Annotated in this window: 101 protein-coding genes, 1 tRNA gene and 1 riboswitch (1 of these 103 running past the window's edge); of the genes, 59 read left to right on the forward strand and 43 right to left on the reverse strand. The window is 73.9% G+C overall.

Going from position 1 to position 115,343, the window contains the following annotated elements; translation table 11 throughout:
- The first annotated feature begins 299 nt into the window (after positions 1–299).
- Complete coding sequence (locus NX801_RS04850; protein ID WP_258785678.1) at positions 300–1,250, forward strand: Yip1 family protein; 951 nt, start codon at positions 300–302, stop codon at positions 1,248–1,250.
- Between the two features lie 140 nt (positions 1,251–1,390).
- Here NX801_RS04850 and NX801_RS04855 read toward each other — a convergent pair whose 3' ends face one another.
- From NX801_RS04855 to NX801_RS04865, 3 genes are read right to left on the reverse strand one after another with little or no spacing between them, the layout of a single operon-like run.
- The gene (locus NX801_RS04855) at positions 1,391–1,888 is read right to left on the reverse strand and encodes a phosphoribosyltransferase (RefSeq protein ID WP_258785679.1); all 498 of its coding nucleotides are present in this window, start codon (positions 1,886–1,888) and stop codon (positions 1,391–1,393) included.
- A gap of 2 nt (positions 1,889–1,890) precedes the next feature.
- Positions 1,891–2,466, reverse strand: a complete 576-nt coding sequence (gene dcd / locus NX801_RS04860) for a dCTP deaminase (protein ID WP_258785680.1) — start codon at positions 2,464–2,466, stop codon at positions 1,891–1,893.
- Positions 2,467–2,483: 17 nt separating this feature from the next.
- On the reverse strand, positions 2,484–2,657 hold the full coding sequence (locus NX801_RS04865; protein WP_258785682.1) for a hypothetical protein: 174 nt from the start codon (positions 2,655–2,657) through the stop codon (positions 2,484–2,486).
- A 178-nt stretch (positions 2,658–2,835) separates the two neighbouring features.
- Between NX801_RS04865 and NX801_RS04870 the strand changes: the two genes are divergently transcribed.
- The 5 genes from NX801_RS04870 to NX801_RS04890 all read left to right on the forward strand — a co-directional run bounded on the left by NX801_RS04870 (position 2,836) and on the right by NX801_RS04890 (position 5,958).
- Positions 2,836–2,906, forward strand: a tRNA-Gly gene (locus NX801_RS04870).
- Between the two features lie 214 nt (positions 2,907–3,120).
- Positions 3,121–3,627 carry an NUDIX hydrolase gene (locus NX801_RS04875; protein ID WP_258785683.1) on the forward strand — a complete coding sequence of 169 codons (507 nt, stop codon included), beginning with the start codon at positions 3,121–3,123 and terminating at the stop codon, positions 3,625–3,627.
- A 229-nt stretch (positions 3,628–3,856) separates the two neighbouring features.
- Entirely contained in the window at positions 3,857–4,303 is a 447-nt protein-coding gene (locus tag NX801_RS04880; protein ID WP_258785685.1) for a hypothetical protein, read from the forward strand.
- Positions 4,304–4,785: 482 nt separating this feature from the next.
- A complete protein-coding gene (locus NX801_RS04885; RefSeq protein ID WP_258785686.1) occupies positions 4,786–5,325 on the forward strand; it encodes a hypothetical protein in 540 nt (179 codons plus the stop codon).
- A 153-nt stretch (positions 5,326–5,478) separates the two neighbouring features.
- Positions 5,479–5,958, forward strand: a complete 480-nt coding sequence (locus tag NX801_RS04890; protein WP_258785687.1) for a DUF3515 domain-containing protein — start codon at positions 5,479–5,481, stop codon at positions 5,956–5,958.
- A gap of 69 nt (positions 5,959–6,027) precedes the next feature.
- On the opposite strand, the gene NX801_RS04895 is transcribed toward NX801_RS04890, so the two are convergent.
- The 11 genes from NX801_RS04895 to NX801_RS04950 all read right to left on the reverse strand — a co-directional run bounded on the left by NX801_RS04895 (position 6,028) and on the right by NX801_RS04950 (position 18,562).
- Positions 6,028–7,125 (reverse strand): hypothetical protein, encoded by a 1,098-nt coding sequence (locus NX801_RS04895; RefSeq protein WP_258785688.1) that lies wholly within the window; start codon positions 7,123–7,125, stop codon positions 6,028–6,030.
- Between the two features lie 7 nt (positions 7,126–7,132).
- Positions 7,133–8,350 (reverse strand): ABC transporter permease, encoded by a 1,218-nt coding sequence (locus NX801_RS30690; RefSeq protein WP_309505783.1) that lies wholly within the window; start codon positions 8,348–8,350, stop codon positions 7,133–7,135.
- Positions 8,347–9,108, reverse strand: coding sequence for an ABC transporter ATP-binding protein (locus tag NX801_RS04910; protein ID WP_258785689.1), 762 nt, complete (start codon positions 9,106–9,108; stop codon positions 8,347–8,349). The genes NX801_RS30690 and NX801_RS04910 overlap by 4 nt, the downstream gene beginning before the upstream one ends.
- The gene (locus NX801_RS04915) at positions 9,105–10,892 is read right to left on the reverse strand and encodes a hypothetical protein (protein ID WP_258785690.1); all 1,788 of its coding nucleotides are present in this window, start codon (positions 10,890–10,892) and stop codon (positions 9,105–9,107) included. Before NX801_RS04915 ends, NX801_RS04910 begins: the two co-directional genes overlap by 4 nt.
- A 148-nt stretch (positions 10,893–11,040) precedes the next feature.
- Entirely contained in the window at positions 11,041–11,541 is a 501-nt protein-coding gene (locus tag NX801_RS04920) for a hypothetical protein (RefSeq protein ID WP_258785691.1), read from the reverse strand.
- A 519-nt stretch (positions 11,542–12,060) separates the two neighbouring features.
- Positions 12,061–12,390, reverse strand: a complete 330-nt coding sequence (locus NX801_RS04925; protein ID WP_258785692.1) for a response regulator transcription factor — start codon at positions 12,388–12,390, stop codon at positions 12,061–12,063.
- A 174-nt stretch (positions 12,391–12,564) separates the two neighbouring features.
- A complete protein-coding gene (locus NX801_RS04930; RefSeq protein ID WP_258785694.1) occupies positions 12,565–14,301 on the reverse strand; it encodes a type IV secretory system conjugative DNA transfer family protein in 1,737 nt (578 codons plus the stop codon).
- 59 nt (positions 14,302–14,360) lie between these two features.
- Entirely contained in the window at positions 14,361–16,568 is a 2,208-nt protein-coding gene (locus tag NX801_RS04935) for a peptidoglycan DD-metalloendopeptidase family protein (RefSeq protein WP_258785695.1), read from the reverse strand.
- Between the two features lie 8 nt (positions 16,569–16,576).
- The gene (locus NX801_RS04940; protein ID WP_258785696.1) at positions 16,577–17,341 is read right to left on the reverse strand and encodes a hypothetical protein; all 765 of its coding nucleotides are present in this window, start codon (positions 17,339–17,341) and stop codon (positions 16,577–16,579) included.
- Positions 17,342–17,613: 272 nt separating this feature from the next.
- A complete protein-coding gene (locus NX801_RS04945) occupies positions 17,614–18,045 on the reverse strand; it encodes a DUF4913 domain-containing protein (RefSeq protein WP_258785697.1) in 432 nt (143 codons plus the stop codon).
- Positions 18,046–18,082: 37 nt separating this feature from the next.
- Positions 18,083–18,562 (reverse strand): hypothetical protein, encoded by a 480-nt coding sequence (locus NX801_RS04950; RefSeq protein ID WP_258785699.1) that lies wholly within the window; start codon positions 18,560–18,562, stop codon positions 18,083–18,085.
- A gap of 353 nt (positions 18,563–18,915) precedes the next feature.
- Here NX801_RS04950 and NX801_RS04955 point away from each other — a divergent pair, with 353 nt between their 5' ends.
- The 12 genes from NX801_RS04955 (at position 18,916) to NX801_RS05010 (ending at position 33,378) form a co-directional block, all read left to right on the forward strand.
- Positions 18,916–20,856: a conjugal transfer protein gene (locus NX801_RS04955; protein WP_258785700.1), complete on the forward strand. Its 1,941-nt coding sequence runs from the start codon at positions 18,916–18,918 to the stop codon at positions 20,854–20,856.
- A gap of 42 nt (positions 20,857–20,898) precedes the next feature.
- Positions 20,899–21,159: a hypothetical protein gene (locus tag NX801_RS04960; RefSeq protein ID WP_258785704.1), complete on the forward strand. Its 261-nt coding sequence runs from the start codon at positions 20,899–20,901 to the stop codon at positions 21,157–21,159.
- 169 nt (positions 21,160–21,328) lie between these two features.
- Positions 21,329–22,015: a hypothetical protein gene (locus NX801_RS04965; RefSeq protein WP_258785706.1), complete on the forward strand. Its 687-nt coding sequence runs from the start codon at positions 21,329–21,331 to the stop codon at positions 22,013–22,015.
- Between the two features lie 7 nt (positions 22,016–22,022).
- Positions 22,023–25,040, forward strand: coding sequence for an ATP-binding protein (locus tag NX801_RS04970; RefSeq protein ID WP_258785709.1), 3,018 nt, complete (start codon positions 22,023–22,025; stop codon positions 25,038–25,040).
- Between the two features lie 79 nt (positions 25,041–25,119).
- Positions 25,120–25,725 (forward strand): hypothetical protein, encoded by a 606-nt coding sequence (locus tag NX801_RS04975; protein ID WP_258785710.1) that lies wholly within the window; start codon positions 25,120–25,122, stop codon positions 25,723–25,725.
- A 54-nt stretch (positions 25,726–25,779) separates the two neighbouring features.
- A complete protein-coding gene (locus tag NX801_RS04980) occupies positions 25,780–28,131 on the forward strand; it encodes a hypothetical protein (protein ID WP_258785711.1) in 2,352 nt (783 codons plus the stop codon).
- 141 nt (positions 28,132–28,272) lie between these two features.
- A complete protein-coding gene (locus NX801_RS04985; protein ID WP_258785712.1) occupies positions 28,273–28,905 on the forward strand; it encodes a hypothetical protein in 633 nt (210 codons plus the stop codon).
- Between the two features lie 51 nt (positions 28,906–28,956).
- Positions 28,957–29,580, forward strand: a complete 624-nt coding sequence (locus tag NX801_RS04990) for a hypothetical protein (protein WP_258785713.1) — start codon at positions 28,957–28,959, stop codon at positions 29,578–29,580.
- Positions 29,577–30,842, forward strand: a complete 1,266-nt coding sequence (locus tag NX801_RS04995) for a hypothetical protein (protein WP_258786131.1) — start codon at positions 29,577–29,579, stop codon at positions 30,840–30,842. Before NX801_RS04990 ends, NX801_RS04995 begins: the two co-directional genes overlap by 4 nt.
- Positions 30,839–31,432 (forward strand): hypothetical protein, encoded by a 594-nt coding sequence (locus tag NX801_RS05000; protein ID WP_258785714.1) that lies wholly within the window; start codon positions 30,839–30,841, stop codon positions 31,430–31,432. The genes NX801_RS04995 and NX801_RS05000 overlap by 4 nt, the downstream gene beginning before the upstream one ends.
- A gap of 125 nt (positions 31,433–31,557) precedes the next feature.
- A complete protein-coding gene (locus tag NX801_RS05005; protein ID WP_258785715.1) occupies positions 31,558–33,075 on the forward strand; it encodes a WhiB family transcriptional regulator in 1,518 nt (505 codons plus the stop codon).
- A gap of 63 nt (positions 33,076–33,138) precedes the next feature.
- Positions 33,139–33,378: a hypothetical protein gene (locus tag NX801_RS05010; protein ID WP_258785716.1), complete on the forward strand. Its 240-nt coding sequence runs from the start codon at positions 33,139–33,141 to the stop codon at positions 33,376–33,378.
- A gap of 71 nt (positions 33,379–33,449) precedes the next feature.
- On the opposite strand, the gene NX801_RS05015 is transcribed toward NX801_RS05010, so the two are convergent.
- Positions 33,450–34,478: an Lrp/AsnC family transcriptional regulator gene (locus NX801_RS05015; RefSeq protein WP_258785719.1), complete on the reverse strand. Its 1,029-nt coding sequence runs from the start codon at positions 34,476–34,478 to the stop codon at positions 33,450–33,452.
- Positions 34,479–34,879: 401 nt separating this feature from the next.
- On the opposite strand from NX801_RS05015, the gene NX801_RS05020 reads away from it, so the two are divergent.
- From NX801_RS05020 to NX801_RS05035, 4 genes are all read left to right on the forward strand, one after another.
- Complete coding sequence (locus tag NX801_RS05020) at positions 34,880–36,541, forward strand: MFS transporter (RefSeq protein ID WP_258785720.1); 1,662 nt, start codon at positions 34,880–34,882, stop codon at positions 36,539–36,541.
- Between the two features lie 308 nt (positions 36,542–36,849).
- Positions 36,850–37,848, forward strand: coding sequence for a Fe2+-enterobactin ABC transporter substrate-binding protein (gene fepB, locus NX801_RS05025; protein ID WP_258785722.1), 999 nt, complete (start codon positions 36,850–36,852; stop codon positions 37,846–37,848).
- 112 nt (positions 37,849–37,960) lie between these two features.
- Positions 37,961–38,929, forward strand: coding sequence for a FecCD family ABC transporter permease (locus NX801_RS05030; protein WP_258785723.1), 969 nt, complete (start codon positions 37,961–37,963; stop codon positions 38,927–38,929).
- Between the two features lie 140 nt (positions 38,930–39,069).
- Positions 39,070–40,071 carry a FecCD family ABC transporter permease gene (locus NX801_RS05035; protein ID WP_258786095.1) on the forward strand — a complete coding sequence of 334 codons (1,002 nt, stop codon included), beginning with the start codon at positions 39,070–39,072 and terminating at the stop codon, positions 40,069–40,071.
- On the opposite strand, the gene NX801_RS30975 is transcribed toward NX801_RS05035, so the two are convergent.
- Both NX801_RS30975 and NX801_RS05045 read right to left on the reverse strand, forming a co-directional pair.
- Complete coding sequence (locus tag NX801_RS30975) at positions 40,013–40,429, reverse strand: hypothetical protein (RefSeq protein WP_428986072.1); 417 nt, start codon at positions 40,427–40,429, stop codon at positions 40,013–40,015. The genes NX801_RS05035 and NX801_RS30975 overlap by 59 nt on opposite strands.
- 144 nt (positions 40,430–40,573) lie before the next feature.
- Positions 40,574–42,010 carry a short-chain fatty acyl-CoA regulator family protein gene (locus NX801_RS05045; protein ID WP_258785726.1) on the reverse strand — a complete coding sequence of 479 codons (1,437 nt, stop codon included), beginning with the start codon at positions 42,008–42,010 and terminating at the stop codon, positions 40,574–40,576.
- Between the two features lie 329 nt (positions 42,011–42,339).
- On the opposite strand from NX801_RS05045, the gene NX801_RS05050 reads away from it, so the two are divergent.
- The 3 genes from NX801_RS05050 to NX801_RS05060 all read left to right on the forward strand — a co-directional run bounded on the left by NX801_RS05050 (position 42,340) and on the right by NX801_RS05060 (position 46,562).
- Positions 42,340–43,923: an MmgE/PrpD family protein gene (locus NX801_RS05050; protein ID WP_258785728.1), complete on the forward strand. Its 1,584-nt coding sequence runs from the start codon at positions 42,340–42,342 to the stop codon at positions 43,921–43,923.
- A 188-nt stretch (positions 43,924–44,111) separates the two neighbouring features.
- Entirely contained in the window at positions 44,112–45,017 is a 906-nt protein-coding gene (prpB, locus tag NX801_RS05055) for a methylisocitrate lyase (RefSeq protein ID WP_258785729.1), read from the forward strand.
- Between the two features lie 411 nt (positions 45,018–45,428).
- Positions 45,429–46,562, forward strand: coding sequence for a bifunctional 2-methylcitrate synthase/citrate synthase (locus NX801_RS05060; RefSeq protein ID WP_258785730.1), 1,134 nt, complete (start codon positions 45,429–45,431; stop codon positions 46,560–46,562).
- 88 nt (positions 46,563–46,650) lie between these two features.
- On the opposite strand, the gene NX801_RS05065 is transcribed toward NX801_RS05060, so the two are convergent.
- Complete coding sequence (locus tag NX801_RS05065; RefSeq protein WP_258785731.1) at positions 46,651–47,364, reverse strand: vWA domain-containing protein; 714 nt, start codon at positions 47,362–47,364, stop codon at positions 46,651–46,653.
- A 720-nt stretch (positions 47,365–48,084) separates the two neighbouring features.
- On the opposite strand from NX801_RS05065, the gene NX801_RS05070 reads away from it, so the two are divergent.
- The 10 genes from NX801_RS05070 to NX801_RS05115 all read left to right on the forward strand — a co-directional run bounded on the left by NX801_RS05070 (position 48,085) and on the right by NX801_RS05115 (position 58,573).
- Positions 48,085–49,134: a hypothetical protein gene (locus NX801_RS05070; RefSeq protein WP_258785732.1), complete on the forward strand. Its 1,050-nt coding sequence runs from the start codon at positions 48,085–48,087 to the stop codon at positions 49,132–49,134.
- Positions 49,135–49,195: 61 nt separating this feature from the next.
- A complete protein-coding gene (locus NX801_RS05075) occupies positions 49,196–50,083 on the forward strand; it encodes a hypothetical protein (protein WP_258785733.1) in 888 nt (295 codons plus the stop codon).
- Between the two features lie 53 nt (positions 50,084–50,136).
- Positions 50,137–50,943, forward strand: coding sequence for a hypothetical protein (locus tag NX801_RS30695; protein ID WP_309505785.1), 807 nt, complete (start codon positions 50,137–50,139; stop codon positions 50,941–50,943).
- 352 nt (positions 50,944–51,295) lie between these two features.
- Positions 51,296–51,976, forward strand: a complete 681-nt coding sequence (locus tag NX801_RS05085; protein ID WP_258785734.1) for a helix-turn-helix transcriptional regulator — start codon at positions 51,296–51,298, stop codon at positions 51,974–51,976.
- A gap of 295 nt (positions 51,977–52,271) precedes the next feature.
- Positions 52,272–53,306 carry an ABC transporter ATP-binding protein gene (locus tag NX801_RS05090; protein WP_258785735.1) on the forward strand — a complete coding sequence of 345 codons (1,035 nt, stop codon included), beginning with the start codon at positions 52,272–52,274 and terminating at the stop codon, positions 53,304–53,306.
- On the forward strand, positions 53,303–54,043 hold the full coding sequence (locus tag NX801_RS05095) for an ABC transporter permease (protein WP_258785736.1): 741 nt from the start codon (positions 53,303–53,305) through the stop codon (positions 54,041–54,043). The genes NX801_RS05090 and NX801_RS05095 overlap by 4 nt, the downstream gene beginning before the upstream one ends.
- 220 nt (positions 54,044–54,263) lie before the next feature.
- Complete coding sequence (locus tag NX801_RS05100) at positions 54,264–55,487, forward strand: sensor histidine kinase (RefSeq protein WP_428986073.1); 1,224 nt, start codon at positions 54,264–54,266, stop codon at positions 55,485–55,487.
- A gap of 348 nt (positions 55,488–55,835) precedes the next feature.
- Positions 55,836–57,035 (forward strand): methyltransferase domain-containing protein, encoded by a 1,200-nt coding sequence (locus tag NX801_RS05105; protein WP_258785737.1) that lies wholly within the window; start codon positions 55,836–55,838, stop codon positions 57,033–57,035.
- Between the two features lie 473 nt (positions 57,036–57,508).
- A complete protein-coding gene (locus NX801_RS05110) occupies positions 57,509–58,135 on the forward strand; it encodes a response regulator transcription factor (protein WP_258785738.1) in 627 nt (208 codons plus the stop codon).
- Positions 58,136–58,393: 258 nt separating this feature from the next.
- Entirely contained in the window at positions 58,394–58,573 is a 180-nt protein-coding gene (locus NX801_RS05115) for a hypothetical protein (protein ID WP_258785739.1), read from the forward strand.
- Here NX801_RS05115 and NX801_RS05120 read toward each other — a convergent pair.
- A complete protein-coding gene (locus tag NX801_RS05120; protein ID WP_258785740.1) occupies positions 58,525–59,643 on the reverse strand; it encodes an Acg family FMN-binding oxidoreductase in 1,119 nt (372 codons plus the stop codon). The two genes, NX801_RS05115 and NX801_RS05120, sit on opposite strands and share 49 nt — an antisense overlap.
- Before the next feature lie 380 nt (positions 59,644–60,023).
- Here NX801_RS05120 and NX801_RS05125 point away from each other — a divergent pair, with 380 nt between their 5' ends.
- From NX801_RS05125 to NX801_RS05140, 4 genes are all read left to right on the forward strand, one after another.
- Positions 60,024–60,563: a hypothetical protein gene (locus NX801_RS05125; RefSeq protein ID WP_258785741.1), complete on the forward strand. Its 540-nt coding sequence runs from the start codon at positions 60,024–60,026 to the stop codon at positions 60,561–60,563.
- A gap of 329 nt (positions 60,564–60,892) precedes the next feature.
- Complete coding sequence (locus NX801_RS05130) at positions 60,893–61,441, forward strand: hypothetical protein (protein WP_258785742.1); 549 nt, start codon at positions 60,893–60,895, stop codon at positions 61,439–61,441.
- A gap of 190 nt (positions 61,442–61,631) precedes the next feature.
- Complete coding sequence (locus tag NX801_RS05135) at positions 61,632–62,681, forward strand: sporulation protein (protein ID WP_258785743.1); 1,050 nt, start codon at positions 61,632–61,634, stop codon at positions 62,679–62,681.
- A gap of 93 nt (positions 62,682–62,774) precedes the next feature.
- On the forward strand, positions 62,775–63,230 hold the full coding sequence (locus tag NX801_RS05140) for a tellurite resistance TerB family protein (RefSeq protein ID WP_258785744.1): 456 nt from the start codon (positions 62,775–62,777) through the stop codon (positions 63,228–63,230).
- A gap of 145 nt (positions 63,231–63,375) precedes the next feature.
- Here NX801_RS05140 and NX801_RS05145 read toward each other — a convergent pair whose 3' ends face one another.
- The 5 genes from NX801_RS05145 to NX801_RS05165 form a co-directional block, all read right to left on the reverse strand.
- The gene (locus tag NX801_RS05145) at positions 63,376–64,314 is read right to left on the reverse strand and encodes a M56 family metallopeptidase (protein WP_258785745.1); all 939 of its coding nucleotides are present in this window, start codon (positions 64,312–64,314) and stop codon (positions 63,376–63,378) included.
- Positions 64,315–64,317: 3 nt separating this feature from the next.
- On the reverse strand, positions 64,318–64,719 hold the full coding sequence (locus NX801_RS05150; RefSeq protein WP_258785747.1) for a BlaI/MecI/CopY family transcriptional regulator: 402 nt from the start codon (positions 64,717–64,719) through the stop codon (positions 64,318–64,320).
- 195 nt (positions 64,720–64,914) lie between these two features.
- Positions 64,915–65,349 (reverse strand): NUDIX domain-containing protein, encoded by a 435-nt coding sequence (locus tag NX801_RS05155; RefSeq protein WP_258785749.1) that lies wholly within the window; start codon positions 65,347–65,349, stop codon positions 64,915–64,917.
- The gene (locus tag NX801_RS05160; RefSeq protein WP_258785750.1) at positions 65,346–66,599 is read right to left on the reverse strand and encodes a DegT/DnrJ/EryC1/StrS family aminotransferase; all 1,254 of its coding nucleotides are present in this window, start codon (positions 66,597–66,599) and stop codon (positions 65,346–65,348) included. Before NX801_RS05160 ends, NX801_RS05155 begins: the two co-directional genes overlap by 4 nt.
- Positions 66,596–67,588, reverse strand: a complete 993-nt coding sequence (locus NX801_RS05165; protein WP_258785751.1) for a Gfo/Idh/MocA family protein — start codon at positions 67,586–67,588, stop codon at positions 66,596–66,598. Before NX801_RS05165 ends, NX801_RS05160 begins: the two co-directional genes overlap by 4 nt.
- Positions 67,589–67,744: 156 nt before the next feature.
- On the opposite strand from NX801_RS05165, the gene NX801_RS05170 reads away from it, so the two are divergent.
- Positions 67,745–69,058 (forward strand): helix-turn-helix transcriptional regulator, encoded by a 1,314-nt coding sequence (locus tag NX801_RS05170; protein ID WP_258785752.1) that lies wholly within the window; start codon positions 67,745–67,747, stop codon positions 69,056–69,058.
- A 23-nt stretch (positions 69,059–69,081) separates the two neighbouring features.
- Here the strand turns inward: NX801_RS05170 and NX801_RS05175 are convergent, their stop codons facing one another.
- From NX801_RS05175 to NX801_RS05195, 5 genes are all read right to left on the reverse strand, one after another.
- On the reverse strand, positions 69,082–70,074 hold the full coding sequence (locus tag NX801_RS05175) for a TerC family protein (RefSeq protein ID WP_258785753.1): 993 nt from the start codon (positions 70,072–70,074) through the stop codon (positions 69,082–69,084).
- Between the two features lie 366 nt (positions 70,075–70,440).
- A complete protein-coding gene (locus NX801_RS05180) occupies positions 70,441–71,568 on the reverse strand; it encodes a hemolysin family protein (protein ID WP_258785757.1) in 1,128 nt (375 codons plus the stop codon).
- The gene (locus tag NX801_RS05185) at positions 71,565–73,061 is read right to left on the reverse strand and encodes a hemolysin family protein (RefSeq protein WP_258785760.1); all 1,497 of its coding nucleotides are present in this window, start codon (positions 73,059–73,061) and stop codon (positions 71,565–71,567) included. Before NX801_RS05185 ends, NX801_RS05180 begins: the two co-directional genes overlap by 4 nt.
- Before the next feature lie 404 nt (positions 73,062–73,465).
- Complete coding sequence (locus NX801_RS05190) at positions 73,466–74,431, reverse strand: YihY/virulence factor BrkB family protein (RefSeq protein WP_258785761.1); 966 nt, start codon at positions 74,429–74,431, stop codon at positions 73,466–73,468.
- Positions 74,432–74,540: 109 nt separating this feature from the next.
- Positions 74,541–74,906 (reverse strand): YkvA family protein, encoded by a 366-nt coding sequence (locus NX801_RS05195; RefSeq protein ID WP_258785763.1) that lies wholly within the window; start codon positions 74,904–74,906, stop codon positions 74,541–74,543.
- A 234-nt stretch (positions 74,907–75,140) separates the two neighbouring features.
- Between NX801_RS05195 and NX801_RS05200 the strand changes: the two genes are divergently transcribed.
- Complete coding sequence (locus NX801_RS05200; RefSeq protein WP_258785766.1) at positions 75,141–75,506, forward strand: PH domain-containing protein; 366 nt, start codon at positions 75,141–75,143, stop codon at positions 75,504–75,506.
- 130 nt (positions 75,507–75,636) lie between these two features.
- Positions 75,637–77,544, forward strand: a complete 1,908-nt coding sequence (locus NX801_RS05205) for a protein-arginine deiminase domain-containing protein (RefSeq protein ID WP_258786098.1) — start codon at positions 75,637–75,639, stop codon at positions 77,542–77,544.
- Positions 77,545–78,019: 475 nt separating this feature from the next.
- Here the strand turns inward: NX801_RS05205 and NX801_RS05210 are convergent, their stop codons facing one another.
- Positions 78,020–78,373 (reverse strand): beta/gamma crystallin domain-containing protein, encoded by a 354-nt coding sequence (locus NX801_RS05210; protein WP_258785767.1) that lies wholly within the window; start codon positions 78,371–78,373, stop codon positions 78,020–78,022.
- 445 nt (positions 78,374–78,818) lie between these two features.
- On the opposite strand from NX801_RS05210, the gene NX801_RS05215 reads away from it, so the two are divergent.
- The 3 genes from NX801_RS05215 (at position 78,819) to NX801_RS05225 (ending at position 81,857) form a co-directional block, all read left to right on the forward strand.
- Positions 78,819–79,424: a DUF6153 family protein gene (locus tag NX801_RS05215; RefSeq protein WP_258785770.1), complete on the forward strand. Its 606-nt coding sequence runs from the start codon at positions 78,819–78,821 to the stop codon at positions 79,422–79,424.
- A 131-nt stretch (positions 79,425–79,555) separates the two neighbouring features.
- Entirely contained in the window at positions 79,556–80,245 is a 690-nt protein-coding gene (locus NX801_RS05220; protein ID WP_428986063.1) for a DUF305 domain-containing protein, read from the forward strand.
- A 256-nt stretch (positions 80,246–80,501) separates the two neighbouring features.
- The gene (locus NX801_RS05225) at positions 80,502–81,857 is read left to right on the forward strand and encodes a serine/threonine-protein kinase (RefSeq protein ID WP_258785772.1); all 1,356 of its coding nucleotides are present in this window, start codon (positions 80,502–80,504) and stop codon (positions 81,855–81,857) included.
- Between the two features lie 117 nt (positions 81,858–81,974).
- Here NX801_RS05225 and NX801_RS05230 read toward each other — a convergent pair whose 3' ends face one another.
- The 6 genes from NX801_RS05230 to NX801_RS05255 form a co-directional block, all read right to left on the reverse strand.
- Positions 81,975–83,528 carry an APC family permease gene (locus NX801_RS05230; protein WP_258785774.1) on the reverse strand — a complete coding sequence of 518 codons (1,554 nt, stop codon included), beginning with the start codon at positions 83,526–83,528 and terminating at the stop codon, positions 81,975–81,977.
- The gene (locus NX801_RS05235) at positions 83,525–85,102 is read right to left on the reverse strand and encodes a GMC family oxidoreductase (protein WP_258785780.1); all 1,578 of its coding nucleotides are present in this window, start codon (positions 85,100–85,102) and stop codon (positions 83,525–83,527) included. Before NX801_RS05235 ends, NX801_RS05230 begins: the two co-directional genes overlap by 4 nt.
- Before the next feature lie 151 nt (positions 85,103–85,253).
- Positions 85,254–86,720, reverse strand: a complete 1,467-nt coding sequence (locus tag NX801_RS05240) for an aldehyde dehydrogenase family protein (protein WP_258785781.1) — start codon at positions 86,718–86,720, stop codon at positions 85,254–85,256.
- 459 nt (positions 86,721–87,179) lie between these two features.
- Positions 87,180–87,371: a hypothetical protein gene (locus tag NX801_RS05245; RefSeq protein WP_258786101.1), complete on the reverse strand. Its 192-nt coding sequence runs from the start codon at positions 87,369–87,371 to the stop codon at positions 87,180–87,182.
- A 50-nt stretch (positions 87,372–87,421) separates the two neighbouring features.
- Positions 87,422–87,694, reverse strand: a complete 273-nt coding sequence (locus NX801_RS05250; RefSeq protein ID WP_258785782.1) for a hypothetical protein — start codon at positions 87,692–87,694, stop codon at positions 87,422–87,424.
- Positions 87,695–87,956: 262 nt separating this feature from the next.
- Positions 87,957–88,751 carry a VOC family protein gene (locus tag NX801_RS05255; protein ID WP_258785783.1) on the reverse strand — a complete coding sequence of 265 codons (795 nt, stop codon included), beginning with the start codon at positions 88,749–88,751 and terminating at the stop codon, positions 87,957–87,959.
- A 656-nt stretch (positions 88,752–89,407) separates the two neighbouring features.
- On the opposite strand from NX801_RS05255, the gene NX801_RS05260 reads away from it, so the two are divergent.
- From NX801_RS05260 to NX801_RS05275, 4 genes are all read left to right on the forward strand, one after another.
- A complete protein-coding gene (locus tag NX801_RS05260; RefSeq protein WP_258785784.1) occupies positions 89,408–89,914 on the forward strand; it encodes a hypothetical protein in 507 nt (168 codons plus the stop codon).
- Between the two features lie 455 nt (positions 89,915–90,369).
- Positions 90,370–90,918, forward strand: a complete 549-nt coding sequence (locus NX801_RS05265; RefSeq protein ID WP_258786102.1) for a toxin — start codon at positions 90,370–90,372, stop codon at positions 90,916–90,918.
- A 127-nt stretch (positions 90,919–91,045) separates the two neighbouring features.
- Positions 91,046–92,314: an MAB_1171c family putative transporter gene (locus NX801_RS05270; RefSeq protein ID WP_258785786.1), complete on the forward strand. Its 1,269-nt coding sequence runs from the start codon at positions 91,046–91,048 to the stop codon at positions 92,312–92,314.
- Positions 92,311–92,928, forward strand: a complete 618-nt coding sequence (locus NX801_RS05275) for a phosphatase PAP2 family protein (RefSeq protein WP_428986064.1) — start codon at positions 92,311–92,313, stop codon at positions 92,926–92,928. Before NX801_RS05270 ends, NX801_RS05275 begins: the two co-directional genes overlap by 4 nt.
- An 88-nt stretch (positions 92,929–93,016) precedes the next feature.
- Here NX801_RS05275 and NX801_RS05280 read toward each other — a convergent pair whose 3' ends face one another.
- Positions 93,017–93,415, reverse strand: a complete 399-nt coding sequence (locus NX801_RS05280; protein ID WP_258785788.1) for an SsgA family sporulation/cell division regulator — start codon at positions 93,413–93,415, stop codon at positions 93,017–93,019.
- Between the two features lie 149 nt (positions 93,416–93,564).
- Between NX801_RS05280 and NX801_RS05285 the strand changes: the two genes are divergently transcribed.
- Entirely contained in the window at positions 93,565–94,803 is a 1,239-nt protein-coding gene (locus NX801_RS05285; protein WP_258785789.1) for a D-alanyl-D-alanine carboxypeptidase family protein, read from the forward strand.
- Here NX801_RS05285 and NX801_RS05290 read toward each other — a convergent pair whose 3' ends face one another.
- From NX801_RS05290 to cobN, 4 genes are all read right to left on the reverse strand, one after another.
- Entirely contained in the window at positions 94,804–95,199 is a 396-nt protein-coding gene (locus NX801_RS05290) for a VOC family protein (RefSeq protein WP_258785790.1), read from the reverse strand.
- 376 nt (positions 95,200–95,575) lie between these two features.
- Complete coding sequence (locus tag NX801_RS05295) at positions 95,576–96,646, reverse strand: DUF418 domain-containing protein (RefSeq protein WP_309505786.1); 1,071 nt, start codon at positions 96,644–96,646, stop codon at positions 95,576–95,578.
- Positions 96,647–96,757: 111 nt separating this feature from the next.
- Complete coding sequence (locus tag NX801_RS05300) at positions 96,758–97,288, reverse strand: FBP domain-containing protein (protein WP_258785792.1); 531 nt, start codon at positions 97,286–97,288, stop codon at positions 96,758–96,760.
- 163 nt (positions 97,289–97,451) lie between these two features.
- Entirely contained in the window at positions 97,452–101,150 is a 3,699-nt protein-coding gene (cobN, locus tag NX801_RS05305; RefSeq protein WP_258785793.1) for a cobaltochelatase subunit CobN, read from the reverse strand.
- Between the two features lie 35 nt (positions 101,151–101,185).
- Positions 101,186–101,320: riboswitch (cobalamin riboswitch) on the reverse strand.
- A 284-nt stretch (positions 101,321–101,604) separates the two neighbouring features.
- Between cobN and NX801_RS05310 the strand changes: the two genes are divergently transcribed.
- From NX801_RS05310 to NX801_RS05325, 4 genes are all read left to right on the forward strand, one after another.
- Entirely contained in the window at positions 101,605–103,011 is a 1,407-nt protein-coding gene (locus tag NX801_RS05310; RefSeq protein ID WP_258785795.1) for a cobalamin biosynthesis protein CobG, read from the forward strand.
- On the forward strand, positions 103,008–103,655 hold the full coding sequence (locus tag NX801_RS05315) for a precorrin-8X methylmutase (protein ID WP_258785796.1): 648 nt from the start codon (positions 103,008–103,010) through the stop codon (positions 103,653–103,655). Before NX801_RS05310 ends, NX801_RS05315 begins: the two co-directional genes overlap by 4 nt.
- A gap of 164 nt (positions 103,656–103,819) precedes the next feature.
- Positions 103,820–105,340, forward strand: coding sequence for a precorrin-3B C(17)-methyltransferase (cobJ, locus tag NX801_RS05320; protein ID WP_258786104.1), 1,521 nt, complete (start codon positions 103,820–103,822; stop codon positions 105,338–105,340).
- A 625-nt stretch (positions 105,341–105,965) separates the two neighbouring features.
- Positions 105,966–107,135, forward strand: coding sequence for an amidase domain-containing protein (locus tag NX801_RS05325; protein WP_258785797.1), 1,170 nt, complete (start codon positions 105,966–105,968; stop codon positions 107,133–107,135).
- 159 nt (positions 107,136–107,294) lie between these two features.
- Here the strand turns inward: NX801_RS05325 and NX801_RS05330 are convergent, their stop codons facing one another.
- Together NX801_RS05330 and NX801_RS05335 are read right to left on the reverse strand one after the other, a co-directional pair.
- Positions 107,295–109,172, reverse strand: coding sequence for a sigma-70 family RNA polymerase sigma factor (locus NX801_RS05330; protein WP_258785799.1), 1,878 nt, complete (start codon positions 109,170–109,172; stop codon positions 107,295–107,297).
- 223 nt (positions 109,173–109,395) lie between these two features.
- Positions 109,396–110,181 carry a cobalt-precorrin-6A reductase gene (locus NX801_RS05335; RefSeq protein WP_258785802.1) on the reverse strand — a complete coding sequence of 262 codons (786 nt, stop codon included), beginning with the start codon at positions 110,179–110,181 and terminating at the stop codon, positions 109,396–109,398.
- Positions 110,182–110,193: 12 nt separating this feature from the next.
- Between NX801_RS05335 and NX801_RS05340 the strand changes: the two genes are divergently transcribed.
- The 5 genes from NX801_RS05340 to NX801_RS05360 form a co-directional block, all read left to right on the forward strand.
- Complete coding sequence (locus NX801_RS05340; RefSeq protein ID WP_258785803.1) at positions 110,194–111,456, forward strand: cobalt-precorrin-5B (C(1))-methyltransferase; 1,263 nt, start codon at positions 110,194–110,196, stop codon at positions 111,454–111,456.
- A gap of 101 nt (positions 111,457–111,557) precedes the next feature.
- On the forward strand, positions 111,558–112,268 hold the full coding sequence (locus tag NX801_RS05345; RefSeq protein ID WP_258785804.1) for an HhH-GPD-type base excision DNA repair protein: 711 nt from the start codon (positions 111,558–111,560) through the stop codon (positions 112,266–112,268).
- Between the two features lie 123 nt (positions 112,269–112,391).
- Complete coding sequence (locus tag NX801_RS05350; protein ID WP_258785806.1) at positions 112,392–113,960, forward strand: M28 family metallopeptidase; 1,569 nt, start codon at positions 112,392–112,394, stop codon at positions 113,958–113,960.
- Positions 113,961–114,320: 360 nt separating this feature from the next.
- The gene (locus NX801_RS05355) at positions 114,321–114,617 is read left to right on the forward strand and encodes a type II toxin-antitoxin system VapB family antitoxin (protein WP_003999914.1); all 297 of its coding nucleotides are present in this window, start codon (positions 114,321–114,323) and stop codon (positions 114,615–114,617) included.
- Positions 114,618–114,854: 237 nt separating this feature from the next.
- On the forward strand, positions 114,855–115,343 hold the 5' portion of the coding sequence (locus tag NX801_RS05360; RefSeq protein WP_258785807.1) for a LytR C-terminal domain-containing protein. 147 nt of this gene lie beyond the right edge of the window; only the first 489 of its 636 coding nucleotides appear in the window; its start codon is at positions 114,855–114,857; its stop codon lies beyond the right edge, outside the window.

Genomic DNA, 115,343 nt, shown 5'->3' on the forward strand with positions numbered 1-115,343 from the left:
CCGGCCGAACCCACCGCGGACGCGGAGCCGGAACCGGAGCCCGAACCCAGCCGGTAGTCCGCGCCCGGCGCCGCTCTCCGGACACAACTCGCCGGGTACCGCCCGCCGGGCCGTCAGTACGGGGCCGCCGGGCCGGTGCCGTCCCCCTCAGGACGGACGCCTCGGGACCGGCGGCCCGCCGTCGCCTCCGCCCCCGGTGCCGTTCGTCCCCTTAGGGGATGTCACAGGTCGGCCGCAAAGGCCCCTTCCGTCCGGCGGCCCGGCAGCCGGACCGCGCCGGAGCAGGTACGTTCGAGTGCGTGGCTGGATTCAGGATCGGACGCGGCCGGGACAACCGCACCCCGCAACAACACCCGCAGCAGGCGCGGCAGGCGCCGTACGGCGAGGCGGCACCACCGCCCCCGTACGGCGGCGCCCCGCAGCAGTACGGGGCCCCGCAGCAGCACCCGCGGCAGCAGTGGCCCCAGGGCCGTCCGCCGTACGGGCCCCCGGAGCACGGGCACCAGGGCCAGGGCCGGCAGGGCCACGGGCACCAGGCGCACGGCGAGCCGGAGTACTTCGGTGACCCGTACCACTCCCCGCAGCCCCACCCGGCCCAGGACCCCTACGCGGCCAACAACCCGGGCCACACCCAGGCGTTCAGCGTGAACGAGGACCCGTACGGCGCGGGCGCGACCTACCAGGCCGGCGCCGCGCCCGTCCAGACCGGCCCGCGGCTGCCCTGGAAGCAGCTGCTCAGCGGCATCGTGATGCGCCCGGGCCCGACGTTCTGGCAGATGCGGGACTACCCGGTGTGGGGCCCCGCGCTGATCGTCACCTTCCTCTACGGCCTGCTGGCCCTCTTCGGCTTCGACCAGGCGCGGGAGGAGGCGATCAACGCCACGCTCGCCGCGGCGGTCCCGTACGTCCTGCTGACCGGCGTGATGTTCGTCATCGGCGGACTGATCCTCGGCGCGGTGACCCACACCCTGGCCCGCCAGCTCGGCGGCGACGGTTCCTGGCAGCCCACGGTCGGCCTGTCGATGCTGATCATGTCCCTGACCGACGCGCCCCGGCTGGTCTTCGCCCTCTTCCTCGGCGGCGAGAACAGCCTGGTCCAGATCATCGGCTGGCTCTCCTGGCTGGCGGCGGGCGCGCTCTTCACCTCGATGGTCAGCAAGTCGCACGACCTCCCCTGGCCCAAGGCCCTGGGCGCCTCGGCCATCCAGCTGGTGGCCCTGCTCTCCCTCATCAAGCTCGGCACGCTCTGACCCTGACCCTGACCCGCCCGCACCGGGCCCGGCCACTCCGGGCCCGCCCGGAACCCGGGACCGGAACACGAGGCGTCCGGACACGAGAAAGGGGCCCCGGGGCCCCTTTCTCTCTGTCTCCGGCCGTCCGGCCTACGCCCTCACGCGTCCAGGACCTGTCCGCTCCGGCGGACGACGGGCTTCTCCACGCTCCACGGGAAGTTGATCCAGTCGTCGGTGCGCTTCCAGACGTACTCGCACTTCACCAGCGACTGCGGCTTCTCGTAGATCACCGCGCTGCGCACCTCGGCCACCGTGCCGAGGCAGAAGTCATGGACGAGCTTCAGCGTCTTGCCGGTGTCCGCCACGTCGTCCGCGATCAGGACCTTCTTGTCGGAGAAGTCGATCGCGTTCGGCACCGGCGCCAGCATGACCGGCATCTCCAGCGTGGTCCCGACCCCGGTATAAAATTCAACATTTACCAGGTGAATGTTCTTGCAGTCCAGCGCGTACGCCAGGCCGCCCGCGACGAAGACGCCGCCCCGTGCGATGGAGAGGACGATGTCGGGCTCGTAGCCGTCGTCCGCGATGGTCTGGGCGAGCTCGCGGACCGCCCGCCCGAAGCCCTCGTAGGTCAGGTTCTCGCGTACGTCGGTCATGCTCACACCTGTGTCCGATGGAAGTTCTGGAAGGACCGCGAGGCGGTCGGCCCGCGCTGCCCCTGGTAGCGGGATCCGTACCGCTCGCTGCCGTACGGGTACTCGGCCGGCGAGCTGAGCCGGAACATGCACAGCTGCCCGATCTTCATGCCCGGCCAGAGCTTGATCGGCAGCGTGGCGAGGTTCGACAGCTCCAGCGTGACGTGCCCGGAGAAGCCCGGGTCGATGAACCCGGCCGTCGAGTGCGTCACCAGCCCCAGGCGCCCGAGGGAGCTCTTGCCCTCCAGCCGGGAGGCGATGTCGTCCGGCAGGGTCACGACCTCGTACGTCGAGGCCAGCACGAATTCGCCCGGGTGCAGGATGAACGCCTCGTCGCCCTCCGGCTCCACCTTCCGCGTCAGATCGGCCTGCTCCACGGCGGGGTCGATGTGCGGATAGCGGTGGTTCTCGAACACCCTGAAGTAGCGGTCGAGCCGCACGTCGATGCTCGAAGGCTGCACCATGGACTCGTCGTACGGATCGATCCGCACCCGGCCCGCGTCGATCTCGGCCCGGATGTCCTTGTCTGAGAGAAGCACCCTCCGAGAATACGCAGCTACCGCTGCCGCATCTCCACCGGCACCGCCTGCCGCAGCCGTGCGCACCGCGGACACCGCACCAGCCGACCGGGCCCGATCCGTCCCGCTCCGAGCTGTCGCATCGGGAACGCGGCGACACCGAAGACATGGCCTTCGGCACAGCGGACGAGGGTGCGGTTCGCGGAGTGCATCGAGTCTTTACCCCATCAGAAGCAATCGGAGCGCGGTCCAGACCGCCACCCTAGGGGGTCCCCGCACCCCACTCCAGGCGGCACTCCGTCCACCCGCCCAGCTCCGGATGAGGTACAGTGAGCGACGACGCGACACCGCTCGGACGCCCCTCTCACAGGGTGCCCGGAATGTTGCCGCGCGGGTGTAGTTTAATGGTAGAACATGAGCTTCCCAAGCTCAGAGCGCGAGTTCGATTCTCGTCACCCGCTCTTTGATGAAGGCCCTGGTCGATGACCGGGGCTCTTCTTTTTGCTCAGGCTTGCTCAGGCCTCCCGCAGGACCCCGCGACGGGGCGCCGACTTCGGCGAGACGAGAAACGACCGTCGTCGATTCGGGCGCCGCCGTGGCGCCGCGGCCGAATCCCCCGTTGCTGTCGCGCGGGCCGCTGGCACCGGGCGGAACCGATGATGAAGTATCGACACTATGGGTGAACTAGTGGATCGTGTCGACGAGCGCGACAGGGTCATCGGCGTGGTGGACCGAAACGAGGCGGTGGCGGCCGGATGGCTGTACCGCATGTCCATGGTGCTGTGCCGCGACGAGGCGGGTCGCTATCTCGTGCACCGTCGGCCCGAGAACAGCTCGCGCTTCCCGGGCGAGTACAGCTGGCTGGTGGCCGGTGCGGTGGCGGCGGGAGAGTCGTACGCGGAGGCCGCCGCCCGTGAACTCCACGAGGAGATGGGGGTCCGGGCACCCGTTCGCCCCCTGTTCACATTCCTGTGCCGGGGCGAGCTGAGCCCGTACTGGTTCGCGGTGTACGAAGCCACCGTGGATCAGGGTCAGATAGCTCCGCAGGCGACCGAAGTGGCTTGGCACGCCTGGCTGTCCGGTGCCGAACTGAGGGACGCGATGACGAGCTGGAAGTTCGTCTCGGACAGCCGCGATGCCTACCACCGCTACCTGAAACTGGCCACGGACAACCAGAGGTGAGCCGTGACAGGGCCTTCATGCCCATGGGTGTTTCGCGAGCCCGCGACTCGATCACGAGCGGGGGCAGGCTCCCGGGCCTTCCAGTACGTCGACGCCATGACCCGCCGCAGAACGATCGCGACTCGGGGATCCGGCGGAACCACTCCACTCGCCCGGTGCGGCGGACCTGGAGTGGATCGATCCGACACCGATCGAGGAAATCGATCGTGGGAATCGAGGGAGTCGCAGCATGGACCCGATCACCGCGGCGGCGCTCGCGGCACTGGCCGGCGGCCTCGGCAGTGAGGCCGGGCGCCAGACCTGGCAAGAACTCACCGCGCTGGTGCGGCGCCCGTTCCGGCGGGGGGCGGGACACGGGCCGGACGGAGACGAATCGCTCCGGATCAGTTCCGGCGAGCCGGAGCTCACCGCGCTGGAAGCTCGGGCCGCCGACCCGGCTCGCGCCCAGGCGCCGGCCACGGCCCTGGGCGTCCGGGCCGCCCTGGACGGGGAGTTCCGCGCCGGGCTCGACGCATGGTGGCAGCGTGCCCGGGCCGACGCGGGCGGCGAGGTGCACAACAGCATCAGCGGCGGCACCCGGAACGGCCCGGTGATCCAGGGCCGGGACATCTCCGGCCTCACCTTCCTGACCCGGGCGCCGACCGCAGTCGGCCAGGGGCAGTCAGCGGCAGTGTGACCGCATCCGCGCGCCACCGTCGGGGACGTCCGGTGGCCGGGCACGGCAGAGCGCGGTAGTGCGCGATGTGGATTCCGTGCCCCAGCCGCAGGACCCGCCGATGCCCCTCGCCCGGCGCGTCCGCGTCACCCGGAGTGTCCGCGTCACCCGGCACGTCCGCGTCGCCCGGCGCGTCGATCTGCCGGTGGTGATCACCGTCCGGCACCTCCGCCCGGCCGCCGGCCGCTCGATCTGTACCGGCTTCCTCGTCGCGGGGGTGTGGTCGGTCAGTGCCGGGGCTTGTCGGGTGATCAGACGGGGACTGTTCGGTGATCCCCTGAGAGGTTTCTGGGGGTTTGGCTGCGGCATGTGGGCGGTTTTGGGGAAAAACTGAACAGCCGTGAGCGGTAGTGGGCATCGCCGGACTCCGGGCTTACCGGCGGTCTACTGTACGGACACGCCGCGCTGCCCGCCGCGGTCACATGAGCAAGGAGGAGGAACCCGTGTCATCGCCCTGTGACCCCGCGCACGCTCCCGCCGGCAATGTGGGAGCAGCGCTCATGATGATCGACTCCCGGCTCTCGGCCATCTACGACGGCAAGACCGAGACCGACCCCGAACAGGAAGCGCTGATCGAGCAGTTCACCGATTCGCTCGGCCCGGAGGAAGTCGACGAGGTGCTGGACGGCGCGTGCACGCTCATCTACATGTTCATGCGCTGGCTGCGGATGGCCTACGAGGACCACGACAAGGATGTCATCGAGTGCGTGGTGCCCAACCTCGTGGCCACGATGCGCATGATGCCCAGGAGTGTCCGTCCCGAGGCCATCCCCACCATGGTCGGTCTGGTCATCGCCGCGGGCACCGATCTGAGTCCCAGCCTGTGGCGCAAGCAGTACGGCTACTGGACCGAGCACGAGATGACTCCCCTGGAAGCCACCGCCTTCCTGCTCGCGGACCACATCAACCGCCTCACCGAGGACAACAACTACGCCACTCGTCTGATCTCGCAGGCTCTCTCCCGCCGGGACGAGGAGGACTGAGCACACGGCAGGCGGGACGGTACGCGCGTTCGGTACGCGCCGAGTGCTCTTCGGGCGGGCCCGGGTCGGTGATCCGGGCCTTTGTCGTGAGGTGGGGCAGTCGCGCGGTAGGTTCTTGTGTTGACCGAACAATCACCCACATTAGGTAACAAGTTGACCAAGCACGTGCACAGGCCGCTGCGCGCCGTTGTCGCGCTGACCGCCTGCTCAGCCTTTCTCGCCGGGTGCGGCAGCAGCGAGGGCTACAACCTCACCAAGCCTCCGTTCGGAGGTAATCCGGCATGCGGCACGCTGACCGGCAAGGTACCTGACGAGTTGGGCGGGCACCGCAAGGAGGAGTCGGGGGTGGCCGGCGCCGTCGCCTGGGGAGAGGAGGGCGACATCATCCTGTACTGCGGCATGCCCGAGCCCAAGGCCGGTGACGACTGCCGCACCGAGGGCGGTGTCGACTGGGCCGCGCAGAAGCCGGCCGACGACCGCACCGCGAAGATGTTCGCCACCCAGGGCCGCAACCCCGCCGTCCAGGTGCGGTTCCGCAGCAAGGACGCCGACGCCTCGGCCGTTCTCTCGGCCCTCGCACCGGCCGTGAAGGACATCAAGGCCACCTCGAAGGGCTGTGGCGCCGGGAACTGACCCCCCGGTGCCCCGGAGTCGGGCCCGCACCCCGGGGACGGGGTGCGGGCCTCGCCGTCGCCGGTGACGTCACCCGGCGACATAGCTCCCCGGGAGGGCGAACGTCCGCACCGTGCCCGCGCGGTCCACCACCGAGACGGCGTCCTGGGTGTAGGCCAGCCAGCCGGTGTCCGTGGGACGCAGGGCGCGCAGGGTGCCGGGGTGGTCGAGGCGCACCCGGCGGAGTTCCTCGCCGGTACGGGTGTTCACCTCGACGATCTCGGTCCGCTCGCCGGCCGCGACCGCCACCGCCGTGGTGCCGCCGCCCCCGGCCTGGACGTCGTCGACGCGGCCGGTGCTCGCGGTGACGGCCGTCCCGGCGGCCGTGACGGCGACCGTGACGGCGGCGGCTCCGGGCTTCCCGCCGCCGGGGCCGGTGGCCGCCACCCCGGCCGTCACCGGGGATCCCCCGGGGCAGGCGAGTCCCTGGACGTCCGTCCCGGCGGCGCCCGGACGGCTCGTCAGCTTCCCGGTGCGCAGTTCCAGGGAGTGCACCGTCGTGTTCCGGCCCGATCCGGTCAGGAGGCAGACGGTGTCCGACGCCGGATCCGAGGCGGCGTACGCGAGCGGGCCGGGGACCTGGACCTTTCGTGTGACCCGCCAGTCCTTCGGGTCCTTCACCAGCACCTCGGTGCCCGCCCCGGCCCCCGGCCCGGCGCCGTCCAGGCCCTTCGCGTCCGCGATCAGGGTGCGGCCGGGGAGGATCGCGTACAGCGCCTCGTGGTCGCCCTGCTCGACGAGCCGGTGGGACTTCTCGTCCAGCCGGTAGAGGCGGTCCGGCTTGCCGCCATCGCGGGCGACGGCGAGCACCCAGTGCCCGTCCGCGAGGCGGGTGAGCTGCGGGGCGAGCACCTCGTCGTCGTCCGCGTGCCGGGGCACCAGGGCCAGGGGCTCCGCCGTGCGCGTGACCGGGTCGACGCCGGCGACGGCCTCGGTACCGGCGATGTCCACGACGACGAAGGACCGCACCCCCGCCCAGTTCTTCCCCAAGGTGACGCCGCCCCCGTCCGGGGTGGAGCAGCCGGACGTCAGCGCCGTCGTGAGGCCGGCCGCGGCGAGGAAGGCGGCGGCGCGGCGGATACGGGTGCGGCCACGGGCGGGGTGCGCGGGGGTCGTGCGGGAGGTCATCCGGGGGTCACCAGTCCTTCATGGCTTGCGTCGGAGACATGCGCGCGGCGCGGCGGGCGGGTGCGAGCGCTCCGGCGGCGACCACCACGACGGTCGCCGCGGCCAGCGAGACCAGCACGCTCACGGACGGAAGCGGAAGCGCCTGCTCCACGTAGGGCCTGACCTCGGGCAGCGTCCGCAGCCCCGCCGCGCCCGCACCCGCCAGCCCCACTCCGAGCACCACGCCCAGCACCGCGGCCACCGCCGCGACCAGGCTCATCTCCGCGACCAGCAGGCCCAGCACGAACCGGGTCCGGAAGCCCACCGCCTTCAGCACGCCGACCTCCTGCGCGCGCTGCCGGGCCAGGGCCCCGGTGACGGTGACGGTGCCGACGAAGGCGAGGACACCCAGCACGGCCAGCAGCGCCTGGCCCGCCACCCGGATCAGCTCCAGGATGCCCGGCAGGGCGTGCAGGACCTGGCGGAGCGTCGTGGCGGTGTAGTGGCGGTCCTGGACCTGCCGCAACAGCTCCGGGACATCGGATTCCCGCTGCGCCACCACGGTCAGCTGGTCGTACCCGACGGTGTCCAGGTAGTTCTTGGCCGGCTGTCCGCTACGGGCCGCCGCCCACTTGACCACCGTGGCGTCGGCCGCGTAGGCGGCGTCCGGGTTGTCGAGCTGCCAGGTCGCGTCGTAGATCCCGGCCACCGTCACCGGCTCGTCCACCCCGGTGCCCTCGCCCTCCCGGACGAACCGGGTGGTCGTCGCGGTGACCTTCTCGCCCAGGTAGGCGCCCAGGTCGAAACCCTGCGAGCGGGACGGCAACACCACCTCGCCCTCGCGCAGCGGGAAGAGATCCTTCCGCACCGACTTCACGACCGGCGGCGGCAGCGCGGACCGGTAGGTGGTGGCATACAGCAGCGGGCCGTTGCCGTCCGCGGTGACCAGGCCGAACGAGGCCTGCAACCGGTACTGCACGGACTCGACGCGCGGCAGCCGTCCGAGTTCCTTCACCGACCGCGCGGTCAGCAGCGGATTGCCCGAACCCTCCTCCGGGCGGTCGATGGTGAGAGAGCGGTTGGCGGTGCTCTCCCGGACATCGTTCGTCGTCACGGACTGGGCCTGGCCGGTGATGGCGAACGCCCCCAGACACACCGCCACGGCAGCCGACACCAGCACGATCAGCCCGACCAGGCGCCGCCGCAGCGACCACACATTGGCCAGGGCGAGAGACCACAGACTCACCGCGAGTCCTCCTTCCGGAGCCGCGGGCCGGCCGCCCGCTGCTCGTCCGGGCCCGCTGCCCGTCGCTCGTCCGGGCCTTCGGCCCGCTGCTCGTCCGGGCCCTGCATGCGGCCGTCGGCGATGCGGTAGACCCGGTCGGCGGCCTCGGAGACCGCCGGGTTGTGGGTGACGACCACCACCGCCCGTCCCTCCCGGGCCAGTTCGAGCAGCAGGGCCAGCAACCGTCGCTCGCTCTCGCCGTCCAGGTTGCCGGTGGGCTCGTCGGCCAGGATCACCGGCGGGTCGTTGACCAGGGCACGCGCCAGGGCGACGCGTTGCTGCTCACCGCCCGAGAGCTGCGCCGGCCGGTGGTCCACCCGCTCGCCCAGGCCGACCCGCTCCAGCAGCAGCCGGGCCCGGTCCTGAGCCTCCTTTCCGCGCCGTACGGACGGGATGAGGGTGTTGCGCAGCGCGGAGTGCTGCGGCAGCAGGTTGTACGACTGGAAGACGAAGCCCAGCTTCTCGCGGCGCAGATCGGCCAGCCGGCCGTCGCCCAGCCCGGCGGTGTCCGTGCCGTCGACCACCACACCCCCCAGATCCGGTGTGGTCAGCAGCCCGAGGATGTGCAGCAGTGTCGACTTGCCCGTACCCGAGTGCCCGACGATCGCTGTCAGTTGCCCGGCGCGGGCGGAGAAGTCGACCCCGGACAGGATGTCGACGGAGCGCCCCCGAAAGGGGTACGCCTTGGACACCCCCCGGGCTTCGAGTAGTGCGCTCACCGTTGGTTTCCGCCTTCCGGGGATGTGGGTGTGCCGTCCGTGCGGTGGAGGAGCCGGCCGCCCAGTTGGCCGTCCAGCCGTCGTACGGCCCAGGTGGTCTTGAGATCGCAGCCCCGGTCCCCCGCGCCGACCTGGTACAGGTCGGGCAGTCCCGGACAGCCGCGCAGGCCGGTCAGTGCCCCGCGAAGTGCCGACAGAAGGGCGGCGTCCGCCTTCCCGCCCGCCCGCAGATACGCATGAGCCGCGAGAGCCCGCTCGTACAGCGGTGTCCCGGCCTCCGGAGCGATCGCGGCCCGCCGCAGGGACGCCGTGTCCACCCAGGACGGCACCTTCCCGGTGCCCCGCGATGTCAGTCCGTCCACCAGCGCGGCCGCCGCCGCGATTCCGGGCCGGGTCCGCACCGGCCAGGCCGTCACCTTCGGCACCCCGGTCTCGGCGCCGGCCTGCGCGCAGGTCAGCGCCATGCGCTGCCACTCCACCGCGTTGGCCATGGTCACCGTGGACGGCACCACCGAACCGTCCGCGCACAGCTCGCGCACCTCCGCCGGGGTGGGCTCGCCGGCCGCCGAACGCAGCAGCGCGGCGCGGGTGATCCGGCCCGCCGGATCCTCGGGGCCGTCGTCGGAGGCCGCCGCCTCGCGCACGGCGCGCGCCAGCCGGGCGTCCCGTACCGGGGTCCCGGCGAGCTCCCGGAGGAGCTGGACGAAGAGCGAGGCGTCACCGGTGCCCACGTATGACGACGGATCGGTGACCGTGCCGTCCGCGAGCCGGTTGCCCTCCAGCCGCCGCACGACCGGCCGCAGCACCCCGCCGCCCGCGCCCCCGGACCGCAACACCCGGGCCAGGTAGTAGAGCTGGTCGTACTCCAGGCCGCCGGCGTTGTCCGCGCTGCCGGTGCTGGCGGTGTCCGCCTTTTCGGAACCGGCGGTGTCGGCAGTGTTGCCGGTGTTGCCGGTGTCATCAGTGTTGTCGGTGTTGTCGGTGAGTGCCTTCTGCCACGCCGCGCGGTCCACCTCGACCGGGACGCCCGCCGACTCGGCCACCAGCACATAGCCGTAGGTGTCGAGCAGTCGCTGGGCCCGCTGTTCCGGGGTCAGGGAGCCGAAGTCCCGCATCGTGGGCGCCTTCAGGGCCGCCAGCCGATCCGGTACGCGCTCCCCCAGCAGCTTCAGTGACCGCGCGATCGCACCGGCCTCCTCCAGGCCCGTGGTGCTCTTCACCTGTGACCCGAGCCAGCCCGCCGTCGCCCGCCGTCGCTCCGGCGGGAGGCCGGTCAGCCGCCCCGTGGCGGCCAGCACCTCCAGCGCCGCCCAGGTGGCGCTCAGCCGCTGCGAGGGCTCGTCCCCCAGCGCGGGATCCGTGTACCAGCCTCCCGGGCGGTGGAGCCGCTCGACGGCGTCCGCGTCGGCGCCGGTCAGGGCGGACCGGACCCCGGCGTCCCGGAACGCGATCAGCCAGTACCTCCCCCACACCCCCGACACCGCGAGGGCGTCCTCGCGCACCTCGTGCGTCAGGGCGGCGGAGAGCGCCACCTTCGGCCGGGCCCCTCCCTCGCGCAGGGTGCGCAGCGCGAAGGACTGGTCCTGGGCGGAGGTGGGCTGCGCCCGCAGGAACGGGTGGTAGAACAGCCCGTTCTGCCGGCTGATCAGTGGCTCGTACGGGTCCGCCGACAACGCCTTCGGGCCGGGCGCGCGCGAGCCCGGCGCCTCCGGCGGTGCGGTGCAGGAGACGGCGAACGCCGCGCACACGAGGGCGGCGGCGACCCGGGCAAGGGAATTCTTCATGGGAGTGGCATGACCAGATTCGGTACGGCGGGCGGCACGTCAGACGCGTGTGCCCCCACCCGACGGCGGGGGCACACGGGGAACCACGGGGAGCCCGTGCCGGGCGGTGGCTCCTACGCCTTCACAGCCTTCGCAGGAGGAAGGAACGTCAGAAGGCGCCGGCGGTGACGCACTTCTCCTTGAAGTTGATGTTCTTGCCGATCTTCAGGGAGCCACAGCTCTTCGTCGAGATGTGGGTGGCGCTCCAGCCGGGCTTGACCTGGCCGGACGCGTCCGAGATCCAGGTGTTGTTGTTCTTCCAGCGGTACTCGGCCTGGTCCTTGGTCTTCGAGTAGATCTTGATGCTGGGGTTCCTGGAGATCTCCAGCGAGGCGCTGATGCCGTGCGACTTGATGACGGCGCGGGACTGGATCCACGTCGCCTTCGCGCTCGACTTGCCCTTGTAGAGCTTGGTGGACGTCTTCCAGTCGCACGCCTTGGTGTACACACCGCAGTGCCAGGCGTTGATCGTGGCCTTGTAACCGCCGTTGATGTTCCAGCTCTGCGAGGAGCTGGTGGCGTGCGCCGGGCTCCCCGAGAGGACCAGCACACCGGCGGCGGCGGTGGCCGCCGCACCGCTGAACAGACGGGAAGCGATGGTGATCGCCATGATGAACTCCTCGTGATCTTCCCGCGCAGACCCCCCCCCCGCCCCCCGTGGGCACACCGGAGCCACACCCCCCAGGGTGCTGCTGACGCTTGAGAGATCCCCGCTGAGAACGGGCACACCGGTCCCGGGTCCCGGATCCGGTGATGTGCCGCGGCCCTGGAACGGCCGCGCGGGTTGATCATCTCCAGCCGTCCCGGAGCCCGCAATGGGACCTTCGGGCATCACCCGAAGGTCGCAGGCGCGCGGGCGCCGCCCGTGGCAGCGGTGGCGGCGGGGGCAGCGGCCAGGAGCGGGGTGGTGCGGCGGTGGTGCCCCGGCGGTACGGCGTACCCCGGCAGAGCCGGGGTAATCACGGCGGTACGCCGGTGTTCCGCGACGGACGCCGGTGATACGGCGGTACGGCGGTGTTCCGGTGTTCCACGACGGACGGCGGCGGTACGGCGGCGCCCCCCGGCCGTACGGGCGGCACCGGACGACGCGCGCTGTGGGCCCGCCCCGGGACGGGCCCACAGCGGTGTGTCAGGGGGAGACCCGGCCGGCGGCGTCCCGGACCAGAACCTGGTGATGGGCGTACGAGAACAGCGCGGCCTCGGTCCTGGTGTTCACCTCCACCTTGCCCATGATGCTGGTCAGATGGGACTTCACGGTTCTCTCGGCTATCCCGAGCCGGCGGCCGATCTCCCGGTTGGTCGCCGCCCGGCCCAGCAGCAGGAGCACCTGCCGCTCCCGTGGGGTGAGGTCGTGAATGGCCAGTGGGTCCCCCGGGACCGGCGGCCTCTCGTCAAAGCACAGCGCTCCCCCGGCAATGAACGAACCGGCTGTGTCCACCATGGTGTTACTGTTGATCATTTTCCCCGTCTTCGCGTTTCGGGTGCGTGCCGGGACGAGCCGTCAGGAAGCCTGATCAGGACCGCGAGGACTGCCGAGCCCGTCCTGGCGATCGCACCGCTGGTGGAACTCAGGAACGCCTGAGCCCCTCGCACCATACTCACAGGCCGGCCCGGTCACGGAGACACCGCCGGGTCAGGCGCGGGGGGCGGGGTCGTGTTTAGTGAGGGATGCCTGGACGGAGCGGGCGTGCGGGCCCTGCCACCAGGGGATGGTCTCGACCAGGACGGGCTTGGTGCCGGAGGCGAGGACCAGGGCGCGGCCGGGCGGAAGGGAACCGAGATCCGAGACCTGGAGGACGCGTTCGCGGCGTACGGACTCGTTCACCGTGCGGTTGCCGGACCAGCCGCCGGACTCGGACTCCCGGGTCGTGGAGTACTCGCGCAGCTCGAACTCGCCGGCCAGCTCGGAGAGGTCGCCGAGGAACCGGGTGTCCGAGACACCGCCGCCGTAGACCCGGATGTTCGCGGCGGACCAGAGCTTCTCCATGCCGCGCTCGCCCCACACCTCGACGCCCTGCGCCCAGGACTGGAGGATCGTCATCAGCACGATGCCGCGCGAGCCGTAGTGGGAGTAGAGGTCGGGAAGGGCGCGCCAGCGGCAGACGTTGGCGGCCTCGTCCAGCACACCGACCAGGGGCAGCGGGAGGCGCCCGCCACGCTGGGTGGTGGCGTACTCCTCGGCCGCCTCGACCACCGCCACGGTCAGCGCGGTGACCAGCGGGCCGGCCGAGTCGCTGCCCTCGCGCGAGAGCGAGTACAGGGTGGATCCGGTACGGACGAATGCGGCCGGGTCGAACTCCAGGCGCCGGTCGTCCGGGGAGACGGGGGTGACCCACCGGTTGACCTCGGGATTGATCAGGCAGGAGGCCATCTGCTGGGCCACGCCGTAGATACCGCTGCGCTGCTTGTCCGGGGCGGTGAGCACCCCGTTGAGGGCGTCGGCCGGCATGCTGTGCCCGGCGCTCCGCAGCACCCGCTCGGGGGTGTCGTCCTTGGGGTTGGACAGCCAGCCGTACACCTGGGTGACCGGGGCCTCGGCACAGGCCGCCGCGAGCAGCAGATGGGCGAGCAGGTCCTGGCCGGCCGGGTCGAAGAAGGCGTCCGTGGCGGCGTCGGCGTCCCGGGAGCCCGAGGCGAAGTGGTCGGCCAGCTTGCGGGCCCGGGCGACATCGGTGACGTACGAGAGCGGGTTCCACCACCAGGCCGGCGCCTCGCTCGCCACCTGCTGCGGGTCGAAGACCCAGACCTGGCCGCGCGCCTGGCGCGGGCCCCGGGTGGCGTCCACGATGTCCCGCTTGTTGGAGGTGACCAGCACCGCGCCCGGGGCGTCCAGGACGGCGGGGATGGCGCGCCGGGTCGTCTTGCCGGTACGCGGCCCCCAGATGTCGATGTGCATGTCCTCGAAGGAGCCGAAGAGCGGCTGCCGGCCGTGCACCGAGCGGCCGATGAAGACACCCGGCACCGAGCCCCGCACCCCGAGCCGTTCGGCGGTGGCGGCCGCGCCCTTCATGGTCAGCTTGCCCAGCTCCTCGCCCCGGGCCAGATGGCCGGCCGCCCGGTCGACGTCCGGCCTGTCCCGCAGCCGCCGGCGCACCCGGTACACCGCGAGCGCGGCGACCACCAGCAGCGTCGCCTCACCGGCCGCCACGGCGTCGGCGGCCCCGCCCGGCCAGGTGTAGTCGCCCTTGGCCAGGGCCACGGCGAAGGAGAGCGGGTTGCCGGGCGGCTCCGGTTGGCCGTCGAAGGGGGCGCCGAGCCGGGCCGCCAGCCAGGCGCCGCACAGCAGGGCGACGACGACGGCGATCAGGAGCGCGATCTCCTTCGTCCAGTCGTCCTCGGCGCGCGGCTTCTTCCGCTGCTCGGTGGTCATGGTCGGCCTCTCGGGAGTGGTTCGGGGTGGGGGCGCGAGTGTGGGGGCAGGGGTGAGCGTCAGGCGCGGCGGTGTGTGCCGTCGGCCTCGGTGGGATCGGTGCCGGCGGGGATGGGGACGCGGTAGACACCGGTGATCTTGTCCTGGACGTCCCAGGTGCTGAACTCGGTGTTCTTGCCCGGGCGCGGGGCGTGCACGATCTTCTTGGTGCCGGGGTCCCAGACCATGCCGACGTGCTCCGAACCCCGCCCGCTGGGCCGGAAGAAGATCAGGTCACCGGGCCGCGCCTCGCTCAGATCCACCTTGTAGCGGCGGAGGTTGGGCTCCTGGTCGAAGGTGGTCGAGCCGATGTCCATCTTGCCGCCACTGGCCTGGTAGTAGATCCACTGGGTGTAGCTGGAGCAGTCGAAGGTGGTCGGGTTGACGCCCTGCAGCCTGGGCGCCCCCAGCACGTACGGCACGCCGAGGCCGCGCTGCGCCCAGCCGAGCGCGGCCCGCACCACCGGGTCGTCGGCGTCCGGCAGCACCCCGGTGACACCGGCGCCGTCCGGGGCGACCGGGGCCCCGTTGCCCTGCTCGGCACAGCCCGCGTACTGGGCGTCCCGGCCCTGGTCGGTGCCGCCGGGCACGGTGCCGTAGTCGGGGTTGGCGGAGATCTTGCCGGCCAGCCAGCCCTCCGGGTCCACCATGCCGGGGCCCTTGTCCTGGCCGCCGATGAACGGGTTGTCCACCCCCGGAACCCGTACCTCCCAGTGGAGATGGGGCCCGGTGACATTGCCGGTCGCGCCGACGGTGCCGATCTGCTGGCCGCGCTTGACGGTGTCGCCGACCGAGACCTTGATGCTGGTCTGGTGGGCGTACAGGGTGATCACCCCGCCGGCGTGCCGGAGGTTGGTCTCATTGCCGTACGAGCCGCCCGGGCCGGCCTTGACCACCTTGCCGTCGGCGGGCGCGTAGATCGGGGTGCCGCTCGGGGCGACCAGGTCGAGCCCGGTGTGGTAGCCGAGGCTCCACATGCCGCCCTGCTTGTGGTACTTGGTGCCGAGCTGGTACGTGCCCCGCTTCAGCGGCCACTGCCAGTCCTTGCCGCCGGTGGAGCCGGCCGGGCCGTCGTCGGGGGCGGGGGCGGCGGGGGCCATGGGAAAAGCCGGGGAAGCGGGGAGGGCCAGCGAGGCGGGGAGAGCGGGGGAAGCGGGGAGGGCGTACGCGGAGGAGGCGGTGGGGAGGGCGTACGCGGTGGGGGCCATCGCGGTGGTCCTGGTGGTGTCGCGGCCGCCGTCCGCGCCGTCGCTCCCGCCGTCCAGGGGCGGGGTCGACCAGTCGCGGGCCGGGGAGGCGTGGATGCTCAGCGCCCGGTTCGGCTCGGCGCCGTTGCCGACCGGCTCGGGGATGTCCGACTGCCGGCCCAGGGCGGGGAAGCCGGGGTTGGCGTCCACGGTCTTCCTGAGGTGCGCGTACCAGTCCTTGATCAGTCCCTGGTCACCGGTGAGGGTGCCCCGGTAGCGGGCGGCCTGGGTGAGCACCACCCGCATGTAGATGGTGTTGGCCGAGGCGGATCCGGAGTACCTCATCAGCGCCTTCCAGGCGTTGGACTCGGCCTTCTCGGCGTGCAGGTAGTTGGCGGCGGCGAAGGCCGCGTCGTCGATGTTGTAGAGGTCCTTCTCGCCGTCGCCGTTGCCGTCGGCGCCGTAGTCCTTCCAGGCGGGGTGGCCGAACTGGAGCAGGCCCATGTAGCCGGCGCTGTTCCTGCCGCCGGGAGCGGCGGACGGGTCCTGGCCGAACTTGGTCTCCTGGTACATCTGCCCCGCGATCAGTGTCCAGTCGAGCCCGTCGTAGCGCGCCGCGGCCCGCATGGCGGCCAGGATCATCCGCGGGGGTATCTCGTGCCGGGCCGTCTCACTGGGCAGATACACCTTGCCGGCGGGCATGATCGGGCTGGTGGCGGCCGCGTCCCCGGTGTTGCCGGCCTGGGCGTTGTCGCCGTAGTCGCCGCAGGCCGCCCGGGTCGCCCCGGTGCCGAGACCCCCCACCATGCTGCTGAGCAGCACCATGACGAGGACGCCGGTCCCGGCGGCCGGCAGCGCCCCGCCGAGGCCGACGACCAGCAGCCAGGTGCGGGCGCTCTTCTTCCGGCCCGGCCCGTCGCCGGTGTGGTCGCCGTCGCCGCCACCCCCGGCGGGTGAACCGGATTGTCCCCGGGCCGCTTTGGCGGCCTTGGCCACCTGGGCGGCCCTGGCGGCGGCCTGGAGTACGGCGGGTGCCACCATCGGTGTGCCTAGCCTCCCGCCTGGTCGGACGCGCCGACATTGCCCAGCCCGTACAGGTCGAAGGCGGAGACCTGCCAGGTGCCGCCGCTCCTCCGGGCGGTGACCAGCCAGGAGTTGGTCTCCGTCGTGGTGGCGCGGCCGTTCTCGGAGCGGGCGGCGGTCACCGAGACCACACTGGAGATCGAGGCGCCGCTGCCCCGCATCAGGTCGTCCGCGATCATCGCGTCGCGGACCACCCTGGCCTGCCCCGCCGAGGAGCACCGGGCGGTCGCGCAGGCGCCCCACTCCTTGCCGGAGGGGAGTGCGGTGTCCCGCTTCAGGTCCTCGTCGCCGGTGGTCATCGCCAGCAGCGGGGGCGCCCAGGAGGCGTTCTCGTCGGTGTGCGCGTAGGTGCTGAGACCCGCCATGTAGCCGGCCATCACCCGGTGCGCCTCGGCCACTTCGGCCAGCGGAACGATATAGGTGGCCGCCGGGCCGGGTGCGGTGCCGCCGGACGTGCCGGTGTGGGACGCGCCGTTGTGGGATGTGCCGTTGTGGGATGTGCCGTTGCCGGTGGTGGTGTCGCCGGAGTTGTCGCCGGCCGGGCCGGCTCCGGACGGGTCGCCCTCGGAGCCGGAGCCCTGGGTGGCACCGGTCGCGGCCGGGCCCCCGGAGGCGTTCCCGGTGTCCTCCTCGCCGGTGAAGAGGAAGAGCACGATCAGGGCACCGGCCAGTACGGCGCCCAGCACGGCCAGGGGCAGTACGGGGCTGCCCTTCCGCTCGGTGGATGACATCACCGTCGCCGCCCTCTCCCTCCGACAGATCGCCGGGACACGGTAGGGGGAGCGGCGGCGGCCGGGGTGCCGGGTTCCTCCGCGAGGAAAGCCGGGGAAAGGCGGGGAAAGGCGAGGACGGCGGGCAGAGGCCGGGAGACCCGCTGCGGGCCGGACCGGGGGGAGCCGGGAGACCCGCTGCGGGCCGGGCCGGGGGGAGGGATGGGCCACCGGGCCGCAGGCGGGTGGGGCGGGCCTCAGGGCCTCAGGCCGGTGGAGCGGCCCTCAGGGCCTCAGGCCGGTGGAGCGGGCGGCTCGTAGGGCTCGGTGGGCAGCGGGCCGAAGGGGTAGTCGGTGTGGCCGTCCTTGGGCGAACAGGCGGCGAACGGGCCGTGGTCCGGGTCCATCAGGGCCCGCAGATGCGGATCGGCGTGGTGCAGCCACCAGGTGGACATGCCGAGCGCCGAGTCATGGCGCAGGTGCTCCCAGGTCTGCCAGAGCGCGGTGAGCCTGGCGCCCGCCTCCGGGTGCTCCCACCAGCGGGGACACCAGGTGGCGGAGACACCGTTCACCCGGCGCCGCACCATCTGGGACAGGTACTGGTCGACGAAGAGGAAGACATCGGCGAAGTGGAACTCGACCTGGTCCGGGTCCTGTTCGGGGGCGGGCTTCTCCTGGGCGGTGGACATGGCGTCTCGTTCCTCCAAGTGGCTTTTCCGCTGCATGGGTTGACCGTGCGCCGGGGACGGCGGAGGCGGCCGGTCAGGACAGGACGATGCCGAGGAGCAGCAGGGCCACCACGATCGCGCCCATGATCAGGCGGGCGGTGGGATCCTCCCGTTCCCACAGGTCGTGGACGACCGCCCAGCCGGTCAGCCGGGCGGTGCGGCCGTCGTGGAGCCGTCCGCCCTGGTCCGGTTCGGGTGCCTCGCCGTCCACCACCGGTACGGCGCCCGGCCCGTCGTCACCGGGCAGCGCGCCGGTCATCCCCTGCTGCTCCTGGGCCACCAGGACCAGGCCCTCCAGCAGTTCGGGCATGGTGTGCGGGGTGAGGGGGTACGCCACCGTCCCCTGCGGCGTCCGCAGACACAGCCTCGCCTGCCAGGGGTTGCCCGGCTCATAGCCGTCGATCCACGCCTGCTGGGCCTCCACGGCGGGGGCGCGTGCCGCCTCGGGAGCGGTCAGGACATCCGGGGCCGGGGCGGGCACGGCCCCGGCCCCCACGGATCCCGTGGACCCCACGGGTTGCGTGAGCTCCACGGGTGGCGGGGCGTCGGGGAGGGCGGGCCGGGGCTCGGGGGCGTACGGATCGCTCAACTCTCGTCCTTCGCGCGGTCGGAGGGGGCCCGGCACCAGACGGCCGGGCCCGGCCACGCATTGTGACGGAGCCGCCGCCCCGGTGGGGCGCCGGCGCTTTCCCCGCCTTTCCCGGCCGGGATTCCCGGAACATTCCCCGCTCTTCCCCACCGGGGAATATCGGGCGGAGGCCCGGCCGCCGCTTTGCCACACTGCCGTCCGCAGCCGGCCTCACCAGGGCCCTCCGTACAGCCCGATCGGCGGGCGGGGAGCACACGCGGGGAGAGACGACCGAGTCGATGACGGATCACCAGCACTCCGCCGACGAGCGCCCCGGCCCGGCCGGTCCGGCGGGAAGCGCCGCTCAGCCCACCGCCCAGCACCCCGCTCAACCCGCCCAGCCAGCCGCCTGGCAGCAGCCGCCGGCTCCCGGCGCGTCCGGTCCCTACGGCTACCCGCGGACCGCCGCTCCGGCGTCCCCGGCCCCGCAGCCGCAGCAGCCGTCCGAGGCGGTACGCGCGCAGGTGGCCGCCGCCTGGGTGCGCCGGGCCCCGGGAGCCGCCGTACCGCCGGGTGAGGCGGCCGTACCGCCGCTTCCCCCGCGTACCGACCGGACGCCGGGCGGGCCGAAGCAGGAGAAGAAGCAGGACAGGCGGGAGAAGCGGGAACAGGCCCGGAGCGCGCGCAAGGCGGCGTACGAGCGCAAGCAGGCCGAACGACGGCAGCGCACCAGCACGCCCGGTACGTCCGGTACGAGCGCTCCCCCGGCTTCCCCCGTTTCCCCGGTCTCCCCGGCGTCGGGTGCGGCCGCCGGTGCTCCGGCTTCCGCCATCCCCTCGGCCCCGGCGGGCCCCTCGGTTTCGCCGGCCCCCTCGGTTTCGCCGGCCGGTGGGACCGGGGCGCCGGCCGGTGCGGCGGACCCGGGCCGGGGCGGGGTCCGGGACGGCGGCGGTTTCGACGTGCCCCGGCCGGGCGGACGGCTGCCCGCACAGGGCCGCCGCACCCATGTCGCCCTGCGCGCCACCCTGTTGATCACCACCTGCGCCCTGGCCCTGGGCTCCTGCGGGGTGCTGGGCCTCGCCGTCGGCACCTCCTCCGGCGCGCCGGCCGCGGCACTGGACCAGAAGGACGTGGCCCGGTACCGGCTCAGCGAGTTCCCGGTCCAGGCGGCGGCCACCTTCGCGGAGGAGTACGCCAAGCTCTGCATGACGTACGCCCCGAAGGCCGCCGACGCCCGGAGCGAGGCGCTGGCCCGCTATGTCAGCGGGGGCGTCGACCGGAACTGCGGCTGGGACGGGCAGGGCACCCAGACCGCCACGCTCGCCCGCTGGGACGGGACCGCCGAGACACTGCCCGAGTACGGCGCGAACGGCCGCTATCTGGGAGTGCAGGTCACCCTGGCGACCGGCAGGGTGACCACCCTCTCCGTGCCCGTGTACGTGAAGGACCTGGCCACCGCGTCGGGGCTGCGGGTCGTCGGTGACGTGGGCGAGATGCCGCTGCCCCCGCGCGGTGCCGCGCCCGCGGTGGACCGGGACGACGAGATCGTGGACCAGGCTCTGTCCGAGCAGCTGAAGGGCCAGGTGCTGCCGGGCTACTTCGCCGCCTGGGCGGCCTCCGACGCGACGGCGATGACCCGCTTCACCACCACCGACGCGACCGCCGCCGCCACCTCCGGGCTGGCCGGCGCCCTGTCCGCGCCCCGGATCCGGGAGGTGGTGGCGCTGGCGCCCAGGGGCACGGACCCGGACGAGAAGATCGTGTACGACGAGGGCCAGGCGGTGGCGGCCCGGGTGACGGTCGAGTGGGGCGGAAGCGCGACCGGCGCGACCGGCGCCGCCACCGGTGGCCCGACCGGGACCGGCGCCGCCGCGAACGGCGCGGGCACCGGCACCGGGGCCGCGAACGGCTCCGGTGTGACCCTGCGTTCGTACCGGGTGACGATGCTCAACACCGCCCAGGGCTGGTTCATCAAGGACATCCGCGGCGGCACCCTCGACCCGGCGGGCGGCCGCGCGGACGAGGTGGAGGCCCCGGCGGGGACGGGACCGGCGGACGGCGCCCCGGGCGCGGCCGACGGCGCTCCCTCGGGCGCCCCGAGCGCTCCCGCGGCCCCGGGCGCACCGGCCCGTGCGGGCGCGTCCACGGCCCCCGGCGCCTCCGCGCCCGCCACCGGACCGGGCAAGCCGGGCGCGTCCGGGCCCGCACCGGCCCGCAGGGCGCCGGGCGCCCGCCCCTGATCCCGCCCCCCCTCCACACCACCAGCGAAAGGACCCAGCGGCATGTACCTCGCCGTCACCACCCTGGACAGCATGTTCGGCCAGATCCAGGACATTCTCCGCAACATCGGCACGATGGTCGCGGTGATCGCCCTGCTCGTTCTCGGCATCCGCATGCTGCTGTCGATGAAGCGCGGCGACGGAATGCGCGACGCCTTCCAGGGCTTCGGTGTGATCGCCCTCGCCGCTCTGATCATCGGCGGCGCGACCGGTCTGGCCGGTCTCCTCATCGACCTCGGCGGCCAGATCGGCGGCAAGGGCTGAGCCCTGCCGGGCGAGCCGCACCCGCGCCGGTTCACCCGGTGGGCCGCCCGGAGAGTCCGGAGAGCGAGGGCCCGGGAGGGACCACAGCCGGCGCCGAAAACACCGAGACCACCAACACTGAGAACGCCGAGACCGCCGAGACCGCTGAGAAGGAAGGGGGGAGTCACCGATGTCGCAGCACACTCCGGACCCGCCGGAGCCGATGGTCGCCTACGACCACACGGATCTGCTCAACCGGCCCAAGCGCATCTGGAACTGGGGCAACATCCCGCTCCCCGGGCTGTTGCTGCCCGCGCTGGGAGCGGCCTTCGGCTTCGGGCTGCTGTGGCTGGTGGCCCTGATCTCGCTCTCGGCCTTCCTGCCGTTCCTGGGCATGTCGATGCTCACCTCGGTCCTCTACATCGGTCCCCCCGTGGCGGTGTACTTCGTCTGGGGGCGGCCGCTGCCCTCGGCCCTCACCCTCAGCCAGCAGCTGGTGGTCTGGGCCGACTACTGGTTCCAGCCCAAGCGGCTGCAGGGGCTGGCCGCCGACCGGGAGCCCGAGGAACTGCGCTGGCAGGTGATCCTCTGGGAACCGGGCTCGCCCCGCTGGCACAAGCGGTACGCGGAGGCACGTACCGCCGCCGCGCATCACGGCTCCTCGTACGCCGCCCACGCCCCGGCCGCCGCCCCGGCGACGGCCGCCGTACCGGACACCCGCGCCACCGGTCCCGTACCGGACAGCCGTGTCACCGGATCCGTACCGGCCGCGTACGCCACCGGACTCGTACCGGGCCCCCACACCCCCGGATCCGTACCGGCCGCCCGACCGAGTTCCCCGGCCACCGGGCCCGTTCCCTCCGAGACCGCAGGATGACCCCGCCATGTTGATGCTGATCCTTCTGGGCGGGGCGGTCGCCTTCTTCCTGATCGCCATGCTCCTCGCCGCGAACTCCCAGAAGTCCCGTCAGGGGCAGCAGGCGCAGGGCTCCGGCGGCGGGCGCGACTCCCGTACCTCCGGGGCCGGGTCCCGCTCCGGCGGCGGCTCGGGCCCGGGCGACCGTGCCGCCCGCCGCGAGGAGACCCGGCTGCCCTACCGGTACGCCGACGACATGATCTTCGTGCACGGCGACTCGGTGTGGACCGGGCTGGTCCTGCCCACCGCCATCGACGAGTACCTCAACCCCGCCGAGCTCCAGGCGATGGCCGAGGCGCCGGCCCGGGCGCTGCTCAACCTGGCACGCGGCGACCGCAATGTGGAGTGCCACTACCGCAAGGTCTACCGGCCGATCACCGCCACCGAGTGGGCCGAGCAGCTCAACGCCGTCGCCTGGGACCCGACCGAGAACTACCGGGCGTACAACCTCCGCAAGGCCGAGTACCAGGAGCGCATCGGGGCGCTGCGGGAGCGCAACATCCTGCTGGTGAAGCTGGGTTCGCTCAAGCGCGGCTCGGGTGACGGCGGGGTGCTCCCGGACGGCGACGACCCGGTGGAGGAGCCCGGCCTGACCCGTTCCGTGCTCGACACCGCCGACCGGGCGGCGGCCGGGGCGACCGGGGTGCACGGCGAGTACCTGGCGCCGGAGCTGCTCGCCCGGTGGACCCAGGTGGCCCGCGAGGTGCACGAGAGCCTGGAGGCCCTGCACGGCACCCCGCTCAGCCGCGAGGAACTGGTCTGGCTCATCCGCAAGCCGCTCCACGGCGACCTGCCGGTGCCGCCCGAGCCGGTGCTCGGCTCCCGGGCCTGGGGTCCCGACCAGTTCGACCTGGTGGTCGACTTCTCCGGCGAGAATCGCAAGACGCACATCGTGCTGCACCAGTACGACGAGGTCACCGGCGAGCGGCACACCAGCTACACCACCACCCTGGTGGCGGCCAACTGGCCGACCGAGACCCGCTTCCGGCAGTCCACCGCCTGGGCCCGGTACGCGGCGCAGAACGTCGAGTTCCCGGTCGAGATCGACCTGCGGTTCACCCTCATCCCGTACGCCAAGTTCAAGGACCGGGCGGCGAAGATCCGGGGCAACCTCGTCGACGAGATGAACGACATGGCCGGCTCCGGCCGTACGCCGGACACCCGGCTGGCCGCCCAGGTCACCCGCGCCCAGCATCTCGTGGACGACCTGGAGGAGCACAAGATGCCGGGGATGGAGGCGCAGATCCGCTTCACCATCTCCGCCGCCGACCCGGCCGAACTGGAGCGCCGGCGCCGGGTGCTGGAGATGCAGTTCAAGCAGGACCTGAAGGTCACCCTGCTGCGGCCGACCCGCCAGCAGTGGCGGCTGCTCCAGTCCCAGCTGCCGGGCAACGCCCCCAAGCTGCCGATCGCGCCCTATCTCCGGCTCCAGGAGGTGGAGCAGCTCGGCGCCGGGCTGCCGACCGCCGGCACCGAGCTGGGCGACAACCCCGAGCAGCGGTCGGGCAAGCGGCTCGGCTGGGTGGGCAATCTGGTGGGCTGGGCCGGGCGGATGCCCGTCCACTACTCGCTGCACGTCGGCCCGGCCCGTAATGACGGCGGCGGGCTCGCCATCGTCGGCGCGTCCGGCGGCGGCAAGTCCTCGCTGGCGCTCCAGAAATTCTACGAGGAGTCCGAGTCGGGGGTGCGCTGCCTGGTCATCGACCCCAAGACCGACTTCGCCCAGCTCTGTTACTACCTGGCCTTCGGCTCGCAGGTGAACGACCCGGACTTCGCCCGGGACGCGGAGGCCGGTGTCCTCGGTACGCCGGAGAGCCGGTTCCAGCCGGTGAACGGCGAGTTCTGGGCCGACACCGAGGTCGTGGACCTGCTCAAGGGCCAGGCCGGGGTGCTCGACCCGTGGGTGATCGCCCGGGACGTCCCCTCCGGCCGGCTGCTCGCGGAGTCGATGCTCCGGGGCTTCCTCGGGGACGAGGACTACCAGCGCGTGCGGCTGCCCGTCATCGAGGCGATGGCCACCGTGGTCGGCTGGTACAACTCCGCGCTCCGGCAGGCCACCGAGGAGGGCCTCACCCCCCGGGACGCCGAGGCCAGGACGCCCCGGCCGACCCTGTGGCAGGTCGTGGACGAGGTCGTACGGGCCTACGACCGCGCCGAGGCCGCCGGGGACCGCGAGGCCGCCAAGGACCTCAAGCTGGCCCGGATGCTGCTGACCGAGCTGCGCACCCTGCCGTACGCCCGGCTGGCCTTCGCGGAGCGCCCGCAGCCGCTCTCCGCGATGCGCAAGCGCCGTACGGTCATCACCCTGCGCGGCTTCCAGTCGCCGGCCGCCTCCGACCCGCGCAACTGGAACCCGGCCGAACGGCTCGCCGCCACCGCGCTGATGGCCGTCGTGGAGCTGGGCAGCCAGATGCTCGACGTGGGGTACGAGAAGAACCCGGTCACCGGCGAGATCGGGCTGCGGCCCAAGGCGCTCTTCGTGGACGAGGCGTACGTCGTCACCGCCACCGAGAGCGGCCGGGACCTGATGCGCCGCGCGCTCAAGCAGGGCCGCTCCTACCTGGCGGTCACCGTCCTGATCACCCAGCAGGCCATCGACCTGGTCCAGATCGAGGACTCCGAGGCCCGCAGCGGCGGCGCCAACCAGATCCACACCGTGTTCGCGTTCAAGCAGAAGTCCCCCCAGGAGGCGTCCCTGGTGGCGCCGCTCCTCGGCCGCCCCGAGAACGACGCCAAGGTCCTGTCGGCGCTCCAGGAGCTGCGTACCGGCGTCTGCCTGCAGCGGGACGCCGACAAGCGGGTCGGCACGGTCGCCGTGGACCTGGTCTTCCAGGAGATCCTCGCCGCCACCGACACCAACGGCACCACCCGCCCGGCCCGCCAGGGCATCGACCCGCCGCTCAGTGTGTGGGACTGGTCCTTCCTCCAGGAGGCGGCCGACGCCACGGGGGCCGCGCGCCCGGCGGAACCGCCACCCGCCGCCTGACCGCACCCCCGGCGGAACCGCCAGCCGCCGCCTGACCGGGCCCCACCGCCCCCGCCCGTACCCACCCCTTCCCGTACCCATGACCCGTGGCCGTACCCGTACGCCACTCGACCAGGAGCCCGCCTTGCGCCGCCTGACCAGCACCCTCACCACCGGTGCCGCCGCCCTCACCGCCCTCGTCACCCTGACCGGCTGCGGCAGCAGCGGACCGACGGACGACCTCGGCCTCCCGGCGGCGGACGACATCGCGTCGGTGGAGAAGTTCATCAACACCTACAGCCACTGCGAGGAGCTGAAGGTGCTCGGAGCCAAGGACGACGACCCCGGCGCGGGCAAGTACTTCGCCAAGGTGGCCAATGACCCGGCCTTCGCCGTCAAGGAGCGGGCGGCCTGCGAAGACGCCGAGAGCGACACCATCACCATCCTGACCATCTCCGACATGACGAAGTTCATGACGGCGAACAGCGCGATGGAGCAGAAGAAGGCCGGGGAGAGCGACGAGTTCCTGGTCGGCGAGAACTTCGCCGTCGTCCCCGTGGACGATGACACCGTCCGGGCCCTGATGACCGGTGGGAAGCTGCTCTACTTCACGTGCCAGCCGAAGCACCAGGCGGAGATTCCCAGCGGATACACGCGCCAAGAGCCCGTCAAGGGCTGTGTCCTGACCAACTACGTCCCCTCGTAGTCAGCCGGCGTCAGCCGCTCACCCCACCAGCCGCGGTACTCCGGAAGGAAGTCGATGTCCGTGCGACACAGCGCCAGGCCCCCCGGGGCACCCGCCGCCGCCCGGTCGCTCAGTGACCGGGTGCGGGGCGCCGGGCGGGCGGTCCGGGCGGGGCTGTTCCTGGTCTTCGCCCTGCTCGCGCTGACCCTGGCCGTGCCGGGCACGGCGCACGCCGACTTCGCCTGCCAGTTCACCGGGGACGACCGCTATGTACTCGACAGACCGGGTGCCAATGGCGAGGGTCTGATACCCGCGGTGACCCAGTGGGAAGAGGGTGCCGCCCAGGGGCCCCAGAACCTCAGTGACTCCCGCGGCACGGCCAGCGGCGCGGTCGAGATGGGGAAGGAGGCGAGCCACTACACGCTCTACGAGCTCAACGGCACACGCGGTCTGAACTGGTCCATGACCTTCAAGGACGAGTCGGACGGCAAGAAGGACAACGGCGACTGGTTCAGCGGAGCCGACGACTGCGCGGTCATGGACTACGTCAACAACGGTGTGGCCGACTCCGTGTTCTGGGGGACCAAGTTCCTCTCCCGTGGCGCCATCTCCATCAAGGAGCTCGCCTCCAACCCCCGTCCGCTGAGCGGGTTGTACCAGGGCCGCGACAACGTGGTGGGGACGCTGAAGAACCATGTCTTCATCCCCATGGTGTACGTCATGGTTCTTCTCCTCGGGCTGTGGGTGTTCGGCAAATGGCGCCGGGAACAGATGCGTGAGATCTGGGCGGGCGTCGGCTGGGCCACACTGAGCACGATCGCCGTGGTGGCGCTGCTGACGGGCGGGAACTACGACAAGCTGATCGACCGGGCGGACGCCGGTATCGGCCAGGCGAACTCCAAGCTGTCCGAACTGATGCTCAGCGGAGCCTCCGGGACGGCGCAACCCCCGTGCGACCTGCCGCCGGACGAAAAGCCCAACCGGGGCCTGCGTATGTCCAGTTGTGCGATGTACGACACTCTCGCCTTCCGTCCGTGGGCGCTGGGGCAGTTCGGCCAGGTCGGCAACGACTGCGTCTTCCACCAGGGCGGCGGACGCGTGGAGAACGGCGTCTGCGTGCCGAAGAGCGGATCGACAAAATGCAGTTGGGGCGAAGGCGCCCGCTGCGAGGACCTCCGGGCCCGGCAGGTCGTGGCGCAGTCCGTGACCAACAAGGATGCCTTCAGCAAGGAGAAGTCCGACAAGTTCAACGGCCAGTGGACCCCCATCCGGCAGGAGCTGGCCAGTGGGGGCAACTACCCGGTCGGCTATGACGAATGGGCCGGAGGGAACTCCGGCAACCGGGTCGGTCTCGCCTTCTACTCCCTGATCGCGGCGCTGATCGTCGGCCTCATGGTGATCGTGCTCAGTGGTCTGACCCTGTTGTGGCACGCGGTCACCCTGATCCTGGTGGTCCTGCTGCCCCTGGTCGCCGCCCTGGGCATTCACCCGTCCCAGCAGAAACTGCTCAAGGGTTGGCTGGAGACGTTCATTCACAGCTTTGTGCTGCGGGCGGGCTTCGGCGTCATTCTCTCGGTGCTGCTGGTGCTGTACCAGATGATCCTGCCCGCCAGGATCGCGCTGGGCATGCAGCTCCTGCTGCTTCTGCTGGTCACCATCGCCGTCGTGATGATGCTGAAGAAGCTGCTCGCCGGGAACTTCAGCCCCCGGATCGCGGGCGCCGAGGACGCGCTGGGCGTACGGGACATGGCCGGCGCGGTCGCGGGCAAGGTGGGCCTGGCGGCCCCCGGGGCCGCCCTCTCCGCGGGGCGGCTGGCCGGGCGGGTGTCCGCGAGCAGCGCCTCCCTCGCCGGGCGGACGGCCGCGGGTGGTGCCGTGCGCACCGCGCGGGGCCTGGACACCGCGCTGCTCGGGCGCCGGTTGCAGAAGGGCGGCTGGGTCGCCGCCAACAACTCCAAGCGCCAGCAGCGGAAGGACGCCTACCGGGCGCGGGAGATCCAGAAGCGGCAGTACGACGCCGCTGCCGGCGGCCCGGCCGACACGGGCACGCCCATCCCGGCCGTACCGCCGGCGACACCGCCCGCCGCACGCCCGGCCGGGCCCGCCGCACCGGCGCCCGGGGCGCCGCCCGCCGGTACCGCCGGGGGCCGCCCGAGGACCCCGGACGCGCCGGTGGCCGGTGCCACACCCCCGGTCGGTGAGGCGGCCGCACCCCGCCCGGCCCGGGGCGGCCGGGTCAGCCTCCAGCCGCCCGCCCCGGCGCCCTCCTCACCGGCACCCGCCCCGGCTCCGGCGCCCGGGCCCGCCGCCGCGCCCCGGCCGTCGGTGCCGGCGCCGCGCACCGGACCGCCCGCCGCCCGGCCGGCGGCCCAGCCGGGGCCCGTGGAGCCGCCACAGCCCCGCGACGACCACCGCATGCCCCGCTAGGGCCCGTCGTCCGGATCGTGCCGGGCCCCGGCCTGATCCGGCTCCCGGCTGATCCGGACGGCAGGCCCGGGGCCCGCACCCAGGCCCGCGACCGCACCCGCTCGCGCCGGGAACCCCCGAAGACCTGAGGACAGCACCACCATGGCCAGTCTCATCGCCGACCACGACCCCGCCGCGCTCCTCACCGAGGTGAACGCGCTCCTCCCTGTCGACTGGCCCGCCCTCTGGGCCGGCATCCCCACCGACACCGCCCGCCGCGACCAGTGGTGCGAGGGCTTCGGCTGGCAGCCGCTGTGGGAGTCGTGGGGCCTGTGGGTCCGCACCCGCGACGACGGCCGGCTGCATCTGGCCGCCGCCGGAGCCGGCCGGCCGGTGGTCGCGGTCGAGTACAACGCCTGGCAGGTGCGCGGCGACTCGGCCGACCAGAACCCCGAGTTGATGGCCGCCGCCACCGACCGCTACCACGCCCACCTGACAGCCCTGCGCACTGTCCTCGGTGAGCCCCGGTGGGAGGGCGCCTGGGACGCCCCGGACTTCCCCGAGCCCCCGGCCCCCGGCCGCTGGCCCACCCCGGAACGGCGGCTGCGCCACCAGGACCCGCACCGGCTCGCCGGCTGGGCCTTCAGCACCCCCGGCGCACCGGTGATCGCGCTCACCGCCAATCTCGGGCCCACCACGGCGGGCACCGAGTTCGCCGGAGGCGCGTCGGTCAACCTCACCTTCCACGGCCCCGCCGACCCCGAGCCCGTCCCCCGCGCCGGTTGGCTGCTCTGACCCGACCGCCTGCTATGACATGACGACCACCTCGGAAAGGAGCACCGCCCCATGGGCCTGACCACCGGCGGACCGCAGAACCGCACCCCCCAAGAACTCATCACCGAACTGCGCGGCCTCACCCACGTCCACTGGGAAACCGTCTGGAACGGCCCCCCGTACCCCGGCAAGGGTCTCGACATGTGGTGCGCCCAATTCGGCTGGACACCGACGCAGTTCGAGCGGGTGCTCAATGTGCGCACCGACACCGGCGGTGAACTGACACTGAGCTCACTCGGGCGCTGGGCACCCGTGAGGAGCCTCGACCACTGGGTCTGGGGGGCCGCCGCCGAGACTGCCGCCGACAATCCCCTGGTCCTGGCCGAAGCGGCACGGGCCTGGCCGCTCTATGTCACTGCGGCCTCCTCGGTACTCGGTGAACCGGCCTGGGAAGGCGCCTGGGACTCGGTCAACTTCCCCTCCGTGCTCCCCAGGAACGCGGTCCCCCGCGAGGAGGACCGGGTCCAGGAGAAGGACCCCTACCGCATCGCCTACTGGGAGCCGGCGTCCGAGGGGAGCCACCTCGTCAGCCTCTCGGTCAAGCCGTCCCTGGGCACCGCGGACGGCTCCGACAGCGGCGCGGCCAACATGGCCCTGCGGGTCTACCCACGCCCGGTGGAAAGCGGTCGGCGATGACCACGCGCCCGATACCCGAGTCCGTTGTGGAGGGGGCCCTCCGCAGGGCCCACGCACGGCACGAGGCCGAGCAGGAAGCCAACGAGAACCCCAAGGCGGTCGCCGGACGCATCAAGGCGGCGGCGAAGGCCGCCGGGGTGAGCCCCAAGGAGTACATCGACCGACTGGTCCGGGACCGCGCCAAGCTGACCCCGTCCGACGGCGAGCGCCCGGTCAGCGCCTACTGGTCGCACGGCCTGGAGCATCCGGAGGCTCCGCTGAACAGCCAGGGCCAGCACTTCCTCTCCCAGCGCTTCATCGCCGAGGAGTGGGCCCATCAGCAGAACCAGGCGGTGCCGGGATCCGCGCAGACCTTGGAGACCACGGCAGGTGGCCGGGAACTCGACGACATGTTCCTCTGGGACGGAGACGTTCGCCAAGAACTCGGCGGCGAGGTCCAGGGCTTCGGCAATGCGTATGCCTCCGAGTGCTGGGGCGCCATCTCCGCGACGTACGCCGGACTGGCCGAAGGCCCCACTCCCGTCTTCGCCGAGACCGCCTACAGCCGGTCGATCCTGTACACCCAGGAGCTGGACGCCCTCCAGGCCAACACCGGGGTCGGTCTGGACAACATCCACTTCGTCTACGAGCCACCCCCGACCTGGCCCGAGGTGTCACGCGACGAACTCGGCGCCCACGCCGTGCGCGCGACGGTCCAGTTCGACGACCCCACCAAGCCCCGGTACTTCGACCCCCAGGACTACGCCACCCAGCCACCCGAAACACGCGCCCAGGCGCTCGGCGAAGTCATGACCGGCACCGTCCCCCGGAAAGCCGAGCAGGCCACCGAAACAGGCCCGGACGGCCCCGAGCCGACCCCCAAGTCCCCTGCGGCCGAGACCGAAAGCGAAACCGAGGCCGCCAAGTCCGCCACGGCCGAGGCCGGGACCACCACGGCCGAGGTCAGCGGCCCCGAGGCGGCCGCCCCCGAAGCACCCACGGCCGCTCCCCCGGCGAAGGAATCCACCCCCACGGTGGAGGAACCCACCGCCACGGCAACCGGGCAGCCCGCCCCCGCCGCCGAGAGCCCCGCGCCCGCCGCCCCGGCGGCCCGGGAGGCCCCCGCGCGGGGCATCCCGCTGCCGGACTGGCAACTCGGCTTCACCGTCAAACCGACCGCGGCCGCCCACGGCACCGCCGGGCAGGCCGCGGCGGCCCCGGAGAGCGGGCCCGCGCCCGAGCTCACGCCCAGGGCCGCCGCAGCGGGGGTGGAGGGACCGTGAGTACACGTGTCACCGCCGGCTCCGCCGTGCGCCGGCTGCTGCGCCAGGACCGGGCGGACACCTGGGCCGTACGGCTGCTCCCCAGGATCGTCTTCGGGCTGGCCGCCGGCTACACCGTATGGCTGCTCGCGTCCCAGGGGCTGCCGCAGTTCGTCGCCGTGTGCGCGGTGGCGGGCCTCACCCTGATCGGCTGGTCGCTCCGGCGGCGCGGGCAGCTGCTGCTCGCGCTCTGCGCCACGGCGGTCACCGCCGCCGTCACCGGCTACCTCGCCGCCGTCGCCGACATCGCCCGGGGCGCGGGGGCCGGGGCGCTGAGCGGGCAGGCGGTCTTCGGCTACTGGGCGCTCGCCGGGATGGCGCTGCTGGGAGCCTGGATGGTCCGGGACCACCCGGGGCGGCGCGGGGTCACCGTACTGGCCGCCGATGTGGTGCTCGTCATCACCTCCGGGGTGGGCACGGTCGTCCCCGGCGCCTCCGTGCTCCTCGGCTTCGCGGGCGTGGTGGCGGTGCTGCTGGCGCGCGGTGGCGGGCTCGCCGCCGCGCGAAGGCGGTTGCGGCGTGGCGGAAAACCGCCCGTGGGTTCCGGGTGAATCGTCCTGATGTGCGCTCAACCTGATGCCGTGCGGCCGGAAACCGTACGGCCTCATGGCTTTGTGGCCGCCGATTCCGGTGATCTAGAGTCCCCGCAGTTCATAGATCACGGGGGATCTCAGTCATGGTCACATCAGTCAGTCCGCCGCTGCCCGCGTCCGCGCGGTCGGTCGCCGCGTCCGTGCCCGTACCCTGCCAGCGGCGGCCCGACGTCTTCCAGCACCCGCTGATGACGAACCCGCCCGCCCGCAGCATGGATCTGCCGATCCAGAAGCAGCGGCTCCAGGCGCTCTCCCACGCGGCCCGGCGGCTCTGCTCCTCCTGCCCTCTCTGGGCGGAGTGCCTCCGGGACTCCGTGGCCCGCGCCGACCCGGGCGGCTTCGCGGCCGCCACCACCCGGCAGGACCGGCTCCGGATCCGTCAGTACCTCGGCATCGGGGACGCCCGGGGCGAGTTGGTGGCGCTGCCCGCCTTCCGGAGCGACGCGGTCGGTCCGAGCGCGGTCGTCGCGGCGTTCGAGGCGGTACGGGAACGGCGCCAGGACCCGGCAGGCCCGCCCTCGGAGGGGCCCGCCGCGCCCCTCCCCTTGAACGGCGAGGGCGGCACACCCGGCGGTCACAGCGACCCAGGCAGCCCCATCGATCCCGGCCGATCCACCGGACCCGCCGACCCCACCGGGCCCGGCCGGACCCGGAGCCCGGGCGGCGGGCCGCGTACCAACCCCGACCCCACAGACGAGGTGGCAGAAGCAGCCATGGCGGCCACGGCAGACCAGCGGATCACCTTCTCCCTGAAGGATCCGGCCCTCGCCATCCAGCGGGCGGTCCTCGGCCCGCTGGTGCGCTCCGTCCTCCCCACCCTGGAGATCACCGAACGGCTCGCGGGCATGCTGGCGCCCGTGGCCGCCGCCGGGGCGCCCCCGCAGCTGATCGACGCCTGCCGGCAGAGTCGCCGGGCCCTGGAGGAGTGGCACGCCGAGGCCGGGGAGGCGGCGGACGGCACCGCGCCCGGACCGGCGGACGGCGGACTGACCGGCTCCGTCAGCGTCGACCTGGTGACCAGCGACCCGCTCGCCGCGCTGCGCCAGGAGATCTTCGACCCGCTGCTGCGGCGCCTCGCCGAGACCCTGGAGCGGATCGGGACCATCGCCGAGCTGCTGCTCGCCTCGCCCGGCGAACCCGTGCCGCACGCTCCCGCCCTGGCGGCCGTACGGGACTCGGTGCGCGACTTCGCCTCGCACTTCGAGCGGTACGACATCCTCTCGCCCCGGGGCCGGAGCGGCTCCCGGATCTCCGGTCTCCCCGGGCCCGATCCGCGCGGCCGGACCGGTGGGGCCGGGGCGTCCTCCCGTACGGTGATCCCGTTCGCCGCCCGGCCCACGCCGAGCCTGCGCCGGGCGGTGGAGGCGGCGGTGACGACCCTGCCCGGCCCGTTCACCAGCCGCGACGTCTGGCTGGCGCTGCCCCCGGGGGCGTACCAGGACTCGGGCAAGTCGGTCAGCAACGCCCTCTCCGCCCTGGTCAAGGCGGGCCGGCTGCACCGGGTGTCGCGGGGTACGTACGCACGGGTCGCCGCGCACTCCGATTCCCCGGCCGACCCCCCGGCCGGCGCCCTGCCCGAGACCGCCGCCGCGCACTCCTGAAGCCATCCGAAGCGTCCCCGCCCACACCCCTGCCCCCGCCCCCGCCCCGAAGGGATCTCCGTCGTGCACCCCAGTCAGCCGGACGCCGATGTCCGCGTCTTCTCCCCCAACGCGGGCCTGATCGACGGCGTACCCGTCACCGCCCCGCCCTACGGCGACATCCAGGACGTCGTCATCGGCGTCCTCCAGGAGCGGGCCCAGCAGCTGGGCGCGCCGGTCCCGGCCCGGATCGACGACGGGCGCTACGGCGGGGTGATCCGCATTCTGATCCACCCGGACGGGGCCACCGAAGCGATGGAGTGACGGGGCACGGGGCACGGGGTGACGGAGCCCGGATCCGGGGTCCGGGATCCGGGCTTCGGGGCCCGCTCCCGTCACTCCGGCCGGGGCGCCGGCGGGAGGTAGGGGCCGGGGCCCTTGAGGGTGCGGTGGATGGGGGCGGTGGCGGTGTGACGGAGGCCCGGGAGGGTGGCCACCGACTCGGTGACATAGCGGTAGAAGAACTGGGCGTTGGGCACGTCCACGGCGGCGAACAGGTTGGCGGCGCCCGTGACGGCGGCGGCGAACGAGACCTCCGGGTGCGCCGCCAGGGCATTGCCCGCCTCGGGGAGCCGGGCCGGATCGATCTCCAGCCAGAGGGAGGCGCGGAAGGCGCGGTGCACGATGTCCGGGTGGTACTCGACGTCGTAGTAGAGGAGGCCCTCGGCGCGCAGCTCCGCCATCCGGCGGCGGACGGTGGAGGGGGAGAGACCGGTGGCGCGGGCGAGTTCACCGACCGGGGCCCGGCCGTCGCGGGCCAGCAGGTCGAGCATCTCCCGGTCGGCGCTGTCGAGCCCGACGGCGGGCCCGGATTCCGCGGGCGGGGGCGGCGCGGCCGGCGGGGCGAGGGCGGCGGCCTGTTCGGGCGTGAGCGGACCGGTCTTGTTGATCGAGCTGAGGTTCTGCCCGAAGAAGACATGGAGCAGGCAGTGCGCGGCCACGTCCACCACCCGGGGCGTGCGGGGCAGCCGTTGCAGCAGCAGGGTGTCGCCCCGGCTCGGCTCCGGAGTCCGTACCGAGCAGCTGATCTCGGTACCGCCCGAGATCAGGTTCACCCAGGTCGTGTCGGTCCTGCGGGCCAGCGCCCGGCCGATGGACTCGGCCGCGTCGGGGGTGCAGCGCACCCGGACGAACCAGGGCGATTCGCCCAGCCGGAGCGGATCGGTGAGCCCGAGCACCCGCAGGGCGCCGGACGAGCGGAGGCGGGCCCAGTGGCGGGCCACCGTCTGATCGGAGACCCCGAGCACCTCCGCCAGCTCCCGGAAGGACGCCCGGCCGTTGATCTGGAGCGCCTGGGCCAGTGCCCGGTCCGCTGCGGTCAGCTCGACGCGGGGCGGGGCCTGGGTGTCGAGATACGTCGCCATGAGGCTCATAATGTCGGATTCACGCACGGGCGACCGCTCGGGTAGGGGGAGCGGGCAGGCGTACGCAGACTCGTCGGTGGGGTCAGACGGTCGCCCGGCCCACCGATCGGACGGTCGTCCGGCCCCACCGGTCAGACGGTCGTCCGGTCGTCCGGTCGTCCCGCCGTCCGGCGGCCTGTCCGGACCCGGGCCCCGGACCGGGGCCGAACCGGGGGGCCGATGCCCGGAACCGGGGCCGTCGTCGCTCCCGGACCGGGTGCGTCGGCACCCCCGGACCGGCGGCCACGCGGACCCGTGTCCGTGCCGGACCGGTGTCCGCACCGGACGGTGATCGCACCGCCCGCTCTCGCCCCCGCACCCCGAATGCCTTCCCGCCCCCCGAATGAACTGGAGAACCCGACATGCGCAAGTGGTGGCCCCTCGTGGCGGTCTGCCTGGGCGCCTTCATCCTGCTGGTGGACGTGACCATCGTGAACGTGGCGCTGCCCGGCATGGCCGGCGATCTGGACGCCTCGTTCGCCGCCCTCCAATGGGTGATCGACGGCTACGCGCTGGCGCTCGCCGCCCTGCTGCTGGCCTCGGGCTCGCTGGCCGACCGGTTCGGCCACCGCCGCCTCTACGTCTACGGCCTCGGCGTCTTCGCCGCCGCCTCGCTGGCCTGCGGGCTGGCGCCGGACGTCCCGGTGCTGATCGCCGCCCGGGTGGTGCAGGGCGTGGGCGGCGCGGCCATGTTCGCGACCTCGGCCGCTCTGCTGCTCGGGTCGTACCAGGGCCGGGACCGGGGCACCGCATTCGGGATCTGGGGCGCGGCGAACGGTGCCGCCGCCGCCGCCGGACCGCTGCTCGGCGGGCTGCTGACCGAGCACCTGGGATGGCCCGCGATCTTCCTGGTGAACCTGCCGATCGCCGCCGTCGCCATCGTGCTGACCCTCCGGGTCGTCCCGGCCGACACCTCCCGGCACGCTTCCGGCCGGGCGCCCGCCCGGGTGGACGTGGCCGGGGCGGCGACCTTCACCCTGGCCGCGGGCTCGCTGACGTACGCGCTCATCCGGGGCGGCGACGCGGGCTGGACCTCCACCGAGGTGGTGGCCGCGTTCGTGGTGGCGGCCGTGGCGCTCGCCGCCTTCGTCGCCGCCGAGCTCGGGGCCGGGCGGCGGGGCAGGTCCCCGATGCTGGACCTCGCGCTGCTCCGGCGGCCGTCCTTCGCCGGGCTCATGGGCGGCGCGCTGCTGCTCCAGGGCGGCGCGTTCGGCTGCCTGGTGCTGCTCTCGATCTGGCTCCAGTCGGTACTGGAGCTCGGGCCGATCGCGGCGGGACTGGCGCTGACCCCGCTGGCCGGGGCCTCCTTCCTGGTGTCGGCCGTCGCCGGGCGCCATGTCCAGCGGCTGGCCCCGCGCCTGCCCATCGGCGCCGGGCTGCTGGGCGTGGCGGGCGGCATGCTGCTGCTGCGCGCCGGGATGGCCCCGGACGCCGGGCGCGGCTCCCTGGTGGCCGGCCTGGTGGTGACGGGCATCGGCGTCGGCCTGGCCACGCCCATGCTGGTCTCGGCGGCCACCGCCTCCGTGGAGCCGCGGCGGGCCGGCATGGCGGGCGGCGCGGTCAACACCTTCCGCCAGCTCGGCATGACCCTGGCCATCGCGGTGCTGGGCGCCGTCTTCACCGGCCGGGCCGACGGGGTCCTGGCGGGCACGGTGCCGGACGCCCGCGCGGCCGCCGCCGCCCTCGCCGGCGGTCAGGCCCAGCACCTGGTGGCGGCGGCTCCCGAGCCGCACCGGGAGGCCGCCCGGGAGCTGATGCACCGGGCCTTCGCCTCGGGCCTGGACCAGGTCTTCCTGCTGGCCGCCGCGGCTGCCGCGCTCGGCGGAGTGCTGGTCCTCGCCCTGGTCCGGCCGACCGCGCCCGGAACCGGGGCGGCGCCCGCCGGAGTCCCCGGGGCCCGCGCCGCCGGAACGCCCGGCGACCCGGCCCCGGCCGCAGGACCCGACCGGAACGACGACCGGGACCGGGACGAGGACCGGGACCGGAACGACGACCGGACGCCGGTCTCACCGCACGCGCACTGACCGACCCGCCGGGCCCGTACGCGTACCGACGCACCCGTACGGGCCCGGCCCCGTACCGCACACCCCTGCGGGCCGGCCCCCGGGCCGTACGACCGGCCGGGTCAGGACCGGTACGCCCCGGACGCCATGCTTCAGGTCCGGGGCGCTCGGCGTCGTACCGCTTCACGCCGAGATCGACCGGACCCCGCCTTGGCAATTCACTTAGGTAAGGCTAACCTTTGCCCGGCCTCACCGAGGGGCCACCGGGGGTTGTCCGAACGGCGTCGTGCTGCGCGCTCCACCGGGTTCGAGGGGTGGAGGAGTTACCCGTGCGTGGAGAATTGTCCCGGCGTACCGGACTGAGAATCGCGACCCTGGCCGCCGCGGGTCTGCTGGCGCTCACCGGCTGCGGTGATGGCGGCGGCGACAAGGCGGAGAGCAAGGGCGCGGGCGACGGGGCCGCCACCCGGACGGTCAAGCACGACGCGGGCACCGCCGAGAACGTCCCCGCGAAGCCGAAGCGCGTCGTCTCGGTCAGCGCGACGATGACCGGCCATCTGCTCGCCATCGACGCTCCGGTCATCGCCTCCCAGGTCTCCCCGCCCTCGGTCATCACCGACAAGCAGGGCTTCTTCACCCAGTGGGCCGATGTGGCCACCAAGCGCGGGGTGAAGGTCGCCTACCAGGGCTTCGAGCCGGACGTCGAGAAGGTTCTCGCCCTCAAGCCCGATGTGATCGTGGGCGCCGCCTCCGGCGCGGAGAACGCCGAGAAGTTCTACGCCAAGCTCTCCGCCGTGGCCCCCACCCTTCTCTACCGTCACGACGACCTCTCCTGGCAGGACCTGACCACCCGGCTCGGTAAGGACCTCGGACTCTCCGACAAGGCCCGGGAGGTGGTCGCCGCCCATGAGAAGCGGGTGACCGGGACGAAGGCCCGGATCAAGGTGTCCAAGCAGCGCGCGGCGCTGGTCCGGGACAACCAGTCCGCGATGACCGTCTTCACCAAGGAGTCCGCCCAGGGCCGGCTCCTCACCTCGCTCGGTTTCGACGTCCTGGAGCCGCCGAAGGGCAAGGGCAAGGTGCTCGACGGGCGGTCCGACTTCGCGGAGTTCGGCCAGGAGAGCGTGGCCGCCACCGCCGGTGACAGCTCGCTGTTCTTCGTCAGCCACACCCGGCAGGAGATCGACACGGCCGTCGCCCGACCGGTCTGGAAGGACCTGCCCGCCGTGAAGGAGAAGCGGGTCTACGACCTCGGGCTCGACACCTTCCGGCTGGACTACTACAGCGCCGGCAATCTGATCGACCGGGTCGAGAAGGCCCTCGGCTGAGCGAGTGCCGGCCGACACATCCATGACCGCGCCCCGGCCGTCCCGATCGTCCCGGCCACCCCGGCCGCCCCGGCCGTCCCGGTCGCGGAACGAGAGGCGGGCCGCCGGGCTCGTGGTGGGGCTGGCGCTGCTGGCCCTCGCCGCGGCCGGCGGCATCGCCGTCGGCGCCCAGCCGCTCCCGCTCGGAGGCGTGCTGCGTGCCCTGTACGACGACACCGCCCCGGCGGCCAGTGTGGTCCGCGAGGTCCGGGTCCCCCGCACCGCCCTGGCGCTGGCCGCCGGGGCCGCGCTCGGGCTGTCCGGGGCCGTGCTGCAGAGCCTCACCCGCAATCCGCTGGCCGACCCCGGCATCCTCGGCGTCAACACCGGAGCCGCCTGCGCGGTGGTCGCCGCGACGGTACTGCTCGGGACCGACTCCCAGGCCGCCGTGGTCTGGTGGGCGCTGACCGGGGCGGCCGTCGCCGTCGTGGTGACGTATCTGCTGGGGCGGCGCGGTCCCGGGAGAGGCGGCCCGGAGGACCTGGTGCTCGCCGGGGTCGCCGTCACCGCCGCCCTGGGAGCCGTCGTCAGCGGCCTCGGCGCGCTGGACGCCGACGCCTACGGGGCGCTGCGGATCTGGTCCGTCGGCACCCTGGCCGGCCGCGAACTCTCGCACCTCTGGCACTTGTTGCCGTTCCTCGCGGCGGGCGCGGTGCTGGCGTTCGCCCTCGCCCCCGCCCTCAACGCCCTGGCGCTGGGCGACGAGTCGGGCCGTGCGCTCGGCATCGCCCCGGGTCGGGTGCGGCTGCTCGGCACCCTCGCCACCGTGCTGCTCTGCGGTGCCGCCACCGCCGCGATCGGACCGGTCGGCTTCGTCGGCCTGGTGGCCCCGCACTGCGCCCGGCTGCTGGTCGGCCCGGACCAGCGCTGGCTGATGCCGTACGCGGCCCTGACCGGGGCCGGGCTGCTGCTGGTCTCCGACCTCGCGGGCCGGGTGGTGGCGCGCCCGGCCGAGATCCAGGCGGGCATCGTGACCGCGTTCATCGGCGCGCCCGTACTGGTCTGGCTCATCTGCCGGGAGCGCACCGGGAGGCGGGCATGACCGGCGGTACGCCCGTCCGGAAGTCCTTGGAGCCCCGAACGTCCCAGAAGCCCCGAAAGCTTCCGGAGGCCCGGGAGTTCCGGGCGCCCTTCCCGAGGTCTCTCCGCGCCGTACGCGCCCGGTGGCGGGGCCGCCCGGCCCTGCGGCTCGCCGGTGGCCGGCTGTCGCTGCGGGTACGCCCCCGGTCGGTCGCCGTCGCTCTGCTGCTGACCGCGCTGGCGTCGGCGGCCGGCCTGGTGGCGCTCACCCGCGACGGGGTGGTGACACCGACCGAGGTACGGGAGGTGCTGACCGGGGGCGGCTCCGCCCAGGCCGGGTTCGTCGTCCTGGAGCTGCGGCTGCCCCGGGTGGCGCTCGGCCTGGTGGTGGGGGCGGCCCTGGGCGCGGCCGGGGCGCTGTTCCAGCAGCTCTCCCGCAACCCACTGGGCAGCCCGGACATCGTGGGCTTCAACTCCGGCGCGGCGACCGGCGCGTTGCTCACCCTGCTGCACGGGGACCCGTCCCTCGTCCCGCTCGGGGCGGCCGGGGGCGGGTTGCTGACGGCGGCCGTCGTCCAGTCACTGGCCGTCCGGGGCCGGGTGCGCGGCAACCGGCTGATCCTCGTCGGCATCGGCGTCGGCGCCCTGCTGACCTCGGTCAACTCCTATCTGCTCACCCGCGCGGAGCTGGCCGAGGCCCAGTCCGCCCAGCTCTGGCTGATCGGCAGCCTCGGCGGCGCCGACCGGTCCCAGCTGCCGCCAGCGGCCCTCGCCACCGCCGCCCTGCTCGCCGCCGCCCTCCCGCTCGTCCGCCGGCTGGACCTGCTGGAGATGGGCGACGACTCCGCCGGGGCGCTCGGCATCCCGGTCGGCCGGCTCCGCCTCCTGGTGCTGCTGGTCGCGGTGGGCCTCAGCGCCGTCGCCGTCTCGGCCGCCGGTCCTATTGTCTTCGTGGCTCTGGCCGCACCCCAACTGGCCCGCCGCCTCACCCGCGGCACCGGCACCGGCCTGCTGCCCGCCACCGCCATGGGCGCCCTCCTCCTGTCCGCCGCCGACCTCCTGACCCTCCACCTCCCCACGGCGGGCCCACTCCCGGTGGGCGTGGTCACGGGCGGGGTGGGAGGCCTGTACCTCGGCTGGCTGCTGGGGCGACGGGGCCGGTGAGGGCCGGCTGCCGCCGGGCACTTGGTTTTGGTGGACCGACGACGCCCCGTCCGACGGGCCGGTGGCTTCGCTCCCCGAGGACGCGGGGATGGACCCAGGTACAGCTCAGGCCCTGGTCCACGTGCCGGGTGGCGGCCGCGTAGGTGTCGACGATCTTCTCGTAGCCGATCTCGTACGCGTCCTGGAAGAACTCGGCGGTCTCGTCACTGAGATGGGGCGCGGGGAAGTAGACCCGGCCGAGCTTGTCCTCCTTGCGGATCTCCACCTTCGCGGCGACCGGGTGGATGGAGACCGTCGCACGGTTGATGCAGCTGATCGATCCGGTGGGCGGGACCGCCTGGAGATACTGGTTGCAGATGCCGGCGTGGCGTTTCCAGGCGGGCGCGACGGCTTCGCGCGGCCGGTCGGAGTCCGGCGGTCGCGCGTCCGTGGTGGCGTGTCAGTGGGTCGGAGCCCGGCGATCGCGTGCCCGTGCCGGTGGGTCGGGGGCCGCCGTCGTGGGTCAGTGGTCGCGCGTCACCGGGTACGGGACGTGGGTACGCCGGTCCGGGTCGACGGCGAGCCTGCCGCCGGCCGGCGGGCGGGCGCGCTGGGCGCAGTCGCGGCGCTCGCAGATCCGGCAGCCGAGGCCGATCGGGGTCGCCGCCCCGCGGTCGTCCAGGGCCACCCCCTCGGCGTAGACCAGGCGCGGGGCGTGGCGCAGCTCGCAGCCGAGCGCCACGGCGAACTCGGCGTGCGGCGCCCGGTGGCCCCTGCCGCCCTTGGTGACGGTGCGGGCGACCCAGAAGTACCGCTTGCCGTCCGGCATTTCGGCGACCTGGGTGAGTATCCGGCCGGGCGCCGAGAACGCCTCGTACACGGTCCAGAGCGGGCAGGTGCCGCCGAGCCGGGAGAAGTGGAAATCGGTCGCGGACTGCCGTTTGGAGATGTTCCCCGCCCGGTCCACCCGCAGGAACGAGAACGGCACCCCGCGCCGGCCCGGGCGCTGGAGCGTGCTCAGCCGGTGGCAGACCGTCTCGAAGCCGACCCCGAAGCGGCTCTGGAGCAGCCCGATGTCGTAGCGCAGCTCCTCGGCGGCGGTGTGGAAGGCGGTGTACGGCATGAGCAGCGCGCCCGCGAAGTAGTCGGCGAGCCCGATCCGGGCCAGCCCCGCCGACTGCGGCGAGGCGAAGGAGGCGTCGGGGGTGGCCACCAGGGTGTCGAGGAGCGATCCGTGCTCCAGCAGGGCGAGTTGGGTGGCGAGCTGGAAGGCACGCTGCCCGTCGCTGAGCCAGGGCGACAGGAAGAGCAGACCGCGTTCGGCGTCGTGGCGGCGGGCGTCGGCCGAGCGCTCCGGCGCCGACTCGACCGTCCGCACCCCGTGCCGTCCGGCCAGCCGGGCGGTGAGCGCGCCGGCGATCCGTCCCGCCGGACCCGGCCCGAGCAGGGCGGCGGTCTGCTCGGCCGCGTCGTCCAGGGCGCCGAAGTGGTTGTGGTGGGCGTAGAAGAAGTCCCGTACCTCGTCGTGCGGTTCGGCCGGCGGCAGTACGGCGGTGTCGTCGGCGGGCGCCAGCGCGGCCACCCGCTCGGCCGCGTCCCGGTAGCGGTGGTGCAGGGCCACCAGCGCGCGGACGACCTCGGGGTGGTCGCGGGCCGCGTCGGCGATCTCCTCGGCCGGTACGGAGACCCCGCACGCCTCGTCGGCCAGCGCGGCCCGCAGATCGGTGACCAGCCGCTCCTCGGTCGCCTCGGAGAAGAACTCGGGGTCGACACCGAGGACTTCCGCGATGCGGAGCAGCACGGAGCCGGTGAGCGGGCGCTGGTTGTGCTCGATCTGGTTGAGGTAGCTGGTGGAGATGGCGAGTTCGCGGGCGAGCTGCACCTGGTTCAGCCCGCGCTCCCGGCGGAGTTTGCGCAGCTTGGCGTGGGCGTAGATCTTCCGGCTCGCCGGACGTCCCATGTCGCTGCCCGCCTCTCCGCGCCGTACGCGCCTGCCGGTGCCTGGTCTCCGCGCTCTGCGCGCCTGGCGGTGTCCGGCGTCCACCTGCCTGTGCCTGCCCGTGTCTGCCTGTGTCTGCCGGTGCCTGCCCGTGACTGCGACTGTGCGCCGCCGCCGGTGTTGCGAAGGTAGCATCCGCCTCTTTCGCAGAATTCGCAGATTCGAGGGCGGCGCATGGTGGGATTTCGCAGCCCGATCACGTGACGCGGGGCCCCCGGAGAGGGAAGGCTCGGGGTGGTCGCCACAGCGCCGGCGCCGTCACCGCAGCACCCTCCGGAGGAGTCAGTCCCGTGATCGACCACGAGGTACGTGTCCACCCCAGCGCCGACCGGCTGCCGCGCCCGGAGCAGCTCGCCTGGAAGCTGGCCGCCGTCGCCACCGGCACGGAGGAGGCCACCGGGCTCGACCCCGACGCAGCGGCCATGGCGGTGAACCGGGTCGTGGACAACGCCGCCGTCGCCATGGCCTCGCTGCGCCGCCGCCCGGTCGCCGTGGCCCGCGCCCAGGCACTGCCGCACCGCGTCCAGGGGGCGGGCAACCCGGTGGCCGGGGGCTCGGGGGCCGGGGGCTCGGGGACCGAGAACCCTGTGCCCGGGGCCTCCGTCTTCGGCGCGGAGCCGGGGGTGCGGGTCTCGCCCGAGTGGGCGGCGTGGGCCAATGGGACGGCGGTCCGGGAGCTGGACTTCCACGACACCTTTCTCGCCGCCGACTACTCCCACCCCGGCGACAACATCCCGCCGCTGCTCGCCGTCGCCCAGCACACCGGGCGCTCCGGCGCCGATCTGCTGCGCGGGATCGTCGCCGCGTACGAGATCCATGTCGCCCTGGTGAAGGGCATCTGCCTGCACAAGCACCGCATCGACCATGTGGCGCACCTGAGCGCGGCCACCGCCTGCGGGCTCGGCGCGCTGCTGCGGCTGCCGACCGAGACGGTGTACCAGGCCGTCCAGCAGGCGGTGCACACCACCACCGCCACCCGGCAGTCCCGCAAGGGCGAGATCTCCAGCTGGAAGGCGTACGCCCCCGCGTTCGCCGGCAAGGCGGCGATCGAGGCGGTCGACCGGGCGATGCGCGGGGAGGGCTCCCCCTCCCCGGTCTACGAGGGCGAGGACGGCTTCCTCGCCTGGCTGCTGGACGGCCCGGACGCCGCGTACACGGTCTCCCTCCCGGAGCCGGGCGAACCGAGCCGGGCCATCCTGGACACGTACACCAAGGAGCACTCGGCCGAGTACCAGGCCCAAGCGGTCATCGACCTGGCGCGGCGGCTGCGCGAGAAGGCCGGGCCGCTGGACCGGGTGCGGGAGATCGTGCTGCACACCAGCCACCACACCCACCACGTGATCGGCTCCGGCTCCGGCGACCCGCAGAAGTACGACCCGACCGCCAGCCGGGAGACGCTCGACCACTCGGTGCCGTACATCTTCGCCGTCGCCCTGGAGGACGGTGGCTGGCACCACGAGCGCTCCTACGCCCCGGAGCGGGCCGGCCGGCCCGAGACGGTGGCGCTCTGGCGGAAGATCTCCACGGTGGAGGATCCGGAGTGGACCCGCCGCTACCACGACCCCGACCCGCTGCGCCGGGCGTTCGGCGGGCGAGCGGTGATCACCCTGGCCGACGGCTCGGTGATCGAGGACCAGCTCGCGGTGGCGGACGCCCACCCGGCCGGCGCCCGGCCCTTCGACCGGGCCGGCTACACCGGCAAGTTCCGCACCCTGGCCGAGGGGATCGTCGAACCGGCCGCCCAGGAGACCTTCCTGGACGCGGCCGACCGCCTGGCCGAGCTGGACGCGGCCGGTCTCGGCGCGCTCTTCCCGGCGGTGGACACGGAGGCCGTGGCGGCGTACGACACCACCCTCCCGAAGGGCCTGTTCTGATGCCGCCCGGCGGGGCGACCGGACCGGCCGCGCTCATGCCGGACGCCCGCGCCATGCCGGGGACGGCTCTGCTGACACCGCCCGTCCGTACCGCGCCGAAGGGGCCCTCCTGATGCCGCCCGCCCGCATCACGTCGAAGAGGCCGCTCTGATGCCACCCGCCCGCACCGCGCCGAAGGAGCCGTTCTGATGCTGCACACCCGTACCACCCCGGCCGAGCGGCGCCGTGCCTTCCGGGCGCGGCTGGCGAGCGGCGAGCTGCTGCGGATGCCGGGGGCCGTCAACCCGTACTCGGCCCGGCTGATCCAGGAGCACGGCTTCGACGCGGTGTACCTCTCCGGGGCGGTGCTCTCCGCCGACCTCGGGCTGCCGGACATCGGGCTGACCACCGCCACCGAGGTGGCCGCGCGTGCCCAGCAGATCGCCCGGGTCACCGATCTGCCCGCCCTGGTGGACGCGGACACCGGCTTCGGCGAGCCGATGAACGCCGCCCGGACGGTGCAGCTGATGGAGGACGCCGGGCTGGCCGGGCTGCACCTGGAGGACCAGGTCAATCCGAAGCGGTGCGGCCATCTGGACGGCAAGAGCGTCGTGGACCGTGCGGAGATGGTCCGCCGGATACGGGCCGCCGCCGACGCCCGGCGCGACCCGGACTTCCTGCTGATGGCCCGTACCGACGCCCGGGGGGTGGAGGGGCTGGCCGCCGCGATCGACCGGGCGAAGGCGTATGTGGACGCCGGGGCGGACGCGATCTTCCCGGAGGCGCTCGCGGACGAGGCCGAGTACGCGGCCTTCCGGGCGGCCGTCGATGTCCCGCTGCTCGCCAATATGACCGAGTTCGGCAAGAGCCCGCTGCTCAGTGCCCGCACCCTGACGGAGCTGGGCTACAACATCGCGCTCTACCCGGTGACCCTCTTCCGCCTGGCCATGGGCGCCGTGGAGCACGGGCTGCGGGTGCTGGCGGCCGAGGGGACACAGGAGTCGCTGCTGCCCGGGATGCAGACCCGTTCCCGGCTGTACGAGGCGCTGGGATACGCCGACTACGCCGCCTTCGACTCGGCCGTCCACGACTTCACCCTGCCCCCGGACGCCTGACCGGGCCGGGTACGAGAGGGTGCGGCGGGGCGCCCGGGAGTACGCCCGCCCCGTGCGCCCCCGCCCCCGACCGGGACGTCCCCGGGCAGCCGCGGGTGGCCGCCTCGCCGGGGCCCAGGGGCGGCCCGCGGGGCCACCCGGTCCTCCGGGGAGGCGGCCGCGGCGACGCCCCCGCCCGGTGCCGACCGCCGTCTCCCCGGTGTCCGCGCGTCCGACCGCCCGGATCTTCCACACCCGCCCGTGCCTCCGACGCCCACCCGTATCCCCGCTGCCGGTCCGCGCCTGCTGCGCCCACCCGTATCTCCGCTGCCCCTCCGCGCCTGCCGCGCCCGTCCGTATCTCCGCTGCCCGTCCGTCCCCCCGCCCGTCCAACCCGCACCCCGCGTGCGGCAGTCGACTCGGAGCCGTACCGTGACCACTTCAGCGATCCACCGGGGACTGGCCGGTGTCGTCGTCGACACCACCGAGATCTCCACCGTCATCGAGGAGACCAACTCCCTCACCTACCGCGGCTATCCGGTCCAGGATCTCGCCGCCCGCCGCTCCTTCGAGGAGGTGGCGTATCTGCTCTGGCACGGCGAACTCCCCGACGCGGACCGGCTGCGGGAGTTCCGGGCGCGGGAGCGCGCGCTGCGCCCGCTGGACCGGTCGCTCTCCGAGCTGCTGGCCCGGCTCCCCGCCACCTGCCATCCGATGGACGTGCTGCGCACCGCCGTCAGCCTCCTCGGGGCGGAGGACCCGGCCGAGGACGACGGCTCGCCGGCCGCCAACCGGGCCAAGTCGCTGGCGCTGCTGGCGCGGCTGCCGGTGGTGGTGGCCGCCGACCACCGCCGGCGGCGCGGGCTCGACCCCGTACGGCCCGATCCGGAGCTGGGGTACGCGGAGAACTTCTTCCACATGTGCTTCGGCACGGTGCCGGCGCCCGAGGTGGTCCGCTGCTTCGAGGTGTCGCTGATCCTCTACGCCGAACACAGCTTCAACGCCTCGACGTTCACCGCCCGGGTGGTCACCTCCACCCTCTCCGACCTCTACAGCGCGGTCACCGCCGCCATCGGCGCCCTCAAGGGCCCGCTGCACGGCGGCGCCAACGAGGCGGTGATGCACATGCTGGAGGAGATCGGCTCCCCGGAGCGGGCCGAGACCTGGCTGGACGAGGCGCTGGCCGCCAAGCGGAAGATCATGGGCTTCGGCCACCGGGTGTACAAGCACGGCGACTCCCGGGTGCCCCTCATGCAGGAGGCCACCGACCGGCTGGTCGCCCGCGCGGCCGACCCGGAGGCGACCCGGCTGGCCACCCTGCACGCCGCCCTGCGCCAGGCCATGCTGAGCCGCAAGGGCATCCACCCGAATCTCGACTACCCGGCGGGGCTGGCGTACCACCTGATGGGCTTCGACACCCCGGCCTTCACCCCCCTGTTCGTGATGAGCCGGATCACCGGCTGGACCGCCCACATCACCGAGCAACTCGCGCACAACGCCCTGATCCGCCCGCTCGCCTCCTACGCGGGCCCCGCCCAGCGGCCGGTCCCGGCGGCGGTCCGCTGACGGCCCACGCCCCCGCGCCCCCACGACCCCGCGACCCCACGACCGCCGGCCCCGGCCTCACGCCCCCGCCACCGCCGCCGATCCGGCCTCAGTCGCGGAGGATCCCGGCGGCCCGGGCGGCGGTGAGCCACTGGGGGAACTCCCCGAGCAGCCGGTCGTAGAGCTCGGCGTCCGAGAGGGACTTCGGAGCCGGACCGGCGGCGAAGAACCCGGCGTTGTCCACCACCCGCCGCCCCGGCACCGGCAGTTCGTCCAGCCGTCGCAGAAAGCGGAACTCGTCCTGGCCGAACCCCACGAACTGCCAGAAGACCGGCAGCCGGGCCGCCGTGCAGAGCACATGCTCGGCGGCCGCCCGGGAGCTCGGCGACCCGTCGGTCTGGAAGACCACGAACGCCGGGTCGGGGCCCCCATGGGCCTCGTAGTGGTCGAGCACCGCCTGCATGGCGACGTGGTAGTTGGTGCGGCCCATGTGCCCCATCGACTCATGGAGCGGGTTGATCCGGTCCCGGTAGGCGTCGAGGCTGATCTCGGCCGTTCCGTCGATGTCCGTGGAGAAGAAGACGACCGGCACCACCCCGTCGTCGTCCAGGTGGGCCGCCAGGGCGAGCGTCTGCTCGGCCAGGTGCTGGACCGAGCCGTCCCGGTAGTACGGCCGCATGCTGCCGGAGCGGTCCAGCACCAGATAGACGGCCGCCCGCCGGCCCTCCACCCGGTGCTTGGCCAGCGAGACGCCGGCGGTCTTGTAGAGGCTGACGAGCCCGGGGGCCCGGACGGCCACCTTCTCCAGACTGACCCCGGGCACGGGGACGGTGCCCGAAGCCGGGCCGGAGGCAGGGCCGGGGGCGGCACCGGGCGCCGGGGCGGAGGCGGGGGCGGTCGCCGCCGGGCGCTTCCGGTAGTCGACCCGGGGCCGGCCGGCGGCCCCGGAACCGTCGGAGGAGCCACCGGAGGTCCCAGGGGCGGGGGCAGGGGCGGGGACGGCGGGGGAGCCGCCGGGGGCAGGAGAAGGGGCGGTGGGTCCGGAGCGGGAAGCGCGGTGCTTCCGGTAGTCGATGGCCATACGTACGCATTGTGCTCCGCCCGGCCGTTCCCGTCCGGGGTTCCCAGGAGCCGGCCGGTCCGGACACAGCCCCTGCGGCGCCCCTGCGGCGCCCCTGCGGTGCCCGCGCGGCGTCCATATGACATCCGTACGACTGACATCCGTACGACGCCGGTACGACGCCGGTACGGAGGCCCGCCCGGACCGCCCGGACCGACCGGACCGACCGAGACCGACCGGACCGACCGGGGCTGCTCGGACCGACCGGGGCTGCTCGGGACCGTCTGAGACCGGCCGGGACCGATTCTGACGCCCACTGCTCGCTGAAGGATCGTTTTTCTTCCGCTTCGGCTCTGGCATTTGCCTGGTTTGATCCGCGCGAGCGTCCGGACCGCGCCGGACCGGGGACGGACTGCCTACTGGAAGGTGCGCAAGCCGCTCGGGCGGACCGTCGCCCGGGCCCACCGAAGGGAAGTGGTCCCCATGCGCAACCCCCACCTCGCCGTCAACCCGCCGGCCGGACGGTACCGGGACGCCGAGGGCACCCCGTACATGATCAACCTGACCATGTCGCCGCAGACGGTGCAGCAGCTCGCCCAGGGCAACTACAAGCTCTTCCTGTTCAAGGCGGTGCAGAGCGCCGTGGGCGGCGGGGCGCCGACGGTGTGGGCCGCCACCACGCAGTACTCGACCTCCACGTCGGTGTCCTGGACCGAGGACTACTACGCCTACGCCTCCATGGAGGAGATCCAGGACGGCGTCGACTTCAGCAGCAGCGACACCGACGCGATCGACCTCGGCCAGACCCTCCAGGTCGCCGCCCAGGCGGTCGGCTCGGTGACGGACGGCGGCACCCCCGGCGCGGTCACCGTGCAGAACACCGTCACCACGCCGTTCACCTGCGGGCTGGCCCAGCCCAGCCCGACCGGCAGCGGACTGCCGACGCCCATCTGCGCCTTCCCGCTCTACGGGCTCAACCTCGACCTGATCGTCCCGCTGGAGAAGGTGGCCCTGGTCTTCGCGGCGGCGCCGTACCTGGAGGGCATGGTCATCGAGAGCTCGATCGGCCCCGCCGTCCTCGCGGACCTCACCCTGAGCAACAACATCACCCTCGGCTACGACATCAACAACGGCTGGTCGTGGACGGGCAACCAGGCGTCGAACATCCCCTCCGACGAGTTCGTCCAGACGCTCATCGTGCCGACGGGGCTCGGCCAGGCGCCCGGCGTGCCGAGCCTGCTCGGGGACGCCGTCACCTCGGTCTCCATCTGGACGCCGATGAGCACCAAGCCGTACCAGCCCAACAACATCATCGCGCGGGCCTCCTCGGGCTCCACCGACCAGAACTCGCTGGCCGCCGTGCTGACCCCGCTCGCCGGCGCCCCGGTGATCCGCAAGGACCAGGTCTACATCGCGGAGTACTTCGTCCGGCCCACCGTGATGGAGACCTGGCAGGTGCAGTGCACCTATGTGCCGGACGCGCCGGGCAACCCGTACGACTTCAAGAAGCTGCGGGAGATCCCCAACCCCTGACCCCGGCACGGGCCTTCGGGCCCGTCGCCCGGGACGGCACCGGTGGTGAGGGAGACCCGGCATGGTCGGCACGGACACCACGAGCACCACGTACGCCATGAACACCACGTACGCCACTGGCACTCCGTACGCCACCGACACCACGGACCCCACGCTCAGCGGTCCGCACCACACCGCACACGGCGCCGGCGGTACGCACCGCGCCGCGTACGGCGGTACGGGCCGCGGGGCGGCGGCGTCCGGTGAGACGGCCGGCACCCGCCGGCTGATCGTGCTGACCATGCCGGAGCCCACCGTCCGGGCGCTCCACGAGGGCGGCTACACGCTCTCCCTCTGCCACGCGGTCGGCTGCGACCAGGGGGGCGGCGCTCCCCTGGTCTGGGCCACCATCCGGGAGTTCGCCGCCACCACGACCCTGGCGTGGACGGCGGAGACATACGTCTGCACCACCGCCGCCTCCGTCCCGGGCGCCGCTCACCGGCGGGGCTCCGGAAGCCCGGGCAGGACGCGGCTCCACCCGGTGCGGGCCGGGCAGATCGTGGCGGCCGGCCCGGACGCGGTGCCCGTCCCCTGCCCCCACCCCGGCGACCCGGCGGCGGTCACCGTGCTCAACTCCACCCGGGCGCCGTACTCCTGCGGGCTCGCCCAGACCCCGCCGGCCGGCGGCGACGGGCTGCCGGCGCCCTACTGCGCCTTCCCGCTGCATGGCGGCCACCTGGTCTTCCTGACCCCGCTGCCCCGGATCACGCTGGCCTTCGGCACCCGGCCGCTGCGGCCCGGGAGCCCGGCCGGCGACATCGTGGGGCCCACCGTCCTGGTCGACCTGGCCCGGCCCGGTCCGGCCCATCTCGGCTTCGACCTCCATCGTGGCTGGTCCTCCCGCGACAACCGGACGACCGCCCTCGGGCTCGGCGCGCTGACCGGCGCGCTGATCGAACCGACCGGCTGACCGGCCCCGGTCGGCCGCCCCGCCCCGCACAGGCCGTGGAAAGGAGCGGGCTCATGCAGCCACGACAGCCCCAGACCCGTCCGGACCGCCCGGGCCCCGCCCCGGCCGCCCCCGCCGATCCGTTCCGCAAGGCGTGGGTCGACACCGAGCTGCGGGCCCTGGCCGAGGAAGCGCGCGCCCGGGGCGCGGGGGCGCGGCGGGAGAGCACCGACCGGCTGCTGGAGGCGCTCTGGCCGTGGGCGCTGCGCACCGCCCGGGCCCAGGCGGCGCGGGTCCCGGCCGGCGCCGACCGGGACGCGGTCCAGGGCGAGGTGCTCTGGGAGGTGTTCCAGGCGGTACGCCGGATCGACTGGCAGCGGTACGAGGTGTGGCCGGCGCTGCTGAAGGCCCGGCTGCGCAACGCCTGGACCGGGGCCGCCCGGGCCGAGGATCCGCTGTCACGGGGCGAACGCCGCTCCAGGACCGCCTACTTGCGGTACGCGGAGGCCGAGACCCACCGGCTGCGGCGCACCCTGACCCCCGCCGAACGCACCGCGCTCGCCCGCCGCTGCCGGCCGGACGGTGCCGCCTCCGGGGTCGAACCGGTGCTGCTGGGCCGGGTTCTGCTGGCCGTCGGCGCGGTGCCCGATGCCGGGACGGCGCCCGGGGAGGCCGGCCAGGACCCCGCCGTGCTGCTCCAGCGCCGGTGGCTGGGCCAGGCGGTGCGGGCCTGGGTCGCCCAGGACCTGCCGCCCGGGCTGGGCCGCGAGGTGGCCGCGCTGCTGGACCGGGACGAGGGCGACCGGCTGAGCGGCACCCTGCTGCGCCGGATACGGCCGTACGCGGAGGCGCTCAGCGCCCGGCTCGGGGGCGAGCCGTGACGGCCGTCCACCGGGCCGGGAGCGGTCAGGCGATCCGGCCGGCACCCCAGGCCGCTTCTTTCGGGTGCAAAGCCCGCCACCCGGGATTGGAACGCCCCGGCCGGACGCACCAGCACTCCATGGCCCCGCACCACCATCCGCCCCAGTCACCACTCCAGCGTCTGTCCTCGCCCCGGTCACCACTCCAGCCGCCGTCCCCGCCACGGCCACCGTCACCGCCCCCGGCGCCGTCCCCGCAACGGCCCCAGTCACCGCCCCCGTCACGGACCCGGCCGCCGTCCCCGGCCCCCTCTCGGCCCCGGTCCTCGCCTCCGGCCCGTACCGCGTCCGGGCCCCGCCGGCGGTGACCCCCATGACCGCCACCCGCACCCCGCCGCAACCCGGTCACCCGGCGGCGGCCGCCCCCGCCGCCATCCCCCCGCCCCGTGCCGAACTGCCGCTCCGCCGCGCCCTGTTCGACCGAGCCTGGATGGCCGTCCTGCTGCTCGACCGGAACGGAACGGCGCTGGACGCCAACCCGGCCGCCCATCGCCTGCTGCACCGCCCGCCCGGCGCACTCCCCGGCACCTCCCTGCTCCCGTACCTCGGCACGGAGACGCACACCGCGCTCTGGCGGCGGCTGCTCTCGGGGCCGTACGGGTACTTCCACACCACCGTCCCGCTCGACCTCCCGGACCACCGGCTCCCGGCCGTCCGGGCGGTCGCCTGGCTGGTGTCCCCCGGCCACACCGCCGGCCAGGCGGTCTGCTGCCTCCTCCCACCGGCGGCCCGGGGCGCGGCCGCCCGCCCGCCGGCCACCCGCCCCGCGCTGTCGGCGGTGGAGATCCTGGTGGTGGAGGGCCTGGCACTGGGCCTCAGCAACGCCGAACTGGGCCGCGAACTCCATTTGAGCCGCCAGGGGTTGGACTACCACATCGGCCGCCTCCGCCAGAAGCTCCGCGCCCGCAGCCGCACCGCCCTGGTCGCCCGCGCCTACACCACCGGCCTCCTCACCGCCGGCGTCTGGCCACCCCGGGTCGCCACCCCCGACTGACCACCGCCCGCCCCGGCTGACCACCGTCCGCCCCCGACCGAGCGCCACCCGCCCCCGACTGACGACCGCCCAGCGCCGGTTGCCCGGCCCGACCGGTCCGCCGGGCACCGGACAGGGCCGAAGCCGGAGAGGCCGCCGCCTCCGGCCACAGCGGCCGGCCTTGGGTGTCACACCCGCGTCCGGGACGGCCGCCCGCCCGGCCGTGGGCGTCACATCCCGGCCATGACATCTGTCATACCGGACCCACGACTCCGGACACTGCCGGGACCACCTGCGGAAACGCGATTCTTCTCGCATGACGACAACCTCCGCGAAGACCGCCGCCCCGGCCGTGGTGAGCTTCGAGAACGTGACCAAGGACTACGGCCAGGTGCGCGCCGTCGACGGGCTCACGCTCACCCTGCGGCCCGGTGAGACGGTCGCGCTGCTCGGGCCCAACGGCGCCGGCAAGTCCTCGACGCTCGACCTGCTGCTGGGGCTGCGCCCGCCGGACTCCGGCAGTGTGCGGCTCTTCGGCACCACGCCCCGGGAGGCCATCGCCGCCGGGCGGGTCGGGGCCATGCTGCAGAGCGGCGGGCTCATGGAGGGCGTCACCGTCCGCGAACTGGTCACCCTCGGCTGCGCGTTGCACCCCAAGGCGCACCCGGTCGACGAGGTGCTGGCGCGGGCCGGGATCAGCGGGATCGCGGACCGGAAGATCGGCAAGCTCTCCGGCGGCCAGGAGCAGCGGGTGCGCTTCGCCCTCGCGACCGCCGGGTCCAACGACCTGATCGTGCTGGACGAGCCGACCACCGGCATGGACGTCACGGCCCGCCAGGCGTTCTGGGCCACCATGCGCGAGCAGGCGGACCAGGGCCGTACGGTCCTCTTCGCCACCCACTACCTGGAGGAGGCCGACGCCATCGCGGACCGGGTGCTCGTCCTCGACCGGGGGCGGCTGCTCGCCGACGGTTCGGCCGCCGAGATCAAGGCCCGGGCCGGCGCCCGCCGGATCTCCTTCGACCTCACCGAGCCGTACGACGAGGAGCGGCTGCGCGCGCTGCCGCACCTGACCAGGCTCGATGTGCGCGGGAACACCGTACGGCTCCAGTCGCGGGACGCCGACGCCACCGTGCACGCCCTGTACGGCCTCGGGCTCTACCCGCGCAATCTGGAGGTCGCCGGGCTGGGGCTTGAGCAGGCGTTCGTCGCGCTCACCGAGGCCGGAGCCGATCCCGGGGCCGGGACCGGGACCGGCACCGAAGGGACCGGAGCCGGAGGGACCGGCACCGATGGAGCCGGCACCGACGCCGTGGCCGCCCGTACCGAGGCCGAGGAGGCCGCGCTGTGAACACCCTGGTCAAGCTGGAACTCGTCCGCGCGCTGCGGAACAAGAAGTATCTGTTCTTCACCGTCATCTACCCGGCCGCGCTCTTCCTGATGATCGGCGGCACCCAGAACGGCGATGTGAAGGTGTACGGCACCCAACTGGGCCTGCCCGCCTTCTACATGGTCGCCATGGCCTCGTTCGGCGCGCTCACCGCCGTACTCGTTGGCCAGAGCGAGCAGATCGCCAAGGAGCGCGAGAAGGGCTGGGTCCGGCAGCTGCGGCTGACCGCGCTCCCCGGCCACGGATACGTCCTCGGCAAGATCGCCAGTGCCGCGCTGCTGAGCCTGCCGTCGATCGTGGTGGTCTTCGGGGTGGCCGCCGGGGTCAAGGGGGTGCGCCTCGAAGCCTGGCAGTGGGCGGCGCTGACCGGCGCGATCTGGGCCGGCAGCCTGGTCTTCGCGGCACTCGGGGTCGCCCTCGGCTACCTGGTCAGCGGGGACACCGCCCGCCCGGTGGTGATGATCGTCTACTTCGGCCTCTCCATCCTCGGCGGGCTGTGGATGCCCACCACGGTCTACCCGGACTGGCTCCAGCGGATCGCGGAGTGGCTGCCCACCCACGCGTACGCCGGTCTCGGCCAGGCCATCGAGCTGGGCGGCAGCCCGCACGCCAAGGATGTGCTGCTGCTCGCCGGTTACTTCCTGGTCTTCGCGGGCGGCGCGGCCTGGCTCTACCGCAAGGACACCCTGAAGGCGTGAGCCATGGCCCGGCCCCCGGGCCCAGCCCCCGGGCCCAGCCCCCGGGCCTCGGGCCCCGGGAGGACCGACGAGGGCGGACGCCGGACGGGCGAGGACGGACACTGTAGGCGTGAACGTGACGCACGATGCCGGCGACCACCGCCGGCCGGGTGACCTGGGTGGCCCCGACGACTACGACTCCCGTGGTTCCGGCGCCTCCCGGGCCGCCCGCGACGGGCTCCTGGGCTCGAAGGACGCCGGGAGGGCGAACCGGGTCGGGATCGGCGTCCCCCCGCTCAACCGCCGCCAGGCCGCCGTCAAATCGCTGTGGGTCGGGATCTGGCTGCTCTACATGAGCGCTCCCGTCGTCGACCTGGTCTCCGGCGGCCACGGCCCGGTCGCCCGGGTGCTCGGCGCGCTGGGGCTCGCGGTCTTCGTCGGCTGGTACCTGGTGCTGGTCTTCCGGATGGTCCGGCGGTTGCCGGAGCGCCGGGTGCTGGTCTCGCTGGCGGTCATGACCGGACTCGCCCTGCTGCTCGCGCTCTCGCTGGGGCGGGAGTGGCTGGTCCTCTTCGTGTACGGCTCCATCGCCTCCGGTGCCGCGCTGCCCGGCCGACTGGCCCGCTGGACCGTGCCCGCCACCACGGCGCTGCTGGCCGGCACCGCGACCCTGGTGCCCGGCGGGGACGACTACCTCGCCGGGCTGGTCGTACCGGCGCTGCTCGGTGGCTTCGCCATGGTCGGTACCCGGCAGATGATCGTGACCACCGTCGAACTGCGCCAGGCGCGAGCCACCGTGGCGCAGCTCGCCGCCAACGAGGAGCGGCTCCGGCTCGCTCGCGACCTGCACGACCTGCTGGGCCACTCGCTCTCGCTGATCACCCTCAAGAGCGAGCTGGCCGGCCGGATGCTGCCCGACCACCCGGACCGGGCCGCCCAGCAGGTGGCCGACATCGAGAGGGTCAGCCGGCAGGCGCTGACCGACGTCCGGGAGGCGGTCACCGGTTACCGGCGGCCCACCCTGCCGGGCGAGCTGGCCGGCGCCCGTACGGCTCTGGCGGCGGCCGGCGTGGTGGCGGACCTGCCGCTGGACCCGGACGCCCCGGCCACCGCCGGGCTCTCCGAGGAGGCCGAGTCCGCGCTGGCCTGGTCGCTGCGGGAGGCGGTGACCAACGTCGTACGGCACAGCGGCGCCCGGCACTGCCGGGTGCGCCTCGTGGCCCGGCAGACGCTCGACGGCCCGCAGCTGGAACTGTCGGTGGCCGACGACGGGACGGCCGGTACGGCGAGCGCCGGCCGAGCCGCCGACCCGGCCGCGTCCCGCACCGCACCGCTCCCCGGCAACGGCCTGACCGGCCTGACCGAGCGCCTGGCAGCCGTCAACGGCACCCTGACCGCCGCCCCCGCTCCCGGCGGCCGGGGCTTCACCCTCACCGCCCGCGTCCCCCTGCAGCCGGAAGCCTGAGCGACGGGACGCTCGGCCGCCGGCCACGGTCCGGACATCAGTTCGCGGTGGATATGCGCAGGTTGTGGCATGGACGGCCCGGCAAGAGCGGCCCTAGCGTCGTCCCGGCGGCGGAGGATCACCCGGCCGCAGCGGTAGCGGCCCCGAGCGGCAGGACCATATCCGCGCGCGCCGGTCGAGGCGTACATCGGTTCGAGCCCGCCACCACAGGAGGCACCTCATGGGTCAGCACGACAAGCCCGGTGACGACAACGGCGGCGACTTGCTCCCCGGGCAGCCGTGGACTCCCCCCGGCAAGCCGCCATCGCCGGACGGCGGTTCCCCCGAGGGAGACGGGGACCATCGCAAGTGAGCCAGGAGCCCGACCTGGCGGACCGCGTCGATCACTATGGGGAGTTGACGCGGTCACTGCTCGACTCCGGTGCTCTGACCACCGATTGGTCCGAGGCCTTCGACGCGGTCCCGCGCGCCGCCTTCCTGCCGGACCTGGCCTGGCCCCACGACATGGACACCGGGACCGACCGGGCGGTGGACCGGCGTACGGACCCGGAGGACTGGGAGCGGGCGGTGTACGCCAACGTCCCGATCACGACCCAGTGGGACGACGGAAAGCACTCCGGCTCCGAACCGGGGCGGGTGCCGACAAGTTCGGCGAGCATGCCGTCCGTCGTCACACGCATGCTGGCCGACCTCGCTGTCTTCCCGGACGCGCGCGTGCTGGAGATCGGTACGGGCACGGGGTGGAACGCCGGACTGCTGTCGGCCCGGCTGGGCGACCGGTGCGTCGTCACGGTCGAGGTGGACGAGACGGTGGCGGTATCGGCGCGCGCCGCCCTCGCCCGTCTCGGGCTGCGTCCGAAGGTGGTGTGCGGTGACGGCGGGGAGGGCCACCCGGACGAAGCTCCCTATGATCGCGTGATCGTCACGGCGGGAGTACGGCAGCTGCCTGCCGCCTGGCTGGAGCAGACCCGCCCCGGCGGCCTGATCGTCGCCCCGTGGGGAACGCACTACTCGGACGAGGACGCTCTGGTCCGGCTGACCGTGGCCGACGACGGCAGCGCGAGCGGGCCCTTCCTGCGCCCGCTGGAGTTCATGAAGCTTCGCGCTCAGCGGCTGGACTGGCGGCGCTTCGGCAACCACGTGGGGGAGTATCCCGGGGACGCCGCCGAGACGGAGACATCCGTCAGCCTGTCGGACCTGGGCGAGGACCGGCGCTTCCTGGGGCCGAAGTTCGTGCTGGGTCTGTGCGTCCCGGACTGCGCGCATGTGGTCAACTCCGGCGAGGACAGCTCCACGGTCTGGTTCTTCGACATGACCGAGGGGTCACGCTCGTGGGCTTCGGTCGTCTTCCGCACGGGGGCGCGCCCGGCCACTGTTCATCAGTCCGGCCCGCGCAAGCTCTGGGACGAGGTGTCCGGGGCGCTGGAATGGTGGCGGGAGCGGGGATCGCCGGGGTTGGGCTCCTTCGGGCTCACCGTCCTCCCGGACGGGACACATCGGCCGTGGTTGGCCGAGCCCGACCACCCCGTCCCGTCCTTCGCCGGGTAGACCGAGCCGAGCCGCCTCGTGGACGCCGCCGGTGGGCACCACCGCGGACCGGCCGGGTGAGTGGGCGGGGAAAGGGGCGCCGCGCCCCGGCGTCCCGCCGGCCAGGATCGTCCCCGCCAGCGGCTGCCGCCGAGGCCTGGCCGCCCGCCCGCCGCACCTGCCCGGCCGGGGCCGCTGGTGGCGGGGCCATTGACACCGCTCCGGACGGCGACCACGGACCACCGCCCGGAGGGGACACCATCCTCGCACCCGCCCGGGCCGGGGACCAGCACATGACGGGACAACCATGGGTGAACGAGCCCATGGAACGGCTCGACAACCCGGCAGCCTCGACGACGGGGGCGCGCCGTCCGAGGCGTGGCCCCACCGCGCACCAACCGCGCACCGGCCGCCCACCGGGCGCCGGCCGTCCACCGCGCACCGGCCGCCGCCCGGCCCCTCCGTGATCGGGCGGCGGGCCTAGGATCAGGGGCATGACCGCCCCGACCGAGCGCCCGATCCGTGTCCTGCTGGCCGAGGACCAGTCGATGGTCCGGGAGGCCCTGGCCGCCCTGCTCGGGCTGGAGCCGGACATCGCGGTGGTGGCCCAAGTGGCGCGCGGGGACGAGGTGGTGGCGGCGGCCCGGGCACACGATGTGAATGTCGCGCTGCTCGACATCGAGATGCCCGGACTGACCGGCATCGAGGCCGCCCGCGAGCTGCGCGACGCCGTGCCCGGACTGCGGATCGTCGTCCTGACGACGTTCGGCCGCCCCGGCTACCTGCGCGGCGCCATGGAGGCCGGCGCCTCGGCCTTTCTGGTCAAGGACGCCCCGGCCGCCCAACTGGCCGATGCCGTACGGAAGGTGATGGCCGGCGAGCGGGTCATCGATCCGACCCTGGCGGCCGCCGCCCTGGCGGAGGGACCGAACCCGCTCACCGACCGGGAGCGCGAGGTGCTGCGCGCGGCGGCCGGCGGGGCCGCCAACGCCGACCTGGCCGCGCAGTTGCACCTCTCGCCCGGGACGGTACGCAACTACCTCTCCACCGCCATCCAGAAGACCTCCGCCCGCAACCGGGCCGACGCCGTCCGGATCGCCCGGGAGAAGGGCTGGCTGTAGCCGGACCCGGCGGATCCCGACCGGCGGGCTCCCGGCCGACGGCCTCGGACCGACGACCCCCGACCGACGGACCGGCCGAATTCGTCTCCGTACGCGCTGTTAGGGATCTTGCTCGGGGGCAAGCGCTCTCCAACGGCACCTCACGGCATCTCCTCGGGAACCAGCGGGAGTTGAGCGCCCCGCTCACCTGCCCGGAACCGTGGCGGCCGTGGCGAAATCACCGGACTCGCACAAGGGTCGTACGACGAGGAGGCAGGCGTGGACGGCAAGATCCTGGCTTCGTTCCCGGCAGGCGCACCCCGGGGCTCGTGGCCCGCGGAGGAGTACGCGGCGCGCAGGCGCGAGGAGGGCGTACCGGCCGAGGTGGTCATGGACATCACCCGTGACGCCTATCTGGTGGTGGACCGCGCCCCGTCCTCGGCCATGGCCGCCGCCTGACCGCTCCCCGACTCACCCGGGCCACTCGGATCACCCCTGTCCGCCGGGCCGTCCGGCTCTCCCCCGCCGTCCGGTACGACCTCCAGCACCTCGGTCACCGGCCGCCGGGGCGGGGCGCCGGAGGCGTCGGAGCCGTACCCGAAGCGCAGCATCAGCTGCGGGTGACCGGCGGCGGAGAGCGGATCGCGGACGGCCCAGCGCAGTTCGGGCCGCTCCACGGACTGCGAGTTCAGGGACGTGGCCAGTCCGTCCCGGGTCGCTCGCAACAGCACCCGTTCCAGGGCCTGCCCGGCCCGCAGCCAGTCCCCCGGGCGGTCGTACCGGGTGGAGAGCACCGCGAGCCGGGGCGCCCGCTCGAACTCCGCCGCCTCCGGGGGCTCGTCCCCGCCGCCCGGGCCCGGGCCCTCGTGGACCTTCCCGTACGCCCTGACGGGTACCGGCCCGGCGGCCGGGCGCGGTCCGAAGGCGTACCCGGGGATGCCGTCCGGCCCCGCCCCGGGCCCGGTCCACCGGGCGACCTCCGCCCGCGCGGCCGGGTCCGCCGCCTCGGCCCGCTCGGCCTCGTCCAGCAGCGCCAGCGCGTCGGCCACCTGCCAGGCGCCCAGGAGCGACAGCCGGGCCCCCTCGGCGAGGGCGGCGCCGCACAGTCCGTCGAGCAACTCTTCCGGTACCGGCTCCTCGGTGAAGGGTGTCCGGACGCTGCGCCGCCGGGCGATCGCCGGGTACAGCTCCGCGAGCCCGGGGTCGGGAGCCTCGCCCCGGTCGAACGCGACGGCGGCCAGCAGCTCCGGGTCGGCCGGGTCCGGCAGCTCCCGCACGACCGCCCGCCACCCCGCGCGCGCCGCCGCGACCCGCAGGTTGAGGAGCGCCGCCCCGCAGCCGAGGTGCAGCGCCCGGTCGTCCGGGTCGGTCCGGGACAGCCGGCGCCCCGGATCGGCGCGCAGGGCCAGCTCGCCGGTGGCGGTGTTCCAACGGAAGGCCCAAGGCTGGGCGTTGAGCAGGGAGGGCGCCGCGCAGGCGTCCTCCACCAGACGGGTGACCGTCGCCGTGCCGGGCTGGACGGAGGGCATCGCTTCCCCTTCGTACGGTTCCTGCGCTCTCGTACGGGACGTCCGGCGCGGCCCCGGTGCGGGGCGGGTCCGACGGCTCCCGTACGGAACGTTCGGCGCACCCTCCAGCCTGCCCGGCCCACCGGACCGCCGGCAGGGGCGTACGGCCCGGCCCGCCGGGCGGAAGGTCCCGCCCGGCGGGCCGGAGCGGGGGCCCGGGGGTCCCGGGGGTGCTCCGACCGGGCGACCGGGGGTCCCGGGAGCGTTCCGACGGGGGCCCGGGGGTCCCGGCAGGCGGCGGCACCGGCGCCCCCCCCTCGGCGTCAAGACGCCGCTCGGGCTCCGTCAGTGTGGCGTAAAGCGGCGGCGCCATCGCGGGTCCGGGGACGTACCGTCGGGCCATGGGTGGCAGCACCGCCGCCGGGCCCGCCGGGTCCCGCGCGGCCATGGCCGAGGACGGCGAATGGGGCTCGCGCCTCCGGTTCGCCGGCGGCTGCGCCGGGACCTTCCTGGTGCTGCTGCTGACGGTCGACGCGGCGGCCGGTACCCTCACCGGGCCGCGCGCCCTGCTGTGGACCGTGCTGGCCGCCCTGCTGCTCCTGGTCCTGGTCCCGGACCGGGTGTCGGCGCGGCCCGGGCTGCTGGTCTCGCGCGGGGTGCTGGCCGAGCGCTGGGTGCGTACCGACCGGCTGGTGTCGGTCGCCTGGACCGACGGGGTGGCCCAGCGGCTGGTCCTGCGGGACGCGGAGGACGGCGAGGTCGAGCTGGACCCCCGGGTGCTGGCCGGCAACCCGGCGCTCTGGCTGCTGCTGGACGCGGGCCTCCGGGCCAGCGCGAGCCATGGCACGCTGCGGTGCGGCACGACGGCCCTGGGCCGGCTGGCGGACCGGGTCGAGGGGGAGGCGGTGCGCGCCGTCTTCAAGGTGTCCGGCCTAAGGTAGGCCCGAGGGCTGGGGCCTGGGGCTGGGGCCTGCGGACCAGGACCCGGGCACACCGGAGCCGGCGCCCCGGCGCACCGGGGGTGGGATCCGGCGCACCGGAAGGGGGCCGGATCCCGGGCCGGCGTTCGCGTACCAGTTCCAGCGCGCGGAGCCGTCTTCCGGCGCGCGGGGCTGTCTTCCGGCGCGCGGAGCCGTCGGAGTCGCCGGGCCCACCACTTCCCGCCCCGGCCGCGCCCCCGTGCGTCCGCGCGCCCGTCCCGGCCGCACTGCCCGGCCCCGCCACCGGGCATCTCCCCCCAGCACGCCTCGCTCGTCCAGAAGGAGAACCCATGCGCGCACTCCGCCTTCCGCGCTCCGCCCGCTCCAGGTTCACCGCGGTACTGGCCTCCGCCGCCTTCCTGCTGCCCACCGCCACCGCCCAGGCCGCCCAGTCAGCTCCCGCCGCGCCCGCCCGGCACTGTGTGGTCGTCCTCGACCAGCTGCGCCCGGGCGAGTCCGCCTCGCGGGTGCTCTCCCGCGACTGCGCCACCGGCACCGAGGCACCGGCACCGACCGGCCGGGCGGCCGCCGCCACTCTGCTGATGACCTGGTACGCGGACATCGACTACGGCGGCGACAGCACCCAGATCCGCGGCAGTTACGGCGGCTGCAACGCCGAGGGTTACGGCTTCGCCTATGTGGGCGACGCCTGGAACGACCGGATCAGCTCCTTCAAGACCTTCAACTCCTGCGACACCGTCTCGGGCTACGACCACGCCAACTACGGCCTCGACGTCTACTACTGCGGCAGGTGCGGGTCCGGCGGCACCTTCAGCGAGCCGTATGTGGGCAACAACGCCAACGACCGCATCAGTTCCTGGTGGATCAGCCGGTCCTGATCCAGCCGGCCGACCGCTCGGTACCGGTCGGCCCGGCCATTACCGGCCACCCGCCGAGGCTTCCGTGACGCCCTCTCCGCCGTGTGCTTCTATGCTTCTGACGTTTCTACACACATGTAGAAACACTCTCAGACATCGCGGACATCGCCCCAGGGCATCACTAGGGCATCACTAAGGAGTGAACGCCACCATGGTGTTCAAGAAGCTGCTCGGCTCCCTCGGCGTCGGCGGCCCCGCCGTGGACACGGTCCTCGACCCGGGCGCGGCACTGCCCGGCTCCGGCCTCACCGGTCAGATCCATCTCCGGGGCGGCCAGGCCGACTTCGACATCGAGCACATCACCCTGGAACTCGTCGCCCGGGTGGAGGCGGAGTCCTCCGAGGGCGAGCGGGAGGGCACCGTCACGTTCGAGCGGTACACGGTGGCCGGCGGCTTCCGGCTCGCCGAGGGGGAGCGGCGCTCGCTGCCGTTCTCGGTCACCCTGCCGTGGGAGACGCCGGTGACCGAGCTGTACGGGCAGCCGCTCGGCATCGTCCTCGGCGTCCGTACCGAGCTGGGGGTGGCCGGCGCCCGGGACAAGGGCGACCTGGACCCGCTGGCGGTCCGCCCGCTGCCGGTGCAGGAGGCGGTACTCGAGGCGTTCGGACAGCTCGGTTTCGGCTTCCGGGCCGCCGATCTGGAGTACGGTCACATCGGTGGTACCGGTCAACTGCTGCCGTTCTACCAGGAGATCGAGCTGAGCCCGGCGCCCCGGTACGCGCACGCGGTGAGCGAGATCGAGGTGACCTTCCTGGCCACGCCCGCCGGGACGGACGTGGTGCTGGAGGCGGACAAGCGCGGCGGCCCGTTCGGCGGCGGCGGAGACGTACTCAACCGGTACACGGTCAGCCATGACCAGGCGGCCACCACCGACTGGAACGCCCTGGTGGACGGCTGGGTCGCCCAACTGGTGGACCATCACGCCAAGTCCGCCGCCCACTCCCCGTACTCCCCGTCCCCGTACGCCTCCTCCTACGAGCATCACGCGCCGCACCACACCAGCCACGGCCACCCCCACGGAGAGGACCGCGGCCACGGCCACCACCGCTCCGGCCCCGGCATGGGCACGGCCGTCGCCGCCGGTGCCGCCGGGCTCGCGGTCGGGGTGGCCGGCGGTCTGGTGGCGGCCGAAGTCGTGGACGAGGTGGGCGACTTCTTCGAGGGCGACGACGAAGGGGGCGACGAGGACGGCGACGACTGATCCGGGTCTTACGGGCGCCCTGATAACTTCTACAAGAATGTAGAGGCGGGGCGCCGAAAACCCCGAAGACCCCGAGCATCTGGAGTACCGTTCATGGCCCTGTGGGACCGCATCAAGGAATCCGCCACGACGATGCAGACGCAGCTGACGGCGAAGAAGAACGACCTCAAGAGCGGGGCCTTCCGGGACGCCTCGATGGCGATGTGCGCCCTGGTCGCCGCCGCCGACGGCACCATCGACCCGGCCGAGCGCAGCCGGGTGGCCCAGCTGATCGCCTCCAACGAGGTGCTCCAGAACTTCCCCGCCGACGACCTGCGCCGCCGCTTCGAGGAGAACCTCGACAAGCTGGCCGCCGACTTCGACTTCGGCAAGGTGAGCGTGTTGCAGGAGGTGGCGAAGGCGAAGAAGAAGCCGGCCGAGGCGCGGGCGGTCGTCCAGATCGGCATCGTCATCGGCGGCGCGGACGGCGACTTCGACAAGACCGAGCAGGCCGTCGTGCGCGAGGCGTGCTTCGCCCTCGGCCTCCCGCCCCACGAGTTCGACCTCTGAGATCGCCCCGGGGCCCGGGGTGGTGGGTCCGGGCTTCGGGCCCGGCTGTCCCGACAGCCCCGGCGCCCCGGCGGCCCCAGTGGTCCCGGCTCTCCCGGCGGCCCGGCGGCCCGGCGGCCCGGCGGCCTTCGACGGCCCCGGCGGCTCAGAGCGGGGTGGCCGCCCTCAGGATCTGGAAGAGCGTGACGGCGGAGTTGGCCGAGGAGAGCGCCGACGCCGTCGTCCCGGCGGCGGCGCCCCAGGCGGCCAGCCCGGCCGTGGTGGAGAGCGGCGGCCAGCTGCGCGCGGCGGGCGCCGGGGCCAGCAGCGCGGCCACCCGGCGCGGCACCGGTCCGGCCGCCGCGAACCCGGCCAGTCCGGGCGGCGGCGCCCCGCGCGTGACCAGGGCGGCCCGGCCGATCGCCCGCGCCACCACGCGCCGGCTGCCGACCGCCGCGGCGGCGTCCTCGTCGGCCCACCGCTCGGCCGTGTAGGCCACGGCGGTGCGCAGCGGGCGCAGGAACGGGTTGGCCCCGGCCGCCAGGCTCACCGTCAGCAGGTAGCGGTGGTGCCGGCCCCGCAGATGCGCCCGCTCATGGGCGAACAGGGCGCGCCGCTCGGCCGGTTCCAGTCCGGCCAGCATCCCGGCGGTGACCACCACCCGGCCGCCGCCCCGCCGCCCGCCGGGCAGTGCGTACGCGTACGGCTCCGGGTCCGGCAGCACCGCCACCGGCCGGTCGGGCAGCGAGGCCAGGGCGCGGCCGGCCCGGCGGCGTACGGCCGCGTGGCGCCAGGCGGTCCGGGCCCCGGCTGCCAGCACCGCGAGCAGCGCCGGGATGGCGAGCTTCCCCGCCACCTCGTCGTACGGCACCGCCGCCCGCACCTCCGGATCCGACCAGCCGTCCGGCAGCGGGTTGCCGGGCAGTTGCGCGGTGCCGACCACCACCAGCAGCCCCAGGCAGAGGGTGCTGCACACGGCCAGTACGCCCGCCACGGCGGACAGCAGCCGGGTGGCGGTACGCGGGTGCAGATGCTGCTCCGCCAGCCGCGCGACCGGCCACGCGCTCAGCGGCAGCACCAGCGGCAGAAGGACGAAGAGCCCCATCGGTCAGTCTTCCGCCTCGTCCCCGGCCTGCGCCAGCAGCTCCCGGAGCAGCCGTTCGTCCCCCGGCGGCAGCGCGGTGACAAAGCTCGCCAGCACCGCCTTCCGGTCCGCCTCGCCGTCCAGCACCCGCCGCATCCGCAGCGCGGCGAGCCCCGCCTCGTCGGCCGTGGCCGTCCACAGGAAGGACCGGCCCGCCCGCTCCCGGCTGACCGCGCCCTTGGCGAGCAGCCGGGTCAGGATCGTGATCACCGTGGTGTACGCGAGTCCCCCGCCGAGCCGCTCCTGCACCCACCCGGCGTTCACCGGCCCGGGCGCCGGCCGCAGCACCGCCAGCACCTGCCCCTCCAACTCCCCCTGCCCGCGCCGCCGGGGATGCCCCGCGCCGCCCCGCTCCCGCTCCGTCACGCGACCTCCCTCCGACCCCGCCCCACGACGCCCCTGCCGCCCCGCGAAAGCCCCCCATGCTACGCCCGCCCCCGCCCCGGCGACCCGTACCGCACCGGCCCGGGCCGGCTGCCCGGCACGCACCGGCCCCGGCACCCCCACGGCGGACACGCGCCACCCGGGGCCCACCCTGGCCCCCCGGCACCCCTCCCGCGATCAGGGAGCGATCAGCATCCGCACCGCCTCGCTGACCTCGGGCAGGTCACCGGGCAGCGCCCACTGGTGGGTGTCGTGCTCGGTGAGAACGATCGGCTCGGTCTTCTCCACGGTGACGGCGAAGTTGAACTGCCGGGTGATACCGCCACGGCTGTCCGGGTAGTCGAAGTGGCCTACGTAGCGGAGCACTTCGCCGATGGTCAGGCCGGTCTCTTCGGTGGTCTCGCGGTGGAGCGCCTCCACCAGGGTCTCCCCAGCCTCGACCTTGCCGGAGGGGACCTCCCACATCCCGCCCAGGAAGTCGTCGGCCCTGCGCCGAAGAAGCAACACCCGGTCGGCGTCGGTGACGACGGCACCGGCCACGAGGCCGGTGATGCCGTCGGCCCGGGCTTCATCGATCAGGCGGGCGAGGAAGTAGGGGGAGGAAACGGTCACAGCAACTCCTGGTGGTGGTCACTCACCTTGGCGGCCGCGCGCACATACTGCTCGGCCAGCGCGAGATCCTGCTCACGATGCCAGACCGGGAGCTTGATCGTGTGGCGGTGGGCGTGTTCAGCCACGGGGAAGGACCCGGCCCGATACTGACGGTGGTGGCGTGGGTGTCCCGGGAACAGCGAACCCGGGTGCTGGTAGAGCGGAAGCTCGTGCAGGGGGCGGGTGGAGCCGGGCCGGTCGAACTCGACGGCTCCCTCGGCGGCGAGTGCCTGATGGAAGCGCTCGATCGAAAGGCCACCGAGCCTTTCGGGGTGGTAGGTGAGCGTCAGCCCGTACCAGGACGCAATCACTCCTTCGGGTACCGGCATGACCTCCAGCCCGGGTACCCCGGCGAGATGGTCGGCGAGAAATCGGGCGATCTCTGCCCGGCCTGCGAGGTAACCATCGAGGCGGTGGAGTTGGTCGAAGGCAAGTGCGGCAGCCAGGGGATGGATGCGCAGTTTGAGACCGGAGCCGGTGACCGCGTACCGGGCCAGAGGGTGGCTCTTGGGGATCTCGGACCTGCATCGCTTGTTGTAGTGGGCGAACGTCAACACCCGGTAGTACGTGTCGTCGTCGTCTGTCAGGACGAACCCACCCTCACCACCGGAGAGCGGCTTGGGCCCGTTGAGGGAGAAGGCAGAGGCCAGACCGAAAGTACCGATCTTCCGGCCATGGACACTGGCGCCATGGGCATGCGAACCATCCTCCAGCAGGCTCACGCCGTGGGCGCCGGCGACGGCGGCAAGCGCGTGAGTATCAGCCGGGCGCCCCCATAGGTGGGTAGCCATCAGCGCACGTGTACGCGGGGTGATCAGCTCCTCGGCACAGGCCGGGTCGATATTGCCGTCCGGACTGGTCTCACACAACACGGGCACCGCGCGGAGGTGGAACAGGGGGGAAGCAGTGGCGTGGAACGTCCAGGCGGGCACGATCACTTCGTCTCCGGCATCGACCCGGGCGGCAGCGTACATGGCGTGCAGCGCGGCGGTACCCGAGCTAGTGGTGATCGCGTGGCGGACACCGAAGTACTCCTGCAGGCCGTCCTCCAGATCGGCCACGATTCCGGACCGGCTCGGGATCGACACGGCGGACTCCAGTTGCGTGGTGACACGGGCCCGGGTGGCGTCATCGATCGGTGGCCAGCTGAAGTGCGGGCCGGCAGCGGTCACGACGGGTTCACCACCGAGAAGGGCAAGGGGGGACGTCACAGCATCTCCTTCGGGTCGATGTAGTGCCCGGCGGCCTTGGACTGGTAGCAGGAGGCGATGAAGGCGGCGTGGGCGAGCTGGTGCCGGGGACTGGAGGTGTTGAGACGCTCTCCGTCCAGCACCCGGCAGAAGTAGTCGATCTGGGCAGTCGCCGCGTTCGCGGGTGCATGAGGCCGGGACAGCTCCTCCACCACCGCCCCGCGAAGGTCAAGCCGCTGGACCCGACCCTTGGTGAGCAGCACCGAGCCGCGCGTACCGACAACGTGCAGCTTCTCGGTCTTGGGGGCCACCCACCGCGACAGCAGCACCGAGCCGTACAAGTCGGATTCGTAACCGAGCTGGATGACGGCCGTGTCCTCGGCGTCATAGCCGCTTCCGGGCACGGCGGTGGCGGAGAAGTCGGCCATGACCCGGCTGGGCAGGCCGAAGTACCACAGCAGCAGGTCGATGAGGTGGTATCCCATGTCGATGATGCAGCCGCCACCGGCCTGCTGGACCTTGCCCCTCCACCCGCCCCCGGGGTCGTCGGTGTGGAAGGTGTACCGGCCGTCGATCAGAAACGGGGTGCCGATCTGGTCGAGGAACTGCTCCGCCGATGTGTAGATCGGGTTGAACCGTCGCTGGAGGGTGACCATCAGCTCGATCTGCCCGGCTCTGCAGATCGCGGCCAACTCACGGGCCTCGGACAGTGAGGTGGCGAACGGCTTCTCCTTGAGAACGTGAACGCCACGGCCGGCGCACTCCTCGACCACCGCTCGGCCCGCGTGGTGCGGGACGGCGACGATCACGAAGTCCGGGGCTGCGGCGTCAAGCAAGTCGGCCACCTGGCCGAATGCGGCGACCTGGAACGACTCCCGCCGTCGTCGGAGGATGTCGGGGTCGCTGTCGCAGACGGCGACGAGTTCGGCTCTGTTGGACCCGAGCAAGCCGGGCAGATGGTCTTCGAGTGCCTGGTGACCGAGGCCGATGACCGCAGCGCGTCGCCTCATGAGCAGAGTCCTTCCGCTTGACGAAGGAACGTGTCGGAACACGCCGAGTACACCCCCGGCCGAAGGGCACCGACCAGACAAATTCCGTAGTCCCGGGGTTGTCCCGCACTCGCTCGCAGTAGGCTCGTCGTCACTGTCGATGATGGGATTGACCCCATGGACGACCCGATCCGGCACCCTCTCGTCTACGCCCGGGAACTGCGCGGCTGGTCGCAGGGCGACTTGGTCGCCCGGCTGGACGAAGCCGCCCGCCGTCACGGGCTCCGGTCCGGTGCCGACAAGGCGGCTGTCAGCCGCTGGGAGCACTGGCGCAAGAAGCCGAACACCGACTCCCAGCTCCTGATCGCCCAGGCCTTCGACGTCCCCGTCTCGGACATGGAGGCGTACGGCTGGCCCTACTGGCTTCCCGGACAGGACGAGCCACTGCCGCTGCGAGCCGCTTACACCGTTCAAGCACTTCACGACGCACAGAGAGCCACCATGGACCGCCGCAGCTTCATGACCTTCAGCGCCGTCTCGCTGGCCGATCTCGGTGCCCAGTGGGCCACGATCGAGCCGGAACGCCTCGTTCTGCCCTTGGGCGGCAAACGGGTCGACGGCGAGCTCGTGGACTGGCTGGAGGACACCAGCAAGGGTCTGACGGCCCTGCCCACCGAACGGCGCCAGCATGCCATCCGCCTGATGGACGCCCACCTGGCCACCGTCACCGACCTGATCAGAAAGGGCGACTACGGCGAGAAGACCGGCCGCCGCCTCCATGTGCTGGCGGCTTCGCTCGCCACCACCTGCGGCTGGTACCGCTTCGACCAGGGCCGGCACTGGGCGGCCGGCAAGCTCTGGGAGGCCGCGCTGCAGTCCGCGCACGCGGCCGGTGACCGCGGCCACGGGGCCGGGGTGCTGTCGGACTTCGCCTACCAGGCCACCTGGCTCGGCGAGCCGAGAGTCGCGGTGGACCAGCTCGGGCACGCGTTGTCAGGGATCGGGCATCCGACCGCGCGGTCCCTGCTGTTCCTGCGGCGGGCCAGGGCGCACGCCGTCCTGGGCGACCGCACCGCCTGCCACCGCGACCTGTCCGCGGCCGAATCCGCCCTCGCCGTCGAGACGGCGGAACCCGCCCCCGGCTGGTGCGCGTGGATGAGCCCCGCCGACCTGGCCGTGGACTCCGGCCAGTGCCTGCTGGAACTCGGCCGTGTCACGGAGGCCCGCGCACGGATCGTCGAAGGCATGGCCCTGCTGCCCCGGGCCAGGGACAAGACCCGGGGGATCTTCCTGACCTACCAGGCCAGGGGCCACCTCGGGTCGGGGGACGTCGAACAGGCCCTCGCGGTGACCGGTGAAGCGCTCGACCTGGCGATCCGCGTCGGGGCCCCTCGGTGTGTCGCACTGGTCCGTGAGCTCGCGCCGGCCTTCTCGCCCCACCGGCGGGTCGACGGGGTCCCGGAGTTCCTGGAACGCCTGAAGGCCGGCTGAGCGGCAGTGGGTGGGGGCGGCTGTCAGACCCCGCCCCGGTCGCCGTCGTCCCCCTGGGCCCGCCCGGCCCCGGTCTCGGACGGGGGCGGGGGGCGGAGGACGCTGAGCGTCACCGAGGCGGCCAGGACGAGCACGATGACGGCGAGGCTCACCAGGGAGGGGATCTCCGGGACGGCGGTGCTGATCGTCTTGTGGGCGGCCTGGAGGACGAGCTTGACGCCGATGAAGCCCAGGATGACCGCGAGGCCCTTGCTCAGGTGGTGGAAGCGCTCCAGCAGCCCGGCGAGCAGGAAGTACAGCGCCCGCAGGCCCAGGATGGCGAAGGCGTTGCTGGTGTAGACGATGAAGGCGTCGCTGCTGACCGCCAGCACCGCCGGGACGCTGTCCACCGCGAAGACCAGGTCCGCCGCCTCGATCGCGGCCACCACCGCCAGCAGCGGGGTCGCCACCCGGCGGCCCGCCTCCCGGACGAAGAAGTGCGTCCCGGCGTACTCGTCCCGCACCGGCACCACCTTGCGCAGGGCCCGTACGGCGATGCTGCGGCCGGGGTCGAAGCTCTCGTCGTCGCCCTTGAGCAGCTTGTAGGTGCTGTAGAAGAGGATCGCGGCGAAGACGAAGAGCACCGCCGTGAACCGGTTCACCACCGCCACCCCAGCCGCCAGGAACAGCCCCCGGAAGACCAGCGCGCCCAGCACGCCGAAGAAGAGCACCCGGTGCTGATAGGCGCGGGGCACCCGGAAGTAGCCGAAGACCAGCGCGAAGACGAAGAGGTTGTCGACCGACAGGCTCTTCTCCAGCAGCCAGGCGGTGGTGTACTCGACGCCCGCGTCCGTGCCCACCACCACGAAGACGACCGCCCCGAAGGCGACCGCCAGCCCGACCCAGACGGCACTCCATCCGGCGGCCTCGCGGAAGCCGATCACATGCTCCCGGCGGTGGGCGAGCAGGTCGACGGCGAGCGAGACCACGACGAGGGCGCCGAACACCAGCCAGAGCCACAGCGGCACGTCGTGCACGGGAACCCCCTCGCGGGCCGGCCGTCGGGACTGGTTCCAGTGTGCGGGCCACCCCGCCCCGGCGCGATCCGTGCCGGGGCGGGGGGTCCGTGGGCGGGGGATGTCCGGGGCGGGCAGGGCCCCCCGGGCCCCCGGAGCCGGGCCCCGGGGCGCGGTCACGCAGGCCGGGCGGGGGCCGTACCGGAGGCCGGAGCCGCACCGGCCTCCGGTACGGCCCGAGGTCATCGGACCGACGGGCCGCACCCACTCACGAGGCACCCCGGACCGCCGGATCGCCGGGCCGCACCGTCCGGCAGGGTCATCCGCCCACCGGGGTCATCCGCCCGCCGGGGTCACCGGCCCGACGGGGTCACCCGCCCACCGGGGTCACCGGCCCGACGGGCTCGTTCCGGTGACGAGGGCGGGGCCGGGGGCGGCGACGGGGCCGGGGGAGCCCGCGGCGGAGCCGGGGCCCGTGGTGGTGCCGGCGGCCGGGGCGGCGGGGCCGACCAGTTCCTCCAGGACGTCCTCCATCGTGACGTATCCGATCACCGCGCCGCCCTCGCCGGTGACGGCCGCCAGGTGGCTGCCCTCGGCGCGCAGGGCGGTGAGGGTGTCGTCCAGCGGGGTGTCCGGCCGGACCCGGGTCACCGGGTGCAGCGCCGAGCGCGGGAACGGCTTGTCCCGCTCGGCCACGCCCAGGGTGTCCTTGATGTGGAGGTAGCCGAGCACCTGGTCGCCGGCCCCGCCCGTCCCGGTCACCGGGAAGCGGGAGAACTTGGCGGCGACCGCCGCGCGCTCCAGCTCCGCCGGGGTGACGGTGGCCGGCACGGTGCGCATCCGGGCGGCCGGCAGGGCGATCTCGCCGACCGGCCGGGTGCCCAGCTCCAGCGCGTCCCGCAGCCGCTCGCCGTCGGCGGGCGTGAGCAGCCCCGCCTCGCTGGAGTCCTCGACCAGCCGGGCCAGCTCGTCGTCGGTGAAGACCGAGCCCACCTCGTCCTTCGGCTCCACCCGCAGCAGCCGCAGCAGGGTGTTGGCGAAGGCGTTGATGGCGAACACCAGCGGGCGCAGCGCCCGGGTGAGCGCCACCAGCGGCGGGCCGAGGAACAGCGCGGTGGGCACCGGCGCGGCCAGCGCGATGTTCTTCGGCACCATCTCGCCGAAGAGCATGTGCGCGTACGTCGCCGCCGTCAGCGCGAGCACGAAGGCGATCGGGTGCACCAGCGCGTCCGGCACGCTGACCGCCGCGAAGGCGGGCTCCAGCAGATGGGCGATGGCCGGCTCCGCGACGGCGCCCAGCACCAGCGAGGAGACGGTGATGCCGAGCTGGGCGGTGGCCATCAGCTGGGAGATGTGCTCCAGGCCCCAGAGAGTGATCCGGGCCCGGGTCTCGCCGCGCCGGGCGGCCGGTTCGACCTGGCTGCGGCGCACCGAGATCAGGGCGAACTCGGCGGCCACGAAGAAGGCGTTGGTCACCAGCGTCAGGGCGCCGATCAGCAACTGGACGGTGGTCATCGGGCCGCCTCCAGCTCCGGCCGGGCCCCGCGGTCGTCCCGGGTGCCGTACCCGTCCGAGCGGGCGCTGCGCCCGTCGTCCCGGGCACCACGCCCGTCGTCCCGGGCGCCATGCCCGTCCGCCCGGGTGCCGCGCTCCTGCCGGTCGCCGGGCCCGTCCTCCCGGTCGCCGGACGGCGGCTCGGGGGCGGCGGGCGCCGGTCCGGTGAGCCGTACCCGGTCGGCACGGTGGTGGTCGACCGCCAGCACCAGCAACTGCCAGCCGTCCAGCCCGACCGTGTCGCCCACGGCCGGGATCCGGGCCAGCCGGGTGGCGATCAGGCCGGCGACCGTCTCGTACGGCCCCTCCGGGGCGGTCAGGCCGACCGCGGCGAGCTGATCGATCCGCACCCCGCCGTCCGCCTCCCAGGCCGGGCGCCCGTCGGCACCGGCCGGGGCGGCCACCAGGTCCGGGACCTCCAGCGGGTCGTGCTCGTCCCGCACCTCGCCGACGACCTCCTCCACGATGTCCTCGACCGTCGCGACACCGGCCGTGCCGCCGTACTCGTCGATGACCACGGCCATCGTCCGGGCCGCCCGCATCCGCTCAAGCAGCCGGTCGGCGGGCAGGGTGTCGGGGACCAGCAGCGGCGGGGTGGCGAGCGCGGTCACCCGGGTGGTGGCCCGCTCCGCCTCCGGCAGCGCCAGCACATCGCGTACGTGCACGGTGCCGACGACCTCGTCCAGCGAGCCCCGGTAGACCGGGAAGCGGGAGAGACCGGTGGCCAGGGTCAGATTGGCCGCGTCGGCGGCGGTGGCGCCGGCCTCCAGGGCCAGCACGTCCACCCGCGGGGTCATCACGTTCTCGGCGGTCAGCCCGCTCAGCCCCAGGGTGCGGACGAAGAGCCGGGCCGAGTCCTCCTCCAGCGCGCCCTCCCGCGCCGAGTGCTCGGCCAGCGCCACCAGCTCCTCCGGGGTACGGGCGGAGGCCAGCTCCTCGGCCGGCTCCAGGCCCACCCGGCGCACGAAGCGGTTGGCGGTGCTGTTCAGATGCCGGATGAACGGCGCGAACGCGGCCGTGAACCCGCGCTGCGGCCCCGCCACCACCTTGGCGACGGCCAGCGGGCGGGAGATCGCCCAGTTCTTCGGCACCAGCTCGCCGACGACCATCAGCAGCACGGTGGAGAGCGCCACCCCGAGGACGGTGGCCACCGAGGGGGCGGCCCCGCCGAGACCGGCGGCGGTCAGCGGGCCGCGCAGCAGCACGGCGATCGACGGCTCCGCGAGCATGCCGATGACCAGCGAGGTCACGGTGATGCCCAACTGGGCGCCGGAGAGCTGGAAGGTCAGCTTCCGTACGGCCCTGAGGGCCCCGTCGGCGCCCCGCTCCCCGGCGTCGGCGGCGCGCTCCAGCTCGCCGCGCTCGACGGTCGTCAGGGAGAACTCGGCCGCGACGAACACCGCGCAGGCCAGGGTCAGGGCCAGGGCGAGAATCAGCAGCAGGACTTCGGTCACCGTGTCACCCCCGTCCACCGCTGCTCGGTACTCCGGGGTGTGGCACGGCTGCTGGTACTGGGAGGCTCACCCATCGCGGGTCCGTGACTCCTTGTCTGTGGTCGGTAAGTGAGCCGGCGCCCTTCCGGTGCGCCGGTACGGCCGGGGATCCATGCTCCCGCGCCGCTTCTACACCCACTGTAAAGGAACGGCAAACAATCGGACGGGCTCCGGTGACGCACCCGACACCGCCGGAGGCACCGGCGCACCGGGCGCCCGCTGCCGTATCCGTTACCCACCTTCCCCGGCCCCCGACACCAGCCGCGCGAGGATCCGGCACCGGCCCGAGTCCGTCCCCCGCGCCGATCCGCCGCCCGCGCCGTACGTCCCGGGGGCGTCCCTCCCGCCCCGTACGTCCCGGGGCGTCAGTCCCCCGGGCCGGGGTCCGGGCGGACCGGCTCCCGGATGCCCGCGCGGGCGGCCTCCAGTTGCGCGGCGAAGGCGATGCCCAGGAAGAGCGCCACGCCCGTCACATTGGCCCACAGCAGCAGCGCCACGAACGCCGTGAGGGGCCCGTACACCGCGCCGAACGAGCCGCTCCGGTCGACGTACAGCGCCAGCAGCCAGGTGGCCACCACCCAGAGCAGCAGATGGACGCCCGAGCCGAAGGCCAGCCAGGTGTACCCCGGCTGGTCCCGGCGCGGCGCCCAGCGGAAGATCACCGCCGAGGCCAGCCCGGCCAGCGCCACCCCGAGCGGCACGTGCAGCGGCGCCCACCAGGTGAGCAGGGCCGGCGGCCAGTGCAGCGCCTCCACCACGGCGGCGCCCATCTCCCGGCCCGCCACGACCGCCAGGAAGCCGCCGCCCAGCGGCAGCCCCGCGCCGACCGCCAGCAGCACGCCCCGCCCGTACTTCACCGGGAACGGCCGGTCGCGCTCGATGCCGTAGATCCGGTTGCAGCCCCGCTCGATCTGGCCCATCGCGGAGGCCAGGTTGAGCACCGCGAACCCCAGGCCCAGCCACATGGCCACGGCGCCCGCCACATCCGCGCCCGCGCTGCGGCGGGTGTCCGCGAGGGCCTCGCGCACCAGGTCCGCGCTGGCGCCCGGCACGATCCCGGCGAGCGCCGACTCGACGGCCCGGCCCAGGCTCTCGGTATGGGTGGTGGTGGTCACGCCCACCAGCCCGATCAGGAACGGTACGACGCCCAGCACCACCTGGTACCCGAGCGAGCGGGCGGAGCTGAAGCCGTCCGCGTACCGGAAGCGGGCGAAGGCGTCGGCGAGCAGCTTGCGGCCGCCGTACCTCCGCAGCGCGGTGAACGCCTCGTCGCCGGAGAGCTCCTCCCCGATCATGTCCCGTGTCTGCGGGACGTGCACCACCGTGCCCATGGACCCTCTCCGCGCCGCCCGGCCGCCCCTCCCGGGCCGCCCCCTGGAACCTCCTTCTCCCGCCGGCCCCGGCTCATGCCCGCCGGGCCCTCAGCCGTACCGCCACGCGCTATTCGTACCGCTCGAACTCGCTCACCGGGGCCCGGCGCGGGCCGGCCTCCCCCGGCTTGCCCGGCTTCCCCACCCCCCGGAGGCGGAGGGACCCGGTGTGCTCCCGGGCCGCCGCCGAGAGCGAGTGCACCGCGTAGAGCAGCAGCCCGATGTCGTCCAGCAGGATCGGGTCGGGCAGCAGATCGACCGGGCTGATCGCGTACACCAGCGCCACCCAGAAGAGCACCCGCTGGTCGCCGCCCACCCCCGCGTCCCGCAGCACCCGGCGGGCCCGGACCAGTCTGACCAGCAGCGCCACGGCCACCACCAGGGTCACCACCACGGCGGCGGCGACCGCCACGACCAGCACCGTTCCTCTGTCCACGGGGAACTCCTCCCTGGTGTGCCGCGTCCTGACACAGTGGGCCCCCACCGGGCCGCTGCCCACGGTCCGGCAACCACGGCGGTACGTCAACGACCGGACGCCGCACGCATCGGAGACGTCCCACGGCAGCACCGGCACCGGCGCCGACGGCAGCACGTATACCCCCACGGCGGCACCGGCACCGACGGCAGCTCCTCGACCCACGGCATCGACCTCTTCAGGAGACATTCCGACATGGCACTCTTCGGCAACGCGCACACCATCGACCCGGGTTCGGCGCAGCAGGACTACGCGCGGCTGCTCGGCCAGGACGAGCGGGTGTACGCGGCCTATCAGCTGATCCGCGACACCATCCTCTTCACCGACCGGCGGTTGCTGCTGGTCGACAAGCAGGGGATCACCGGCAAGAAGACGGAGTACCACTCCGTCCCGTACCGGAGCATCACCCACTTCGCGGTGGAGACGGCGGGCACCTTCGACCTCGACGCCGAGCTGAAGATCTGGATCTCCGGGAACTCCGTACCGATCCAGAAGACCTTCACCAAGGGCGTGGACATCTACGAAGTACAGGCGATCCTCACGCAGTTCGCCGCCCGCTGATCACCGGCCATTTTCGGCGGTCTTCCGGCGGTCAGGCAACGCCCGGCCGCCGAACCCGCTCTTCCGGCTCGTCACCCCTCACACACCGAAGGGACCCGCCTTGGGTACGAGCCATACGCGCCGCGTCACCATGGCCCTGGCCGCCGTCGGAGCCGTACTGGCCCCGGCCGCACCGGCGTTCGCCGCAGGCCCGCCGCGCACCGAGCCGCACGCCGATCTGCGCGCGGACGTGAACCGGGACGGCCGGGTCGACATCACCGGCACCTCCGACAACACCGGCGAGGACGGCTGGACCGCCACCCGCGGCGCCGTCTTCCTCCCCAACATCGATGACGACAGCAAGCGGTGCGCCACCAGGGGCCCCGGCGGCAAGCCGCTTTCCGAGGCCCGGCTGGCCGGGTGCAACGACGCCACCGACGGCGTGGTCAACGGCTCGGCGGACGACGCCGACCTGGCCCGGGTCAGGTCCGTGCCGATGCGGGACCTGTCCGCCTCCGCGAGCGGCACCCTGACGGTCCGCGGCGGCGCCAAGAACACCCGGATCTTCGTCAAGCGGCCGGCCGGCTGGGCCCTGGTCACCGCCGGGACCCGGCTCTCCGCCGCCGAGTTGCGCGCCGGGGTGGAGTTCGGCGTCGAGGCCACCGACATCGTCCGGGACAGCTCCCGCTGGGGCGGGACCGCGGTGCTCCGGCTCACCGTCACCGCCGGCGGGAAGAGCACCTCGGACGACGTCACCCTGCGCGCCGCCCCGCTGCTCACCCACCACCACCTCCAGCGCGCCCAGCAGTTGCTGGTCACCCGGATACCGGGCGGCGACTCCTGGGCGAAGACCCAGCAGAAGTTCGTCAGGGAACTGGGCGACGCCTCCAAGGCGGCCGGCATCGCCGCCCCGCCCGCCGTCCTCGACGGCTACGGGGACATCTGGGCGCAGGACTTCGTGGAGCCCGGCTATGTCAGCATGCCGGCGCCCGGCGGCGGCCGTCAGCACATCCGGGTGCTGCTGCGCTCGGCCCAGCCGGGCCGGGACGCCGGACGGGAGCTGTACGAGAGGCTGCGGGGCCGGGGGACCGGCGTGGTCCAGGTCTCCGGGGTCAAGGACTCCGAGGAGTGGACGCTCAACTCCATGGGCAACCTGGAGACCGTCCCGCCCTACCGGCACGCCGGCCGCGACTTCCCGGCCGGGCGGATCATCATGGGCGAGCGCAAGGACAACGGCTCCAAGCCGGCCCGGGCCATGCGGACCCTGCTGGCGTCCCAGGGCGCCCAGGACCCGCTGTTCCTCGACACCTCCTGGCTGCATGTGGGCCATGTGGACGAGTTCGTGCAGTTCCTGCCCGCCGACACCCCGCGCGGCTGGCGGATCGGCGTGGCCGACCCGGAGGCGGGGCTGAAGCTGCTGCGGGACGCCAAGGCGGCGGGCAGCGGCGGGGTCCGGATGTTCTCGATGCCGGGCGGCAAGGAGGCGCCCGCGCCCAGGGAGACCATCGCCCAGGCGCTCGCCTCCACGTGGCTGGTGAGCGACAACACCATGGCCGCCGAGAAGATCGCGGCCAACCTGGAGATCCTCAAGCGGGAGACCGGGGTCACCGACGCGGAGATCGTCCGGGTGCCCGCGCTCTACACCCGGGGTACCGAGGCCGAGGCCGGCGGCGACCGGGCCGACCGGGCGCCCCGGCTCACCCGGCTCGGCGCCGGACTGCCGGACGCGGTCCGCGAGCACGGCCAGCAGAAGCGGGCGCTCGCCGGCCGGGCCGGCGGGACCGGGAAGGCGCCCGCGACCGTCATGACCAGCGCCTATGTCCCCGGCGCGGTCAATGGGGTGCTGCTCGCCCCGGACCGCTATCTGGCGCCCCGGCAGTGGGGCCCGGTGGTCGGCGGCCGGGACCTCTTCACCGACGCCGTGACCGCCGCGTACACCCGGGCCGGGCTGAAGGTCTCGTACATCGACGACTGGGAGACCTACCACCTGGGCATGGGCGAGGTGCACTGCGGCACCAACACCCTGCGGGACGCCTCCCAGCCCTGGTGGCGCTCCTGAGGCGTGCCGCGGAGGGCCGCGAGGCGGGCGACTGGTGATCGGGCCGGCCCCGCGGCCGGATGACGGATGACCGGATGACCGGATGACGCCGTCGGCCGGTGGCGGAGCGGGGACGGTGCCCTCGTCCCGGTCCACGGCCGCAGGACCGGGGCGGCTTCACGCGCCCCGGTCCGCGACGGCGCGAGGAGCGTCCGCACGCGGCCGCCGGTTCCCGGTGAACCTCCGGGGCCGCCCCGCGGCACGGCACCGGTTCGCACCGCACCACGTGTCCGGGCGGCCCTCGGAATGTGACGGCCGGCGGAATGTCTCGGAAACAGGCCGACGCAGGCCGCGCGGAAATCGCGCGACCTGCGTCGGCACACCGGGCAGCATTCATTTCATCGCCGCATGACATTCAGCTCCACGCGGGAAGAAGGGAAAGTCCGGGAAGAATCACGCACCGGCGCGGCATTCCCGGGCGCCGCCCGCCCGCCCACTAGAGGATTTCGATGTCCCTGACCTTCGGAGGACGGCTCGGGAAAGTGATGTCGGTCCACCGGTTGACGCGCACCGAGTCGCCGTTCACGTCGTAGTAGACGAGATCGTTGTTGCCCGTCGAAATGCGGTCGACCCACCAGCTGCCGAAGCCGATCCGGCCCTTGTTGGCGTAGCAGTCCACGCTGCTCCGCCCGTCCAGGTGCGACCAGATCTTCAGGAAGTTCTCCCCGCCACGGCACTCGACGTGGTCGATGGCGAAGGCGTTGCCCGCGGGCATGGCCATCGTGACGGTGACCGTGGCCGCTGCCGCCACGACCATGGAGCGGGCGATCCTCTTCGTCCTTGAGATCACAACTTCTCCTTCATTCAACGCTTGATCGCTTGAACAGGGAGGGCACGTCACGGTCGAACACATGAAGGCTCACCAAAAGGGTGTCCGCCTTCTCCGTGCGACCCTTCCGTTGTCTCGTCTCTCGGAGTTGCCCTACGAAGATCCTGTAAGGAAACTGCACATGGCAAGCATCCATGGTTCGCTGGGCCGGAACACGCCCCTGAATGTCTAGATCGAGACCACGCCGACCGCAGCGGCACTTCCATTCCCAGCCGCCCGTAAGCCCGTTTCATTTCGGTGCGGGAGCACTACGGCGTGGGCGGCGGTGGCCGTACGGACTTCCACCCGTCGCCGGGCGGTTCATGCCGGCGTATCGCCCGGCCCCCGCCCCCCGGCCAGGACCCGCCGCTCAAGGCCCTGGCACCCCCTAGGGGGTAGGGGTATGCGCCTCCCCTACGATGGACGCATGACCTCCCACCGGCAGCGCACCGCCCGGCCGCCCCTCGGGGCGCGCGGTGCGCTGCTGGTCCTCGCGGTGCTGGCGGGCCTGCTCGGCATGCACGCCCTGGCCCCCGGCTCCCTCCGGATCACCGGAGCGGGCCCGGGGACCCCGGCGGCCTCCGCCCCCGCCGGCGTACCGGTCCCGGGGTCCGCCCAGGGGCACGGCTCCGCCGGTCCGATGGCGTACGGCTCCGAGCCCGCCGGGCGCGCCCACGGCGCCGTACGGACGGCCGACGCCCCCGCCGGGCCCGCTCCCGGCGCCCACCACGGCCGCCCCGGCCAGGACCGCGCTCAGGGCCAGCGCCCGGACCACAGCCAGGGCCAGGGCCACCGGGCCGGCCAGGCTCAGGGCACCGGCGCGGGCGGTCACGGCGGTGGCAGCCACACCGGGCACGCCGACACGGCCTGCGCCTCGGGCGCGGTGGCCTGGGGCGTACCGCTCCCCGCCCTGCTGGAGAGCCCCGGCGCCCCGGTGGCCGCCGGGCAACCGCCCCCCGGCCGTCCGGCGAGCGGCCCGGCCGATGCGCGGGCGCCCCCCTCACTCGCCGAACTCCAACTGCTGCGGATCTAGACCGGACCTCTCCCGTACGCCCCGGCGCCCGCCCGCCCTGGCGCGGCCCGCGCCGCCTGCCGTACGGCGTCCCGTCATGCCGCCACGCGCACGGCGGTCCATCCCTTCTCCGCAGCAGGAGCACCACACCCATGCGTTCCATGAACCCCACCCCCGCCCGCAGGCACGCGCGCCGGATCGCGCTCGCCGTCGCCACGGCCACCGCCGCCGTCACCCTCGCCGCCTGCGGGGGCACCGATCGGCCGGCCGGCGACGGCTCGCCCTCCGCCCCCGCCTCCCCCTCCGCTTCCGCCGCCTCGTCGAAGGGCGCCCACAACGCCCAGGACGTGGCCTTCGCGCAGGGGATGATCCCGCACCACCGCCAGGCCCTGGAGATGGCCGCCCTGGCCGACGGCCGCGCCCGCTCGCCCGAGGTGACGGCGCTCGCCCGGCGGATCGAGGGCGCCCAGGAGCCGGAGATCCGGACCATGAGCGGCTGGCTGACCTCCTGGGACGAGAAGGTCCCCGAGGCCCGGGACCACGGGGACATGCCCGGCATGGACCACGGCTCCGGACACGACATGTCCGCCATGCCCAGAAGGACATCGATGCCCGGGATGATGGGCGACGGCGAGATGGCCGCGCTGAGGAAGGCGTCCGGCCCGGCCTTCGACACGGCCTTCCTGAAGCTCATGGTCGAGCACCACAAGGGCGCCGTGGAGATGGCCGGCACCGAGCGGGCCAAGGGCGCGTACGGCCCCGCCAAGAAGCTGGCCGACGACATCATCAGGGCCCAGCGGTCCGAGATCGAGCAGATGGACCGCCTGCTCGCCGGCCACTGACCCCCGGAGCCGGACCCGCCGGGTACCAGGAACCGGGCCCCTCGGGTGCCGGAGCCGGACCCGCCGGGCCCCGGAGCAGGTCCCACCGAGGGCGGTCCCGGTCCCACCGGGGACCGGGACCGGTCCCATCGGGGGCTCAGTGACGGAATGGTGACGAACCGTTGACCGATGGCGCGGCGCGAACTCCGCCGCGCCATCGGTACCCTGAGCCCACGCGCGCGGTGTGACTGTCCCACCGGCGAGGCCCGGGGGGACGATGGGGATCGAGGTAGCGCAGGTGCTGGTGGCGGATCGGTACCGGCTGGAGTCACCCATCGGCCGGGGGGCCATGGGCGAGGTCTGGCGGGCCACGGACGAGGTGCTCGGGCGCCCGGTCGCACTCAAGCTGATGCTGGGGGACGACTCCCGCTCGGAGGCGGCGGCCCGGTTCCGGCTGGAGGGCCGGACGGCGGCCCGGCTCAGCCACCCGCATGTGGTGGCGGTCTTCGACTTCGGCGCCTGGGACAACCGGTTCTACCTGGTGATGGAGCTGGTCGAGGGCCGCAGCCTGGCCCAGGAGCTCTCCGCCGCCGGCCGGCTGGCGCCCGAGCGGGTGGCCACCATCGCCGCCCAGACGGCCGCCGGTCTGGCCTCCGCCCACCGGCAGGGCATCGTGCACCGGGACATCAAGCCCGGCAATCTGATGTCCGACGCCCAGGGCTCGGTCAAACTCGGTGACTTCGGCATCGCCCGCTTCCTGGACGACCCCGGCGCCGCGCTCACCACCGCCGGCCAGATCGTCGGCACCAGCCTCTACCTGGCGCCCGAACGCGCCCTCGGCCGCCAGGCGGGACCGGCCTCGGACGTGTACTCGCTCGGCTGTGTGCTCTACCAGTTGCTCACCGGCCGGCCGCCGTTCCAGGCCGACACCGCCACCGGCACGCTCTATCTGCACATCGACACGGAACCGGTGCCGCCCGGCCGGCACGGCGTCCAGGTGCCGGCCGCCTTCGAGAGCTATCTGCTCGGCCTGCTGGCCAAGCAGCCGGAGGACCGGCCGGGCGCCCAGGAGGTGGCCGACTGGTTCAACTCCGGCGCCTGGCGCGGTTCCGCTCCCCTCCCCGTGCCCGCCACCCCGGCGGCCGCGTCCGCTCCCCTGCCGGAGCCCGCCCGGCCGCCGGCCCCCGCTTCCGGCCCCGGCCACCGGTCGGTGCCCTCGCACCGTGCCGCCCCGGCCGCGCACCGGTCGGCGGCTCCCGCGCACCGGTCGGCTCCCGCTCCGCACCGGTCGGCCGGCCCGTCTTACCGGTCGGCCGCCCCCGGGCCGGCCGCCCCGGCGCCCGGTGCCCTGCCGCTGCCCGAGCCCGCGCCCTCGGCGACCACTTACGCACTGCCCCCGGCGGGCGGGCGCTCCCAGGGGCGCGGGCGCCGCGCCGCCGCCCCCGCCCGGCGTCCCGGCGGGGCCCGGGAGTTCGTACGGCGCCGGCCCCGGGTGGCCAGCGCCATCGCCGGCTCGGTGGCGTTCCTGGTGTGCACCCTGCTCGGCATGGCCTGGTTCGGCTCCGACGACACCGGCCGGGACACCCCCGCCGTCGAGTCCCCGGCCGGCCTCACCGCCGACGGCACCCCCTGACCACCGGCAGAACCGACAGAACCGACAGGGCCGACAGAACCGACAGGGCCGGCAGGACCGGCAGGGCCGGCAGGACCGGCGGAGCAGACAGGGTCGGCAGAGCCCCCGCCCCTTCCCCTATCCCTTCTTCTCCTCCACCGCGTCCCCGGCGGGGGCGTCGCCGCGCCCGTAGTGATGGGTGGTGACCATGTAGATCAGCCCGGTGCCCACCACCACCGCGCCGCAGAGCAGCACGATCCAGTTCTCGTACCAGGGCCGGTCCGGGGTGCGGGCCCAGGAGATGTTGACGATGGCGAAGATCCCGTACGCCAGCGCCGCCGCGTTGACCAGCAGCCCCCACCGGCCCAGGGTGAACTCCCCGCTGGGCCGCCACCCCTTCAGCCGCGCCCGGAGCGCGGCCAGCACCACCATCTGGAACGAGCCGTAGATGCCCAGGATGGCGAAGGACACGATCTTGGTGAGGGCGTCCGCGGAGATCAGCGAGCCGAAGGCGATCAGGACCGGCACGACCGCCGCCACCAGCAGGGCGAAGCCGGGTACGGCCCGGGCGTGCGAGAACTGCCGGAGCAGCCGGTGGCCCACGATCATCTCGTCCCTGGCGTACGAGTAGATGAGCCGGCCGGCCGCCGCCTGGAGGCTGATGGTGCAGGACAGGAACGAGATCAGCACCACCGCCATCACCAGCCGGGCGCCGGTCTCGCCCATGGCGTCGTACAGCAGATGGACCACCGGGTCGGCGTCCTCGCCGGAGATGATCGCCCGGTAGTCGGCCACCGAGAGCAGCAGCGAGAGACAGGTGAAGGTGGCGGCGGCCCCGCCCACGTAGATGGTGCGGCGCATCGCCTTGGGGATCACCTTCCCCGGGTGGGCGACCTCCTCGGCGGTGTCCCCGCACGCCTCGAAGCCGTAGTACTGGTAGAAGCCGATGATGGCGGCGGCCAGGAAGACCGGGGCGTAACCGCCGTCGCCCTGGGTGTCATAGCTGTCGAAGATCACCCCGAGCCCGTGGAAGCGGTGGGTGACCAGCAGATAGATGCCGACCACCAGCGCCCCGATCAGCTCGCCGCCGAAGCCGATGACCGCCGCCCAGGACAGTGCCTTGGTGCCGCAGTAGTTGATGAGCACGGCGACGATGATCAGCACCACCGTGCAGAGGACGGTGGTGTGCACGCTGGGGTCGAAGCCGAAGAGGATCGCGATGTACGGCCCCGCCCCGTAGGCGACCGAGGTGATGGTCACCAGCAGCGCCCACATGTAGACCCAGCCGGTCATCCACGCCCAGCGCTTGCCCCACAGCCGGCGGGCCCACGGGTAGACGCCGCCCGCGATGGGGTACTGGGCGACGACCTCGCCGAAGACCAGGGCCACCAGGAACTGCCCGAGCCCCGCCATCAGGAAGGCCCAGATCATCGGCGGGCCGCCGGTCATCAGGGCCGTACCGAAGAGGGTGTAGGTGGAGACCACCGGCGACAGATAGGTGAAGCCGAGCGCGAAGTTGGCCCAGGGCCCCATCTCCTTGCGGAACTCCGAACCGGGCTCGCCGCCCTGCCCGGCGCCCGCCCCGGCGGCCCCCTGTCCGGCTCCCGACCCCTGTCCGGCCCCCGCCCCCGACCCGGCACCGGCCCCCGCGGCCGAGGCGGGCGCCGGCTCGCCGCCCGTGCCCGGCGTCACCGCTCCACCCGCCCGGCGGCGACGGACTCCCGGCCGGTGATCAGATCGGCGGCCCGCTCGGCGGCGAGCAGCACCGTCACCATGGGGTTGATGGTCGGCATGGTCGGGAAGACCGAGGCGTCCACCACCCGCACCCCGTCGAAGCCGCGGAGCCGCAGCTCGGGATCGACCACCGCCAGCGGGTCGTCCGGCGCGCCCATCCGGCAGGTGCCGGCCGGGTGGTAGACGGTGTGCGCCGCCCGGCGGGCGTACTCGGAGAGCTCGGCGTCCGTGGTGACCGAGGGCCCGGGCGCCACCTCGCGGCGCAGCCAGCTCCGCAGCGGCTCGGTGGCGGCCACCTTCCGGGCGACCCTCATCCCGTCCACCAGGGTCTGTTCGTCATGGCCCTCCGGGTCGGTGAAGTAGCGGAAGTCCAGCGCCGGATGAACAGTCGGATCGGCGCTGGTGAGCCACATCCGGCCCACCGAGCGGGCCCGGGGGACGTTGGGGGTCATGCACACCCCGTGCTCCACGGCCGGGTAGCCCAGGCGCTCGGTGTTGACGCTGAACGGCACCTGGTAGAAGTGGAACATCAGGTCCGGCCGGGACGCCCCGGCCTCCCGGCGCAGAAAGAGCCCGGCGTCCGAGTCCATGGCGGAGTTGGGCGGCAGCGGGCCCTCGGTCTCCCAGATGATCACCGACTCCGGATGGTCGAGCAGGTTCTCGCCCACGCCCGGCAGGTCCGCCAGCGGCTCGATGCCCAGACCGCGCAGCTGGTCGGCCGGCCCGATCCCGGAGAGCAGCAGCAGCCGGGGGGTGTCGATCGCCCCGGCGCAGAGCAACAGCTCCCGCTCGGCCCGCAGTACGCGCTCCCCGCCGTCCTTCTCCCGCACCTGCACCCGGGTCAGCGCCCCGGCCGCGTCGGCCAGCAGCCGATACGCCCAGGTCTCCAGCCGGAGCGTCAGATTGGGCCGGTCGAGCACCGGGTGGAGGTAGGCCACCGAGGCCGAGGAGCGCTTGTTCTCTTCCGGCTCGTAGGCGAGTGAGAAGAACCCGGTGCCCTCCGGGAAGGGCTGGGCGTTGAAGTCCTCCACCACCGGCACGCCCAGCGCCTGGTGGGCGGCGGCGACGAAGTCCCGGGCGATCGGGTTCCGGTCCTGCTCGGCGACCGGGACGATCCGGTTCTTCAGCCGCTTCCGGTACGGCAGGATCGTCTCCGGGCCCCAGCCCGCGCACCCCCGCTCCACCCACTCGTCCAGGTCTTCCGGCAGGGGCAGAAAGCTGATCAGGGTGTTGTGCGAGGAGCAGCCGCCGAGCACCCGGGCGCGGGAGTGCAGGATGTGCGAATTGCCGCGCGGCTGCTCGGTGGTGGTGTACCCGTAGTCGAACTCCGAGTCCAGCAGGTTGATCCAGTTCCGCAGCTTCAGGATCCGCTCGTCCCCGACGTCGCTGGGGCCGCCCTCCACCACACAGACCCGCACCGAAGGGTCCTCGGTGAGCCGGTCCGCCAGCACGCAGCCGGCGGTGCCGCCACCCACGATCACATAGTCGTACGTCTCATCCGTCTCGTCCCCGCGACCGTTCTCCGCGCTCATACCGTCCTCACCCGTCCTCACCCGTCCTCACCCGTCCACGCTCTCGCATCAGCCGGCCGTCCCCGTCCCCCCGCGCTCCCCCTCCCCTTACTCCCCTCCCCCGCACTTGCCTCCCTCCCCCCTCCCCCTCCCTCCCCCCTTCGCCCGGCGTTCAGCCCTTGAACCAGCCGGACGGCGCGGGCCGCAGGTTCTGGTAGATGTGCTTGGACTCCTGGTACTCCCGCAGCCCGGTGGGCCCGAGCTCCCGGCCGACGCCGGACCGCCCGAAGCCGCCCCACTCGGCCTGGGGGACGTACGGGTGGAAGTCGTTGATCCACACGGTGCCGTGCCGCAGCCGGCCGGCCACCCGCTGGGCCCGGCTCGCGTCGGAGGTCCATACGGCTCCGGCCAGCCCGTAGCGGGTGTCGTTGGCCAGCTCCACGGCCTCGTCCTCGTCCCGGAACCGCTCGACCGTCACCACCGGGCCGAAGACCTCCTCCTGGACGATCCGCATGGAGCGGTCGCAGTCCGCGAAGACCGTCGGCTCCAGGAAGAAGCCGTCCGCCAGCGCCGGGTCGTCCGGGCGCTTGCCGCCGGTGACCACCCGGGCCCCCTCGGAGCGGCCGATCTCCAGGTACTTCTCGACCTTCTCCCGGTGCTCCGCCGAGCTGAGCGGCCCGCTCTCGGTCGCCTCGTCCCTGCCGTCACCCAGCCGGATCGCCCGGGCCCGCGCGGCCAGCCGCTCCACGAACCGGTCGTACAGGCCGTCCTGGACGAGCAGCCGGGAGCCGGCCGAACAGACCTGCCCGGAGTGCAGGAAGGCGGCGTCCAGCGCGTAGTCGATGGCCGCCTCGACGTCGCAGTCCTCGAAGACGACGTTCGGATTCTTGCCGCCGAGCTCCAGGGCGATGTTCTTCACGTCCTCCGCCGCGGCCTCCATGATCCGCCGCCCGGTCGCCAGACCGCCGGTGAAGGAGACCAGGTCCACGTCCGGGTGGGCGGTCATCGCCGCGCCCACGGTGGCGCCGGAGCCGAGCACCAGGTTGGCCACCCCGCGCGGGGCGCCCGCCTCCTCGATGAGGCGGATCATGTGGATGGTGGTGAGCGGGGTGGTCTCGCTCGGCTTCAGTACGAAGGTGTTCCCCGCCGCCAGCGCGGGCGCGACCTTCCAGGACGCCTGGAGGAGCGGGTAGTTCCAGGGGGCGATCAGGGCGCACACCCCGATCGGCGCGTACACCACCCGGCTCAGCACGTCCGGGCCGACGTCCACCACCCGGCCGCCGTCCTTGTCGGCGATCTCCGCGAAGTAGCGGAAGGCGTTGGACACGTCCTCCACGTCGAGCCGGGCCTCGGTGAGCGTCTTGCCGGTGTCGGCCGTCTCGGTACGGGCGATCTCCTCCCGGTCGCGCAGCAGGAACTGGCTGACCCGGTGCAGCACGTCCGCGCGCACCCGGGTCGGCGCGTGCGCCCACTCCTCCTCGCGGAAGGCCCGCGCGGCCGCCCTGACGGCCCGGTCGACATCGGCGGCGTCGGCCTCGTCCACGGTGGTCACCACCGAGGCGTCGTACGGGTTGATCACCTCCCGCCGCCCGCCGGCCACCGCGCTCACCCAGGCGCCGTCGATGTACAGATCACCCATTCCGGCCCTCCTCGTCCCGTCCGTGCCAGTCCCCGTCCGTACCCGCCCGTACGCGTCCAACCGGCGCCGCGCCGGGCCGCTCCACATGGTTCAGCGCCACGGGCCCACGCCACCGGGGCACACCGCAGCACCCGAGGACCGGGGAATGAATTGACCTGATCGGACCAGCCGGGCCGCCCGCCACCGGCGCGGCCCGTCGGCGGCCGGGGCGAGCCGGCCACCCGGGAGGGGCGTACGGCCACCCGGGACACGGCGGTACGCCCCCGGGGCCACCCGGGACAGGGGTCAGGACAGGGGGCCCGGCCACACCCCGCGTGCGGGCACAAGGCCCCGGCCGCGCCCCGCTCGTGGGCACAGGGGCCCGGCCACGCCCCGCCCGCAGGTACAGGGGTCCGGCCGCACCCCTCCCGCGGGCACACGGATCTGCCGCGCCCCCCGCGCGGGCGCGGGGGGCGTCCCTCAGACGTAGACGGCGCGCACCACCGTGACGGTGAGGACCGAGGCGCTGACGTAGTACCGCACGACCACCCCGCCCACGGTGGCCTCGCGCCGGTCGGGGTCGCCCTTCACCGGGGTGGAGCCCAGCCCGTACGGTTCGGCGGCCAGCCGGCGCAGCCCGGCGTCGAAGGTGTCCCGTAAGGCGCGGGGCATGGCGAACCGGGCCTGGTCGGCGGGCGGGGCGTGCTGGACATGGCAGTGGGTCACAGCGCCTCCGGGCCCGCCGGGGCGTCTGCCGCGCCGATGTCCTCGCCCCGGGCGAGCCGCTCGAACAGCGCCTCGTCCTCCTCGTCGGCGCCGGTCCCCGACAGCGCCCAGCGCACCAGGGCGACCGGCAGTTCGGGGGCGGGGACATGGGCGATGGCCCGGTCGAACTCGGCGGCCCGGTCGGTGTCCATGGCGGCCCGGACGGCCGCGATGGTGCCGGGCAGTTCCACCAACTCCCCGCCGATCACGGTCTTGAGCGTGTCGTCCATGCGAAGCCTCCCTGCCTCCCGCGCGGTGGTCCACGGCGTCCAGCCGGTACGGCGGCCGCCAGGGTACGCCTCGCACCGTACGCGACCCGGCCCGCCCGCCCGCCGGGCGCTCCTCCGCCGACCACCCGTCAGCGGGCGGCCCCTGCCCGTGGTTGCCGCTCGGCGCACACCGGCATGCCCGGCGCCCGCCAGGACACCCCGGCCCGCCCGGCCACCGGCCACGCGGCCCCGCCCCCCAGTCGGGGGTCGGGCCGGTCCCGCCTCACTCCACCGGGGTCGTCTCCGGCATCTCGCCCTCGGTCGTCGTCACATCGATCACCGAGAAGACCGCGCCCTGGGGATCGGAGAGGGTGGCGAACCGGCCGAACGGACTGCTCATCGGCCCGAACCGGACCACCCCGCCGCGCGCGGTCGCCCGGTCGATGGCGGCGTCGCAGTCCTCGACGGTGAAGTACACATTGATGTGCGGCGGCACCTCGGCCGGGAAGTCGTCCGTCATCGCCATCCGGCCCAGCACGGTGGTGTCCCCGGCGTCGAACAGCAGGAAGTCGTAGGGTCCGGACTCCATCCGCCGGGGCCGGTAGCCGAAGACCCCGGTGAAGAAGGCGTCCGCCTTCGCCGGCTCGCGGGTGTAGATCTCGGCCCAGCAGTAGGCGCCGGGCACCCCGGTCGCCTCGAAGCCCTGGTGGCTGCCCGGCTCCCAGAGCCCGAAGGCGACGCCACTGGGGTCCCGGACGAGCGCCATCGTGCCGAAGTCGCTCACCCGCATCGGCTCCATGAGAACCTCGCCGCCGTGCTCGCGGACCCTGGCGACGGTGGCGGCCGTGTCCGTGGTGGCGAGATAGAGGCACCAGGCCGACTGGTCCTCCGCGCCCGGCATCGGCGGCACGACGGCGGCGACCGCCTTTCCGCCGGCGCGGGCCTCCGTGTAGTTGCCGAACTCGGTCGCTGACTCGCCGAAGGTCCAGCCGAGCACGTCTCCGTAGAAGCTCTTGGCGCCCTCCAGGTCGGCGAACATCGCGTCCGCCCAGATGGGGGTGGATTCCTGTACGGCCATGGCGCCGCCCTCTCCGTCCCGGCCCCCCTGAGTCTCCCTGCCAGGATTCCCTGTCCGTTTTTTCACGTTAGACAGGTATGTCCACCACGTCGACCGGGGCAGGGGTGGCGAATACCGAGCCAATGGCGAGTCCCACCCCCCAAGTCGGCTGACGAGGTGTCATACTGGTGTCGGCAGCCCTTCGTGCATCCCCCGTCGCGAAGGGCTGCTTTCATGTCCGCGGCCGGTCACGCTCCCCGTCACGGCCATGACCCCGGCGCCCGCCCCCGGCCATGGACCCAGCCCCGGACTCCGCCCCGGCATCCGGCACCGCCACGCGACACCCGGCACCCGGCACCCGGCACCCGGCCGGAAATCCCGGACCCCGATCCTCAGGTCGCCGCTGCGCGCCGGCGCCGGCCCACCGGTCCGCGCGGGCGACAGGCACCCGGCGCACTCCGAGGGCACGACGGCTCACGGCGGCACAGCGGCTCACACGGTCAAGGGACTCCCCTCGTGGCCCCCTGGCCGTGTTTTTTCGAGTTAACAGTGACGTAGAGTGTTTGCGCAAGCCCACTCCTGCTCCGGGTCCCGTCGGGGGCCTGCTCCGGGCCGCTCAGCGGCGGGATCGGTAGAGTACGAATTCATCCGGCCGCGAACGAGCGGCGGAGGTGACCATGGGGACCGGGATGGACAACGACGCGGGGCGCGGCGGGGAGCCGGCGCCCGAGCTGAGAACGTTGCAGCAGAAGGTCGCGTACATGGTGGAGAAGACCTTCCCCGGGCAGCGGATCTCGGGCCGGTACTTCGCCGAGCTGGTCAGGGAGCGCGGCGGGTCGCTCTCGCACAGCTACTTCTCCAACATTCTGGCGGGCAAGGTCACCCATCCCTCGGAGGAGATCCTCAAGGCGCTCGGGCTCGGCTTCGGCGTCGACTGGCGGTTCTTCAAGGCGGAGTCCGAGGTCGTGGACGACGTCGTCGCCGGGCTCCAGTTCCTGGCCAAGCGACGGACCGGCGAGATCAGCGGGGTCGCCGCCCGGGGCGCCGGCGACAGCGGCCTCCCGCCCGAGTTGCTGGCCTTCGCCCTCTCCCTGCTGGAGGACAGAAGACCGCAGGACGGCGACGGCCGGCCGGACCCCGGCCCGACGCCCCCCTCCGGTCCACCCGGCCCGCACGTCTTCTAGCCCCGGGCCCCGCCCTCCCGCGACGGCGCCCCCCGGCGGCCACCCCCGGGCCGGCCACCGGGACCACTCCCCCACCCACCCCCGGGACCACTCCCCCACCCACCCCCGGGATCACTTCCCCCACCCCCCCGGGGTCACCGCCTCACTCACCGCCCGGGTCACGTCTCCCACCCACCCCGGGGTCACCGCCCCACTCCCCCGGAGTCACCGCCCCCCTCGTCCTTCCGGGGGTCACCACCCCACTCACCCCCCGGGGTCACTCCCCCGATTCACCTCCCCGGGTCACTCCCTCGCCCGCCCTCGGATCGCCCCGGGCCGGCCCCCGCCGCCGGAGAATCACCGGCCGCCGGGGGACCGCCCCGTACAGACACCGGACCGTGAACGCGTGTCCGGGCCGGTTGGCTAAAATCTCCGGGCGCATGTCACACACGCGTGACGACGATCAAGAGGCCCCCATGTCCCTGCGCCAGCTGCGGAAAGAGTGCGAAGCCGGTCTGGCGGATCTGCCGATCCCCTCTCCCTTCAGCATCCCGGCGCTGGTCGTGAACATGGAAGCCGCCCGGGGGCGGACCATCGTCCTCCATGAGCTGCCCGACCGGCTGGCGCGCGTCAACGCCGCCTGCGGGCTCCGGCTGTCCTCCGGCGACACCAGCCTGGTCCTCTACCGGCGGCGCCCCACCCCGTACCAGACCCAGCACGTCATCCTGCACGAGCTGTGCCACGAGTGGTTCGACCACGGCACCTCGCTCGACGCCGAGCAACTGCGCAGACTGCTGCCGGTCTTCGACACCTCCCTGATCACCCGGGTGCTCCGGGCGGACGGGCCCACCACCGTGCAGGCCCGCGCCCAGTACGACACTCATGACGAGCGGGTGGCCGAGTTCGGCGCCTCGCTGATCCCCCGGATGGCTCAGGACGTGACCAGCGACGACATGGTGGGCCGGCTGGCCAACTCCTTCTCCCGGCCGACGGCCCGGCGGCGTTCCCCCTTCCGCCGCCCATGACCGTCACCCGCCCCGCTCCCCCGGCCCGCACCGCCCCCACCCAGGCCCCACCTTCCTCACCTTCCTCACCTTCCCCACCCCGCCCACTCGGCCCACTCGGCCCACTCAGGCTTCCGGAGGCCCACCGATGACCCCGCTCGACCTCGCCGGCTATCTGATAGCCGTCCTGATGACCGCCGTCGCCCTCTGGCGCATGCCGGCGGCCCTCCGGGGCGGCACCGACGAGGACAAAAGGCGGCGGGCGCTCTGGGGCTGCTACGCGGGCTTCGCGCTCGCCCTGTGGACCAAGACCGAGGTCGTCCGCATCGGGCTCAACAACGGCCCGGTCGTCGACCTCGCCGTACTGATCAAGCACTACACCGCGACCGTCGCGATCCTGGCCATCCTCAGCTACATCGTGGCGATCTACGGCTCCTACGCCGAAGACGGCGCCGTCCCCCGGCATGTGCGGTTCGCCCGGGTCGTCCAGCGGCTGGCGACGAAGGCGTCGGTCGCCACGCTGATCCTGCTGACGGTGCTCTTCTTCACGGTGGTGGACCACTCCGTCCCCTCCGACCGGTTCGTCTCCGACCATGCCGGCGAGTGGGGCGCCACCCTCTACATGAGCGTGTTCTACCTCTACCTGGGCGCCGCGTCGGCGGTCTGCGCCTACCAGTGGGCGCTGGCCACCCGGGCGGCCGCCGTGCGCCATCTGCGGGTGGGGCTCGCCATGATGACCTGCGCCATGTTCATCGGCGTCGGCTACACCCTGAGCCGCACCCTGTTCCTCTGGATCAGCGTGGCCGACCGGCCCGACCACGACTTCGCGCTCGCCTTCGACGAGGTCACCGAGGCCGCGCAGATCCTGCTCTTCGCCCTCTTCGCGCTCGGCGCCTCCCTCCCGGCCTTCAGCAAGCTCTGGCGCCGGGTGCGGCTGTGGCGGGCGCAGGCCGCGCTGCACCCGCTCTGGTACGAGCTGATGGCCGGCTTCCCGGACCAGCCCTTCGAGCCGCCAGCCCCGCTGATGCGCGAGCTGACCCGCTTCTCCACCCCGGCCGACCTGCGGATCGACCGCTGGGCCGCCGATATCGCGGACGCGGTGGAGAAGCTCCGGCACTACGTCCCCGACACCCTGCTCCCGGCTGCCCGCCGGGCCGCCGGGCCGGACACCGCCGGGGAGCCGGCCGGTCCCCTGACCGAGGCGTACTGGATCAAGGCCGCACTCGCCGCCAAGGCCGGGGGTGCCCCCGCCGGGGAGGCCGCCGCCGTCGAACCCCGGCACGCCACCGACCAGGACGGTGAGGTCGCCTGGCTGGTCCAGGTGGCCGGCGCGTACCGCACCGTCACCGACGACCGGGCCCGCCACGTCCTGGCGACCGCCCGCACCCCCGACCCCATGACGGAGACCACCGCGTGACCACCGCCCTCACCCCCGAGCACCCGGCCGCCCCCGGCACCTCGCGGGTCCTGCGCACCGCCCGTACCGTCACCGACGTCTTCCAGCCGCGCAATCTGCTGCTCGCCGGGATGCTCGCCATCGGCTGGGCGGCGGCCGGCGACTGGACCGGACTGCCCTGGGGACTGCTCGGCGCCCTCTGCGCGGGAATCGTGCCGGCCGGCTACATCGAGTGGGAGCGCGGCCGGGGCAAGTGGGGCGACCGGCACGTGGTCGACCGGACCAAGCGGGCGCCGATCTTCTTCGTGATCCTCGGCTCCATCGGCACCGGCTCCCTCGTCATGGTGCTCGGCCACGCCCCGGTGGGCATCCTCGCCGCGATGCTGGCGCTCTGGGTGATGACGATCGGGCTGCTGGCGGTCAACACCGTCTGGAAGATCTCGGTGGACGCGGCCGTCGCCGCCGCCGTCGTGGCCCTGCTCTCCGCCGCGCACTCACCCTGGTGGCTGCTGGGCTCCGCCCTCGCCGCCGCCGTCTGCTGGTCCCGGGTGGCCCTGGGCTACCACACCGTCGCCCAGACCATCGCCGGCTCCGCCCTGGGCGCCGCCACCGCGACGACCTTCCTCTTCCTCTGACCCGCCCCCTCGGCCCACCCCTTCACCGCCCCACCGGCACCGGCCGGGAAGCACCCCACCCCAGCCACCCCACCAGCGGAGAAGCCTCTCACCCCGCCGCCAGCACCTCCGCCAGAAAGGCGTCGAGCTCCAGCCGCTCCTGGCCCGCCGGGACCTCCTCGTACGTCCGGTCCAGGAACTTCCGCAGCGACGGCGCCCACACCGTGAAGACGGCGCTGCGCAGCAGCTCGATCCGCAGCTCCTCCCGGGAGCCGTTCAGATGCGGCCACATCCGTACGTCCCCGATGCCCACCTCGCCCCGCATGCCCTCGGCCAGCATCTCCCGGCTCAGCCGCCACTCGGCGGCGAGCAGCCCGTCGTGGAGAAAGCCGACGCGCACCGCGTACGGATCGTCGGCCTCGTAGGTCAGCTGCGCCAGCACCGGCAGGTCGTGGCCGCTCTGCGCGAGAAGCCGCATGAAGACCTTGTCGCGCAGGACCGCTTTCATGTCGTTCCTCCAGGAGATCGTGGGACGGGCCTCTTTCCCGGTGCCCCGGCAATCCGGGGCCATGCGGGGGCCGGCCGGACGGCAGAGCGGCCTACTCCGCTCGGCTCACCCACCCTGCGCCCGGCTTGTACCGTTTTTACGGTGCTTGAATGAGCGTCACTTCCCTCGCCGCCGCCTGCGTGCTGCTGCTGTCCCCCGCAGTGGCCGTCCCCGCCACCACCGCGCCTGTCCCCGCCGTCCGGGTGGCCGCGGCCGCTCCCCGGACGGGTGCTCCGGCGCCCGGGGCCGGCGAACCGGTGCCGCCGCCCGCCACCGCGAGCGCCGACCCGTCGCTGCTGCGCCGGCCGGGTGTCCAGACGCGACCCGCCACCGGGGTGGCGGCCCCGCCCCCGCTGTCGGCCCGCTCCTGGCTGGTCGCGGACGCCCGAACGGGCGCGGTGCTGGCGGCCCGGGACGCCCATGAACGGCTGCCGCCCGCCTCCACCCTGAAGGCCCTCTTCGCCCTGACGGTGCTGCCCCGTCTGGACTCCGGGGCCCGGCACACGGTCGCCGACACGGAACTGGCCGAGATCGGCGACGGCAGCAGCCTGGTGGGCGTCAAGGAGAACCTGACCTACCGGGTCTCCGACCTCTGGAACGGCGTCTTCCTCAGCTCCGGCAACGACGCCGTCCATGTGCTCGCCGGAATGAACGGCGGCTGGGAGGAGACCACCCGCCAGATGCAGCGCACCGCCGAGTCACTGGGCGCCCGGGACACCCGGGTGGTCTCCCCGGACGGCTACGACGCCCCCGGGCAGGTCTCCTCCGCGTACGACTTGGCGGTCTTCGGCCGCGAAGGGCTCAAGAACCCCGACTTCGTCCGGTACGCGGGGACGGCGGACGCCCAGTTCCCCGCCGACGGCTGGTCCTTCGGCATCAAGAACACCAACCGCCTGGTGACCGGCGCCGACGGGGTGGCCCGCTACCCGGGCATCCTCGGCCTCAAGAACGGCTACACCAGCGGCGCGGGCCACACCCTGATCGCCGCCGCCCGGAAGGGGCCGCACACCCTGGTCGTCACCGTGATGAACCCGCAGGACGGCGGGGCCTACACCGTCTACGAGGAGGCCCGCGCCCTGCTGGACTGGGGCTTCACGGCGGTCGGCCGCACCCAGCCGGTCGGCTCCCTGACCACCGCCCCCGCCACGCTTCCGGCCGCCGCCACCCCCGTGGCCGCCGGCCCCGCCGCCGCGCCCCCGGGCCACCCGGTGGCGGAGGCCGCCGAGAAGAAGGGCCCGGGCCTCGCCCTGCCCCTCGTCTTCCTGGCCTCCGCCGCCCTCGCCGCGCTGTTCCTGTGGCGAAGGCTCCGGCGCCGGCGCCCGAAACCGGCCGCCGACTTCGACTGGTGACTACTTCTCCTGCGGCCACCCGCCGTACGGCACGGTCAGCAGCTCCATGGCATGACCGCTCGGGTCGAGGAAGTAGACCCCGCGCCCGCCGTCGTTGTGGTTGATCTCGCCCTCCCGCTGCCGGCGCGGATCGGCCCAGTACGTCAACCCGGCCTCCCGCACCCGCCCGAAACCGGCGTCGAACTCCTCCTCCGACACCAGGAAGGCGTAGTGCTGCGTCCGGATGTCGCCCTCCGGAACACTGGCGAAGTCCAGGGTGACCCCGTTCGCCGTCTCCACAGGCACGAACGGCCCGGCCGCCGGCCCCACTTCGAGCCCCAGAACATCCGCCAGAAACTTCGCGGACTCGTGCTTGTCCCTCGACGGGACGATGGTGTGATTCAACTGAACAGCCACGGTGTGATGCCTCCTACGGCCCACTCCCGGCACCTCCATGCCTCACCCGACCGGTGACCACCACGCGATGCCACCCCCACCCTAAAACCACCTCCGCCCCCCGGCCCCCCCGTTTTCCAGCCGCAGCCCCGCGTGCGCGGGGAGCAGGCACTTGCGGACGCGGTGTGCGCCCAGGTGGAGGGGCCATCCCCGCGTGCGCGGGGAGCAGAAGGATGCGGCGGAGCGGTGCGGGACGCTCCTGGGGCCATCCCCGCGTGCGCGGGGAGCAGAGTAGGTGACCTGGGGTTTCGGCGGCCTTGGGGTCGGGTTTGAGCAACTTCTGCGAACTGCGACATTACGGACGCGACGGTCAGTGGACCGTATAGCCGGGCACCGGTCAGGGTACCGAGGGCGTCCGCAGACGGGAGACGGGCCGGGTGGGGCCGTGAGGGTCGCCCCCGCAGGAGACGGCGGTAATAGCCGGCCCACCACACCCGTAACGGTTGTTCCGCCGGCTCCGAGGAGGTGAGCCCGGAGGGGCCACGCCCCCACCCACCGGGCAGAACCGCCGACCACCGGGCCGCACCCGGCAACCCATCAACCGCGCCCACCGGGCATAGGCACCCACCGGGCCGAGCCCGACGCCCACCCTCAGCGGTGCAGGGCGCGGCGTTGGAGGGACTTCAGGGGGGCGTGGTCGAAGCGGCGGAGTCACAGGGATGCCGCCGCCATCAGGAGCAACGAGACGGCCGCCCAGAACACCATGACCCACCACGGGCGCCCCGCAGGACCCAGGCGGGCGGCCAGGCCCAGCCCAACGCCGTAGGCGGTCAGGGAGCAGAGCACGTTCTGGAGGACGTAAACGCCCCACAGCGTAGAGGTCCACCACTCCGGACAGGACGACCCGGCGCGGGCCGTCGGGCGCCGCCACCAGCACGGCGGTGAGCAGCGTGAGCACCGCCAGGTGCAGCCCCGCCGCCCAGCGCATGCACCACTTCCAGGCACGCTCCCGCCGGGTCAGCAGCCAGGCGACCAGTATCGCGATGACGGCGTACCCCATGAGCACGTCCCAGGCGAAGACCAGCACGAAGTGCACCGTGCCCTCGGCGAACAGGAAGAGCGCCCGCCACCGGTAGCGCCCCGGCCAGGGGCGGCCGTGGCGGGCGGCCGAGTCGTACTGGATGGCCAGCCCCGCGCCGAACAGGATGGTCAGCATCGACAGGAACTTGCCGTCCGCCAGTAGCCGGAACACCGTCTCGGCGGCCTCGGGCACCGTGCCCAACGGCGCTCCGGGCGGGCCGCCGGTGAGGGCGCCCCACTCGGCCCCCGGGGCGGTGAATATCCAGACGTTGGTCATCAGCGTGCCCAGGACGGCCACGCCCCGGGCCACATCGAGCAGGGGCAGCCGGGTGCCGCCGGACGCGGTCGGGGCGGCGGCCGGCCCCGGGGTGCGCAAGGTCTCGATCATGGGCCCATCGTCCCGACGGCCCCGCCCCCGCCGCGTCCTGCCCGCAGCCGAACCACCGCTCCACCGAATACATCGAAGGATGCATAAACGGAGACAGACCGCTGGTCGGCGTCAGCGGGAGGAGAGGACCGTCGTGGCGAAGGCGGCCAGGTTGGCGCCGGCCCTTGCGACGCGCTCCGCCAGGGTGAGCGACTCCTCGTACCGGGGTCGCTGCCCGGCCGGCTGCCGCTTGCCGCGCAGATAGAGCGGGCAGGCCAGATCGGCGCAGACATAGATGCCGACGGTGTTGCCCTCCCGGCCGGCCGCACCGGCGCGCGGGGCGGCGAGCAGGGCCACCCCTGAGGAGGCGTGGCCGGTCAGGCAGATCTGGCAGAGGCTGGTCTTGAGCGCGCTGGTCCGGTTCGCCTCCGGGACGCGGAGGGCGATCCCGACCGGGCCCGCGTCACCGCCCGGACCCGGGACCGCGCCCGGCGGCAGGACCAGATGGGCGCGGAGCGGGGCGCCCGGATCACGCCAGCCGAGGAAGTCCAGGTCGTCCCAGGGGAGCCGGCCGAAGTCGGCGGGCAGTTTCATCCGGCTCGCCTCGCCCTTGGAGCAGTTGACGAACGAGGCGCGTATCTGTTTCTCGGTGAGCGGTTCCACGGTGGCGACCGTACGGGCCGACCGGAAGACCGGCACCCGAATTACCCGCCCGGCCACGCCCCGGACCCGACCCGCACCCGGGCCGGGCCCACACACCCGCACCCGCACCCGGCGGAAGCCGTACCGGGCAGGCGGCGCCTGGCCCGGTACGGCCCCGCCGGGACTACTCCTCGCCCTCCAGCTCACCCTCCGTCTCCAGGAAGACCTGCCGCAGCGCGTCCAGGACCTTCGGGTCCGGCTTGGCCCACAGCCCCCGGGACTCGGCCTCCAGCAGGCGTTCCGCGATGCCGTGCAGGGCCCAGGGGTTGGCCTCCTGGAGGAACGCGCGGTTCTCCGGGTCCAGGACATACGTCTCGGTGAGCTTGTCGTACATCCAGTCGGCCACCACCCCCGTCGTGGCGTCGTACCCGAAGAGGTAGTCGACGGTCGCGGCCAGCTCGAAGGCGCCCTTGTAGCCGTGGCGGCGCATCGCCTCGATCCACTTGGGGTTGACCACCCGGGCGCGGAAGACCCGGGAGGTCTCCTCGACCAGGGTGCGGGTGCGGACCGTCTCCGGACGGGTGGAGTCACCGATGTACGCCTCCGGGGCGGTGCCCCGCAGCGCGCGGACGGTGGCCACCATGCCGCCGTGGTACTGGAAGTAGTCGTCCGAGTCCGCGATGTCGTGCTCACGGGTGTCGGTGTTCTTCGCCGCGACCGCGATCCGCTTGTACGCCGTCTCCATCTCGGCGCGGGCCGGGCGGCCGTCCAGCTCACGGCCGTAGGCGTAGCCGCCCCAGACCGTGTACACCTCGGCCAGATCGGCGTCGGTGCGCCAGTCCCGGGAGTCGATCAGCTGGAGCAGACCGGCCCCGTAGGTCCCCGGGCGGGAGCCGAAGATCCGGGTGGTGGCGCGCCGCTCGTCGCCGTGCTCGGCGAGATCCGCGCGGGTGTGGGCGCGGACGAAGTTCTCGGCGTCCGGCTCGTCCAGCCCGGCGGCCAGCCGTACCGCGTCGTCCAGCAGGCCGATGACGTGCGGGAAGGCGTCCCGGAAGAAGCCGGAGATGCGCAGCGTCACATCGACCCGGGGGCGGCCCAGCTCCGCGAGCGGAACGGCCTCCAGGCCGGTCACCCGGCGGGAGGCGTCGTCCCAGACCGGCCGGACACCCAGCAGGGCGAGCGCCTCGGCCACGTCGTCGCCGGCGGTGCGCATGGCGCTGGTGCCCCAGAGGGAGAGGCCCACCGAGGTCGGCCAGTCGCCGTGGTCGGCCCGGTACCGCTCAAGGAGCGAGTCGGCCAGCGCCTGGCCGGTCTCCCAGGCGAGCCGGGAGGGGACGGCCTTGGGGTCGACCGAGTAGAAGTTACGTCCGGTCGGCAGGACGTTGACCAGCCCGCGCAGCGGCGAACCGGACGGCCCGGCCGGCACGAAGCCGCCGTTCAGCGCGTGCACCGCGTGGTCCAGCTCGTCGGTGGTGGCGGCGAGGCGTGGAACGACCTGCCGGGCGGCGAAGTCCAGGATGTCCGCGACGGCCGGGCCGTGGCCGTCCGCGACCGACTCCACCGCGGCCGGGTCCCAGGCGGCGGCCTCCATCGCCTCGACCAGCTCCCGGGCCTTCGCCTCGGCCTCGTCGGCGGTGGTGCGGGTGGCGGCCGACTCGTCCAGGCCCAGCGCCTCCCGGAGGCCGGGCAGCGCCTGGGTGCCGCCCCAGATCTGCCGGGCACGGAGGATGGAGAGGACCAGGTTGACCCGCTCCGGGCCGGTCGGCGCCCCGCCCAGGACATGGAGGCCGTCCCGGATCTGGGCGTCCTTCACCTCGCAGAGCCAGCCGTCCACATGGAGCAGGAAGTCGTCGAAGCCGTCGTCGTCCGGCCGGTCCGCCAGGCCCAGGTCGTGGTCGAGCCGGGCGGCCTGGATGAGGGTCCAGATCTGGGCGCGGATGGCCGGCAGCTTCGCCGGGTCCATGGACGAGATCTGGGCGTACTCGTCGAGCAGCTGCTCCAGCCGCGCGATGTCGCCGTACGAGTCGGCGCGGGCCATCGGCGGCACCAGATGGTCCACCAGGGTGGCGTGCACCCGGCGCTTGGCCTGGGTGCCCTCGCCCGGGTCGTTGACCAGGAACGGATAGACCAGCGGCAGGTCCCCGAGGGCCGCGTCCGGGCCGCAGGCGGCGGAGAGGCCGGCGTTCTTGCCGGGCAGCCACTCCAGGTTGCCGTGCTTGCCCAGGTGCACCATGGCGTCCGCGCCGAAGCCACCGTCCTCCGCGCGGGCGGCGATCCAGCGGTAGGCGGCCAGATAGTGGTGGGAGGGCGGCAGATCCGGGTCGTGGTAGATCGCGATCGGGTTCTCGCCGAAGCCGCGCGGCGGCTGGATGAGGATCAGCAGATTGCCGCGCCGGAGGGCCGCGAGCACGATGTCGCCGTCCGGGTCGCCACCCTCGGCGGCACGGCTCCGGTCGAGGAACATCTCACCGGGCGCCGGGCCCCAGTGCTCCTCCACCCGCTCCCGCAGCTCGGCCGGGAGGGTGGCGTACCAGCGCCGGTAGTCGGCGGCCGGGATGCGGACCGGGTTGCGGGCGAGCTGCTCCTCGGTCAGCCACTCCTGGTCGTGACCGCCCGCCTCGATCAGCGCGCGGATCAGCTCGTCACCGTCGCCGGAGACCAGACCGGGGATCTCCGCCTCGGGCCCGAAGTCGTACCCCTCGGCGCGCAGCCGGCGCAGCAGGGCCACGGCGGAGGCGGGGGTGTCCAGGCCGACCGCGTTGCCGATCCGGGAGTGCTTGGTCGGGTAGGCGGAGAGCACCAGGGCGAGGCGCTTCCCGGCGTTGGGTATGTGGCGGAGCCGGGCGTGCCGGACGGCGATCCCGGCGACCCGGGCGGCGCGCTCGGGGTCGGGGACATAGGCGGGCAGTCCGTCCGCGTCGATCTCCTTGAAGGAGAACGGGACGGTGATCAGCCGGCCGTCGAACTCCGGCACGGCGACCTGGGTGGCCGCGTCCAGCGGGGAGAGCCCCTCGTCGTTCTCGTCCCAGGCGGCCCGGGAGCCGGTGAGGCAGAGCGCCTGGAGGACCGGGACGTCCAGCTGGGCCAGGGCACCCGCGTCCCAGGCGTCCTCGTCGCCACCGGCCTGCGCCTCGGCCGGCTTGGTGCCGCCCGCCGCGAGCACGGTGGTGACCACGGCGTCGACGGTGCGGAGCCGCTCCACCAGCTCCGGCTCGGGAGCGCGCAGGGAAGCCACGTAGAGGGGCAGCGGACGGCCGCCCGCGTCCTCGACGGCGGAGCAGAGGGCGTCCACGAAGGCGGTGTTGCCGCTCATGTGGTGGGCGCGATAGTAGAGCACCGCGATCGCCGGGGTGTCCGGGGCCACGTCCTCCCGGACCGTCCGCTCCAGCGGGCCCCAGCTGGGCGCGGCGGCCGGCGGCTCGAAGCCATGGCCGGTGAGCAGCACGGTGTCGGAGAGGAACCGGGCGAGCTGCTCCAGGTTCCCCGGACCGCCGTGCGCGAGGTAGGCGTGCGCCTCGGCCGCGATGCCGATCGGCACCGTGGAGTTCTCCATCAGCTGGGCGTCGGGCGCCTGCTCGCCGGTGAGCACCACGACCGGCTTCCCGGCCGCCAGCACCACGTCCAGCCCCTCCTGCCAGGCCCGGACGCCGCCGAGGAGGCGTACGACCACCAGCCCGGCCCCGTCCAGCAGCCCGTCCAGGTCCTCGACCGGGGTACGGGACGGGTTGGCGAACCGGTACGCCACCGGGCCCCCGGCGGCGCGGGCGCTCAGCAGATCGGTGTCGGAGTGCGACAGCAGCAGGACGGCGGGGCCGTCCCCGGCGGTGTCGGTGGTGTCGCCGTCGCGGTGGCGCGGGTCCGGCTCCCCGGCGGAGTGCAGCATGGTGTGCGCAGGCCTTCCTCGGGGTGTCCGCGCCCCGGGTGGTCGTGTGGACGGCGGGAGTTCCTGGCTCACCGGACGGGACGCCGGCTGACAGTGGCGGGACCGCGCCGGACTCGCACCGGCTTCCTCCCCAGGGTCCCGGACCCTGTGCCGTCTGCATAGTAGAGGCTGCCCGCCCGCTGGTCAGGGGGCGGCCGGAGGCACCGGGGGCACGACCGGGCCGCTGGGGCGGCGGACGGCGGCGGATGCGCCCGGAGGATCCGAGGGGCCGGGCGGCCGGGCTCGACCGCGCCGCCGGGCAGGCGGACCGGGGTGCGGGGTGATGGCGCGGGGTGATGTTTCACGTGAAACGCCCCCACCGTCCCCGCAACCCCGGGGCCGTACGGATCTTCCGGGGCCCGTGCCCCGGGCCGCCCCCGGGTACGGCCCCGAGGGCGGCCCGGGGCGCGTCGGTATGCTCGCCGCCATGCCCCCCGCACCGCACAGAACGCCCAAGCCGGGCGAGCCCGTCATACGGGACCGGGGTGACGCCTGCCCGGGCGCGCTCCGGCTGCATACGGCGGACGACGGCCGGCTGGCCCGGCTGCGGTTGCCGGCCGGGCGGCTGACGTCCCGGCAAATAGGCATACTCGCGGACGCCGCCGAGACCCTGGGCGACGGCCACCTGGGGATAACGTCCCGGGGCAACGCCGAGCTGCGCGGGCTGGGCGACGGCTGCGGCACCGAGCTGGCCGGCCGGCTCGCGGACGCCGGGCTGCTGCCCTCCCCCAGCCATGAACGGGTGCGGAACATCGTGGCCTCCCCGGCCGCCGGACTGGACGGACTCGGCCACGGGGACGTGGGCTCCTGGGCCCGGGAGCTGGACGCGCTGCTCTGCGCGGCCGACTGGGCGGCCGGGCTCTCCGGCCGGTTCCTCTTCGTCCTGGACGACGGGCGCGGGGATGTGGCCGGGCTCGGCGGCGATGTGACCTTGGTCGCAGCACCTCCGGAGAGCGGGGCGCCCGGGCGGCCGGGAGCGGGTGACGCGCTGCTGCACCTGGCCGGCCGGGCGGTGCGGGTGACCGCCGCCGACGCGCCCCGGGCCGCGCTGGCCGCCGCCCGGGCGTTCCTGGCCGCCGCCCGGGCCGCCGGCACCGGCGCCTGGCGGGTGGGTGAGCTGCCGCCCGGCCACGCGCCGGACCTGGCCGGGCATCTGGCGGCCGCGGGCATCCCGGCGGCCCCCGCCGGGGGAGCCGTACTCCCGGCCGGCCCTCCGCCCGAGCCCGGGCTGCTGGGCGACACCGCCCTCTACGCGCTGGCCCCGCTCGGACGGCTCCCGGCCGACCGGCTGCGGGCCCTGCTGCCCGCCGCCGAGGTCCGGCTCACCCCCTGGCGCGGTGCGGTGGTGACTGGGCTGCCCGGCCGGTCCGCCGCCCTGGCCCGGCTGCGCGCCCTGGCCGGCGCCGGGCTGATCACCGAGCCCGCCTCCCCCTGGGCCGGCGTCGGCGCCTGCACCGGCCGGCCGGGATGCGGCAAGGCGCTGGCCGACGTCCGGGCCGACGCGACCCCGGGTGCCGCCGGCCCGACGGGCCCCGGTCCGCTCCCCGGCGGCGCCGACCCGGCGGAGGCCGGTGGCACGGCCGCCGGTAGCCGGTTGCTGCCGGTGCACTTCTCCGGCTGCGACCGGCGCTGCGGCCATCCGCACGGGGCGTGGGTGGACGTGGTGGCGACCCCGGACGGCCACTATGAGGTGGACGGCGCCCCCACCAGCCGCGCCGAGCTGCCCGGGGTGGTCGCCGCCGCCCGGCGGGCCGGTGCCCGCCCGCGTGTCCGGACCCGGGGACTCCCGGGCCGTGCCCCCAGCCCCCGTACCACGAGATGAGCGAGAGCGAAGTGTTCGACTACGAGAAGGACGGGGCGGAGATCTACCGCCAGTCCTTTGCCACGATCCGCGCCGAGGCGGATCTCGCGGGGCTGCCCGCCGACGTCAGCCAGGTCGCGGTGCGGATGATCCACGCCTGCGGGATGACCGACCTCGTCCGGGACCTCGCCTTCTCGCCCGGCGTCGTCGCCCGTGCCCGGGAGGCGCTGCGGGCCGGGGCGCCGATCCTCTGCGACGCCCGGATGGTGGCCAGCGGGGTCACCCGCAAGCGGCTGCCGGCCGACAACGAGGTGGTCTGCACCCTCAACGACCCGGCCGTGCCGGAGCTCGCCGCCGAGCTGGGCACCACCCGGTCCGCCGCCGCGCTGGAACTCTGGCGGGACCGGCTGGCGGGCTCGGTGGTGGCCATCGGCAACGCCCCGACCGCCCTCTTCCACCTGCTGGAGATGATCCGGGCCGGCGCCCCCCGCCCGGCGGCCGTGCTCGGCATTCCGGTCGGCTTCATCGGCGCCGCCGAGTCCAAGGACGCGCTCGCCGCCCACGCTCCGGAGCTGGGCGTGGAGCACCTGGTGGTCCGGGGCAGGCGCGGCGGCAGCGCGATGGCCGCCGCCGCCCTCAACGCCATCGCGAGCGAGGCGGAGTGAGCGCCATGGACGCCAAGCGCACCGCTGACACCGAGAGCACCGCGAACGCGGAGAACGCAGCGAGCACCGCGGACACCCAGAACGCCGGGCACACCGGGACCGGCACGTCCGGCGCCCCCGGCAGGCTGTACGGGGTCGGGCTGGGTCCCGGCGACCCCTCGCTGATGACCGTCCGGGCCGTGGAGGCCATCGCGGCGGCGGACGTGGTGGCGTACCACTGCGCCCGGCACGGCCGCTCGATCGCCCGCTCCATCGCGGCGAAGCACATCCGGGCGGACCACATCGAGGAGCGGCTGATGTACCCGCTCACCGTGGAGACCACCGACCACCCGGGCGGCTACCGGGGCGCGCTCGACGACTTCTACCAGGAGGCCGCCGCCCGGCTCGCCGCGCATCTGGACGCCGGGCGCACGGTCGCCGTGCTGGCCGAGGGCGACCCGCTCTTCTACGGCTCCTACCAGCACATGCACAAGCGGCTGGCCCACCGCTACCCGACCGAGGTCATTCCGGGTGTCACCTCCGTCAGCGCCTCGGCCGCCCGGCTCGGCGAACCGCTGGTGGAGGCCGAGGAGACCCTGACGATCATCCCCGGCACCCTTCCCGAGGAGGAGCTGACCGCCCGGCTGGCGGCGGCCGACTCCGCGGTGGTGATGAAGCTGGGCCGGACCTTCCCGGCGGTGCGGCGGGCGCTGGAGCGCGCGGGCCGGCTGGCGGACGCCCGCTATGTGGAGCGGGCCACCATGCCAGGCGAGCGCACCGGACGACTGCTGGACGTGGACCCGGAGTCGGTGCCGTATTTCTCGGTGGCCGTCCTGCCGTCCAAGGTCGCGGTCCTCACCGTGGAACCGGGCGACGTCCCCGGCCAGCCGGACGGCGCCCGGAACCCGGACGAAGCCCCCGAGCAGTCGGCAGCGGCCACGGACACCGGGACGACCGCGGTCCCCGGTGAGGTGGTCGTGGTCGGGACCGGGCCGGCCGGGCCTCGGTGGCTGACGCCCGAGTCGCGGGGCGCGCTCGCCGCCGCCACCGATCTGGTCGGCTACACCACCTATCTCGACCGGGTGCCCGAGCACCCCGGCCAGCTCCGGCACGGCTCGGACAACAAGGTGGAGTCGGAACGGGCCGAGTTCGCGCTCGAACTGGCCCGGCGCGGGCGGCGGGTCGCGGTGGTGTCGGGCGGCGACCCGGGGGTCTTCGCCATGGCGACGGCGGTGCTGGAGGTCGCCGCCGAGGAGCCCTACCGGGACGTGCCGGTACGGGTGTTGCCCGGGGTGACGGCGGCGAACGCGGCGGCCGCCGCGGCGGGCGCCCCGCTCGGCCACGACTACGCCACCATCTCGCTCTCGGACCGGCTCAAGCCCTGGGAGGTCATCGCGGAACGGCTGCGCGCCGCCGTCTCGGCCGATCTGGTGCTCGCGCTCTACAACCCGGGCTCGCGCAGCCGTACCTGGCAGGTGGCGAAGGCGCGGGAACTGCTCCTCGAACTGCGGGCGCCGGATACCCCGGTGGTGGTGGCCCGGGACGTGGGCGGGCCCGGCGAGTCGGTGCGGGTGCTGTCGCTGGCCGAACTGGACCCGGCCGAGGTGGACATGCGGACCCTGCTGCTGATCGGCTCCTCGCAGACCCGGGTCACCGACCGGGCCGACGGCCGCCGCCTCGCCTGGACCCCGCGCCGCTACCCGTAGCCCCGCCCGGCGGGAGGGCCGTACGCCTGTCGCCCCGTTCCCCCGGGAGGGGCCGTACGGCGACGGCCCTCACCACCGGCTGGGCCGTACGACCGTCGCTCCGTCACCCAGGCCCCCTTCCGGCGGCCCCCTTCCGGCGGCCGCCGGAAGGGGGCCGCCGGAAGGGGCGTACGGCCCTCGCCCGGTGCCGGAGGTCCCGTACCGGGGCGTACCGGGGTGGCGGGAAACCGACCGCCGGAAGCGGCGATTCCAAGGCCCCGTCCGCCGTGTCGAATTGGCCGGAAACACATCCCCCCGCCAGGGAGCCGCACGGCCCGGGGGAGCCCGGCCGAGGGAAGACCGGCACCCAACCGGAACCGGATGCGCGACCCGGCCTCCGGCCGTCGATCCGCCCAGGGCCCCGTTCTGCGGGGCCGGCCGGACGGGCGGGACCGGGGGCGTACCGTAACCGGAACGGGCGCACCGGCGGCCGGAGCCCGGAGATACTCACAAGTAGTGCCGGTTCCGCAGCGGTTGGTGTTGTGGCGAATCTGGTACACACACAGCCCCTTCACACGACGGGACTTCATGCGAAGATTCCGTCCCCCGGTCCGTGCGTCGACCGGGTGACAAGGGGAAGTTCTTCGTGAAGAAATCGACGTTCAGGGCCACGGTCGGCGGCGTCCTCGCGGTCGCCGCCGCGGCCGTCGTGCTGCCCACCACCGCCGGCGCCTCGTGGTACTCGTCCAGCACCCCGGCGGCCACCACGGTCGACCGCGCCACCACCGAGTCCTTCGGCAAGGTGGCCGAGCAGGTGCTGGCGGAGCGTACCGCCGCCCTGGTGGACGGCAAGGAGACCACCCGGTCGGCGCCGCCCGCCGACCGCAAGGTGCATCTCTCCTCCGGCCTGTTCCGCGCCGAGGGGACCTCCTGGTCCTCGCTGCGCGACCGCAAGAAGCGCCTCCGCGACCTGGGCGAGGCGTACAGCAAGGGCGACACCAAGGTCACCGTGGACAGCACCAAGGTGCGCGACGGCAAGGCCACGGTCCGGGTCACCGAGACCACCACGCTCAGCTACCGGAAGATCCGGGGCAACGAGCCGGGCACCACCGGCTTCCAGGCCCACCACGAGCTGACCTTCGCCCAGGCGGCGGGCGGTACGTGGGAGCTGACCGGCATACGCTCCACCGACACCGGTCTGGCCGCGGTCAACGCGCCGCTCAAGACGCCGATGACCAAGACGACCGACGGGGACGACGGCCTGCCGGTGGCGAAGACCGCCACCACCAGCCGTCCGTGGCGGACCCCGGCCGAGAAGCCGTCGACCAGCTCCAGTGGTTACGACTACAAGGCGATGGCCGCGTACGCGGAGAAGTACTGGAGCCGGTACAACTCCGCCTACCCGTCCTACGACAACCAGGGCGCGGGCGGCGACTGCACCAACTTCGTCAGCCAGGCGCTGAAGGCGGGCGGCTGGAAGCACGCGCCCGGCAGCTGGGACGACTACCGCAAGTGGTGGAGCGACCCGAACCTGGGCCAGACGCAGACCTTCGTGGGCGTCAACGAGTGGTCCTGGTTCGCCCTCTCCAGCAAGCGGACGACCAACCTCTCGAACGTCTGGGAGATGGGCGTCGGTGACGTCCTCCAGGTCGACTTCGACCGGGACGGCTCGAAGGACCACACCATGATGGTCACCTACAAGGACTGGTTCGGTACGCCGTATCTGACGTACCACTCCAACAACACCTACCGGAAGTCGCTGGCGAGCATCCTCGCGTCCTACCCGAGCGCGAAGTACTACGCCTACCGCACCTGATCACCAGTCACACCCTCGCGGCACCATCGTTCCGGCGGACGGTCCCACCGGTCCGCCGGAACGATTCAGCACATGTCGACGCGCGCGGTCCGCTCCCGCCGCCCGGCCCAGCCCCCGTTCCGCCGTCCCGGTTCCGCCGGCCCGCTCCCGCCCGGCTTCTCAGCTCCGGGCGCCGAAGACCTGGGTCCACCAGGGGCCGCCGGAACCCTCGTGTATGCCGACGCCGATCTCCTTGAAGGAGCAGTTCAGGATGTTGGCGCGGTGGCCGGAGCTGTTCATCCAGGAGTCCATCACCGATTCGGGGCTCTGCTGCCCCCGGGCTATGTTCTCGCCGTACGTGGACCACTGGTACCCGGCGGCGGTGACCCGGTCGCCCGGGTCCTTGCCGTCCGGGCTGGTGTGGTCGAAGTAGCCGCGCGCGGCCATGTCGTCGGAGTGGCGCCGGGCCGCCGTGTCCAGCAGGCCGTTCTGGCTGACCGGTCCACAGCCGTTCTTGGCGCGCTCGGAGTTGACCAGCGCGGTCACCCGCTGCCCGAAGGAGCCGCCGGCCGGGGCGGGGTCCGGCTTCTCGGACTTCTCGGGCTCCGGCTCGGGGCGGGGACGCGGCTCGGACGGCTCCGGGCGCTCGGTCCTCGTCCGGCCGGGCGTGGGCTTCGGCTTCGGCTTGGCGCTGGGGGTGGCCGAGGCGGAGGGGCTCTTCGACGCGGAGGGCGACGGCGAGGCCGAGGGCGAGGCGGACGCCGACGGCGTGACGGCCGGTGTGACGGGCGCGTCCCAGGGGACCTGGGAGCGGGCCGGTTCGGCCGCGGTGTCGGTGCGCACCTCGGTGGCGCCGTCCGGGCCCAGCAGCTTCACCCCGGCGATCCCGCCCCCGACGACCAGCAGCGCCACCGCCGCCGCCACGACCGCGGTACGGCGCTGGTGCCGGCGGCGGTCCTGCCGCGCCCGGCCCCGGCCGCCGGTACGCCCCCCGGAGCCGTCCGAAACGTTTCCGCGCCGGCCGCCACCGGACCCGCGGCCGCCACCGGGAAGGCCACCCGGCCCATGACCGCCGCTGCCCACGGCCGGCAGCTGGGCGGTGGCGTCACCGCCGGACCACGTGCCGGCCCCCGGGTCCTGACGCCCGGCGCCCGGGAGCGGGCCGGGATGCCCGGCCCCCGGGACCGTGCCCGCGTACCCGGCGCCCGGGATCTGCTGCGTGGCGCCCGTGAGGCCCAGCGCGTCGCCGGCGCCGCCCGCCAGTCCGGCCGCTCCGGCGAGCGCGGCGCCCACCGGCACCAGGCCCAGGCCGACCAGCAGCCCCTCGGCCGGCACCAGACCGGCGCCGTGACCGGAGCAGGCGGTGCACTCCCGGGCGTGCCGGGCGATGCGCTTGCGCCAGAGCGCGGACGGCAATCCGTCCCAGCCGACCAGCGCGTCGTCCAGCAGCACACAGCGGGGCACCGCCGTCAGCGCCCGCACCACGATCCGCGCCGTCTCCAGCTGGGCCTTCATCCGCTGCACCCGGACCGCCGTGTGCTGCGGCGACAGCTCCATGGCGGCGGCCACCTCGGTCCGGGTCAGCTCGCCCGCCGCCTCCAGCCACCAGAGCGACAGCAGCGCCCGGTCGGTGTCGTCCAGCCAGCGGGTGGCCTCCGCGACCTCCCGGCGCTGTCCGGAAAGACCCAGCCGGACGATGGTGAGGTCCACGAAGTCGGCCCCGGGGTCCGCCACCTCATGGCCCTCGCTCAGCGCGGCCAGCGCCGCCGGGGCGAACCGGTGGTCACGTATCTGGTTCATGGTGATCGCCACCAGCCAGGAGCGGAAGCGCGCCGGGTCCCGCAGCGAGCCGAGGCCGCCGAGCGCCCGGATCATCGTGTCCTGGACGACGTCGTCCACATCGGCGTGCCCGCCCAGCGCGCGGCCGACGATGTTGTAGACGAGCGGCAGATACGCCGCGACCAGCGCGTCCTGCGCCCGCTGGTCGCCGCCCTGCGCCGCACGGACCAGCGATTCGCCGGCCTCATGGGCCTCGCGGACCTCACGTTCGTCGCTCACGCCTCGGACCTCTCTCCTGTGACCCCATGGACTCCCGCGACCCCATGGATCTCGCGAACCCATGGGTCCCGCGAACCCGTCGCACCGTCGCACGCACATCCGCCCGACACCTGGGAGACCGGCCCGGGAGGCCGGGATAACGAAAACTTCCGGAGATCCCCGAAACTTTTTCGCGCGCCCCCGGGCACGGGCCCCGGTCCCCCCGGGCCCGCGGGCCGGCCGGTCAGGCCGGCTCGTCCTCGGGCCCCCGTCGGTACGGGTCGTACGGATGCGGACGCAGGGTATCCAGCCAGGCCGCCGCCCCCTCCGGCGACGGGGTCTCCCGGACCCCCTCGGGCACCGGCGGCCTGCGGACCACCACCACCGGCACCCCCGCCTCGCGGGCGGCGGTCAGCTTGGGCGCGGTGGCCGCTCCGCCGCTGTCCTTGGTGACCAGGACGTCGATCGCGTACCGGCGGAGCAGCTCCCGCTCCCCGTCCAGGGTGAACGGCCCCCGGTCGAGCAGGGTCTCCAGCCGGGCCGGGTACGGGGGCTCCGGCGGGTCCACCGAGCGGACCAGGAACCAGCGGTCGTCCAGGTGCGCGAAGGCCGCGAGTCCCATCCGGCCCGTGGTGAGGAAGACCCGCCGGCCCAGGCCCCGTACCAGCTCCGCCGCCCCGGCCAGCGAGTCCGTTCCGTGCCAGTCGTCGCCCGGCACCGGGGCCCAGCCTGGGCGCCGCAGCGCCAGCAGGGGAACATGGACGGCGGCGGTCGCGAGGGCCGCGTGGAAACTGATCGTGCCGGCGAAGGGATGAGTGGCGTCGATGACCGCGTCCACCCGGTGCGCGCGCAGCCACTCCGCCATGCCCTCGGTCCCGCCGAAGCCGCCCACCCGCACCTCGCCGGGCGGCAGCCGGGGCGCGGCGACCCGCCCGGCCAGCGAACTGGTCACCCGGTCCGAGCCCCGGGCGTGCAGCAGCTCGGCGAGGCGGCGGGCCTCGGTCGTTCCCCCGAGGATGAGTACGTGCATGGGAAGCCGTCCATGAAGTCCAGTGAGTCAGCCACGCCGGCCGGGTCCGGTACGCCGGGCAACCCGGCCACCCCGACCGCACCGACCGCACCGGGCGGCGCCACGGGGGCGGCCGGTCCGGCCGGCGGGCGCGGCGCCCAACTCAAGCACACCGGTCTCCGGCCCGGCTGGACGACCGGTGCCTGCGCCACGGCGGCGGCCACCGCCGCGTACACCGCGCTGCTCACCGGCGACTTCCCGGACCCGGTGACCATCACTCTGCCCAAGGGCCAGACCCCGGCCTTCGCGCTGGCCGTCGAGGAACTGGCGGCGGGCCGGGCGACGGCCGGGGTGGTGAAGGACGCCGGGGACGATCCGGATGTCACCCACGGGGCGCTGGTCCGGGCCACGGTACGGCTCCTCCCGCCCGGCTCGGGCGTGGTCTTCCGGGCCGGTCCCGGCGTCGGCACGGTCACCCGGCCGGGGCTGCCGCTGGAGGTGGGCGAGCCCGCGATCAACCCGGTGCCGCGCCGGATGATGACCGACCAGGTGGCGGAGGCGGCGGCCCGGCACGGCGGGCGCGGCGACGTGGAGATCACCGTCTCCATCGACCACGGCGAGGAGATCGCCCGTTCCACGTGGAACCCCCGGCTCGGCATCCTGGGCGGGCTCTCGGTCCTCGGCACCACCGGGATCGTGGTCCCCTACTCCTGCTCCGCCTGGATCGACTCCATCCGCCGGGGCGTGGACGTGGCCCGGGCGGCCGGGCGCACCCATGTCGCCGGCTGCACCGGCTCCACCTCCGAGCGGACCGTGGCGGAGCTGTACGGGCTCCCCGAGGACGCCCTGCTCGACATGGGCGACTTCGCCGGTGCGGTGCTCAAGTACGTACGGCGCCACCCGGTGGAGCGGCTCACCGTCTGCGGCGGCTTCGCCAAGCTCTCCAAGCTGGCGGCGGGCCATCTGGACCTGCACTCGGCGCGCTCCCAGGTGGACAAGGGCTTCCTGGCGGAGCTGGCCCGTACCGGCGGCGCCGGGGAGGAGCTGGCCGGCCAAGTGGCGGAGGCCAACACCGGGCTGGCCGCGCTCCAGCTCTGCGCGGCGGCGGGCGTGCCGCTCGGCGATCTGGTGGCGGTGGCCGCCCGGGACCAGGCGCTGGAGGTGCTGCGCGGGGCGCCGGTGGCGGTGGACGTGGTCTGCGTCGACCGGGCCGGGGCGGTGGTCGGCCGCAGCACCCCGGCGGGCGGACCTCCGGCGGGCGGCCCCCCGCTCCGGCGCCGCGCCCCCGGGACCTGAGCCGCCGGGGCCGGCCGGGTGCCCGGCGGGTCCGTACGGGCGCCGCCCGGGAGGGTCCGTCCGCCGTGCGCCGGTCCTGCCGGGGCGCCACCATCGGAACCATGAGCCCCACGATCCGGATCGCCCAGCAGCCCGAGGCCGACGAACTGCTCGGCCGCAGTCCGCTCGCCGCCCTCGTCGGCATGCTGCTGGACCAGCAGGTGCCCATGGAGTGGGCGTTCTCGGGGCCGTACACCATCGCCCGGCGGATGGACGCCGACGATCTGGACGCGCACGCCATCGCGGCGTACGACCCCGAGGCGTTCGCGGCCCTGCTGTCGGCCAAGCCCGCCGTGCACCGCTACCCCGGCTCCATGGCCAAGCGGGTGCAGCAGCTCTGCCAGTACCTGGTGGACGAGTACGGCGGGGACGCGAGCGCCGTCTGGGCGGACGCGGCCACCGGCGCCGAGCTGCTCGGCCGGCTCCTCGCGCTGCCCGGGTACGGCAGACAGAAGGCGCAGATCTTCCTCGCCCTGCTGGGCAAGCGGTACGGCGTCCGGCCGCCCGGCTGGCGGGAGGCGGCGGGCGGGTACGGCGAGGAGGGCGCGTACCGCTCGGCGGCGGACATCACGGGGCCGGAGACGCTCGCCCGGGTCCGGGCGCACAAGCAGGAGGCCAAGCGCGCGGCGAAGGCGGCGAAGCCGGTGAAGACCACAAAACCCGCCGGGACGGCGAAGACGGCAACGACCGCGAAGACGACGGCGAGGACGGCGGCGGAGACCGCGAAGGAGGCCGGGGGCGGCGGCTCCGTGGACACTCCGTCGTCCGGCTGACCCCGTTCCGGCCGCTCCCGGCCATCCGTACGGGAAATCCCTTGAGTTGGGACACATCTGTTCCCAGACTCCGGGGAGATCGCTAGCTTCCCCTCAACCTCGTTCGCTCCGGGAAGGACCCCTGTGTACGCACCCTCTCGCAGAGCCGCGGCCGCCCTGGCCGCCGCCGCGCTCGCGACCCCGCTCCTGCTGGCGTCCGCCTCCCCCGCCTCGGCCGACCGGAACGCCCCGGGCTCCGCGGCCGCCCGGGACGCCGCCAGGCTCTCCAGGGAACTCGTCAGGGACGCCTCCGCCAAGGACGCGTACCAGCACCTGAAGAAGTTCCAGCAGATAGCCGACTCGGCCGGCGGCAACCGCGCGGCCGGCACCCTCGGCCACGACGCCTCGGCGGCCTATGTCTACCAGCAGCTCCAGAAGGCCGGTTACCAGGTCGAGTACCAGAAGTTCGACTTCCAGTACACCGAGACCCAGGCCCAGAAGCTCTCGGTGCTCTCGCCCGCGCCGCGCGAGGTGACCATCTCCGCGATGACGTACACCAGGTCGACCCCGGTCGGCGGGGTGAAGGCCGCGCTGGCCGCCGTCCCGGCACCGGCCGAGGACACCACCCCGGGCTGTGAGCCCACCGACTACGCCACCGGCACCTTCACCGGCAAGATCGCGCTCATCAAGCGCGGCGGCTGCACCTTCGCGGACAAGCAGGCCCAGGCGGCGGCCGCCGGCGCGATCGGCGCCATCATCTACAACAACACCACCGGCGCCCTCTCCGGGACCCTCGGGGACGCGGCCGCCGGCAAGATCCCGGTCGGCGGGGTCTCGCAGGCCGACGGCGAGGCGCTCGCCGCCGACGCCGCCAAGGGTCCGGTGGAGGTCTCGTTCGAGATCCGCCAGCTCCAGCAGACCCGCTCCACCAACAACGTCATCGCGGAGACCAAGCGCGGCAACGCCGCCAACACCGTGATGCTCGGCGCCCACCTGGACTCGGTGACGGCCGGTCCCGGCATCAACGACAACGGCTCCGGCTCGGCCGGACTGCTGGACGTCGCCCTCAAGCTGGCCAAGCGGGAGAAGCAGCCCGCCAACAAGGTGCGGTTCGCCTGGTGGTCGGCCGAGGAGAACGGCCTGCTCGGTTCCGAGCACTATGTGTCGAAGATGAGCGACCTCGACCGCAAGGAGGTCAAGCTCTATCTGAACTTCGACATGATCGCCTCGCCCAACTACGGCCTGTTCGTCTACGACGGCGACAACTCGGACAACGTCGGCGAGGGCCCCGGCCCGGCGGGCTCGGCCCAGCTGGAGCGGGACATCAACGAGTTCCTCGACAAGCAGGGCCGGCCGCACGAGGGCACCGACTTCACCGGACGCTCGGACTACGGCCCGTTCATCGAGGTCGGCATCGCCTCGGGCGGCACCTTCACCGGCGCCGAGGGGCTCAAGACGGCGCGCCAGGCGGAGAAGTTCGGCGGCACCGCGGGAGCGGCGTACGACGCGTGCTACCACGCCAAGTGCGACGACCTGAAGAACATCGACATGACGGCGTTCGACATCAACATCGACGTCATCGCCAACGCGGTGGGCACCTACGCCCATGATCTGAGCTCGCTGCGCAAGCCGGTGGTCTCCGTGCCGACCGAGGGCGACGCGGGCAGCGGCGGCGGGCTGCACGACGACCACGGCCACGAGGTGACCGAGTGACCCGGCGGGTCCGCCCGGCCCACTGAGCCCGCCCGGCTCGTCCGGTCCACTGAGCCCGCCCGGACCGCCCGGCCGGTCCGGGCCACCCGGACCGGCGCCCGGTGACGGCGGCGGCCGGACGGTGACGACGGGGCGGTGACGACGGGGCGGTGGCGACAGGAGGGTGGCGACGGGGCGACGGTGGCGGTAACGGCGGGGGGCCCGCGCGGAACCCCGGGGGAAACCCGTCCGCGCGGGCGCCCCGCCGCGCCCCGCTTGCCGGGGTTTCCGCGTTTTGCGGTGCCGGTGTTCGCTGCGGGGCGACACCGCACCGGCTCCGCGTGGCTGCGCCGGGCGGTACGGGCCCGGTAGGCTTTCCGTGTGATCTTCAAGCGCATCGGTAACGGACGGCCGTATCCCGACCACGGCCGGGAAAGCACCCGCCAGTGGGCGGACGTGGCGCCGCGCCCGGTCCGTCTCGATCAGCTCGTGACCACCAAGGGCCAGCTGGACCTGGAGACGCTGCTGGCCGAGGACTCCACCTTCTACGGTGACCTCTTCGCGCACGTCGTGAAGTGGCAGGGCGATCTCTATCTGGAGGACGGTCTGCACCGCGCCGTCCGCGCGGCCCTCCAGCAGCGCCAGGTGCTCCACGCCCGGGTGCTGGAGCTCGACTGACCCGGCGGCCCGCCGCCGGGCCCCCTGGCCGCCCCGGCTCCGATCCGGCCCAGCCCCGCGGCCGTCCGGTCCGCCGCCGGGCACCGGCCGCCCCGGTCGGCCGCACCGCACGGCCCGGCGTGCCCCGCACCCCGAAAGGGCCGTCGCTGAGCCTTACGGGTCCTTTGCCTACCCGACCGGCTCACTCGTATTGATCGTTTAGTAGGCACGGTCGGCGGGGCGCATTACGCTGCGCTCATGAGCATGCTCACTCCCCCCGGCATGGGCAGGAAGTACCGCGTCACGGGGACGGTCTACCCCCGGATGCGCCGCCCGCCGCGCCGCCGCCGGCTGCTGCTCGCGGCCCTCGCCGCGGTGCTCGTCCTGGGCCTGGGCGGCTGGGGAACCGTGCAGCTCGTCGATCTCTTCGCCGGGGACGGCTCCCGTACCGTCCGGGCCGCCGCGCCCGCCGCCTGCGAGCCGAAGAAGCCCGCAGCCCCCGTGCGGCCGGCGGTCGCGCTGCCGCCCCCGGGGCAGATCACCGTCAATGTCTACAACGCCACCCCGCGCGCCGGGCTCGCCAAGGCGACCGCCGACGAGCTGAAGAAGCGCGGCTTCGCCATCGGCAAGGTCGGCAACGCGCCCGTCGCCCTCGACAAGAAGGTGCCCGGCACCGGACTGCTGCTCGGCGGCACCGAGGCCGTGCAGGGCGCCTTCCCGGTGCTCGGCACCCAGCTGAAGGGCGCC

It is taken from the genome of Streptomyces pyxinae, from assembly GCF_024756275.1.
GTDB lineage: Bacteria > Actinomycetota > Actinomycetes > Streptomycetales > Streptomycetaceae > Streptomyces > Streptomyces pyxinae.

Bases quoted from the DNA above. Each gene is read 5' to 3' on its own strand.
- NX801_RS04855 (WP_258785679.1), bottom strand. From the start codon at position 1,888: ATGACCGACGTACGCGAGAACCTGACCTACGAGGGCTTCGGGCGGGCG.
- NX801_RS04865 (WP_258785682.1), bottom strand. From the start codon at position 2,657: ATGCACTCCGCGAACCGCACCCTCGTCCGCTGTGCCGAAGGCCATGTC.
- NX801_RS04875 (WP_258785683.1), top strand. From the start codon at position 3,121: ATGGGTGAACTAGTGGATCGTGTCGACGAGCGCGACAGGGTCATCGGC.
- NX801_RS04880 (WP_258785685.1), top strand. From the start codon at position 3,857: ATGGACCCGATCACCGCGGCGGCGCTCGCGGCACTGGCCGGCGGCCTC.
- NX801_RS04895 (WP_258785688.1), bottom strand. From the start codon at position 7,125: ATGACCTCCCGCACGACCCCCGCGCACCCCGCCCGTGGCCGCACCCGT.
- NX801_RS04915 (WP_258785690.1), bottom strand. From the start codon at position 10,892: ATGAAGAATTCCCTTGCCCGGGTCGCCGCCGCCCTCGTGTGCGCGGCG.
- NX801_RS04920 (WP_258785691.1), bottom strand. From the start codon at position 11,541: ATGGCGATCACCATCGCTTCCCGTCTGTTCAGCGGTGCGGCGGCCACC.
- NX801_RS04925 (WP_258785692.1), bottom strand. From the start codon at position 12,390: ATGATCAACAGTAACACCATGGTGGACACAGCCGGTTCGTTCATTGCC.
- NX801_RS04930 (WP_258785694.1), bottom strand. From the start codon at position 14,301: ATGACCACCGAGCAGCGGAAGAAGCCGCGCGCCGAGGACGACTGGACG.
- NX801_RS04935 (WP_258785695.1), bottom strand. From the start codon at position 16,568: ATGGTGGCACCCGCCGTACTCCAGGCCGCCGCCAGGGCCGCCCAGGTG.
- NX801_RS04940 (WP_258785696.1), bottom strand. From the start codon at position 17,341: ATGTCATCCACCGAGCGGAAGGGCAGCCCCGTACTGCCCCTGGCCGTG.
- NX801_RS04945 (WP_258785697.1), bottom strand. From the start codon at position 18,045: ATGCAGCGGAAAAGCCACTTGGAGGAACGAGACGCCATGTCCACCGCC.
- NX801_RS04955 (WP_258785700.1), top strand. From the start codon at position 18,916: ATGACGGATCACCAGCACTCCGCCGACGAGCGCCCCGGCCCGGCCGGT.
- NX801_RS04960 (WP_258785704.1), top strand. From the start codon at position 20,899: ATGTACCTCGCCGTCACCACCCTGGACAGCATGTTCGGCCAGATCCAG.
- NX801_RS04965 (WP_258785706.1), top strand. From the start codon at position 21,329: ATGTCGCAGCACACTCCGGACCCGCCGGAGCCGATGGTCGCCTACGAC.
- NX801_RS04970 (WP_258785709.1), top strand. From the start codon at position 22,023: ATGTTGATGCTGATCCTTCTGGGCGGGGCGGTCGCCTTCTTCCTGATC.
- NX801_RS04975 (WP_258785710.1), top strand. From the start codon at position 25,120: ATGACCCGTGGCCGTACCCGTACGCCACTCGACCAGGAGCCCGCCTTG.
- NX801_RS04980 (WP_258785711.1), top strand. From the start codon at position 25,780: ATGTCCGTGCGACACAGCGCCAGGCCCCCCGGGGCACCCGCCGCCGCC.
- NX801_RS04985 (WP_258785712.1), top strand. From the start codon at position 28,273: ATGGCCAGTCTCATCGCCGACCACGACCCCGCCGCGCTCCTCACCGAG.
- NX801_RS04990 (WP_258785713.1), top strand. From the start codon at position 28,957: ATGGGCCTGACCACCGGCGGACCGCAGAACCGCACCCCCCAAGAACTC.
- NX801_RS04995 (WP_258786131.1), top strand. From the start codon at position 29,577: ATGACCACGCGCCCGATACCCGAGTCCGTTGTGGAGGGGGCCCTCCGC.
- NX801_RS05005 (WP_258785715.1), top strand. From the start codon at position 31,558: ATGGTCACATCAGTCAGTCCGCCGCTGCCCGCGTCCGCGCGGTCGGTC.
- NX801_RS05015 (WP_258785719.1), bottom strand. From the start codon at position 34,478: ATGGCGACGTATCTCGACACCCAGGCCCCGCCCCGCGTCGAGCTGACC.
- NX801_RS05020 (WP_258785720.1), top strand. From the start codon at position 34,880: ATGCGCAAGTGGTGGCCCCTCGTGGCGGTCTGCCTGGGCGCCTTCATC.
- NX801_RS05045 (WP_258785726.1), bottom strand. From the start codon at position 42,010: ATGGGACGTCCGGCGAGCCGGAAGATCTACGCCCACGCCAAGCTGCGC.
- prpB (WP_258785729.1), top strand. From the start codon at position 44,112: ATGCTGCACACCCGTACCACCCCGGCCGAGCGGCGCCGTGCCTTCCGG.
- NX801_RS05070 (WP_258785732.1), top strand. From the start codon at position 48,085: ATGCGCAACCCCCACCTCGCCGTCAACCCGCCGGCCGGACGGTACCGG.
- NX801_RS05075 (WP_258785733.1), top strand. From the start codon at position 49,196: ATGGTCGGCACGGACACCACGAGCACCACGTACGCCATGAACACCACG.
- NX801_RS30695 (WP_309505785.1), top strand. From the start codon at position 50,137: ATGCAGCCACGACAGCCCCAGACCCGTCCGGACCGCCCGGGCCCCGCC.
- NX801_RS05085 (WP_258785734.1), top strand. From the start codon at position 51,296: ATGACCGCCACCCGCACCCCGCCGCAACCCGGTCACCCGGCGGCGGCC.
- NX801_RS05090 (WP_258785735.1), top strand. From the start codon at position 52,272: ATGACGACAACCTCCGCGAAGACCGCCGCCCCGGCCGTGGTGAGCTTC.
- NX801_RS05110 (WP_258785738.1), top strand. From the start codon at position 57,509: ATGACCGCCCCGACCGAGCGCCCGATCCGTGTCCTGCTGGCCGAGGAC.
- NX801_RS05120 (WP_258785740.1), bottom strand. From the start codon at position 59,643: ATGCCCTCCGTCCAGCCCGGCACGGCGACGGTCACCCGTCTGGTGGAG.
- NX801_RS05125 (WP_258785741.1), top strand. From the start codon at position 60,024: ATGGGTGGCAGCACCGCCGCCGGGCCCGCCGGGTCCCGCGCGGCCATG.
- NX801_RS05130 (WP_258785742.1), top strand. From the start codon at position 60,893: ATGCGCGCACTCCGCCTTCCGCGCTCCGCCCGCTCCAGGTTCACCGCG.
- NX801_RS05135 (WP_258785743.1), top strand. From the start codon at position 61,632: ATGGTGTTCAAGAAGCTGCTCGGCTCCCTCGGCGTCGGCGGCCCCGCC.
- NX801_RS05140 (WP_258785744.1), top strand. From the start codon at position 62,775: ATGGCCCTGTGGGACCGCATCAAGGAATCCGCCACGACGATGCAGACG.
- NX801_RS05145 (WP_258785745.1), bottom strand. From the start codon at position 64,314: ATGGGGCTCTTCGTCCTTCTGCCGCTGGTGCTGCCGCTGAGCGCGTGG.
- NX801_RS05165 (WP_258785751.1), bottom strand. From the start codon at position 67,588: ATGAGGCGACGCGCTGCGGTCATCGGCCTCGGTCACCAGGCACTCGAA.
- NX801_RS05170 (WP_258785752.1), top strand. From the start codon at position 67,745: ATGGACGACCCGATCCGGCACCCTCTCGTCTACGCCCGGGAACTGCGC.
- NX801_RS05180 (WP_258785757.1), bottom strand. From the start codon at position 71,568: ATGACCACCGTCCAGTTGCTGATCGGCGCCCTGACGCTGGTGACCAAC.
- NX801_RS05190 (WP_258785761.1), bottom strand. From the start codon at position 74,431: ATGGGCACGGTGGTGCACGTCCCGCAGACACGGGACATGATCGGGGAG.
- NX801_RS05200 (WP_258785766.1), top strand. From the start codon at position 75,141: ATGGCACTCTTCGGCAACGCGCACACCATCGACCCGGGTTCGGCGCAG.
- NX801_RS05205 (WP_258786098.1), top strand. From the start codon at position 75,637: ATGGCCCTGGCCGCCGTCGGAGCCGTACTGGCCCCGGCCGCACCGGCG.
- NX801_RS05215 (WP_258785770.1), top strand. From the start codon at position 78,819: ATGACCTCCCACCGGCAGCGCACCGCCCGGCCGCCCCTCGGGGCGCGC.
- NX801_RS05220 (WP_428986063.1), top strand. From the start codon at position 79,556: ATGCGTTCCATGAACCCCACCCCCGCCCGCAGGCACGCGCGCCGGATC.
- NX801_RS05225 (WP_258785772.1), top strand. From the start codon at position 80,502: ATGGGGATCGAGGTAGCGCAGGTGCTGGTGGCGGATCGGTACCGGCTG.
- NX801_RS05235 (WP_258785780.1), bottom strand. From the start codon at position 85,102: ATGAGCGCGGAGAACGGTCGCGGGGACGAGACGGATGAGACGTACGAC.
- NX801_RS05240 (WP_258785781.1), bottom strand. From the start codon at position 86,720: ATGGGTGATCTGTACATCGACGGCGCCTGGGTGAGCGCGGTGGCCGGC.
- NX801_RS05245 (WP_258786101.1), bottom strand. From the start codon at position 87,371: ATGCCCCGCGCCTTACGGGACACCTTCGACGCCGGGCTGCGCCGGCTG.
- NX801_RS05250 (WP_258785782.1), bottom strand. From the start codon at position 87,694: ATGGACGACACGCTCAAGACCGTGATCGGCGGGGAGTTGGTGGAACTG.
- NX801_RS05255 (WP_258785783.1), bottom strand. From the start codon at position 88,751: ATGGCCGTACAGGAATCCACCCCCATCTGGGCGGACGCGATGTTCGCC.
- NX801_RS05260 (WP_258785784.1), top strand. From the start codon at position 89,408: ATGGGGACCGGGATGGACAACGACGCGGGGCGCGGCGGGGAGCCGGCG.
- NX801_RS05265 (WP_258786102.1), top strand. From the start codon at position 90,370: ATGTCCCTGCGCCAGCTGCGGAAAGAGTGCGAAGCCGGTCTGGCGGAT.
- NX801_RS05270 (WP_258785786.1), top strand. From the start codon at position 91,046: ATGACCCCGCTCGACCTCGCCGGCTATCTGATAGCCGTCCTGATGACC.
- NX801_RS05280 (WP_258785788.1), bottom strand. From the start codon at position 93,415: ATGAAAGCGGTCCTGCGCGACAAGGTCTTCATGCGGCTTCTCGCGCAG.
- NX801_RS05285 (WP_258785789.1), top strand. From the start codon at position 93,565: ATGAGCGTCACTTCCCTCGCCGCCGCCTGCGTGCTGCTGCTGTCCCCC.
- NX801_RS05295 (WP_309505786.1), bottom strand. From the start codon at position 96,646: ATGATCGAGACCTTGCGCACCCCGGGGCCGGCCGCCGCCCCGACCGCG.
- cobN (WP_258785793.1), bottom strand. From the start codon at position 101,150: ATGCTGCACTCCGCCGGGGAGCCGGACCCGCGCCACCGCGACGGCGAC.
- NX801_RS05310 (WP_258785795.1), top strand. From the start codon at position 101,605: ATGCTCGCCGCCATGCCCCCCGCACCGCACAGAACGCCCAAGCCGGGC.
- NX801_RS05315 (WP_258785796.1), top strand. From the start codon at position 103,008: ATGAGCGAGAGCGAAGTGTTCGACTACGAGAAGGACGGGGCGGAGATC.
- cobJ (WP_258786104.1), top strand. From the start codon at position 103,820: ATGACCGTCCGGGCCGTGGAGGCCATCGCGGCGGCGGACGTGGTGGCG.
- NX801_RS05335 (WP_258785802.1), bottom strand. From the start codon at position 110,181: ATGCACGTACTCATCCTCGGGGGAACGACCGAGGCCCGCCGCCTCGCC.
- NX801_RS05340 (WP_258785803.1), top strand. From the start codon at position 110,194: ATGAAGTCCAGTGAGTCAGCCACGCCGGCCGGGTCCGGTACGCCGGGC.
- NX801_RS05345 (WP_258785804.1), top strand. From the start codon at position 111,558: ATGAGCCCCACGATCCGGATCGCCCAGCAGCCCGAGGCCGACGAACTG.